95 protein-coding genes, 2 tRNA genes and 9 pseudogenes (2 of these 106 running past the window's edge) are annotated in these 115,343 nt (G+C 71.0%); 52 read left to right on the forward strand and 54 right to left on the reverse strand.

What is annotated here, in order from left to right:
* A protein-coding gene (locus RMN56_RS22460) for an ABC transporter ATP-binding protein (protein ID WP_313719498.1) crosses the window boundary here: on the forward strand, positions 1–914 show its 3' portion. Its footprint begins 295 nt before the window's first position; 914 of the gene's 1,209 nt are visible here — the last part of the coding sequence; its start codon lies off the left edge, out of view; the stop codon is at positions 912–914.
* A gap of 47 nt (positions 915–961) precedes the next feature.
* Here RMN56_RS22460 and RMN56_RS22465 read toward each other — a convergent pair whose 3' ends face one another.
* Both RMN56_RS22465 and RMN56_RS22470 read right to left on the reverse strand, forming a co-directional pair.
* Positions 962–2,065 carry a winged helix DNA-binding domain-containing protein gene (locus tag RMN56_RS22465; RefSeq protein ID WP_313719499.1) on the reverse strand — a complete coding sequence of 368 codons (1,104 nt, stop codon included), beginning with the start codon at positions 2,063–2,065 and terminating at the stop codon, positions 962–964.
* 113 nt (positions 2,066–2,178) lie between these two features.
* Positions 2,179–2,907: a YsnF/AvaK domain-containing protein gene (locus RMN56_RS22470; protein ID WP_313719500.1), complete on the reverse strand. Its 729-nt coding sequence runs from the start codon at positions 2,905–2,907 to the stop codon at positions 2,179–2,181.
* 188 nt (positions 2,908–3,095) lie between these two features.
* Here RMN56_RS22470 and RMN56_RS22475 point away from each other — a divergent pair, with 188 nt between their 5' ends.
* Both RMN56_RS22475 and wrbA read left to right on the forward strand, forming a co-directional pair.
* Positions 3,096–3,491, forward strand: coding sequence for a hypothetical protein (locus RMN56_RS22475; RefSeq protein ID WP_313719501.1), 396 nt, complete (start codon positions 3,096–3,098; stop codon positions 3,489–3,491).
* A 293-nt stretch (positions 3,492–3,784) separates the two neighbouring features.
* On the forward strand, positions 3,785–4,402 hold the full coding sequence (wrbA, locus tag RMN56_RS22480; RefSeq protein WP_313719502.1) for an NAD(P)H:quinone oxidoreductase: 618 nt from the start codon (positions 3,785–3,787) through the stop codon (positions 4,400–4,402).
* A 69-nt stretch (positions 4,403–4,471) separates the two neighbouring features.
* Here wrbA and RMN56_RS22485 read toward each other — a convergent pair whose 3' ends face one another.
* A complete protein-coding gene (locus tag RMN56_RS22485; protein WP_313719503.1) occupies positions 4,472–6,391 on the reverse strand; it encodes a chorismate-binding protein in 1,920 nt (639 codons plus the stop codon).
* A gap of 260 nt (positions 6,392–6,651) precedes the next feature.
* Between RMN56_RS22485 and RMN56_RS22490 the strand changes: the two genes are divergently transcribed.
* The 3 genes from RMN56_RS22490 to RMN56_RS22500 all read left to right on the forward strand — a co-directional run bounded on the left by RMN56_RS22490 (position 6,652) and on the right by RMN56_RS22500 (position 11,206).
* The gene (locus tag RMN56_RS22490) at positions 6,652–8,055 is read left to right on the forward strand and encodes an FGGY family carbohydrate kinase (RefSeq protein WP_313719504.1); all 1,404 of its coding nucleotides are present in this window, start codon (positions 6,652–6,654) and stop codon (positions 8,053–8,055) included.
* Positions 8,056–8,165: 110 nt separating this feature from the next.
* A complete protein-coding gene (locus RMN56_RS22495) occupies positions 8,166–10,787 on the forward strand; it encodes a sensor histidine kinase (RefSeq protein ID WP_313719505.1) in 2,622 nt (873 codons plus the stop codon).
* Positions 10,784–11,206, forward strand: coding sequence for a roadblock/LC7 domain-containing protein (locus tag RMN56_RS22500; RefSeq protein WP_091259471.1), 423 nt, complete (start codon positions 10,784–10,786; stop codon positions 11,204–11,206). The genes RMN56_RS22495 and RMN56_RS22500 overlap by 4 nt, the downstream gene beginning before the upstream one ends.
* A gap of 51 nt (positions 11,207–11,257) precedes the next feature.
* Here the strand turns inward: RMN56_RS22500 and RMN56_RS22505 are convergent, their stop codons facing one another.
* Positions 11,258–12,751, reverse strand: coding sequence for a GH1 family beta-glucosidase (locus RMN56_RS22505; RefSeq protein ID WP_313719506.1), 1,494 nt, complete (start codon positions 12,749–12,751; stop codon positions 11,258–11,260).
* Between the two features lie 856 nt (positions 12,752–13,607).
* Here RMN56_RS22505 and RMN56_RS22510 point away from each other — a divergent pair.
* Positions 13,608–16,505, forward strand: a complete 2,898-nt coding sequence (locus RMN56_RS22510) for a glycoside hydrolase family 48 protein (protein WP_313724834.1) — start codon at positions 13,608–13,610, stop codon at positions 16,503–16,505.
* Positions 16,506–16,793: 288 nt separating this feature from the next.
* Here the strand turns inward: RMN56_RS22510 and RMN56_RS22515 are convergent, their stop codons facing one another.
* From RMN56_RS22515 to RMN56_RS22535, 5 genes are all read right to left on the reverse strand, one after another.
* The gene (locus RMN56_RS22515) at positions 16,794–17,477 is read right to left on the reverse strand and encodes a DUF3159 domain-containing protein (protein ID WP_313719507.1); all 684 of its coding nucleotides are present in this window, start codon (positions 17,475–17,477) and stop codon (positions 16,794–16,796) included.
* 244 nt (positions 17,478–17,721) lie between these two features.
* Positions 17,722–18,291 (reverse strand): TIGR03086 family metal-binding protein, encoded by a 570-nt coding sequence (locus tag RMN56_RS22520; protein ID WP_313719508.1) that lies wholly within the window; start codon positions 18,289–18,291, stop codon positions 17,722–17,724.
* Positions 18,278–18,760, reverse strand: a complete 483-nt coding sequence (locus RMN56_RS22525; protein ID WP_313719509.1) for an SRPBCC family protein — start codon at positions 18,758–18,760, stop codon at positions 18,278–18,280. The genes RMN56_RS22520 and RMN56_RS22525 overlap by 14 nt, the downstream gene beginning before the upstream one ends.
* Positions 18,757–19,119, reverse strand: coding sequence for an ArsR/SmtB family transcription factor (locus RMN56_RS22530; RefSeq protein WP_313719510.1), 363 nt, complete (start codon positions 19,117–19,119; stop codon positions 18,757–18,759). The genes RMN56_RS22525 and RMN56_RS22530 overlap by 4 nt, the downstream gene beginning before the upstream one ends.
* Before the next feature lie 259 nt (positions 19,120–19,378).
* Positions 19,379–19,786: an Imm32 family immunity protein gene (locus RMN56_RS22535; RefSeq protein WP_313719511.1), complete on the reverse strand. Its 408-nt coding sequence runs from the start codon at positions 19,784–19,786 to the stop codon at positions 19,379–19,381.
* Positions 19,787–20,113: 327 nt separating this feature from the next.
* Between RMN56_RS22535 and RMN56_RS22540 the strand changes: the two genes are divergently transcribed.
* Positions 20,114–20,950 (forward strand): phosphatase PAP2 family protein, encoded by an 837-nt coding sequence (locus tag RMN56_RS22540; RefSeq protein WP_313719512.1) that lies wholly within the window; start codon positions 20,114–20,116, stop codon positions 20,948–20,950.
* Positions 20,951–20,984: 34 nt separating this feature from the next.
* On the opposite strand, the gene RMN56_RS22545 is transcribed toward RMN56_RS22540, so the two are convergent.
* From RMN56_RS22545 to RMN56_RS22560, 4 genes are all read right to left on the reverse strand, one after another.
* Positions 20,985–21,437: a YbhB/YbcL family Raf kinase inhibitor-like protein gene (locus RMN56_RS22545; protein ID WP_313719513.1), complete on the reverse strand. Its 453-nt coding sequence runs from the start codon at positions 21,435–21,437 to the stop codon at positions 20,985–20,987.
* Between the two features lie 88 nt (positions 21,438–21,525).
* Positions 21,526–22,170: a response regulator gene (locus tag RMN56_RS22550; protein ID WP_313719514.1), complete on the reverse strand. Its 645-nt coding sequence runs from the start codon at positions 22,168–22,170 to the stop codon at positions 21,526–21,528.
* Complete coding sequence (locus RMN56_RS22555) at positions 22,161–23,333, reverse strand: sensor histidine kinase (protein WP_313719515.1); 1,173 nt, start codon at positions 23,331–23,333, stop codon at positions 22,161–22,163. Before RMN56_RS22555 ends, RMN56_RS22550 begins: the two co-directional genes overlap by 10 nt.
* Positions 23,334–23,410: 77 nt before the next feature.
* Complete coding sequence (locus RMN56_RS22560) at positions 23,411–24,226, reverse strand: DedA family protein (protein WP_313719516.1); 816 nt, start codon at positions 24,224–24,226, stop codon at positions 23,411–23,413.
* 158 nt (positions 24,227–24,384) lie between these two features.
* Here RMN56_RS22560 and RMN56_RS22565 point away from each other — a divergent pair, with 158 nt between their 5' ends.
* Positions 24,385–25,095: a maleylpyruvate isomerase N-terminal domain-containing protein gene (locus RMN56_RS22565; RefSeq protein WP_313719517.1), complete on the forward strand. Its 711-nt coding sequence runs from the start codon at positions 24,385–24,387 to the stop codon at positions 25,093–25,095.
* Positions 25,096–25,105: 10 nt separating this feature from the next.
* Here RMN56_RS22565 and RMN56_RS22570 read toward each other — a convergent pair whose 3' ends face one another.
* Positions 25,106–25,957 (reverse strand): DUF1028 domain-containing protein, encoded by an 852-nt coding sequence (locus RMN56_RS22570; RefSeq protein WP_313719518.1) that lies wholly within the window; start codon positions 25,955–25,957, stop codon positions 25,106–25,108.
* 53 nt (positions 25,958–26,010) lie between these two features.
* Positions 26,011–27,246: a low temperature requirement protein A gene (locus RMN56_RS22575; RefSeq protein ID WP_313719519.1), complete on the reverse strand. Its 1,236-nt coding sequence runs from the start codon at positions 27,244–27,246 to the stop codon at positions 26,011–26,013.
* Between the two features lie 198 nt (positions 27,247–27,444).
* Here RMN56_RS22575 and RMN56_RS22580 point away from each other — a divergent pair, with 198 nt between their 5' ends.
* From RMN56_RS22580 to RMN56_RS22590, 3 genes are all read left to right on the forward strand, one after another.
* Entirely contained in the window at positions 27,445–28,425 is a 981-nt protein-coding gene (locus RMN56_RS22580) for an LLM class F420-dependent oxidoreductase (protein WP_313724835.1), read from the forward strand.
* A gap of 92 nt (positions 28,426–28,517) precedes the next feature.
* The gene (locus tag RMN56_RS22585) at positions 28,518–28,892 is read left to right on the forward strand and encodes a hypothetical protein (RefSeq protein ID WP_313719520.1); all 375 of its coding nucleotides are present in this window, start codon (positions 28,518–28,520) and stop codon (positions 28,890–28,892) included.
* Positions 28,861–29,667 (forward strand): hypothetical protein, encoded by an 807-nt coding sequence (locus RMN56_RS22590; protein ID WP_313719521.1) that lies wholly within the window; start codon positions 28,861–28,863, stop codon positions 29,665–29,667. Before RMN56_RS22585 ends, RMN56_RS22590 begins: the two co-directional genes overlap by 32 nt.
* A 142-nt stretch (positions 29,668–29,809) precedes the next feature.
* Here RMN56_RS22590 and RMN56_RS22595 read toward each other — a convergent pair whose 3' ends face one another.
* Complete coding sequence (locus RMN56_RS22595) at positions 29,810–30,253, reverse strand: hemerythrin domain-containing protein (RefSeq protein WP_313719522.1); 444 nt, start codon at positions 30,251–30,253, stop codon at positions 29,810–29,812.
* Between the two features lie 842 nt (positions 30,254–31,095).
* On the opposite strand from RMN56_RS22595, the gene RMN56_RS22600 reads away from it, so the two are divergent.
* Positions 31,096–31,626 carry a hypothetical protein gene (locus tag RMN56_RS22600; RefSeq protein ID WP_313719523.1) on the forward strand — a complete coding sequence of 177 codons (531 nt, stop codon included), beginning with the start codon at positions 31,096–31,098 and terminating at the stop codon, positions 31,624–31,626.
* Between the two features lie 171 nt (positions 31,627–31,797).
* Positions 31,798–31,938: pseudogene (locus tag RMN56_RS22605) on the forward strand (helix-turn-helix domain-containing protein); the annotation flags it as partial.
* Between the two features lie 316 nt (positions 31,939–32,254).
* Here RMN56_RS22605 and RMN56_RS22610 read toward each other — a convergent pair.
* Together RMN56_RS22610 and RMN56_RS22615 are read right to left on the reverse strand one after the other, a co-directional pair.
* The gene (locus RMN56_RS22610; RefSeq protein ID WP_313719524.1) at positions 32,255–32,482 is read right to left on the reverse strand and encodes a winged helix-turn-helix domain-containing protein; all 228 of its coding nucleotides are present in this window, start codon (positions 32,480–32,482) and stop codon (positions 32,255–32,257) included.
* A gap of 284 nt (positions 32,483–32,766) precedes the next feature.
* On the reverse strand, positions 32,767–33,342 hold the full coding sequence (locus RMN56_RS22615; protein ID WP_313719525.1) for a winged helix-turn-helix domain-containing protein: 576 nt from the start codon (positions 33,340–33,342) through the stop codon (positions 32,767–32,769).
* Between the two features lie 603 nt (positions 33,343–33,945).
* Here RMN56_RS22615 and RMN56_RS22620 point away from each other — a divergent pair.
* A pseudogene (locus RMN56_RS22620) lies at positions 33,946–35,368 on the forward strand (NF041680 family putative transposase).
* Positions 35,369–36,287: 919 nt separating this feature from the next.
* Positions 36,288–40,298, forward strand: coding sequence for a carboxypeptidase regulatory-like domain-containing protein (locus RMN56_RS22625; RefSeq protein ID WP_313719526.1), 4,011 nt, complete (start codon positions 36,288–36,290; stop codon positions 40,296–40,298).
* Positions 40,299–40,496: 198 nt separating this feature from the next.
* On the opposite strand, the gene RMN56_RS22630 is transcribed toward RMN56_RS22625, so the two are convergent.
* The 6 genes and pseudogenes from RMN56_RS22630 to RMN56_RS32735 all read right to left on the reverse strand — a co-directional run.
* On the reverse strand, positions 40,497–42,842 hold the full coding sequence (locus RMN56_RS22630; protein WP_376787221.1) for a transglutaminase TgpA family protein: 2,346 nt from the start codon (positions 42,840–42,842) through the stop codon (positions 40,497–40,499).
* Positions 42,818–44,080: a DUF58 domain-containing protein gene (locus RMN56_RS22635; RefSeq protein ID WP_313719527.1), complete on the reverse strand. Its 1,263-nt coding sequence runs from the start codon at positions 44,078–44,080 to the stop codon at positions 42,818–42,820. The genes RMN56_RS22630 and RMN56_RS22635 overlap by 25 nt, the downstream gene beginning before the upstream one ends.
* Before the next feature lie 3 nt (positions 44,081–44,083).
* Positions 44,084–45,079 (reverse strand): AAA family ATPase, encoded by a 996-nt coding sequence (locus RMN56_RS22640; RefSeq protein WP_313719528.1) that lies wholly within the window; start codon positions 45,077–45,079, stop codon positions 44,084–44,086.
* Between the two features lie 27 nt (positions 45,080–45,106).
* The gene (locus tag RMN56_RS22645; RefSeq protein ID WP_313724837.1) at positions 45,107–47,671 is read right to left on the reverse strand and encodes a fibronectin type III domain-containing protein; all 2,565 of its coding nucleotides are present in this window, start codon (positions 47,669–47,671) and stop codon (positions 45,107–45,109) included.
* A 205-nt stretch (positions 47,672–47,876) separates the two neighbouring features.
* Positions 47,877–48,659, reverse strand: coding sequence for a fibronectin type III domain-containing protein (locus RMN56_RS32730; protein WP_376787331.1), 783 nt, complete (start codon positions 48,657–48,659; stop codon positions 47,877–47,879).
* Positions 48,660–51,197: 2,538 nt separating this feature from the next.
* Positions 51,198–51,509 (reverse strand): annotated as a pseudogene (locus RMN56_RS32735) (hypothetical protein); the annotation flags it as partial.
* A 94-nt stretch (positions 51,510–51,603) separates the two neighbouring features.
* Between RMN56_RS32735 and RMN56_RS22660 the strand changes: the two are divergent.
* Positions 51,604–51,687: transfer RNA gene (locus RMN56_RS22660), tRNA-Leu, on the forward strand.
* On the opposite strand, the gene RMN56_RS22665 is transcribed toward RMN56_RS22660, so the two are convergent.
* The 4 genes from RMN56_RS22665 to RMN56_RS22680 all read right to left on the reverse strand — a co-directional run bounded on the left by RMN56_RS22665 (position 51,669) and on the right by RMN56_RS22680 (position 55,056).
* Positions 51,669–53,351 carry a recombinase family protein gene (locus tag RMN56_RS22665; protein WP_313719529.1) on the reverse strand — a complete coding sequence of 561 codons (1,683 nt, stop codon included), beginning with the start codon at positions 53,349–53,351 and terminating at the stop codon, positions 51,669–51,671. The genes RMN56_RS22660 and RMN56_RS22665 overlap by 19 nt on opposite strands.
* The gene (locus RMN56_RS22670; RefSeq protein ID WP_313719530.1) at positions 53,348–53,620 is read right to left on the reverse strand and encodes a hypothetical protein; all 273 of its coding nucleotides are present in this window, start codon (positions 53,618–53,620) and stop codon (positions 53,348–53,350) included. The genes RMN56_RS22665 and RMN56_RS22670 overlap by 4 nt, the downstream gene beginning before the upstream one ends.
* On the reverse strand, positions 53,617–53,889 hold the full coding sequence (locus tag RMN56_RS22675) for a hypothetical protein (RefSeq protein WP_313719531.1): 273 nt from the start codon (positions 53,887–53,889) through the stop codon (positions 53,617–53,619). The genes RMN56_RS22670 and RMN56_RS22675 overlap by 4 nt, the downstream gene beginning before the upstream one ends.
* Before the next feature lie 702 nt (positions 53,890–54,591).
* Positions 54,592–55,056 (reverse strand): hypothetical protein, encoded by a 465-nt coding sequence (locus RMN56_RS22680; RefSeq protein ID WP_313719532.1) that lies wholly within the window; start codon positions 55,054–55,056, stop codon positions 54,592–54,594.
* A 281-nt stretch (positions 55,057–55,337) separates the two neighbouring features.
* Between RMN56_RS22680 and RMN56_RS22685 the strand changes: the two genes are divergently transcribed.
* Both RMN56_RS22685 and RMN56_RS22690 read left to right on the forward strand, forming a co-directional pair.
* Positions 55,338–56,255 (forward strand): NADP-dependent oxidoreductase, encoded by a 918-nt coding sequence (locus RMN56_RS22685; protein ID WP_313719533.1) that lies wholly within the window; start codon positions 55,338–55,340, stop codon positions 56,253–56,255.
* A 471-nt stretch (positions 56,256–56,726) separates the two neighbouring features.
* Positions 56,727–57,713 carry an IS481 family transposase gene (locus RMN56_RS22690; RefSeq protein WP_313719534.1) on the forward strand — a complete coding sequence of 329 codons (987 nt, stop codon included), beginning with the start codon at positions 56,727–56,729 and terminating at the stop codon, positions 57,711–57,713.
* Positions 57,714–57,836: 123 nt separating this feature from the next.
* Here RMN56_RS22690 and RMN56_RS22695 read toward each other — a convergent pair whose 3' ends face one another.
* From RMN56_RS22695 to RMN56_RS22705, 3 genes are all read right to left on the reverse strand, one after another.
* The gene (locus RMN56_RS22695) at positions 57,837–58,340 is read right to left on the reverse strand and encodes a DinB family protein (RefSeq protein ID WP_313719535.1); all 504 of its coding nucleotides are present in this window, start codon (positions 58,338–58,340) and stop codon (positions 57,837–57,839) included.
* A 134-nt stretch (positions 58,341–58,474) separates the two neighbouring features.
* The gene (locus RMN56_RS22700) at positions 58,475–59,074 is read right to left on the reverse strand and encodes a DUF5134 domain-containing protein (RefSeq protein WP_313719536.1); all 600 of its coding nucleotides are present in this window, start codon (positions 59,072–59,074) and stop codon (positions 58,475–58,477) included.
* Positions 59,075–59,117: 43 nt separating this feature from the next.
* Positions 59,118–59,876 (reverse strand): DUF899 family protein, encoded by a 759-nt coding sequence (locus RMN56_RS22705; RefSeq protein ID WP_313719537.1) that lies wholly within the window; start codon positions 59,874–59,876, stop codon positions 59,118–59,120.
* A gap of 129 nt (positions 59,877–60,005) precedes the next feature.
* On the opposite strand from RMN56_RS22705, the gene RMN56_RS22710 reads away from it, so the two are divergent.
* The 4 genes from RMN56_RS22710 (at position 60,006) to RMN56_RS32740 (ending at position 64,058) form a co-directional block, all read left to right on the forward strand.
* The gene (locus RMN56_RS22710; protein ID WP_313719538.1) at positions 60,006–60,734 is read left to right on the forward strand and encodes a winged helix-turn-helix transcriptional regulator; all 729 of its coding nucleotides are present in this window, start codon (positions 60,006–60,008) and stop codon (positions 60,732–60,734) included.
* A 226-nt stretch (positions 60,735–60,960) separates the two neighbouring features.
* Positions 60,961–61,500, forward strand: coding sequence for a hypothetical protein (locus tag RMN56_RS22715; RefSeq protein ID WP_313719539.1), 540 nt, complete (start codon positions 60,961–60,963; stop codon positions 61,498–61,500).
* 1,059 nt (positions 61,501–62,559) lie between these two features.
* Complete coding sequence (locus RMN56_RS22720) at positions 62,560–63,741, forward strand: low temperature requirement protein A (protein ID WP_313719540.1); 1,182 nt, start codon at positions 62,560–62,562, stop codon at positions 63,739–63,741.
* A gap of 89 nt (positions 63,742–63,830) precedes the next feature.
* Positions 63,831–64,058 (forward strand): HD domain-containing protein, encoded by a 228-nt coding sequence (locus RMN56_RS32740; protein ID WP_376787222.1) that lies wholly within the window; start codon positions 63,831–63,833, stop codon positions 64,056–64,058.
* A 558-nt stretch (positions 64,059–64,616) separates the two neighbouring features.
* Here the strand turns inward: RMN56_RS32740 and RMN56_RS22725 are convergent.
* On the reverse strand, positions 64,617–64,898 hold the full coding sequence (locus RMN56_RS22725) for a transposase (protein ID WP_313719541.1): 282 nt from the start codon (positions 64,896–64,898) through the stop codon (positions 64,617–64,619).
* A gap of 87 nt (positions 64,899–64,985) precedes the next feature.
* On the reverse strand, positions 64,986–65,309 hold the full coding sequence (locus RMN56_RS22730; RefSeq protein ID WP_313719542.1) for an IS110 family transposase: 324 nt from the start codon (positions 65,307–65,309) through the stop codon (positions 64,986–64,988).
* A gap of 19 nt (positions 65,310–65,328) precedes the next feature.
* On the opposite strand from RMN56_RS22730, the gene RMN56_RS22735 reads away from it, so the two are divergent.
* Positions 65,329–65,388, forward strand: a tRNA-Val gene (locus RMN56_RS22735).
* A 150-nt stretch (positions 65,389–65,538) separates the two neighbouring features.
* On the opposite strand, the gene RMN56_RS22740 is transcribed toward RMN56_RS22735, so the two are convergent.
* The 7 genes from RMN56_RS22740 to pdxR all read right to left on the reverse strand — a co-directional run bounded on the left by RMN56_RS22740 (position 65,539) and on the right by pdxR (position 72,921).
* Positions 65,539–66,396 (reverse strand): TIGR03620 family F420-dependent LLM class oxidoreductase, encoded by an 858-nt coding sequence (locus RMN56_RS22740; protein ID WP_313719544.1) that lies wholly within the window; start codon positions 66,394–66,396, stop codon positions 65,539–65,541.
* Positions 66,397–66,470: 74 nt separating this feature from the next.
* Positions 66,471–67,220, reverse strand: coding sequence for an SDR family oxidoreductase (locus RMN56_RS22745; protein WP_313719545.1), 750 nt, complete (start codon positions 67,218–67,220; stop codon positions 66,471–66,473).
* Positions 67,221–67,721: 501 nt separating this feature from the next.
* The gene (locus tag RMN56_RS22750; protein WP_313724838.1) at positions 67,722–68,264 is read right to left on the reverse strand and encodes a TetR/AcrR family transcriptional regulator; all 543 of its coding nucleotides are present in this window, start codon (positions 68,262–68,264) and stop codon (positions 67,722–67,724) included.
* The gene (locus RMN56_RS22755; RefSeq protein WP_313719546.1) at positions 68,242–69,048 is read right to left on the reverse strand and encodes an HAD family hydrolase; all 807 of its coding nucleotides are present in this window, start codon (positions 69,046–69,048) and stop codon (positions 68,242–68,244) included. The genes RMN56_RS22750 and RMN56_RS22755 overlap by 23 nt, the downstream gene beginning before the upstream one ends.
* Positions 69,049–69,085: 37 nt before the next feature.
* On the reverse strand, positions 69,086–70,342 hold the full coding sequence (locus tag RMN56_RS22760) for an MFS transporter (RefSeq protein WP_313719547.1): 1,257 nt from the start codon (positions 70,340–70,342) through the stop codon (positions 69,086–69,088).
* A gap of 128 nt (positions 70,343–70,470) precedes the next feature.
* Positions 70,471–71,052, reverse strand: coding sequence for an SDR family oxidoreductase (locus RMN56_RS22765; protein ID WP_313719548.1), 582 nt, complete (start codon positions 71,050–71,052; stop codon positions 70,471–70,473).
* Positions 71,053–71,481: 429 nt separating this feature from the next.
* Positions 71,482–72,921 (reverse strand): MocR-like pyridoxine biosynthesis transcription factor PdxR, encoded by a 1,440-nt coding sequence (gene pdxR, locus RMN56_RS22770; RefSeq protein WP_313719549.1) that lies wholly within the window; start codon positions 72,919–72,921, stop codon positions 71,482–71,484.
* A gap of 232 nt (positions 72,922–73,153) precedes the next feature.
* On the opposite strand from pdxR, the pseudogene RMN56_RS22775 reads away from it, so the two are divergent.
* Positions 73,154–73,341, forward strand: a pseudogene (locus RMN56_RS22775) (transposase family protein); the annotation flags it as partial.
* An 81-nt stretch (positions 73,342–73,422) separates the two neighbouring features.
* On the opposite strand, the gene RMN56_RS22780 reads toward RMN56_RS22775, so the two are convergent.
* Positions 73,423–74,442 carry an aldo/keto reductase gene (locus tag RMN56_RS22780; RefSeq protein ID WP_313719550.1) on the reverse strand — a complete coding sequence of 340 codons (1,020 nt, stop codon included), beginning with the start codon at positions 74,440–74,442 and terminating at the stop codon, positions 73,423–73,425.
* A 144-nt stretch (positions 74,443–74,586) separates the two neighbouring features.
* Here RMN56_RS22780 and RMN56_RS22785 point away from each other — a divergent pair, with 144 nt between their 5' ends.
* On the forward strand, positions 74,587–75,534 hold the full coding sequence (locus RMN56_RS22785) for a helix-turn-helix domain-containing protein (protein ID WP_313719551.1): 948 nt from the start codon (positions 74,587–74,589) through the stop codon (positions 75,532–75,534).
* On the opposite strand, the pseudogene RMN56_RS22790 reads toward RMN56_RS22785, so the two are convergent.
* Positions 75,531–76,817, reverse strand: a pseudogene (locus RMN56_RS22790) (IS256 family transposase). The gene RMN56_RS22785 and the pseudogene RMN56_RS22790 overlap by 4 nt on opposite strands.
* Before the next feature lie 85 nt (positions 76,818–76,902).
* On the opposite strand from RMN56_RS22790, the gene RMN56_RS22795 reads away from it, so the two are divergent.
* The 3 genes from RMN56_RS22795 to RMN56_RS22805 all read left to right on the forward strand — a co-directional run bounded on the left by RMN56_RS22795 (position 76,903) and on the right by RMN56_RS22805 (position 84,431).
* Positions 76,903–76,974 (forward strand): hypothetical protein, encoded by a 72-nt coding sequence (locus RMN56_RS22795; protein WP_376787332.1) that lies wholly within the window; start codon positions 76,903–76,905, stop codon positions 76,972–76,974.
* 924 nt (positions 76,975–77,898) lie between these two features.
* The gene (locus RMN56_RS22800) at positions 77,899–80,931 is read left to right on the forward strand and encodes a S8 family serine peptidase (RefSeq protein WP_313719552.1); all 3,033 of its coding nucleotides are present in this window, start codon (positions 77,899–77,901) and stop codon (positions 80,929–80,931) included.
* 128 nt (positions 80,932–81,059) lie between these two features.
* Positions 81,060–84,431 (forward strand): S8 family peptidase, encoded by a 3,372-nt coding sequence (locus tag RMN56_RS22805; protein ID WP_313719553.1) that lies wholly within the window; start codon positions 81,060–81,062, stop codon positions 84,429–84,431.
* A 615-nt stretch (positions 84,432–85,046) separates the two neighbouring features.
* Here the strand turns inward: RMN56_RS22805 and RMN56_RS22810 are convergent.
* A protein-coding gene (locus tag RMN56_RS22810) for an IS5 family transposase (protein WP_313719554.1) occupies positions 85,047–85,900 on the reverse strand; the annotation gives its coding sequence in 2 pieces (ribosomal slippage) (positions 85,047–85,510 and positions 85,510–85,900; 855 coding nt in all).
* A gap of 672 nt (positions 85,901–86,572) precedes the next feature.
* Here RMN56_RS22810 and RMN56_RS22815 point away from each other — a divergent pair.
* Positions 86,573–86,713: pseudogene (locus RMN56_RS22815) on the forward strand (IS481 family transposase); the annotation flags it as partial.
* A gap of 334 nt (positions 86,714–87,047) precedes the next feature.
* Positions 87,048–87,898: pseudogene (locus RMN56_RS22820) on the forward strand (IS5 family transposase); the annotation flags it as partial.
* 33 nt (positions 87,899–87,931) lie between these two features.
* Here RMN56_RS22820 and RMN56_RS22825 read toward each other — a convergent pair.
* Positions 87,932–88,303 (reverse strand): hypothetical protein, encoded by a 372-nt coding sequence (locus RMN56_RS22825; protein WP_313719555.1) that lies wholly within the window; start codon positions 88,301–88,303, stop codon positions 87,932–87,934.
* Positions 88,304–88,504: 201 nt separating this feature from the next.
* On the opposite strand from RMN56_RS22825, the gene RMN56_RS22830 reads away from it, so the two are divergent.
* Together RMN56_RS22830 and RMN56_RS22835 are read left to right on the forward strand one after the other, a co-directional pair.
* Entirely contained in the window at positions 88,505–89,698 is a 1,194-nt protein-coding gene (locus RMN56_RS22830; RefSeq protein ID WP_313719556.1) for a hypothetical protein, read from the forward strand.
* A complete protein-coding gene (locus RMN56_RS22835; RefSeq protein ID WP_313719557.1) occupies positions 89,695–92,532 on the forward strand; it encodes a right-handed parallel beta-helix repeat-containing protein in 2,838 nt (945 codons plus the stop codon). Before RMN56_RS22830 ends, RMN56_RS22835 begins: the two co-directional genes overlap by 4 nt.
* Positions 92,533–93,785: 1,253 nt before the next feature.
* Here RMN56_RS22835 and RMN56_RS22840 read toward each other — a convergent pair.
* Together RMN56_RS22840 and RMN56_RS22845 are read right to left on the reverse strand one after the other, a co-directional pair.
* Positions 93,786–95,213, reverse strand: a complete 1,428-nt coding sequence (locus RMN56_RS22840) for a DEAD/DEAH box helicase (protein ID WP_313719558.1) — start codon at positions 95,211–95,213, stop codon at positions 93,786–93,788.
* Between the two features lie 975 nt (positions 95,214–96,188).
* Positions 96,189–97,067 carry a TetR/AcrR family transcriptional regulator gene (locus tag RMN56_RS22845; RefSeq protein ID WP_313719559.1) on the reverse strand — a complete coding sequence of 293 codons (879 nt, stop codon included), beginning with the start codon at positions 97,065–97,067 and terminating at the stop codon, positions 96,189–96,191.
* Between the two features lie 51 nt (positions 97,068–97,118).
* Here RMN56_RS22845 and RMN56_RS22850 point away from each other — a divergent pair, with 51 nt between their 5' ends.
* The 3 genes and pseudogenes from RMN56_RS22850 to RMN56_RS32745 all read left to right on the forward strand — a co-directional run.
* Entirely contained in the window at positions 97,119–97,661 is a 543-nt protein-coding gene (locus RMN56_RS22850) for a carboxymuconolactone decarboxylase family protein (RefSeq protein WP_313719560.1), read from the forward strand.
* 39 nt (positions 97,662–97,700) lie between these two features.
* Entirely contained in the window at positions 97,701–98,354 is a 654-nt protein-coding gene (locus RMN56_RS22855; protein WP_313719561.1) for a nitroreductase family protein, read from the forward strand.
* Positions 98,355–98,559: 205 nt separating this feature from the next.
* Positions 98,560–98,745: pseudogene (locus tag RMN56_RS32745) on the forward strand (MmcQ/YjbR family DNA-binding protein); the annotation flags it as partial.
* 95 nt (positions 98,746–98,840) lie between these two features.
* Here RMN56_RS32745 and RMN56_RS22860 read toward each other — a convergent pair.
* Both RMN56_RS22860 and RMN56_RS22865 read right to left on the reverse strand, forming a co-directional pair.
* A complete protein-coding gene (locus RMN56_RS22860) occupies positions 98,841–99,119 on the reverse strand; it encodes a hypothetical protein (RefSeq protein WP_313719562.1) in 279 nt (92 codons plus the stop codon).
* Positions 99,120–99,127: 8 nt separating this feature from the next.
* Positions 99,128–99,499: an ArsR/SmtB family transcription factor gene (locus RMN56_RS22865; protein ID WP_313719563.1), complete on the reverse strand. Its 372-nt coding sequence runs from the start codon at positions 99,497–99,499 to the stop codon at positions 99,128–99,130.
* A gap of 151 nt (positions 99,500–99,650) precedes the next feature.
* Here RMN56_RS22865 and RMN56_RS32750 point away from each other — a divergent pair.
* The 3 genes and pseudogenes from RMN56_RS32750 to RMN56_RS22875 form a co-directional block, all read left to right on the forward strand.
* Positions 99,651–99,788 (forward strand): annotated as a pseudogene (locus RMN56_RS32750) (FAD-binding protein); the annotation flags it as partial.
* Between the two features lie 86 nt (positions 99,789–99,874).
* A complete protein-coding gene (locus RMN56_RS22870; RefSeq protein WP_313719564.1) occupies positions 99,875–100,141 on the forward strand; it encodes an NAD(P)-binding domain-containing protein in 267 nt (88 codons plus the stop codon).
* 83 nt (positions 100,142–100,224) lie between these two features.
* Complete coding sequence (locus tag RMN56_RS22875) at positions 100,225–100,722, forward strand: hypothetical protein (protein ID WP_313719565.1); 498 nt, start codon at positions 100,225–100,227, stop codon at positions 100,720–100,722.
* 145 nt (positions 100,723–100,867) lie between these two features.
* Here the strand turns inward: RMN56_RS22875 and RMN56_RS22880 are convergent, their stop codons facing one another.
* The 5 genes from RMN56_RS22880 to RMN56_RS22900 form a co-directional block, all read right to left on the reverse strand.
* On the reverse strand, positions 100,868–101,275 hold the full coding sequence (locus RMN56_RS22880; protein WP_313719566.1) for an arsenate reductase ArsC: 408 nt from the start codon (positions 101,273–101,275) through the stop codon (positions 100,868–100,870).
* A gap of 99 nt (positions 101,276–101,374) precedes the next feature.
* The gene (gene arsB / locus RMN56_RS22885) at positions 101,375–102,460 is read right to left on the reverse strand and encodes an ACR3 family arsenite efflux transporter (protein WP_313719567.1); all 1,086 of its coding nucleotides are present in this window, start codon (positions 102,458–102,460) and stop codon (positions 101,375–101,377) included.
* 266 nt (positions 102,461–102,726) lie between these two features.
* Entirely contained in the window at positions 102,727–103,056 is a 330-nt protein-coding gene (locus RMN56_RS22890; RefSeq protein ID WP_313719568.1) for a three-helix bundle dimerization domain-containing protein, read from the reverse strand.
* Complete coding sequence (locus RMN56_RS22895) at positions 103,053–103,739, reverse strand: arsenate reductase/protein-tyrosine-phosphatase family protein (protein WP_313719569.1); 687 nt, start codon at positions 103,737–103,739, stop codon at positions 103,053–103,055. The genes RMN56_RS22890 and RMN56_RS22895 overlap by 4 nt, the downstream gene beginning before the upstream one ends.
* A gap of 88 nt (positions 103,740–103,827) precedes the next feature.
* On the reverse strand, positions 103,828–104,160 hold the full coding sequence (locus tag RMN56_RS22900; protein WP_313719570.1) for an ArsR/SmtB family transcription factor: 333 nt from the start codon (positions 104,158–104,160) through the stop codon (positions 103,828–103,830).
* Positions 104,161–104,222: 62 nt separating this feature from the next.
* Here RMN56_RS22900 and RMN56_RS22905 point away from each other — a divergent pair, with 62 nt between their 5' ends.
* Complete coding sequence (locus RMN56_RS22905; RefSeq protein ID WP_313719571.1) at positions 104,223–105,380, forward strand: flavin-containing monooxygenase; 1,158 nt, start codon at positions 104,223–104,225, stop codon at positions 105,378–105,380.
* Between the two features lie 19 nt (positions 105,381–105,399).
* On the opposite strand, the gene RMN56_RS22910 is transcribed toward RMN56_RS22905, so the two are convergent.
* Positions 105,400–105,783, reverse strand: coding sequence for an ArsR/SmtB family transcription factor (locus tag RMN56_RS22910; protein ID WP_313719572.1), 384 nt, complete (start codon positions 105,781–105,783; stop codon positions 105,400–105,402).
* A gap of 88 nt (positions 105,784–105,871) precedes the next feature.
* Here RMN56_RS22910 and RMN56_RS22915 point away from each other — a divergent pair, with 88 nt between their 5' ends.
* From RMN56_RS22915 to RMN56_RS22970, 12 genes are all read left to right on the forward strand, one after another.
* A complete protein-coding gene (locus RMN56_RS22915) occupies positions 105,872–106,021 on the forward strand; it encodes a hypothetical protein (protein WP_313719573.1) in 150 nt (49 codons plus the stop codon).
* Positions 106,022–106,035: 14 nt separating this feature from the next.
* Complete coding sequence (locus RMN56_RS22920) at positions 106,036–106,284, forward strand: hypothetical protein (protein WP_313719574.1); 249 nt, start codon at positions 106,036–106,038, stop codon at positions 106,282–106,284.
* Complete coding sequence (locus tag RMN56_RS22925; RefSeq protein ID WP_313719575.1) at positions 106,281–107,528, forward strand: M28 family metallopeptidase; 1,248 nt, start codon at positions 106,281–106,283, stop codon at positions 107,526–107,528. Before RMN56_RS22920 ends, RMN56_RS22925 begins: the two co-directional genes overlap by 4 nt.
* Positions 107,529–107,536: 8 nt before the next feature.
* On the forward strand, positions 107,537–107,866 hold the full coding sequence (locus RMN56_RS22930; protein WP_313719576.1) for an ArsR/SmtB family transcription factor: 330 nt from the start codon (positions 107,537–107,539) through the stop codon (positions 107,864–107,866).
* Complete coding sequence (locus RMN56_RS22935; protein WP_313719577.1) at positions 107,866–108,363, forward strand: GNAT family N-acetyltransferase; 498 nt, start codon at positions 107,866–107,868, stop codon at positions 108,361–108,363. The genes RMN56_RS22930 and RMN56_RS22935 overlap by 1 nt, the downstream gene beginning before the upstream one ends.
* A 76-nt stretch (positions 108,364–108,439) precedes the next feature.
* Positions 108,440–109,855, forward strand: a complete 1,416-nt coding sequence (locus RMN56_RS22940) for an NAD(P)-binding domain-containing protein (protein ID WP_313719578.1) — start codon at positions 108,440–108,442, stop codon at positions 109,853–109,855.
* Positions 109,855–111,111 carry an MFS transporter gene (locus tag RMN56_RS22945; RefSeq protein ID WP_313719579.1) on the forward strand — a complete coding sequence of 419 codons (1,257 nt, stop codon included), beginning with the start codon at positions 109,855–109,857 and terminating at the stop codon, positions 111,109–111,111. The genes RMN56_RS22940 and RMN56_RS22945 overlap by 1 nt, the downstream gene beginning before the upstream one ends.
* Before the next feature lie 134 nt (positions 111,112–111,245).
* Positions 111,246–112,847, forward strand: a complete 1,602-nt coding sequence (locus tag RMN56_RS22950; RefSeq protein ID WP_313719581.1) for an FAD-dependent monooxygenase — start codon at positions 111,246–111,248, stop codon at positions 112,845–112,847.
* A gap of 146 nt (positions 112,848–112,993) precedes the next feature.
* Entirely contained in the window at positions 112,994–113,572 is a 579-nt protein-coding gene (locus RMN56_RS22955) for a hypothetical protein (protein WP_313719582.1), read from the forward strand.
* A 201-nt stretch (positions 113,573–113,773) separates the two neighbouring features.
* The gene (locus RMN56_RS22960; protein ID WP_313719583.1) at positions 113,774–114,187 is read left to right on the forward strand and encodes a DUF6069 family protein; all 414 of its coding nucleotides are present in this window, start codon (positions 113,774–113,776) and stop codon (positions 114,185–114,187) included.
* Positions 114,188–114,269: 82 nt separating this feature from the next.
* A complete protein-coding gene (locus RMN56_RS22965; protein WP_313719584.1) occupies positions 114,270–114,848 on the forward strand; it encodes a dihydrofolate reductase family protein in 579 nt (192 codons plus the stop codon).
* A gap of 179 nt (positions 114,849–115,027) precedes the next feature.
* Positions 115,028–115,343: the 5' portion of a low temperature requirement protein A gene (locus RMN56_RS22970; RefSeq protein WP_313719585.1), read on the forward strand. It continues 872 nt past the right edge of the window; the window shows 316 of its 1,188 coding nt (coding positions 1–316); the start codon lies at positions 115,028–115,030; its stop codon lies off the right edge, out of view.

The raw sequence follows: 115,343 nt of genomic DNA on the forward strand, positions 1-115,343 counted from the left end.
TCCCGCTGCGGCTGGCGAAGCTGGACAAGGAGACCATCCACCAGAAGGTGGAGGAGGCCGCGAAGGTCCTGGAGCTGACCCCGCTGCTGGACCGCAAGCCCGCCAACCTCTCCGGCGGGCAGCGGCAGCGGGTGGCCATGGGACGGGCGATCGTGCGGCAGCCCAAGGCGTTCCTCATGGACGAGCCGCTGTCCAACCTGGACGCGAAGCTGCGGGTGCAGATGCGCACCGTGGTGTCCCGGCTGCAGAAGCAGCTCGGCACCACCACCGTCTACGTCACCCACGACCAGACCGAGGCCATGACCCTCGGCGACCGTGTGGTGATCATGCGGGGTGGCGCGGTGCAGCAGGTCGGCCCGCCGCAGGAGCTGTACGACCACCCCCGCAACCTCTTCGTGGCCGGGTTCATCGGCTCCCCGTCGATGAACTTCCTGCACGCCGCCGTCGAGGACGGGCACCTGCGCACGGCGCTGGGCGACGTGCCGATCGGGGACCGGGTACGCCGGCAGCTCGACGGCGCCGACGCCCCGCGCGAGCTGATCCTCGGCATCCGTCCGGAGCACTTCGAGGACACCGTGCTGATCGACGACGAGACCCGCCGCCGGGGCGTGGAGTTCGAGGCGCCGGTCGACATCGTCGAGTCGATGGGCTCGGACAAGTACGTGTACTTCACCGTCGAGGGGGAGCGGGCCAGCGCCGCCGAGCTGGAGGAACTGGCGGCCGACGCGGGCGCCGCGGACTTCACCGGGACGGGGTCGAGCCTGGTCACCCGGCTGTCGGCCGAGTCCCCGGTGCGGGAGGGCGAGCCGCGGCGGGTCTGGTTCAACCTGGAGAAGATCCACCTGTTCGACCCGTCCACCGGGCGGAACCTCACCCTGCACGAGGGGCGGGCGTCCGGCGCGCTGGCCGACTGAGCGGCACCGGGCCGGTGGGCGGGGGGCCCACCGGCCCGGTCGCGCCGTTACCAGGTCAGCCGCAGCGGCAGCCCGAGGAAGGCGGCGTAGCCCGCGAGGGCCGACTCGACGCGGGTCCGCAGCGCGGCGTCGAACGGGGTCAACTGCCGCACGGTCACGGTGACCGCCCGCTTGCCGACGGTCCGCTTCCAGGTGCCGACCGTCCGGCCGCCACGCACCACCGTGGCCTGGAAGATCCCGTTGTTGCCGGGGACGACGGCGTTCATGTGCGCCGGATCGAGCATGAGCGACCGGTCCTTGTAGCCCAGCAGGTACTCGTCGAAGCCGGGCAGGGTGTGCACATCGTCGACCGGCGCGCGGGGCGCGTCGAGCAGGGCGGCGTCCACCACGGCCGGCACGCCGTCCACCTCGACCGGCGCGAGCGCCTCGCCGGCCGCCACGATGCCCCGGGTGGCGTCGGTGACCGTGAGGCCGGTCCACCGGGCCAGCTCGTGCCGGGTCACCGGCCCGTGGCCACGGACGTAGCGGTGGGCGAGCAGGCCGAGCGCCTCGTCGCGTTCGGGGCGGTGCGGATCCGGCGCCCACTCGTCCAGCAGCACGAACGTCTGTTCGGTGCCCACGTGCGGGGCGATGCAGGTGACGCCGCGCTGGCTCGCGTACCAGAGCATGTGGTAGCCGCGCTGGCCGGTGGTGTCGAGGCCGGCGCCGCGCAGCGTGTCCAGGCACTCGGCCCGGCTGAGTCGGCCCCCGCCCGCGAGCGCCGCGCCCAGCACCTCGGCGGCGCGGTCCGCGTCGGTGTCGGCCAGGCCGAGCTGCGCCCACCGGCCGGCCACGCCGGACAGCGTCCGGACACCGGTCACCTCCAGCATCCAGCGGGCGTCGCGGGGCGGCACCAGGTGCACCGTGCCCCGCATGGGCCAGGTGCGCAGCGCCTCGCGCCGCTCCAGCGCCGCGCGCACGTCGTCCTGGGTCCGGCCGGGCAGGCGTACGCCGAGGGACCACAGGCCGCTCGCCGCGTCCTGGGCCTGCATGGCGCCGAACCACTCGACCACCTCCGCCACGCTGTCGGGGCGCGCGGCCGGGTGCGGGCGCAGCAGCAGGCCGGTCATCCGCAGCGCCAGCGCCTCGGCACGGGTGAGGCGTACGGTCACGTGGGTGCTCCCGTCGTCGATGGACGGTCAGCATAGGTCGCGGGTGCGACGCTCCCAGGGGACCGACGACCGGACGGGCGGGCCGAGGCCCACCCGTCCGGGATGCCGTCGGGTCAGCGGTTGCGGCGTGCCCGCTCCGGCACGTCGGCGTCCACCAGCTCCCGGCGGACCTGCGCGTTGACCGGCTGCTCCTCGACGACCTCGTCCTTGTTCAGCCGGACCCGCTCGACCGGGACCTGGTCCTTGGCGACCACCGGGTGCTCGGCGCGCAGCTCCATCTCGCGCTGCTCCTCGCCGATGTCGGCCCGGACGTTGCCCCGGTCGGCGTCGAGGATCGGCTCGTGGACCACGGTCACCTCGTCGTGCTCGACCGGCACGGTGGTCTGGACGTTCTCCGTGACCACGCGCTTGCTCAGCCGCGCGGCGCCCGCCGGCTCGCTCTCGGTGCCGACCCGCAGCCGCTCCTCGGAGCGGGTCACCTCCGGCGCGCCCGGCTTCTGCTGCGGCGGAGGCCCGGCCTGCTCCCCGATCTGGTAGTGCCGGTAGAGCTGGGCGAGCTGGTCGGTGCTGAGCGGCTGGTTGGTGCCGGTCTCCACGCTGGGAGCGCTGCGCACGGTCGCCTTGTCGTACTGCACCTGAAGGCGGCCGTCCTGCTGCATCCGGGCCGCCTGGAGCGGTGCCATCGACTCGTGGTGGCCCATCACCCCGGTCTTCACGCTGACCCAGGTCGCCTCGCCGCTGGGATCGGCCCAGACCTGGCCCACGCTGCCGATCTTCGCGCCCGAGCGGTCCTGGACGTCCTGCCCGTACAGCGAGCGGACCTGCTGCTCTGTGAGTCGCATGGTGCGTCCTTCCTCTCGTGGGTCACCACCCGGGTCCCCGGCGGCGGCCCCGGCATTCCCCGGAACCGGGACGAATAGGAGGAGGAGGGGCAGTGGTGCCCGTAACGACCCGGATTGCGAGGAATGAGCGCCGCCGGAGCGGGGATGCGGCGTCGGGAAAACGATGCGAGGAATGCGAGGTGTGGGTGATGACAGCGTCCAGTGAACCGGCCCGGGGGGCCGGGCGGGCCACCACCGCCCGGCCGGCGGGCCCGTCCGGCGGGGCGAAGACCAGCGCCGCGGCCACCTTTGCGCTGGTCTTCGGCGTGGCAGGCCTGCTCAGCGTGCTCACCGCGATCCTGGCCTCGGTCGGGCTGCTGCTGGGGATCATCGGGATCATCCTGGGCATCTTCGGGCTGCGGATGAGCCGGCGTCCCGGCGTCACCGGGCGCGGGGTGGCCATCGGGGGCCTGGTGCTCAGCATCCTGGCGGTGCTGATCGGGTTGGCCCTCGCCGCCGGCATCAGCACGTTCATCAACAACGAGCAGGCGGTGGACCGGCTGGAGAAGCGGGTGACCGACCTGCGGGACAAGCTCAACGACTGAGCCCGGGAGAACCCCTGATCGCGCTACGCCAGCCACGTTGCCGGCGGAGCGCGATCCCCCGTTCAGGCTCCCGGTGCGGGGCGGCGGCGGTACGCCGGCACCGGTGGGATCAGGATCCCCGGGCGGCCCGACCCGGGGAAGCGGTTTCCATCGGAACTTGCGCAAATCTTGAGCCCCGGCAACGTATCGACTCCGCTCATTCCCCGGGCCCGGCCCGCCGGCCGGCCGCCGTTTGACGGCGCAACCACCGGGTAGTCGCCGAAGCTGACCCGACACCGAGGAGGAAACGTCTGATGGATGGCCAGGTCAAGGTCGCGGTGATCTATTACAGCGCGACCGGCATCACCTACCAGATGGCGCAGGCGGCGGTCGAGGCCGCCGGGGAGGCCGGAGCCGAGGTACGCCTGCGCAAGGTACGTGAGCTGGCGCCGGACGAGGCGATCCGCTCCAACTCGGGCTGGCAGGCGCACCGCCTGGAGACCCAGGACGTGATGGAGGCGCAGCCGGACGACCTCTCCTGGGCCGACGTCGTGATCATGGGTGCACCCACCCGTTACGGCATGATCGCCGCCCAGCTCAAGCAGTTCATCGACACCACCGGCCCGCTCTGGGCGCAGGGCGCGCTGGCGAACAAGGTCTACAGCGCCTTCACCTCGACCGCCACCTCGCACGGCGGCCAGGAGTCCACCCTGCTCTCGCTGTTCACGGTCTTCTACCACTGGGGCGGCGTCGTGGTCACCCCCGGCTACACCGATCCCAGCCAGTTCGTCGCCGGCAACCCGTACGGCGCCTCGCACACCAGCAACAACGGGGAGATCCCACCGGACCACGTGGCCCTCGGCGCCACCGCGCTGACGGCCAAGCGGGCCGTGCAGATGGGTGCCGCGCTCAAGAAGGGCTTGGCCGGCTGACCCTCGGCACAGGTGACCGGTGCCCGGACGGGGGCTCTCGACCCGTCCGGCCACCGGTCACCCCTCGCCCTACCCCCGATCGGCCGGTCCATGCCCGGTCAGCGCCGGGTGGGCCAGCAGGTGCCCGAGCAGGTCCGCCAGGACCGCCATGCCGTCCCGGCTGAGCACCGACTCCGGGTGGAACTGCACCCCGGCGAAGCCCGGCCCGCGCAGCGCGTGCACCGCACCGTCGGCCGGGTCCCGGGACAGCTCCACCGGGCCGTACGCGGTGGCGACCCGGTCGGCGTCGGCCCGGGCCGTGAAGCTGGAGTAGAAGCCGACGCGGCGGGTCGCGCCGAACACCGGCACGTCCCGCGGCAGCCCCTGGTAGGGGGCGTCGCGGCGCTGCAGCGGCAGCCCGAGCAGCCCGGCGAGCAACTGGTGGCCCAGGCAGACCGCCAGGGTCGGCCGGCCGGCCGCGAGCAGCTCCGCCAGCAGCGCCCGCATGCTCGCCATCTTCGGCTCGGCGAGGTCGTCGGGGTCACCCGGGCCGGGGCCGACCACCACGAGGTCGTACCCGTCGACCGGGCCGGCGTCGTGCCAGTCGCGCCGGGTCACCGCGAGGCCGAGCGCGCCGAGCTGGTGGGCGAGCATCCCGGTGAAGGTGTCCTCACCGTCCACGATCAACGCCCGGCGGCCGGCCAGGCCCGGCAGCGCGGTCGCCCCCGGCACGCGCTGGTCCAACCAGAACCGGGCCAGCGGGATGTTCCGGGCGGCCAGCGCGGCCTGCACCTCCGGGTCGTCGGCGTACCGCGGCACGGGGTCGGCGCCGCGGGCCGGGGCGTCCGGGCCGAGGCCGAGCGCGGCCAGCACCCCGGCCGCCTTGGCGTGCGTCTCGGCCACCTCGTCCTCGGCCGTGGAGTGCCGGACCAGGGTCGCCCCGACCGGCACCCGCAGCTCGCCGTCGGGGGAGAGCTCGGCGGTGCGGATGAGGATCGGCGCGTCGAGGGTCTGCCGGCCCTGCTCGTCGCGGCCGAGCAGGGCGAGCACGCCGGCGTAGTACCGCCGGCCGGTCCGCTCGTGGCGGGCGATCACCCGGCAGGCGTTCTCCATCGGGCTGCCGGTGACCGTGGGGGCGAACATGGTCTCCCGCAGCACCTCCCGGACGTCCAGCGAGCCCCGCCCGGCCAGCAGGTACTCGGTGTGCGCGAGGTGTGCCATCTCCTTCAGGTACGGCCCGACCACCTGACCGCCGTGCTCGGCGACGGTGGCCATCATCTTCAGCTCCTCGTCGAGCACCATGTACAGCTCCTCGACCTCCTTGGGGTCGTGGAGGAAGCGCAGCAGGGCGTCCCGGTCCGCCGCCGCGCCGGTGTGCCGGAACGTGCCGCTGATCGGGTTCATCATGGCCAGGCCGTCGTCGACGCTCACGTGCCGCTCCGGGCTCGCCCCGACCAGGGTGCGGCTGCCGGTGTGCACCACGAACGTCCAGTACGCGCCCCGCTCGCGCAGCAGCAGCCGGCGCAGCGCCGCCAGGGCGGCCACCAGGGGCGCGCCCTCGACGGTGGCCCGCAGGGTGCGGTGGATGACGAAGTTGGCGCCCTCGCCCCGGCCGATCTCGTCGCTGAGTACCCGGCCCACGGTGTCCGCGTAGTCGGCGTCGGAGATGTCGAAGGCGGCGTCGCGGGTCACCACCGGCGCGTCGGGCAGGACCGCCAGCACCGCGTCGAGCGGGAGCCGCCGGTGCTCGGCGACCAGCAGGCACTCCAGCGGCAGGCCGTCGTCCACGCAGGCGAAGCCGCGCTCGGCGATCTGCCGGTAGGGGACCAGGGCCAGGGTGCGCGGCCCGGGACCACCGTCGGGCAGCGGCAGGTCGGCGAGCCGGTCGGCCGTGCGTACCGGACCGGTGAACAGGTCGACGTGGTCGGCGCCCTCGCGGCGGACGAGCGCGAACGGGCCGGGGTCGCGGCCCGCCGCGACGGCGGCGAGCGGGTCGTGCGGGCGGGTCATCGGGTCTCCTCGGTGGGCCGGAGGCCGCCGGCGGGGCGACCCGGGATGCCGGGGAGAGACCGGCGGCCGCCTCGTCGGGCGGCCGCGTGGGGAAGCTACGCGCGGGGGTGGGCCGCCGAGTCGGCGGGCCACCAGCAGGTCAGGTGCGCGGGCATGACGATCACTGTACGCGAGCGGGGGTGCCCGGGGAACCCGATCGCATCGCCCGGCCCGACCGATCTTGGCTTCGCCGCCGCTCCCGGCGGGTAGGTTGACCCGCGATGGACATTCTCGCTCTGGACCTGGGCACCTCCTCGGTGCGCGGGCTCGTGCTGGACGCGGACGCCGTCCCGCGCCCCGGCGCGCTGGCCCGCCGGAAGGTGCACCTGGTGACCGGGGACGACGGCAGCGGCGTCCTGGACGGACCGCGCTACCTGGCCTGCCTCGCGGAGTGCCTGGACGAGCTGGCCGCCGCCGGGCACCTGCGGGACGTCGAGCTGGTCGCCACCTCGGCGCAGTGGCACTCGATGCTGCCGCTCGGCCACGACGGCACCCCGCTGGGCCCGGTGCTCACCTGGATGGACACCCGCCCGGAGCCCGTCGCCGGCGCCGCCGGCCCGACCGATCCGGACGCCTTCCACCACCGCACCGGCGCCTGGTGGCACCGCTGCTACTGGACCATGCGGCTGCCCTGGGTGCGGGAGCACTGCGGCAGCCCGGTGGCCCGCTTCGCCGGGCTCGTCGAGTACGCCCTCGGCGAGCTGCTCGACGAGGCGCCGATGTCCGTGTCGATGGCCTCCGGCACCGGGCTGCTCGACCTGCGCCTGCTGGAGTGGGACGCCGAGGCGTGCGAGCTGGCCGGCGTACGCCCCGAGGAGCTTCCGCCGCTGGCCCCGCAGCGGTGGCGCGGCCGGCTCCGCGCCGAGCACACCCAGCGCTGGCCGCAACTCGCCGACGCCCGCTGGGCCGCTCCGGTCGGCGACGGCGCGGCGTCCAACGTGGGCTCCGGCTGCGTCGACCCGTCCCGCGCCGCGCTCACCGTCGGCACCTCCGCCGCCGTACGCCTCGTCCAGGCCCTGCCGGCCGGGGCGCCGCTGCCGCCCCTGCCCGAGGAGCTCTGGCGCTACCGGGTCGACCATGAGCACGTGGTGACCGGGGCGGCGTACTCCAGCGGGGGGAACCTGTTCGCGTGGGCGGCCCGCGAGCTGCGGCTGCCGTCCGGCGCCGAGCTGGAGGCCGCGCTGGCCCGGACGGGCAGGCACCTGACCCTGCGGGCGAACCCGCGGTTGGGCGGGGACCGGCCGCCCGGCCTCGCCCCGGCCGGCTCCGGGGAGCTGCGCGGCCTGAGCTTCGGCACCACCGCGGTCGACATCCTGGCCGTCCTGATGACCGAGCTGTGCCGGCTGATGGCCGACGACCTGGCCCTGCTGGAGCAAGGTGCGGGCGAACCGGCCGAAGTGGTGCTCGGCGGGGGCGCGATGGCCGCCTCGCCCTGGTGGCGAGGCGCGTTCGTCGACGCGCTGGCCCCTCGTCCGGTGCGCCACCAGCGCAACCCGGAGATCGGCGCGACCGGGGCCGCCCTGGTGGCGCTCGGCCGGATCGCCGAGGCGGCGGGGGTGAGCGGCATCGGCCGGACGGACGACCGGGACACGCCGAACACGGTAGCCCTCCGCCCCCCGCGCTGACCTTCCTGCTCGTGCGGCCGGCCGCACCGTTTGACACCGTCCGCCGGCCTGGTTGGATGGGATTCCGCTCCCCGTCCCGGTGGAGCCGAGGGGGACCCGAGGAGGAGAGCGTGGGCGCAGGTCCCGACCCGGCTCGCGCCGCGGTGCCGCAGCCGCGCCGGAGCCCGTCCGACGACCGGGTGGCGCCGCACCGGCGGCGGCGCTCGCGCTTCCGGTTGCGGGACTGGCGGATGGGCACGAAGCTCGCCACCGTGCTGGTGCTGCCCTCGGTGGCGTTCCTGGTGCTCGCCGGTGTGCAGACACAAGGACTGGTCGGGCAGACCACCGCGCTGAGCGACTTCGCCCAGCAGGTCGGCATCGGCCGGCAGATCACCACCGTGGTGGACCGGCTCCAGCAGGAGCGGGACCGCTCCGCCGGAGAGTTGGCCGCGCTGCGCAGGGCCGGCGGCAGCGCCGACCGGGACGCGGCGGTCGCCGCGCTCAAGCCGCTCCAGGACGGCTCCGACCGGGCGATGGCCGACCTGCGCGCCGCGGCCGAGCCCCTCGCCGACGCCGACGCCGCCTGGCGGGTGGCCTACTCCGAGGTGCTGGAGGCCTACGACCAGGTCGTCTACATCCGCGCCGCCGTGCCGCCCGCGGTGCTGTCCAGCGACACCGTGCTGAGCAACTACCACCGGGCCATCGCCGCCCTGCTCAACCTCCTGGCCGAGCCGTCGCCCGGCGACGACCAGCGGGCGCTGACCAACGCCGTGCTGCGGTACGTGCAGCTCTCCCGGGTCAAGGAGCTGTCCTCGCGGATCCGGGCCGAGCTGTACGCCGCCGCCCGCGCCGGCCGTTACGAGGTGGACGACCAGGTCTCGCTGACCGACCTGCGCGCCCAGCAGCTCACCGCGCTGGGCGCGTTCCGGGTCGCCGCGACCGCCGACCAGGTCCGCCGCTACGACGAGACGTCGGTGGACGCGGCGTTCGTCTCGGCCGCCCGGCTGGAGGAGCAGACCCTGCCCAGCGGGGCCGCCGAACCGGCGGTGCTGCCGGCGACCCAGTGGTGGGCGGCCAGCGAGCAGCGGCAGGAGCTGCTCCGGCAGCTGGAGGCCGGCGTCCTCGACGACGCCGTACGCCAGGCCGACGACGCGAGCGCCCGGCAGCTGCGGGACACCCTGCTGGTGGTCGGCGGCATCGTCGGCGTGCTCCTGGTGGCCGTGCTGATCTCGTTGCTGGTCGGCCGGTCGGTGGCCCGCTCGATGCGGCAGCTGCGCGGCCAGGCGCTGCGTATCGCCCAGGTGGAGCTGCCGCACACCCTGGACCGGCTGCGGGCCGTCGACCGCCCGGTGGCCGCCATCGACGTGCCGCCGGCGGTGGTCGACTCGCAGGACGAGATCGGCGAGCTGGCCGAGGCGTTCGTGGCGGTGCACCGCAGCGCCGTCGACGTCGCGGTCGAGCAGGCGATGATGCGGCGCAACGTCAACGCCATGTTCGTGAACCTGGCCCGGCGCAGCCAGGTGCTGGTCGAGCGGCAGCTCGAACTCCTCGACGAGCTGGAACGCGAGGAGAGCGACCCGGACCAGCTGGAGAACCTGTTCAAACTCGACCACCTCGCCGCCCGGATGCGCCGCAACGACGAGAGCCTGCTGGTGCTCGCCGGCACCGAGTCCAGCCGGCGGTGGAACCGGCCGGTCGGCCTCGGCGCGGTGCTGCTCGCGGCCAGCGCCGAGATCGAGCAGTACCAGCGGGTGCGCCACGACTCCCGCTCCGACCTGCACGTCGTCGGGCACGCGGTCGGCGACCTCGTGCACCTTTTCGCCGAGCTGCTGGAGAACGCCACCTCCTTCTCCCGGCCGGACACCGTGGTGCGGGTCGTCGCCGGTGCGGACGGCCCGGGCGCGTTCGTGGAGATCGTCGACCAGGGCCTCGGGATGAGCCCGGCCGCGCTGGCCGAGGCGAACGCGGTCCTGGCCGAGCCGCCGGCGGCCGACGTGGCCGCCTCCGAGCGGATGGGCCTGTTCGTGGTGAGCCACCTGGGTGCCCGGCACGGCGTGCGGGTGCGGCTGCGGGGCGGTCAGGACGGTCTGGTCGCCCGGGTCCGGATCCCGGCCGAGCTGCTGGCCGCGGCGCCCGCGCCGGGGCTGGACCAGCCGGCCGCGCCACGGATGCTGACCAGTCAGGTGGCCGCCGCGTCCCGCCTGGCGCCCGGCGCCGCCCGGCTCGGCACGCCGACCGCGGAGCTGCCGGTGGCGGGACGCCGCCCGCCGGTGCCACCGGCGGAGCTGCCGGTGTCGCCGCTGACCGGGCTTCCGCTCGGCGCGCCGCCGCCCGCCACGGAGCCGGCGCAGCCGGGCCGTCCGGCCGCCGGGCGCGGCGCGCCCGTGCCCGCGCCGCGGCCCGTGCCGGGCCGGGCCGAGGACGTGCTCGCCCCGGCGGCCGGGTCGCCGGCCGGCGGTGGCTGGTTCAGCCGCCAGGGCCCGACGGCCGCGGTGCTCGGTGTGACACCGCCGCCCGCCGCGACGCCGGTCACCGGAGGCACCAACGAGCGGGGCCTGCCGGTACGCGTACCGATGGCCCAGCTCTCCGCGGTCGCCCAGCCCGCCGCCGCGAACCGTTCCGGGCGTGCGGAGCCGGACCCGGACGCGGTCGGCGGCATGCTCTCGCGCTACTACAGCGGGGTGCGCCGGGCGGAGGCGGAGGAGACCACCGAGATGTACCTGCCGCGCGATGAAGGGGGAGTTCGACAGTGACGACGTTGAGCCAGGAGGCACGGGACCTGAGCTGGCTGGTGAACGCGTTCGCGGAGCGGGTGCCGGGGGTGGCGCACGCGGTGGTGGTCTCCACCGACGGGCTGCTCGTGGCGATCTCCGCGCACCTGCCCCGCGACCATGCGGACAAGCTCGCGGCGGTGACCTCGGGCCTGATGAGCATCACCGCCGGCGCGGCCCAGATGTTCGACGGCGACGTCGTGAAGCAGACCGTGGTCGAGATGGGCCGGGGCTACTTCCTGGTCATGCAGATCCGGGACGGCTCGATCCTGGCCACGCTGGCCGGGGCCGACGCCGACATCGGCGTGGTCGGCTACGAGATGGCGCGGCTGGCCAAGCAGGCCGGCGAGATGCTCACCCCGGCGCTGCGGGCGGAACTCCAGCAGGCCCTGCCCCGCTGAGCCGGGACGGGTGCGGGCCCGGCCGGTGTCGCGCCGGCCGGGCCGCCCCGCCTACAGCCCGTTGCGGCGGATCACGTCGCGGTACCAGTGGGCGCTGCGCTTGAACACCCGGCGCTGGGTCGGGTAGTCGACGTAGACCAGGCCCCAGCGCTGCTCGTACCCCTCGTTCCACTCGAAGTTGTCCAGCAGCGACCAGACGTGGTAGCTCTCCAGCGGCACCCCGTCGCGGATCGCGCGGTGGGCGGCCGCGAAGTGGTCGCGGAGGAAGTCGATCCGGGCGGTGTCGTCGACGGTGCCGTCCGCGGCGAGGGTGTCCGGGCAGGGCAGGCCGTTCTCGGTGATGGTGATCGGCACCCGGCCGTAGTCGCGGGTGACCCGGGTCAGGATGTCGTACATCCCCTCGGGGTAGATCTGCTGCCACTCCGCCTCCGACGTCGGCCACCGGCGGACCGTGTCGCCCTGGCCGGTGACGTAGATCGGCGTGTAGTACTGCACGGCCAGCAGGTCGACCGGGCTGGAAATGATCTTCAGGTCGCCGTCGCGCACGCCGCGGACCATCCGGCTGTCCGCGCCGAGGTCGGCCAGCACGTCCTCCGGGTAGGTGCCCTTGAAGATCGAGTCGAGGTAGAGCCGGTTCTCGTAGCCGTCGTAGAGCCGGGTCGCGGCTGCCGCCTCGGCGGTCTCGTCGGCGGGGTAGCAGGGGTGCAGGTTGAGCGCCGGACCGATCCGCCCCTGCGCGCCGGTGGCGCGCAGGGCGCGGACGGCGAGACCGTGGCCCAGCTGGAGGTGGTGGGCCACCAGGTACGCCGCTGCCGGGTCCCGCAGGCCGGGCGCGTGGTGCCCCCAGAGGTAGCCGTTCTGCACCACGGTCTTCGGCTCGTTGATGGTCAGCCAGACCGGCACCCGGTCGCCGAGCGCGCGGAACACCGCGTCGGCGTAGTCGGCGAAGCGCTCGGCGGTGTCCCGGTTCTCCCAGCCGCCGGCGTCCTGAAGGGCCTGGGGGAGGTCCCAGTGGAACAGGGTGGCCATCGGCGCGATGCCCCGCTCGTGCAGCCCGTCCACGAGCCGCCGGTAGAAGTCCAGGCCGCGCTGGTTGGGCCGCCCGGACCCGTCGGCCTGGATCCGGGGCCAGGAGATGGAGAACCGGTAGCTGCGCAGCCCGAGGTCGCGCATCAGGTCGAGGTCCTGGGCGTACCGGTGGTAGTGGTCGGCCGCGACGTCGCCGGTGTCGCCGTTGCGGGTGCGGCCCGGGGTGTGGCTGAAGGTGTCCCAGACGGATTCGCCGCGCCCGTCCTCCTTGGCGGCCCCCTCGATCTGGTACGCCGAGGTGGCCGCGCCCCAGCCGAAGCCGGGCGGGAAGCGCAGCCCGCCGTCGGGGTCCGCGTCGCCGTCGGGATCGGGCGTGCCGTCGCAGCCGGCGACGGCGGTCGCGGACGCGGCGGCGCCCGCGGCGGCGGCGCCGGCCAGCCCGGTCCGGGTCGCGCCGACGGCGGTCGCGGAGAGGGCGGCACGGCGGAGCAGGCGCCGTCTGGTGAGTAGCGACATGGGGGTTCTCCTCGAAGTGACTGGCCGCCCTGAGAGGCCGGGAGCGCTCCCAGCATAGGCCAGGGGCTGCCGGCGGCGTCCCGAGGGCGGACCGCGGCAGAGGCGCGGCCGGCCGGCGGGCGGCCGGAGGTGTGCAGGGGTGGGGTGTCGCTCGGGCGGCGGAGGGGCGAGCGGCGATGGGGCGGGGGCGGATAGCGAAGAAGGCCGTCCGGGCGGCGCGTCGCGCCTGTCCCGTCGGCCTCTTTTCCCGTCGACAACGGGGGTTTAGTGTGGGGACGGGGGAGGGCAACCCCCGTCCCCACCTGTGATGCACACACGCACGAGTGGAATTGGCGTCCGGTCGTGCGTGTCGCGCGGGAGCCGGGCCACGCGAGTGGCTCTGGTTCCACCTCCCTCCATGTCGGTGGGTGATGGCTGACGGCGGCGTCCGGGCTGGCCCGCCGTCAGCCGTGGGGGCTGGCGCGCCGGGCACTCCGGGTCCCCGGCGATCTCTTACTTGTATCTCCGTCGATGGAAGCGCTCCCATCGGCGATGCTTGCGACTGTAACGCCCGTCACGGCTTTGTGAAAGCCCCAAAACGAGATCGAAACATCGACGTGGGTGTCTGCCCTGCCCGTTGTGGTGGGAGCGCTTCCATGGCACACTTCCACCACCACGTGGAGCCAGCTCGTGAGTGCGGGCCGCCGAGGGCACCCGGTTCACCACCGGTGCGGCGTCCGAATCCCCGGCACGGCCGGGTCGACCACCTTTCCGGGCGCCTCCGTCCCCCCGCGTACGCCACGTCGACGCGTGGAGGCGCCCCGCCGGGGCCCCGTGTCCCGGCCCGGTCCGAGGAGACACCGCGCACATGAGACTCATGGCCAGACGTCGCCGGACGGCGATGGTCGCCGCCACCGCCCTCGCCATCGGCGGGGTGGCCCTGCCGGCGGGCACCGCGCAGGCCGCCCCGGCCTGCGACGTGACCTATGTGACCAGTGACTGGAACAACGGCTTCACGGCCAGCGTCACCATCAAGAACCTGGGCGACGGCCTGAACAACTGGACGCTCAAGTTCGCCTTCCCGAACAGCGGCCAGAAGCTGACCCAGGGCTGGTCGGCCAGGTGGAGCCAGTCCGGCAGCGAGGTGACCGCGACCAACGAGTCGTGGAACGGCAGCCTGCCCACCGGCGCATCCACCACCATCGGCTTCAACGGCGCGCACACCGGCAGCAACCCGAAGCCCACCGCCTTCACCCTCAACGGGGTCGCCTGCAACGGCGCGCCCACCAACCAGTCGCCGACCGTCTCGCTGGGCCTGCCGAGCGGCCCCTTCGAGGCGCCGGCCGACGTGCCCCTGACCGCCACCGCCGCCGACCCGGACGGCACGATCGCCAAGGTCGAGTTCTACCGCAACGGCCTGCTGGTCAACACCGACACCACCGCGCCGTACGGGTACACCCTGGAGGACCTGCCGGCCGGCAGCTACACGGTGCAGGCCAAGGCGTACGACAACGCCAACGCCACCGCCGTGGCCGAGAAGTCCTTCACGGTCAACCCCGCCACCGGCCCGGTGCTCGTGGCCACCCCGTCGGCCGTGAGCGTCAGCGAGGGCGGCACCGCACCGGTGAAGTTCACCCTCAGCGCCGCGCCGACGGCCAACGTCCCGGTGACCCTCGCCGTCACCGGCGACAGCGACGTGACCGTGTCACCCACGACGCTGGCCCTGACCCCGAGCAACTGGAACACCGGGGTCACCGCCACGGTCGCGGCCGCGGAGGACGCCGACACCGCCGGCGGCACCGCCACGATCACAGCCTCGGCCACCGGCTTCGCACCCGTCGCCGTCACCGCCACCGAGGTCGACAACGACACCCCCGGCGGGGACAACACGTACCTCAAGAAGTTCCTCGACCAGTACGGCAAGATCAAGAACTCGGGCTACTTCAGCCCCGAGGGCGTGCCGTACCACTCCGTCGAGACGCTCATCGTCGAGGCGCCCGACCACGGCCACGAGACCACCTCGGAGGCGTTCAGCTTCTGGCTCTGGCTGGAGGCGCAGTACGGCCGGGTCACCCAGAACTGGGCCCCGTTCAACAACGCGTGGACCGTGATGGAGAAGTACATCATCCCGTCGCACGCCGACCAGCCCACCGCCGGCGCCCCGGGCACCCCCCAGTACGCCGCCGAGCACAACCTGCCCAGCCAGTACCCGTCGGCTCTGGAGCCCAACGTCCCGGTCGGCCAGGACCCGCTCCGCTCGGAACTCCAGACCACCTACGGCACCGGCGACATCTACGGCATGCACTGGCTGCTGGACGTCGACAACACCTACGGCTACGGCCATTGCGGCGACGGCACCAGCCGCCCCGCCTACATCAACACCTTCCAGCGCGGCACCCAGGAGTCCGTCTGGGAGACCGTGCCGCAGCCGTCCTGCGACACCTTCAAGCACGGCGGCCAGTACGGCTACCTCGACCTGTTCGTCAAGGAGTCGGCCGCCCCGGCCAAGCAGTGGAAGTACACCAACGCCCCGGACGCCGACGCGCGCGCCGTGCAGGCCGCGTACTGGGCGCTCACCTGGGCCAAGGCGCAGGGCAAGGAGGCCGACGTCGCGGCCACCGTGGCGAAGGCCGCCAAGATGGGCGACTACCTGCGCTACGCCATGTTCGACAAGTACTTCAAGAAGATCGGCAACTGCGTCGGCGCGTCCACCTGCCCGGCCGGCAGCGGCCGTGACTCGGCGCACTACCTGCTCTCCTGGTACTACGCCTGGGGCGGCGCGTACGACACGTCGCAGAACTGGTCGTGGCGGATCGGCTCCAGCCACAACCACTTCGGCTACCAGAACCCGTTCGCGGCGTGGGCGCTGACCAACGTCGCCGAACTCAAGCCGAAGTCGCCGACCGCGGTCTCCGACTGGCAGAAGAGCCTCGACCGGCAGCTGGAGTTCTACACCTGGCTGCAGTCCGCCGAGGGCGGCATCGCCGGCGGCGCCACCAACAGCTGGGACGGCAGCTACGCCCAGCCGCCGGCCGGCACCGCCACCTTCTACGGCATGTACTACGACGTCGACCCGGTCTACAACGACCCGCCGTCGAACCAGTGGTTCGGCATGCAGGCCTGGTCGATGCAGCGCATCGCCGAGCTGTACCTGCAGACCGGCAACGCCAAGGCCAAGGCGCTGCTGGACAAGTGGGTGCCGTGGGCCATCGCCAACACCACGCTGGGCACCAACTGGTCGATCCCCTCGGACATGAAGTGGACCGGCCAGCCCACCGACTGGAACCCGGCGAGCCCGCAGCCGAACACCAACCTGCACGTCGAGGTGACGGTGAAGGGCCAGGACGTCGGCGTCGCCGCCGCCTACGCCCGTACCCTCATCGCGTACGCGGCCAAGTCCGGCAACGCCGCGGCCAAGACCACCGCCAAGGGCCTGCTGGACGCGCTGTCGGCCGCCGCCGACACCAAGGGCGTCTCGATGCCGGAGAAGCGCGGCGACTACAAGCGCTTCGACGACGTCTACAACGCGGCCGACGGTCAGGGCCTCTACATCCCCTCCGGCTGGACCGGGAAGATGCCCAACGGCGACGCCATCGCCGCCGGCAAGAGCTTCCTGGACATCCGCTCGTTCTACAAGAACGACCCGGACTGGCCGAAGGTGCAGGCGTACCTCAACGGCGGCGCGGAGCCGGTCTTCAACTACCACCGGTTCTGGGCCCAGGCGGACGTCGCCATGGCGTACGCCGACTACGGCACCTACTTCCCGGCGGGGTGAGGTGACCACCCCTGCGCGGACGGGCGCCGCCCGCCCGCGCAGGGGGTCGACCCGGGCCGAAGGGGGAACGGAGCGGCCCGGTCGGCGGGCGGCCTGACTCCCACGGTCAGGCCGGGTGGGCCGGCCGTCCGGCCGACGCAGCGGACGGACCGGCCCACCGAACCGCCCGGAGACGAACTTGCCGCGAAAAAGCCCGGGAAAATCGGCGCTCCACGGGATCACGCCGCAGGCGTGGACGGAGTAACGTAATTCACCGGAGAGGCCGCTCCCCCCGTGGCGGCCTCTCTTTTAATTCGCCGCGGCGGCGTCCGCATCGGACGGCGTGACCGGGTGCCGGAGGCCCGGATGATCCGCCGGGAGCGACCGCCGGATCACCAGCCAGCTCACCGCCAGCGCCGCCGCGACCAGCGGCCAGGTCAGCGCCACCCGTGCCACCACCAGCGCGACCACCTGCCCGCCGAGCCACAGCGGCACGAACACCGCCAGCCGCAGCAGATAGGTGGCGGCCCAGACCCAGCTGCCCCGCCCGTACGCCCGCAGCAGCGCCGGGTCGCGTCGCCACCGGCCGCGCTGGCCCAGCGCCACGCCGACCAGCACACCGAGCAGCGGCCAGCGCACCACGATGCTGACCATCCAGGCCAGCGCGCTCGCCGCGTTGGAGACCAGCTGCAGCAGGAAGAAGTCGGTGGCCCGCCCGGTCCGCAGCGCGACCAGCGCGGCGACGCAGACGGCGAGCAGCCCGATCAGCACCGACCGCGGCCGGTCCCCGCGCCGCCACCGCCAGCCCGCCACCGCCGTACCGGCGAGCACCGCGGCGACCACCCCGCCCCACAGCCCGGCGGCCAGCCAGCCGATCGCGAACGCCACCGGCGGCACCGTGGCGTCCACGGCACCGCGCCGGCCGCCCAGCAGATCGGCCAGCGACTCCGGCGGCTCCCCGGACGGCCGCCCCTGCTCCGGCGTGCTGGTCACGCGCCACCTCCTCCCGTCGCGCCCTCAACTGTCGTGCTCCGCTTGATGCGTTACACGGCGACGTCAGTTGAGGGGTTACACGAGCCTTGAGCATGCCGGATACGGACCGTCACGCCGACTGCCCACGACGGCTGGTGTGCCAGCCATCCGCTTCTGCCGATGAGCGGAAGCTTCGGCCTGGCATCCGGAATTTGGGCCGGCTGTTCCTGGAGCCCGGTCGGCGCGTCCGACCGGGCTCCACATGTCAGGCAGTCCACTCCGGATCGCGGCCGATGAAGCCCAGCATTCTGGTTTGCGGGTCGGCGTGTTCCTTCACCGGCACGCGGGGGCCGTATTCCCCGGACGAGCGGATGATCTCCTCCATCGTCTCCATCCCGGCCAACAGTTGCGCACAGAAGTCCTGGTCGAGGCGGTCGTCCTGGCCTGTGGCCCGGGCCAGGTCCCAGGTGTGCATGAACACGTCGGCTGTGTAGAACTGGTCGATCGCGCGGTCCAGCGGCAGTTCGCCGGTATGCGGATTCGACAGAAGGCGGCCGGCCGTGGTCGGGTCATCGAGCAGGGATTGCACCGCGTCGCAGTGGGTCTGCCATGCGGCGGCCGGGTCGTCGTCGACCGATGGCCCGGCTGGGAGTCGGATACCGGAGCCGGTGGCCAAGAACGGCGGTAACCATTCGGTCAGGTGGCGTACAACGTCGCGGGCGGTCCACCCGGCGACGGGCGCGGGCGCGTCCCACGACCGGGTGCCCCGGACCCGGTCGGTGAAGCCGCGGCTGACCTGTCGGTGCCGCTCGGCGGGAAGGTTAGACAGTGCCATCGGCGAGCATCTCCTCGAGCTTGGCGTAGCCCTCGTTGAGCCCGACCTCCATGCCGCTGGCGAGCCATGCGTCTCGGTCCTCAAAACTGTCCACAAGGGATTGTGTGCGCAGAAGCATCCGCCCGTCGTCCAGGTTCTCGAACCATAGCGTCACCAGCGCCACGCCGTCGGGTTGCCCTTCGAAGGTGAACGTCTGGACGATCCGGTCCGGCCGCACGTCGTGGAAGCAGCCGCGAAACGCGTACTGCTGCCCGTCTCGTGTGGACACGTAGCGCCAGCTGCCGCCTGAGCGCGCGTCCCACTCCTCGATGCGGGTGTGCATTCCGTTGGGACCGGCCCACTGCGCGAACAGGCGCGGATCGGTGTGCGCCCGGAACAGTTGTTCGGGCGTGGCGTTGAACTCCCTGCGCATCCGGATGATCGGCACCTTCGGGTCGGCCTCGATCGTGGTCTCGGCGATGGTGCTCATGCCGTGCTCCCCTTCTCGGCCTGGTCGATCGTCGTGTCGTGGTTCATCTGCGCCAGTACGGCGTCGAGATGGCGGTACCGCTCCTCGGTCTGGCGCCGGTAGCGCTCGATCCACTTGTCCATCAGGTCGAAGACCTCCGCTTCCAGCCGTACCGGCCAAGGCTGCGGCCCCGCCGGCCGGCTCACCACCCCGGCCTCCTCTAGTACCTTGAGGTGCTTGTAGACCGCTTGGAGCGTCATCGGGTAAGGCTCGGCGAGCTGGTTCACGGTCGCGTCGCCCGCCGCGAGCCGAGCCACCATGTCGCGCCTGGTCGGATCCGCGAGTGCCGCGAAGACCCGCGACAGCGTGTCTGCTGCCATCGGCACCTCTCCCAACTTTCAACCCTTTAGTTGAAAGCCAACCTACTCGGTGACCGACCGATGTCAACCGACAAGTTGAAACCGCAGACGAGCCCACTTGCCAGACCTCGATCCGAGCGACCCCGGGCGGCGGGGCTGGGTCGATCAGACAAAGTCCATCGGGCCGGACCGGGCGGAGCTGCCGGCTCTTCGCTGGCGCTCGTCGAAGCCCCAGCCGCTGATCCTTCGGACCAAGATCAGGTGCGCACTCATGCCGAGATCAGTACGTTAGCTGCTGCGGCGCGTCTGGCCAGTCGGCCACGATGACCAATGGGACTGAATCCGGCGACCGGTAGTGGTCCCCAGGAAGGTACTCGATGTGCTGATGCCGGTTGACTGTCCGGTCATCGGCGGTCTCGGCTTGCTCAGCCACGCCGTCGAGCGCATCCCAAATGATGTCGAGATACTCGCGACCACCGGAGAAGTGCAGGGTTGTCCCGTCTTGCATACGGACGAGCAGCGGGCCGGCAGTCGCCTCTTGACTGACAACCCCGCCGGTGATCGCCACCTCAAAGGGCTCAGGATGTTGGCGTAGCAGCCGGCCGAGGCCGCGGAGGGCAGCTGGCGGCCCGGCAAGCTCCAACTCGCCGTCGTCGACAGAAAGACGGCAGCGCTGGTGATCGTCCATCGGCCCATTGTCCCGCACCTTCCGGCCCCTCACGTCGCCGGCACCGCTTCCGGATCTGCCGCTGACCGCGCGTCTGACCGGCATCGAGAGTCGCATGCCCCAGCGATCGGCGGCACCCCGGTTACGCACTGTGACAGCCGAGCCCGGAGAGTCGGCGAACTGTCCCTTCCAGTGAAGCCAGTGCGTAACGGATCAAGTGGACCGCACGTCGCGGCCTCAACCTACGCGACAGCCACGGGGCTCCGACGAGCGCCGGACCCGGCCGACCGTTACGTTGTCCGGGTGCGTGAGACGGCGAGGGGTTGGACGGCAGTCTGGTTGGTCGTAATGGCCCTGGCCCAGACGGCCGCGTTCCTGGTGGTGTGGCGCTTCGCCGTGCACACCGAGCTGGGCCAGTGGATCGACACCGTCGCGCTGACCGGTAACCGGATCGGCCAGGACCGCATCGACGGGCCGGTGGACCGGATCCTCAACGCCATGTCGGTGGTGTCCCTGCTGGCCGCCACCGCCATGATCGGCTTCATCGCGCTGATCCGCGGCCGCAAGGCGCTCGCCGTCACCGCCACCCTGCTCATCGCCGGCGCCAACGTCAGCACCCAGCTGCTCAAGCGCTACCTGGACCGGCCCGACTTCGGCATCGACCCGGAACGGGCCGCGGCCGGCAACAGCCTGCCCAGCGGACACACGGCCGTGGCCGCGTCCGTGGCGGTCGCGCTGGTCCTGGTGCTGCCGCCGAAGCTGCGGGTGGCCGGCGCGTTCCTCGGCGCCGGCTACGCGGCCGCCGCCGGCGTGGCCACCCTCTCGGCCGGCTGGCACCGACCCAGCGACGCCGTCGCCGCGTTCCTCGTCGTGGGCGCCTGGGCCGCGGTCGCCGGCCTCGTGCTCCTGTTCTTCCAGCGGGAACAGGCCGTGGTGTCCCCGGCCGACGCACACCGGGTCGCCGCCGTCGTGCTCGGCCTCGCCGGCGCCCTCGCCCTGGTCGTCTCGGCGCTCGCCCTGTCCTGGCTGGTCGACCGCTCCACCACCTCCGTCGAGGAGCTCGCCCGCCGCGCGCTCTTCATCGGGTACGCGGGCAGCGCGGCCGGCATCGTCGGCACGGTCGCCGTGGTGGCCGCGCTGGTCCTGGCGGTGGTGCACCGCCTGGTGCCCCGCTGGAAGGGCTGACCGGCCGGGGTCGCCGGCCGGTCCCCGGAGCGGGTCAGCGGTAGTAGGTGCCGACGGTGTTGCCGCTGGCGATCTCCCGGCCCTTGAGCGCGCGGTGCACGTCCGCGGCCTGCGGCGCGCCGGACAGCTCCAGCGGACGGTTCAGGGCATAGAGGCGGAAGAAGTAGCGGTGGGCCTCGTCGCCGCGCGGCGGCAGCGGCCCGCTCCAGCCGGTTTCGCCGAAGCTGTTCGGCCACTCCTGGCCGCCCGGCGGCACCCCGCCCTCGGGCACCTCGCCGGTCTGCGGGGAGATCCCGGTGACCAGCCAGTGCAGGAACGGCTCCTTGCCCGCGTCCGGGTCCTCGACGAGCAGGACCAGCTCCTCCGTGGAGTCCGGCACGTCCGACCACTGCAACGGCGGTGACAGGTTCTCGCCGTCCTTGGCGAACCGCCCCGGCAGCAGGTCGTGGTCGTTGAACGCGGTGCTGCGCAGCATGATGCCGGCCATTCGGCGCCCCCTCTCCTCGTCGACCGGCGCGTACCCGGCGGGTGGGCGACGAAACGGCGCGCCCGCGGCCCGGGATCAGGTCGGCCGGCTAGGTGCCGAGGTACCGCAGGATCGCGAGGATCCGGCGGCTGTAGCCGGTGGTGTGGGTGAGGTCGAGCTTGTCGAAGATGGTGTTGACGTGCTTCTCGATCGCGCTCTGCGAGACGTGCAGCCGTGCGGCGATGGCGGCGTTGGTGTGCCCCTGCGCCATGTGGTGCAGCACGTCCCGTTCCCGCGGGGTGAGGCGGCCGAGCGGGTCGGTGTGGCTGGTCGCGGACATGAGTTGCCGGACCACCTCGGGGTCGAGCGCGGTGGAGCCGGCCGCGACGCGGTCGAGCGCGTCGAGGAAGTCCTCGACCTGGGCGACGCGGTCCTTCAGGACGTAGCCGACGCCTTCGGACCGGTCGGCAAGGAGCTTTGCGGCGTAGCGCCGCTCGACGTACTGGGAGAGGACCAGCACGGCGATGTCCGGCCAGCGGCGGCGGATCTCCAGCGCCGCCCGAAGCCCGTCGTCGGTGTTGGTGGGCGGCATCCGGACGTCGGTGACGACGACGTCGGGACGGTGCTGCTCGACGGCGATGACGAGCTGCTCGGCGTCCGCGGTGGCGGCGACCACCTGGTGTCCCTCGTCGGCGAGGAGGCGGATCAGGCCCTCGCGGAGCAGGGTGGAGTCCTCGGCCAGCACTACGCGCATGGCACCTCGACCCGGATCGTGGTGGGACCGCCGGGTGGGCTGTGCAGGTCGAACCGCCCGTCCAGCGCGGTGACCCGGCGGGCCAGCCCCTGAAGGCCGCTGCCGTGCGGGTCGGCGCCCCCGACGCCGTCGTCGCGCACCCGCATCTCGATTCCCGCGTCCCGTGTTCCGATCTCGATGGTGATCAGGGTAGCTCCCGCGTGTTTGGTGCTGTTGGTGATCGCCTCGCAGGCCACGAAGTAGAGCACGGTCTCGATCGGCCGGGCCGGCCGGACGGGCACGTCGTAGCTGATCCGGACGGGGATCGCCGACCGTTGCGCCACCATGCCCAGCACCTCGTCCAGGGTGGTGTGGTCGAGCGCCGAGGGGTAGACCCGCCAGGCCACGTCCCGCAGCTCGTCGATGGCGCGTTGGGTGTCCTCGTGGGCCTGCACGAGGAGCTCGCGCGCCCGGTCGGGGTCGCGGCTGCGGCGCGCCCGCCCGAGCAGCATGCCGAGTGCGACGAGGCGTTGCTGCAACCCGTCGTGGAGATCGCGCTCGATGCGCTGGCGTTCGACGTCGACCGCGGCCAGCACGCCGGCCCGGCTGACGGTCAGCTCACTGATCCGCAGCCGCAGCGCCTCGCGGCTGGTGGATTCCAGCAGCCGGCGCGCCAACCACCGGTCCAGCATCGCCACGCTTACCGTCGCCTGCAGGTTCAGCAGCAGCAGGGCGGCACCGATGAACGCCTGGAGCAGGAGGTCGACTGCGGTGAGGGTGCCCGCGAGGAAGGAGCGCACCACGATGCCGGCGAGTACCACGCCGACCGCGAGCAGGCCGCCGGTGAGCAGCCCGAGCGCCGCCGGCAGGAGACGGGCGGCGAGATAGCCGAGCACGCGCGGTCCGCTCACCCGCACCGGTGGCGGGGACGGTTCGGCGGCGACGATCGCGAGGCGGCGCCGCTCCCACTCGGCGACGCGCCGGGCGTACCGGAGGGTGGCGGCGCCGAGGCGGCGCCGGGCCGCCGGGACCGGTGCGACCGCGGCCACGGCGAGCCCGGCGAGGAGCAGGAACAGCACCTCGGCCGCGGCGGTGAGGACGCCGAGCGCCACGCCCGCCAGGGGCCGGCTCCACCGGACCGCGGCGTCGACCCACGACCGACCGTGCCCCGCGCGCTCTGCCACCAGGCCGTCCCTCCCCAGCTCCTGACGTTCCGGTCGTCCGGTCGACCGCGGCCGGCCACCGCCCCTCCCGCCGCCGGTCAACCTGCCTCCGGCCGGCGGGGCGTGCCGTACAGGGTGCCCCGTGCGGCATGGGCCGGGCGATCCGCCCCGTGGTGCCGGTGTGCTGCGCCACGCGCTCCCGACCGAGACGGCTCGGGCGTGCCCGCTGCCGGCCCGTCGTCAACGGCCGGACGCCTCCGCCGCGACCCGAGCAGCCGCGACACCACGAAGAACCCCACGACGAGGGCGCAGACCGCGATGATCACGTTCTGGAACGTCCCCACGTACGGTTCGACGGCACGCCAGTTCTCCCCGAGCACGTAACCGGCCAGCACGAACACGGTGTTCCAGACCAGGCTGCCCAGCGTGGTGTAGAGCAGGAACGTGCCGAACGGCATCCGTTCCACCCCGGCCGGAATCGAGATCAGGCTCCGGAAGATCGGAATCATCCGTCCGAGGAAGACGGTCTTCACCCCGTGCCGGGCGAACCACGCCTCGGTCCGGTCGATGTCGCTCAGCTTGATCAGCGGCAGCCGTGCCGCGATCGCGCGAACCCGGTCCCGGCCGAGCCCCACACCGACGGCGTACAGCGCCACCGCACCCACCACCGAGCCGATCGTGGTCCAGACGATCGCGGCGACCAGGTTCATCCGGCCCTGACTGGCGGTGAAGCCCGCCAGCGGCAGGATGACCTCGCTGGGGATCGGCGGGAACAGGTTCTCCAACGCGACCGCCAGGCCGGCCCCGGGCGCACCGAGCCGCTCCACCAGGTCGGTCACCAACCCGACCAGGCCGCCCGGCGGATCAGCCTCCTGAGCCCAGCCGGCACGCGTCGCATTCCACAAAAAGATCATGCCCACGACGCTAGGAACCCACCGCGGCCGGCACCATGAGGTCGGCCGCCGACTCTGAAAGGTCGACCACAGCAGGCCGGGGTGTGGAAAACCGCACCCGGGCGGCGAGCGGATAATCGGTCGGCACCATGGGCTCACCGAGGAAGCGGGACGGACGGATGGACACGGTACGGGCGGCGTTCCGCGACGAGTGCGCACGGTTGGAAGGGGTGCTGCGCGAGCTCGACGCCGCGGACCTGGACCGGCTGACACCCTGCCCGCCCTGGGCGGTCCGGGACCTGCTGGCGCACGTGCGCACCGGCGCCGGCCGGCTGGTCGGCATGCTCGCCGCACCCGCCCCGGAGCGCGCCGAGGTGGACGCCGCCGGCTACTTCGGGGCGGCCAAGTTCGCGCCGGAGGTCGACCGGGACCGGATCGACGGCGCCCGGCGGGAGGCGCGGGAGCTGCCCGGCGTACCCGAGGTGGCGGAGGGCTTCGCGCGGGCCTGGCGGGCCGCCGACGCGGCGGTGGCCGCCGAGCCGCCGGGGCGGCTGGTCCGCACCCGGCACGGCGACGCCATGGCGCTGACGGAGTTCCTCCGTACCCGGGTGGTGGAGGTCGCGGTGCACGGCCTGGACCTGGCCGACGCGCTGGACCGGCGGCCGTGGCTGACCCCGACCGCGGCGGCCGTGGTGGCCGACCTGCTGGCCGGCGACGGCCTCGGGTCGCGGCCCGGCGGACGCGCCGCGGGGGGTCGGACGGTCCCCGACGAGCTCGGCTGGGACGCCCTCACCCTGGTCCGGAAGGCCACCGGCCGGGTGCCGCTCACCGGTGCGGAGCGGGCCGTGCTGGACCGGACGGGCTGGCGCTGGCTCTCCTTCGGCGGCTGACCGGCGGCGGTCAGGCGCCGGCGGCCGGCGCCGTGGTGCGGCGCAGGTAGTCCAGGACGATCGGGTCGATCCGGCCGGGGACGATGCGCTCCTCCAGGTTCTCGACGCCGGCCCAGGCCTCGAGCGCCTCCTCCACCCCAGCGGGGCCGACCGGGTGGCCGGCGGCGGCCAGCAGCGCCTCGACCTCGTCGGCGACCGGCCCGGTGAGGTCGAGCAGCGTGGCCGGGTCGGGCTTGCCGAAGAGCAGCGTGTGAATGTCGAGCAGACGCGCCAGCTCGCCGACCGGGTCGCGGTGGTCGTCGACCCGCAGGTCGACCAACTCGTCGCCGGTGCCGGCGTAGCCGCCGTGCCGCTGCACGACGAACAGGGCGGCGCTCTGCCGGCCCCGCCGGTCGCCCCCGGCCCGCTCGCCGGCGGCGAGGGCGGCCAGCAACCGCTGCGGGAACGGCAGGTCGGCCCTACCGAGCCAGGCGTCCCGGAGCGCGTCGACGACCTCGGGGCCGGCCAGGATGTTGCCCTGTGCCGCCCAGCCGTCGCCGGACGCGCCACCGGCCCAAGGGTGGCAGCGCGGCCCGGTCCACGTGGCGCCGTCGCCCTTCGCTCCCACCACGCCGAGCTGCCGGTCGTCACGGCCCGGGTCGGCGGCGATCAGGCCGGCGACCACGTCCGCGGCGGGAACCCCGGTGCGCAGCATCGCCAGCCCCTGCGGCCGGTACGCCAGGTTGGCGTGGGCCTGGCTGGCGATCGCGCCCACCTCCGCCTCGGCGGCCGGCACCAGCGCCCCGGCGGCGAGGAACTTGCTGGCCACAGCGATGCCATGCAGGAGCCCGTCGGCCGAACGCGCCACGATCGAGAAGGTCACCCGCGGATCGTAGCGCCGGGGCGGGGCGGTCAGCGGCCCCGACGGGGGCACGGTCAGAACGGCGGGGCGGCCTCCTCCGGTGGGCGGCCCCAGGCGCGGCGGGCGTCGGCCACCGCCACCCCGAGCAGCACGAGCGGGGCGGCGAACGCCGCGACCAGCGGGGTGGCGATCGCCCCGGTCAGCGGCCACGCCGGCTTGAGCACCGGCATGAGCAGCACCAGCACGAGGACGGCCACCCAGCGCGACGGGGACACCCGGCCGAACACCTCGTACTCGAAGCGCGCCCGCCCGAGCAGGAACACCGCCGGACCGCCGAGGATCATGGCGAGCCAGCCGACCTGGTTGTGGCCGGTCGGGTGCTCGTTGACCAGCTCGTAGCCGATCGCGGTGGCCACCACGCCGATGACCATCACCAGGTGGGTGTCGGCGGCGGAGCGGCCGATGCTGGCCGGGTGCGCGGCCCGGGTCACCGCCTCGCCGAGGATCCGCCCGGCCCGCTGGACGTAGATCCGCCAGAGCAGCACCGTGGTGAGCAGCGCGGCCGCGAAGGCCGCGGTGCGGGCGGCGTCGTCCGGCGCCCGGCTGTACGCCAGGCCGGCGATGAGGATCGTCTCGCCGAGCGCGACCAGGAAGAACTGCTGGTAGCGCTCGGCCAGGTGCTCGCCGTGGATGTCCCAGCGGGAGACGGTCGAGCGGCCCAGCCCCGGCACCGGCCAACCCAACCGGCCCGCCAGGTACTCCAGCAGCAGCGCGACCGCCCAGAGCGTCACCCGCGCGTCGGTGGGCAGCAGCGAGCCGGTCAGCCAGAGCACCCCGGTCGCGCTGAAAGTGATCAGCATGCGCAGCTTCAGCCGGCGGTGCTGGAGCCGGCCCAGGGTGAGCAGCAGGATGCCCGGCCGGCTCACCTGTACCGCCACGTACGCGGCGGCGAACCCCAGCCCCATCGAGCTGAAGGCGCGGGGGATGGTCACCCCCATCACCATGCTGCCCACCAGCGCGATGATCACGACCGTCTGGAGCCAGATGTGGTACGGGTCGTACCGGCTGGTGGTCCACGCCGTGCCCTGCCACACCGCCCAGAGCGCGAGGAGTAGCAGCAGGGTCTTGCCGCCCCCGGTCACCGCCGTCCAGCCGGTCTTGCCACCCTCCAGCGCCAGGTCCTCGAAGGCGCGCGCGGAGATCCGGGTCAGCGCGAAGACAAACACCAGGTCGAAGAAGAGCTCCAGGAACGTGGCCCGGTGCGGGCCGCTCCCCGGCCGGAGCAGGGCGGCCGGCTCCGGGATCCTCACCGCCGCCTCCCGACCCCGGTGCACCCCACCTGGCAGTCGTAACACTCTTTCCGGGCGTAGGACGGCCTATCGTCCGTATCGCCCAGGCGGCCATCTCCAGCTCGGCGCGTCCCCGGGCGCGACCTGGAGCCGCCGGTCGGGATCTTGCTCCGGGTGCCAGTGACCGGGCACGATCGACCGGTGACGAATCGATGGGGCATAACGGTGCCGCTGGCCGGCGTCACCCTCGCCGACCACGCCGCGGTCTACACGGCGCTCGACCGGGCCGGCTTCACCGACGTCTGGTCGTCGGAGGTCGCCGGCACCGACGCGTTCACCCCGCTGGCGCTCGCCGCCGCCTGGCAACCGCGGCTGCGGCTGGGCACCGCGATCGCCCCGGTCTTCACCCGGGGGCCCGGGCTGCTCGCGATGAGCGCCGCCGCCCTCGCCGAGGCCGCGCCGGGGCGCTTCGCGCTGGGCATCGGCGCCTCCTCGCCGGTGCTCGTGCGGGACTGGAACGCGGTGCGCTTCGACGAGCCGTTCCAGCGGACCCGGGACGTGCTGCGCTTCCTGCGCGCCGCGCTGCGCGGGGAGACCGTCGACGAGGCGTACGACACCTTCACCGTCCGGCGATTCACCCTGGAACGCCCGCCGACCGTGCCGCCGCCGGTGCTGCTGGCCGCGCTGCGCCCGGGCATGCTGCGGCTCTCCGCCGCCGAGGCCGACGGGGTCATCCTCAACTGGCTGGCCGCCGACGACGTGCCGACCGCCCTGGCCGAGCTGGGCGAGCGCCGCCCCGGCTTCGAGGTCGCCGCCCGGATCTTCGTCTGCCCCACCGAGGACGCCACGTACGCCCGGGCGCTGGGCCGCCGGCTGATCACCGGCTACCTGACCGTGCCGGCGTACGCGGCCTTCCACCGCTGGCTGGGGCGCCACGACAGCCTCGGCCCGATGTGGGAGGCGTGGGCCGCCGGGGACCGGCGGGGCGCCTCGGCGGCGGTGCCGGACGAGGTGGTCGACGCGCTGATCCTGCACGGCTCGCCCGAGGAGTGCGTCGCCCGGGCCCGCCGGTACGCCGACCACGGCGTGGACGTGCCCGTCCTGGCGCTGCTGCCCACCCCAGAACTGACCGCCGGCGGCGCGGCGGCCCTGGCCGGGCTGATTCCGCGGCTCTCCCGGACCGGCGTGGAGGCTGGCTGAGCCGTTGAGGCCGCGATCGGAGACAACCCGACGTGATGGGTGATCCTGGCGTACCGGTTCGCCCTAGACCTCAGTGCCAGGCAGAACGCGCCGTGCTGGGTCATGCCGGCGCCGCCCGTAAGGCGCACAACTGGGCGCTGGAACGGGTGCAAGCGGTCATGGGCCACAGGGCAGCCGAGTGCACCTACGGCATCTCCGCCGACCAACTCACACCATCGATCTCGTGGTCGCTGCCCGCGTTGCGCAAGGCGTGGAACGCCGCCAAGGATGAGGTAGCGCCGTGGTGGCAGGACTACTCCAAGGAAGCGTTCAACACCGGCCTTGATGCCCTCGCCCGTGCCTTGAAGAACTGGTCGCACTCGCGCAGCGCCACCCGCGCCGGACGGCCGGTCGGCTTCCCCCCGACTCAAGGCCCGCCGACACAGCATCCCGAGCGTGCGGTTCACCACCGGCACGATCCGTGTTGAACCCGACGGCATGCACATGGCGCTGCCCGGACTGGGCCGGTTGAAGCTGCACGAGTCTGGAGGGGCACGCGGCATCGACGTGTGCACGGTTCTACCGGCGACGATCGACACCCCGTTGTTCCAGCACGCAGCGAACTACACCGGTCGTGCCGTGCTGGCCATGCCCCCGGTGTACCCGCCGGAACGGGTGGCGCGCACGATCGTGAACTTGGTCCGGCTGCCGCGGCGGGAGGCCGTCGTCGGGACCATGGGTCGGGCTCTAGTCGCGCAGTCCCGACTGACTCCCGGGCGCGTCGAGAGACCCATGGCCGTCCAGGTTGATCGAAAGCATCTGTCCCGTGACCAGCCCGCCCGGCCAGCTCCGGAAACCTGTACCAGTCGGCCGCCGGCACCGGCTGAGCCCGTGGCGGCTGGACCGGACCGACGCATGGCACTGCGCGGCGTCGGCGCCGCAGCAGCACTGCTGACCTGGGCCGTCGCGGCCGGTCGTCCGATGGCTGGGATGAACAGCTGGCAACAGGCCGAGTTAACCCGGGCAGCGGGTACCCGGATCCACGCCGCCGTCCTCGGTGCGGCGAACGCTCCGGACCTGGTGTTGTGCACGGGCTGGCTGCTCGCATCGCTATTTCCTGCCGCTGGCGCGGCGACTCGCGCGGGACGCGCGGGTGGCCGCTCCGGTTTGCCCGGCTTCGAGGGGCTCATGGCCGTCCAGGTCGACCGGCAACATTTTCTTCAGTCAAATCCGGAAACCTGTACCAACCAGCCCTGGAGCTAGAGAAAACCCACGGCGGCTGGGACCAGCGAGCACAACTAGCGCGGCGGATGGCGGGAACCACTGCGATACTGCTGCTGGGACGGCCGTAGCCGCGTTCCGCGATGGCGGGGATCAGCGGCAGGGCCGGGCCGGGTTCCTCAGCTCAGGCCCGCACCGCATCCATGGCCTTCTTCAGCGCGCGCGGGGCGGTCGGCTTCCGGGGCGCCTTCTCCTTCATTGCCGCCAGCCTGGCCCCGAGGTCCTGCAACTGTTGCGGTGAGACGGCCTCACGCACCTTCGGGAACCACTCCTTCTCTTCCTCCTCGATGTGATGGGTGACCGCCTCGATGAGCACCATCGTCTTGGCCTCAAAACGCTCATCATCGGGGCTCATCATGGCGAGCTCGAAGCCCAGGACGTCGGCGACGTGGTGCTCTTCGTAGGACTCCAGCACCGCTTCATCGAGGTTCGGCACCAGCCTGCGGGTCTCCGGGTACATGCACTCGTTCTCAATGTAGGTGTGCATGGTCAGCGCCTCGAGAATCTGGCTGACCAACTGCTTCTTCCTGTTCGCGTCTGCGCCCGTCTCCTGGAGACAAACCGCCATGCCGCCACAACCTCTCCCACGCCGGCTGTGCACCGAGCCCCCGTATGCAGTGGTGCCGGGTGGACCGGCAACTGGCCGGCGCCGCTGACGAACTCGTGGAGTTCACCCATGAGACCCGGCGAAGGCGCCTCCGTCGAGGGGCCGCCGTACAGATGTGCAACCGGACCATTCAATCTGCCAGCTACCCATGCTTATGCGGGCCATGCGGATGGACCAGGCTGCTCGCGTCCTCGCGGACGGCCCTGCACTGTGGCCCGCTCGGTCGGGGTTCTTCGTCGTGCCGCTCGCCTCGGTGCTGCTGCGGCAGCACGACTACCGGATCGGTCCGCGCGAGCCGTTGGGGCTACCTCGCGGTGGCCGGCGCGGCGGGACTGGCACCTCCCGCGTTGCTTTACGCGGCTGCCGGTGCCGCCCGGCGGACGGCGGAGATCAGCATCGTGATCTTCCTCGTGCTGTCCGGATTCGCGGCGCTCTCCGGCTGGGTACTCCGGCGTCGGGCGAAGGTGCTCCACCGTGGTGAGGTGGCCCACGAGGACCACCGAGTCCGCCGTGGCCACCGGCAAGTCGACGAGCGGCTGAACTGACGAGCGGCTGAACTGTTGACCAGGCCGCATGACCAGCGCCCGGTCCACACCTCGCAGGCCCGCCGCCCGCGCGGGCGCACCTCCGCCCGAGGAACCGAGGAGTAGGTCGACGGGAAGCGGGTACCGCGACCGGGCCGGCCTGGAGCGGACCGGTGACGACTGCCTTCGCGAACGTCGAAAGGTCGAGCCTTGTTGACACCCAGGATCGGGCAGAAGGGCGGCGGCACGCCGGGACGGTCCGGTCGGCCGATCCGACCCATGACGCGGCTCGCCACCGCAGGGGTCGCCGCGCACGTCTTCTTCGAGCTCGGGGCCGGAGTTGGCATGCCCACCGCCTCCATCCTGGGACCGGTGCCCGCCGCCGGACTGTGGGCGCTTGGCGCCGCCACGGTCTGGCGGGCAGCGGGTAGCTACCCGCCCTCCAGCGACGCCGCCTTTGCCGCCTGCAACGGAATCGGGCTGGCCGCGGTGATCGCCCACCTGCAGGGATGGCCGCGTGAGCGCGGCTATCTCGGCCTGCCACGGCTGCGCGAGTGCGAGGGTATGGGACCGGAGCTCATGACGTTCTACAACCCGATCCTCTACGTGTCCGGCGGAGCGGCGGTCGCCGGGCTGGTCTGGGAGAACCGCTCGGCACCCCGCTACCTCCCGCTGCTGGCGCTCGCCCTCGTCCCGATGCTCATCGTGCTGCAACACGCCGAACACCTGCGGCTCAAGGACCTGGCGCAGCGGCGGCCGGGCTGGTGGAACCGCAGACTCCAGCAACAGACCGATCCAGCCATCGCCTGACGCGCACCCGACGTCCCGAGACGGGCCATGCCTGGTCCACACGTCTGGGAGGGCTCGCCGTCCGCCAAACTTCCGCCCAGAACCAGTGTCGGCTCCGCCTGAAAACCTGACCACGTGGTCCCGGGCGGGCTGAATCTGGACCACCTCCTGTTGCATCGGGAGGTGCTGAGCGTGGAGGACTGGGCGGAGATCCGGCGGCTTCGGCGGTCGGAGGGCATGGCGATCCAGGCCATCGCACGGCGGTTGAAGATGTCTCGCAACACCGTGAAGAGGGCCCTGGCCAGTGACGAGCCGCCGCGGTATCGGTGGGCGGCGAAGGGTTCGATCCGTCGACGAAGCGGTGCACGGCGTCGATGGCGTGCAGGGCGGCCAGCCGCAGCTGGGCCGAGCGTGGCGAGGGGAACAGGGCTCGGGTTGCGTCGGCTTAGCGGCGTCTTAATCGCCCGGACACGCCGGGCACCGGTTTGTGCAAATAACGCAACATGAAGATGATTCCCATAACTGCCCCCACCTGCACGACTTCGTGGACGAACACTGATAGCACCGGACTTGGTACGCTCCCGCGGGCGTCCATCGGGGGCAGCTCCACCAGTCGGCGTAACGTCCACGTCTCCTGGTTCGCCTTACTTCATGAGTCGTCATGCCCCTTGACGTAGACGCCCCGCCCAGGCTCCCCATACACGACGCCTCTGGAGTGCAGCACCAGAAGTGCACGCTGCACAGTTGCAACCGAAACGCTGTAAAGCTCTGAGAGCTGACTGTAGGAAGGAATCTTGGATTCGGGTGGGTGCTCGCCAGTGGCGATGCGGGCGGCGATGTCGTCCGCGATTTGGCGGTAGGTCATTCGTCGGGGCATGTCACTCCTGGGTTGGCGCCCCGATGAGATCACGGGCCCTAGCTCCACTCAACCTCCGACTGACCTAGTGAACTAGGCGCACATGCTCTGGGCGCGAGTGGTGTCTTGTGATCCTGGGTTGGCGCCAACGGCTGAGCATCATTGCCGACGGCGATTCAGTTCGGATCCGTGCGGATCCTCGGATCAGTTCCGATCCAGCAGAGCTCAAGGGTCGGCTCCGGCACTATGTAGCCCGGGTCGGACCCGAACATGTCGATCTGGAGGACCCGGAAGGCGCGTCACCCTCAGATCTGGTTTCGGCTCTCTCGTGCTTCTTCGGCGTTCGATGACAGCACCGCGCCGGGGTCGACAAGACGCAGGCCGACGCCGCGCACCGCCTGGATCCGCAGCGGGCAGTCCAATTCGTCGAGCTTGCGGCGGAGTCGCTTCACCACCGACCACACGTCGCCCCGGCCGCCGAGGTGGTCGTTGCCCCAGACCGCGCGGTGCAGTGACTCGAAGGTGCAGGTGCGGCCGAGTCGTGCCAGCAGTAGGTACCGAAGCAGGTCGTGCTCGAGGGGTGACAGGGGCACGGTGCGCCCGGACCAGGTTGCCACCCGCCTGTCCGAGTCGACCTCCGGGACGATATCAACCGTTCCTATGAGGGCTCGCGAGAGCGGCTCGACGACGCGTGGATGGACTGACGGGGCTTCGGCGGGCGTGGCGCTGCCGACAAGTAGCGACAGGAGCTCCTCCGGCGACGAGACCAGCAGTACCGGAGCATGGCCGGTCACCAGCGACGCCAGGCGCACTCTCTCCTCCGTCGAGGAGGCGATCGCGATGACCACGGTCGCGTCGTCGGCTCCCGGTGGACGTTCCATCCGGACGTCCTTGATGGACTTCTCCCCCCGAGCGAGAGTCATCTTTCTCCTTACCTGTGGCCTACTGCGTTCCGCCTGCGTCGCGGGCCGGATATGGAACACGAGCAGACGCTGGTAGGACCCGGACCGACCCCCCCAAGCCCTCTGGGCGCCGCGCGGATCACGTCGGCTACCCGAAAGGATCATATGAACTATGTGAATGAGCGATCAAGCACAGGACGTGAGCAACTTGCCACTAGCAGCTGCCAAGATTGACAGTTATCGCCGGGGCCATGACGAAGTTGGGCAGAAATTGCCCGTCGGTTCCGGGTGGAGTGTAGGGCTCATTACGCTGGTGTGGCGTTGACCAGCAGCGACACGGCAGGCCGTCGGAACAGTGATCTCGCCGATCTGATCAGGCGACTCGCCGACGAGGAGCCCCTCCTGGCGCTACACCGTCGACCTTGGCTTTTCCTTCAACCTCCGGTGTCCGGCGGGTTGGTCGATCCTGTGTGGATGTGGCCTGTCGTGGAGGCAGAAGACGGCCACCGTTTGATGATCTTCGGGTTCCCTGGCAGGACATGATGATCAAGGACGGTGGCCGTGGCCACGATTCTGGACTACCTGAGCGAGCTCGTCCGGCCCGACACGCCCACGGCTCACCCCGCATCCGTGCTGGCGGGATTGCGTCGGGACTTCTATCAGTGCTTGACCCGGCGGGCGGACGTGTTGTTCGAGCTCACCGACGCGGTGCTGTGCAACAGTCTGGTCGATCTCACGCTGAAGGCCGAGCAGCGGCGTGGTCACCGCGCGCTGTACGACGGGTTGAACCGCGGCCGCGTCGAGGTGCACCGGTTGCGGACCACCTTGAACAGGGTCCCGCCCGCGAGGACGGCGGACGGTCGGATCGCCCTGGCGGCGATGTCAGTAACTGGCTGCGCCCGGACGCATCAACCTCGGCCGACCGGCTGTTCTGCCACGTCTACGGCCGGGCGAAGGGTCAGGCTCAGCTGATTCCCGGCTGGCCGTACTCGCTTGTCGCCGCGCTGGATTCGGGTCCCAGCTGGATCGTGGTGCTGGACGCGGTCCGGCTCGGACCCGCCGATGACGCCACCGCCGTGACCGTCGACCAGCTCCGCGACGTCGTCGACCGCCGCATCGCCGCAGGGCACTGGCGCGACGGTGATCCTGAGATTCTGATCGTCGCCGACACTGGCGACGACATCACCCGACTGGCGTTCGTCCTGGCCGATCTGCCGGTGCAACTGCTGGGCCGCATCCGCGCCGACCGGGTACTACGACTGCCGAAGCCACCCCAACTGCCCGCCAGCACCGGCGGTCCGCCCAAACACGGGCCCGACTTCCGCCTGGACAACCCGTCCACCTGGCCGGCGCCGCAGCGCCACACCACCACCGAGACCAGCCGCTACGGCACCGCCAACGCCTGCAGTTGGGACCGGCTGCACCCGCGGTTGACCCGCCGCACCTGCTGGATCGACCACCACGGCGACCTGCCCGTCATCGCCGGCACCCTGATCCGGCTACAGGTCGAGCACCTGCCCGGCGACCGTGACCCCAAGCCGGTGTGGCTGTGGTGCTCCGCCGTCGGCGTCACCGCCACCGACGTGGACTGGTGGTGGCGGGCGTTCCTGCGCAGAGCCGACCTGGAGCACACGTTCCGGCTGTTCACACAGACCCGGGGCTGGACCCGACCGAAACTGCGTACTTCCGAGGCCGCCGACCGCTGGACCTGGCTGATCATCGTCGCCCACACTCAACTCGGCCTCGCCCGACCCCTCGCCGCGGACCTGCGCCTTCCATGGGAACGAACCACCACACCAGCCCGGCTCACTCCCGCCCGCGTCCGTCGAGGATTTCGGAACCTACGCGCGAAAAGCGCCCTGCCCGCCGGTGCGCCGAAACCCGGCGAGCCGGCCCCGGACGCCCACCCGGCTCCACCAACCGCAGGCCGGCACCCCGCGACGACGTCGGCAAAACCGCCAAACGCGACCTGAGCATCACCGCCCGTAAACAGCGCACAGGTTAAATGTCAAGCTTAGAGGCCGATGCCCGTGACCCAGCCGGAGTCGGTGATGCCCATGGCGTGACAGGATCCATCCTGAGTCGGCCGGGAGCAGCGACGTGAGAGCCACGAGGTGGTCGTCTGCCGTCCACAGCACCGCCCGGTCGCCGGGGTCGGGGACACTTTCCTTGATCGGCGGTCCGCCGAGCGGCGAACCGTCGAAGGAGTTACTGAAGTCGTAGAGCTTCCTGCCGCCGCCGACTCGGCTGAGGGCGGCGGCGTGCCGGGCCTCTGGTGGTCGACGTACGACACGACCCTGCCGACTGCGGGTCGACCTTGTGCCCGGGGCGGGCTTGGGTGCGGCAAGGCCGGCAACAACTCCGCCCTCGTAGGCCACGACCGGTCGAGTGCCATCTGCATCACGTAGGTCTCAGTCGGCTGTGGGCTGGCACTCGCGGTGCTGGTCCCCGGCACGATGGTGAGTCCCATGGGCACTACGCCCAGCGCAACCGGCGCGGTTGTCCGCTGCTGCCAGGTACTAGCGGTTTGGTCGTTCGGGCCACGTGGTCCTTCCCTGCAGGCGGGCCGCTTCCGAATATCCAACGACCGGGGTCGATATGTGCTGCGCGTGCGGCCTCGTGACTTACTCATCGGTCGCCCCTGTCGGAGTCATGCCATGTCGGAGAACCCGCCATCTCGTGGGGTTGGGACGAGGACCCGGAAACGCCGCACGGTTATGACGCGCTGACCATCAGTTAGCCGCGAGTTGACCGGAGTGCTCCCGAGTTGGCCATGCCGCCGGGTAGACCCCCCTGTGCCGCATGATCCATGTTGGTCTATAACCCACGACCGTGGGATGTCGTGCGCGTCCTGTCTCTGCGGCGCGCTAGTACATGGAGGTTCCGTGCATACACGAACCAGGCATGTGAGACGCGCGTCAGTCGTGACAGCGGCTTTCGCGGTTCTCGCGACGGCGATGGCGAGCGCAGTACCCGCGTTCGCCGCGCCGTCGACCACAGCACCGTCAGCCAACCCGGCCGACAAGCTCACCTCGGCCGTAGAGAAGACCCTCACCACGCACGACTCGGCGGACTTCTGGGTGAAGCTGTCGGCGAAGGCCAACCTGGACGCGGCGCCGAACATCGCCGACTGGGGCAAGCGCGGCCAGTACGTCTACGACGCGCTCACCAGCACGGCCAAGACGTCCCAGGCCGACGTGATCCAGCAGCTCGAGGCGAACGGCGCCGACTACGAGAGCTTCTGGATCAGCAACCGCATCCTCGTCGAGGACGGCACGATGGAGCTCGCCAAGGAGCTCGCCGCGCAGTCCGAGGTCAGCCAGATCACCGAGACCACGAAGTTCAACCTCGTCGAACCGGTCAAGCGCGAGAAGGCGCCGGCGAACGCCCCGGCCACGGTCGAGTGGGGCCTCGACTTCATCAACGCCCCTGAGGTCTGGGCCCAGGGCTTCACGGGCGAGGGCATCGTCGTGTCGAGCGTCGACACCGGCGTCCAGTTCGACCACCCGGCACTCGCCGACGGTTACCGCGGTCGGCAGCCCGACGGGACGATCGTCAACGACTACAACTGGTTCGACTCCTCCGGGCGCTGCGGGGGCGGCAATCCGTGCGACGTGAACGGACACGGCACCCACACCATGGGCACCATGATGGGCGACGACGGCCAGGGCAACCAGATCGGTGTCGCGCCCGACGCGCAGTGGATCGAGGCCAACGGCTGCGACACCTGCTCGGACGCCGACCTGCTCGAGTCCGGTCAGTGGATCACCGCGCCGACCCGCACGGACGGCACCGACGCCGACCCGGCGAAGCGGCCGCAGGTCGTCAACAACTCGTGGGGCGCGGTCGCCGCTGGGGCCATCGACGACTGGTACCAGGACATCACCGACGCGTGGGCTGCCGCCGGCATCTTTGGCGCCTGGTCGGCGGGCAACAGCGGTCCCGGTTGCCAGACGACCTCCTCGCCGGGCGCGAACACTACGAACTACTCGACGGGCGCGGTCGACTCCTCGGGCCGCATCGCGTCCTTCTCCTCGCGCGGTCCGGGTGAGGGCGGCGGGATCAAGCCGAACATCTCGGCCCCGGGCGTGGCCGTTCGCTCTTCGGTCCCTGGTGATGGGTACGAGCTCTACAACGGCACCTCGATGGCCGCACCGCACCTCGCGGGCGCCGTCGCCGTACTGTGGAGCGCCGCACCGGCACTGATCGGCGACATTCCGGGCACCTGGGAACTGTTGAACCAGACCGCCCACAACGTCGACGACACCTCGTGCGGCGGCACCGCCGAGAACAACAACGTCTACGGCGAGGGCACGCTCGACCTGGCCGCGCTGATCGACGCTGCGCCGATCGGTGACATGGGCACCGTTGCCGGCACCGTCACCGAGGCCGACGGCGACCCGATCAGCGGGGCGCGCGTGACGGTCGACGGCGAGCACGACCGTACCGTCACCACCGGCACGGACGGCACGTACTCCGCCCGCGTCGCCGTGGGCGCCTACCAGGTCTCGGCCTCGGCGTTCGGCTACCTGCCGTCTGCCCCGACCGGCGCCACGGTCACCGTCGACGCGACCACCACGGTGGACATCGACCTCGAGGCCGCGCCACGCCACACCGTGTCCGGCACCGTCACGGACATCGCCACGGGCAACCCGTTCGTCGGCACCACGGTGAGCATCTCCGCACCGATCGGCCCGGTCACCACCGACGCCAACGGCGCGTTCGCGTTCGCCGACGTGCCCGAGGGCACCTACACGATCTCGATCGAGGGCGGCACCTGCACGAGCGCGTTCTCGCAGGAGGTCGTCGTCGACGGTGACGAGACGGTTACCGCCGAGATCGCCCGTCGGTACGACGACTTCGGGTACTTCTGCACGGTCGGCAGCGACGGGGCCGCCACGGGTGACACCCGGGTGAACCTGACCGGTGACGACGCGGCGACCACAGTGCCGCTGCCGTTCTCGTTCCCGTACTACGAGGGCGACTACGCGACGGCGTACGTGACCACCAACGGCCACGTGAACTTCGCCGGGCTCTCGACCGCATACAGCAACACCGCGATCCCGAACAGTGCCGCACCTAACGCCGCGATCTACCCGCTGTGGGACGACCTGTACTTCGACGCCTCGTCGGGTCTCTACACCGCGACCACCCAGCTCGACGGCGTGGACGCGTTCGTCCTCGAGTTCCGAAACGTCACGTTCTACGCCAACCGCGCCGAGCGGACGAACTTCTCCGCGACCCTGCTGGAGAACGGTGAGATCGAGCTCGGCTACGGGGCGAACTCGGGCGGAGCGGCGGCCGGCAGCTCGGCCACGGTGGGTATCGAGAACGAGAACGGCACCATCGCCCATCAGTTCTCCTACAACACCCCGGCGATCAACGCCGGAATGTCGATCCACTACGACTCCGCGCCACGAGGCACGGTGGCCGGCACGGTGACCGACCGGAACACGGGTGCGCCGATCTCCGGCGCGACCGTGGCGGTCTCCTCCAAGGCCCAGAGCAAGACCGTGACCACTGGAGCGGACGGCACGTACTCGACGTCGGTCCTCACCGGTGGCTACTCGGTCAAGATCACGGCGCCGAAGTATCAGGCTGCCACCGGCTCGGTCATGGTTACCGAGGACAGCACCGTGAGGTTCGACGCCGCGCTGGCCGCGGGCAAGGTGACCATCGCTTCGGACGGCGACACGCACGCCGCACTGCCGATGGGCGGTTCGCACACCGAGGATCTCACGATCACCAACGAGGGCACCGCCCCGGCGTCGGTCGAGCTGGAAGCCCGCAGCGGCGCGTTCGCGCCGCTCGCCACGGGTGCTCTCACGGCGGTGAAGGGTAAGGCGACCGTCCCGGCGTCGGTGGCACCGAAGGGGAAGCTGTCGGCGGCCGGCTCGTCGATGTCGCGTTCGAACGTCAAGGGCGAGACGGTGACGCCTCAGGCGGCGCCGATCCCGGCCGACGAGATGACCATCACGCACTCCGCGTCGCAGGCGATCATGACCGGCAACTCGGCGTCGTGCAACAACGGCCTCACCACCCGGAACAACTCGTACCTGCGGACGTTCACGCTGGCCGACTTCGGGCTCAACGGCCTGGACGTGTCGAGCGTGTCGTTCGGGGTGGAGACGAACCAGGGGAGCCAGCCGCTCACGGTCAACCTCTACACCCTCGAGGGCGAGCTGCGGTACGCCAACATGACGCTCATCGGCTCGGCCGACGCCACGGTCCCGGCCGGTAACGGCACTCTGGTGACGGTCCCGGTCGAGGGCGCGGTTCCGTCCGGTGCCACCCTGGTGGTCGAGGTGAGCGTCCCTGCGGATGGCTACTTCTTCATCGGCTCGAACAACGCCGGCCAGACGGCTCCGTCGTACATCGCCTCGGTGGACTGCGGCATTTCCGAGCCTGCCGACACGTCCTCGATCGGCTTCCCGGGCATGCACATCGTGATGAACGTGACGGGTAGCACGGGCGGCGCTCCGGCGGACTGGGTGTCCTTCGACAGGCCGTCCGTCACGCTCGAGCCGGGCGAGTCGGTCACGGTGGAGGCGACCATGTCGGCCGACGTCGACCAGCCGGGCGCGTACTCCGCCGCGATCGGTGCCAGCACCAACACGCCGTATAGCGTGGGTGAGGTGCCGGTGTCGATGAACGTCACCGCCCCGAAGTCGTGGGGCAAGGTCACCGGCACCGTCACCTCGGCGGCCACCGGCGAGCCGTTGGGTGGCGCCATCGTCCAGGTGACCGGCGGCAAGGGATACCGCCAGACGCTGGTCACCGAGGACGACGGCACGTACGCGTACTGGATCAACTCGACGCTGAGCCCGCTCACGCTGGTCGTCGCCGTCCAGGGCTACGCGCCTGAAACGGCGAAGGTCACGCTCAAGGCGGGCAAGACGGCCACAGCGGACTTCTCGCTCGACCCGCTCCGGTAGCGCGTACACGGGGCGCCGTAGCGCGCGTCCCGTAGCGTGCGTCCTGTACGACGGCGACCCGGTCACCATCCAGGTGGCCGGGTCGCCGTCGGTCATCGAACGGACCTGAACGGCCTGCTCCGCCGGCATCAGGATCAGGGGGCGAGCCGGCCCGGGGAACTCGGCGGGTGGCGTTCGCCGCCCAGGGGAACTCACCCGTCAGCGACGCCAGCGCAGGGGGCCGGGATGGACGGTCCACAGGAGGCGGCGCCAGCGGCGGCGTGCGGCGCGGAGGGCGGCAACGTACGCCGTGGCGAGAGCCGCCGCCCGGTCAGCCTGGGCCGGGGCCGCCGTGCCGGGGGCGAAGGCCACCTGATTGAGCAGGCCGGCCAGTTCATCCACCCCGCCCGCCCGGTCGAGGTGCTGACCCGCAGCCTGTGCGGCCTGGGCCTCAGCGAGGGTGTGGTGGGCCCGCTCGGCGACCTCCGCGGCGGACAGGTCGGCGCCGACCGGGTGGCCGGCCAGCCGCAGCGCGTCGGTCACCTCCCGCCAGGCGCCCGCGATCCGGCGGCCCGGCTCGCCCTGGGCCAGCCGGCCGCGGGTCAGGTTGCGGCGCAGCGCGGCGAGGGTCAGCAGCAGCGCCCCGAGCAGCAGCACCAGGCCGGCGACGCCGCCGCCGACCAGCGCCGGCGTACCCGGTCCGGCCTTCGCGCCGCGCCGGTCGGGGGCGGCCGCCGCGGGCGGCGTCGGTGTGGGCTCCCCGGTCGGCGCGGGCACCTCCGACGGCGGCGGGTCCTCCGGCTTCGGCCGGAAGTCCTCCTCCACCGGGCGCGGCTCCTCGTCCGGGCGCGGCATCGGGTCGAACGGCACCCAGCCGACACCCTCGAACAGCACCTCCGGCCAGGCGTACGCGTCCGCCGCCCGAACCGGGCCGTCCGCCTTCGGCTCGAAGCCGACCACCACCCGCGTCGGCAGGCCGGCCAACCGGCCCAGCACCGCGAACGACGCCGCGAACTGCTCGGACGTGCCGCGCTGCCCGCCGCCGTTGCGCGGGCCGAAGAGGAAGAACGCCAGGTTCGGGTACGCGTGCCCGCTCGGCGCGTCCGCGGTCACCCGGTAGTGCTCGGCCAGGAAGTCCGCGATCGCGGCGGCCCGGGCGTACGGGGCGCCGTTCTCCTCGGCGAGCTGGGTGGCCAGCCGGCGCATCTGCTCCGGCGCCCCGTCGGCGACCCGCAGCACCCGGGCCACCGCGTCGCCGGCCGGTACGTTCGCCGTGCTGATCAGGTTCGTGTCCGGGCGTTCCCGCACCGAGTCGACCGTGTACCGCAGCCCCTGAGCCAGCCCCTCCGGGCGGATCAGCGTCCCGGTCGCCGGGTCGTACGCCACCCGCGCCCCGGTCACCTCGCGCGGCGTCGGCACGGCGGGCAGCAGCTTCCCGGTCAGGTCGGCCACGGTGACCTCCTGGCGTACCGGCTCGGTGTCGGTGTCGGTGCCGGTCGCCGGCTCGGTCGCCGGCAGGATCCGCCCCGCGTTGCGGTAGGTCGCGCCCACCCGCCAGGTCACCCCGTCGTAGTCGCTGAGCACCGCCAGCCGGATCCGCGGCGGCCCGGCGTCCGTCGCGCCCGCCTCGGTGCGCACGTCGAGCAGCTTCTGGTCGGGGTTGAGCGCCCAGCCGGAGATCCGGATCAGCGGGTTCTCGTCCAGCGACTCCACCTGCGGCGGCTCCACGTAGCGGCGCGGGTCGACCGGCCGGTCGTCCACCCGGCAGGCCACCACCGGGGCGACCAGCGCGGCGAGGGCCACCACCACGGCCACCCCGGCCGCGCTCGCCGCGAGCAGCCGCAGCCGCACGGCCGCGCGCACGGCGGGCGCCAGGCCGGCCACCGGATCCGCGCCGGCCGGGTCGGCCCGCCCGCCGGGCACCGCCAGGCCGACGGCGGCGACCGCCGCGAACAGCACCGTCGGCCCGACCGCCGGGCCCGCGTTCGGTCCGACCACGTACAGCGCGCCGGCGTAGAGCAGCATCGGCGGCAGGTAGCCGAGCAGCACCCGGCCGGCCCGCAGCGCCACCTCGGCGGAGGCCAGCCCGGCCAGCCAGGCGGCCACCACCGGGACCAGCACGGTGTCCGGGGCCGGCTCGACCGGGATCATCGCGGTGAGCAGCCGGGGGATGGCGTTGCGCGCGGCGTCCGCCGCCACCTCGCCGAGGCCGCCGGGCAGCGCCGCGTGGGCGGCCGCCAGCCGCAGCGACAGCAGCGCCCAGCCGGCCAGGGCGGCCACCGACAGCGGCGCCACCAGCCAGGATGGCAGCCGCCGGGCGGCCACGCTCACCAGCACCGAGCCGACCGCCGCGCCGGCCGTCAGGCGGGTCAGCAGCGGGTCCGCGTAGACCCGGCCGAGCACCACACCGGCCAGGGCGATCATGACGATCAGCGCCAGCGGCACCGGCACGGCCCGCAGCACCCGCGCCACCGGACCCGGATGACCGCCGCCGGCCGGCCCGACCGGCGCGTCGACCGCCGGGCGCGGCGGGGTCACGGTCACCACCGGCGGATCCCGTCCCACTCGGCGGCGAACTCGGCGCCGTCCGCCGCGTCCACCACCACCAGGCCCGCCGCGCCGGCCGCCGTCGGCTGGGCGGCCCCGAACATCCCGACCACCACCGACGGGTACGCGCGGCGCAGCGCGCCCACGTGCCCCAGGTCGCCGCGGGCGCCCGGCCCGGTGAGGAAGACCAGCGTGTCGCCGAGCCGGTCCTGCCGCAGCCGGCTCAGCGCGGTACGCAGCACGTCCTCCCCGCCGTCGGCCAGCTGCACCGCGGCGAGCCGGTCCAGGGGGCCGCGCGGCGTATCCAGTCCGGCGTGTCCGCCGCCGTGCGGCGACCCGGAGCCGTCGCGCGAGACCTCGCGCCCGGCGCGTCTGCCGCGGCGCGGCGACCGGGCGGCTTCGGCGCTTCCGGCCGGCTCCTCGGCGGCGGGCGCGACCAGCAGCAGGCTCACCGGCAGGTCCTCCCGCGTCGCCGCGGCCACCACCGACGCCGCCGCCTCGCACCCCGACTCGAACGACTCGGCCACCCCGGCGTCCCGGTCCGGGTGGGCCACCGCCCGGTTGTCCAGCACCACCACGAGCCGGGGCAGGCTGGTGTCCACGTTCTCCCGCACCATCAGCTCGCCCACCTTGGCGCTGGTCCGCCAGTGCACCCGGCGCAGCTCGTCGCCGACCACGTACTCCCGCAGCGAGTCGAACGTGATCGAGCCGTGCGGCACGCTGTCGGTGCGCCCGTCCAGGCTGCGGCCGGCGCCGGTCGGCACCGCCGACAAGGGATGGATGCGCGGGTGCACCCACACCGGCGCCGGCTCCCCGTACGCGCGGGCCAGCGCCACCAGCCCGAGCGGGTCCCGGCGGGTCACCCGCAGCGGCCCGACCGGCACCACCCCCCGGCGGCGGGTCGGCACCGGATAGCGCACCTCGGTGTCCCGCCCCGGACGCAGCCGCAGCAGCGGCACCGGCACCAGCCGGCCGCCGCACCGGTCCTCGGCCACCAGGTTCGCCGCCCGCAGCCGGCCCGTGTTGCGCACGGTCAGCACCATGGCCGCCGGCTCACCCCGGGCCACCCGGTCCGGGTCGGCCACCCGCTCGACCGTCAGCCGCGGGCGCCAGGCGGCCGTGACCAGCGCGTACCCGACCGCGACACCGGCCGCCGCGCCGAGCACGGTCAGCTCCGGGTACGCGTACCGGAAGCCGACCCCCAGCAGCACGACGGCGGCGACGAGCAGCCCGACACCCCGGGCGGTGATCCCCACCGGTCAGCCGTGGACCGAGGCGGGCTGGCCCGACGGCAGCGGCACCGGCACCGAGGCGACCGCCTGGCGCAGCACGTCGGCGGGGGTCACCCCGCGCACCTGCGCGTCCGGGGTGAGCAGCAGCCGGTGCGCGAACACCGGCTCGACCAGGGTCTTCAGGTCCTCCGGCATGATCCAGCCCCGCCCGTCGATCAGCGCGTACGCGCACGCCGCCCGGGTCAGCGCGATCACGCCCCGCGGGCTGACCCCGACCCGCACCTGCGGGTGGGTGCGGGTCGCCGCGGCCAGCCGCACCGCGTACGCGTAGAGCGGCTCGGCGATGTGCACCCGCCGGGCCATCTTCACCATCTCCCCGACGGTGGCCGTGTCGGTGACCGCCGTCAGCGAGTCGGGGGAGCGCAGGGTGGCGCCGCGCAGCACCTCCACCTCGACCGCCTCGTCCGGGTAGCCCACGGAGAGCTTCACGAGGAACCGGTCGAGCTGGGCCTCGGGCAGCCGGTAGGTGCCGTCCATCTCCACCGGGTTCTGGGTCGCCACCACGAGGAACGGCTGCGGCACCGGGTGGCGTACGCCGTCCACGGTGACCGTGCGCTCCTCCATCACCTCCAGCAGCGCCGACTGGGTCTTCGGCGACGCCCGGTTGATCTCGTCGGCGATCACGATGTTGGCGAAGACCGGCCCCGGGTGGAACTCGAAGCCCCGGCTGGCCTGGTTGAAGATCGTCACACCGGACACGTCCGAGGGGAGCAGGTCCGGGGTGAACTGGATGCGCCGCCACTGGCCCTTGACGGTCGCCGCGACCGCCCGGGCCAGGGTCGTCTTGCCCACCCCGGGCACGTCCTCCAGCAGCACGTGACCCTGGGCGAACAGGGCGGTCAGCGCCAGCCGGACCACCTGCGGCTTGCCCAGCACGACCGCGTTGACGTTCTCGGCCAGCCGGGCGGCCAGGGCGGCGAAGCCCTGCACCTCCGGCTGGGTGAGCGGTTCGTGGGTGTTCACGTGCGGGTGCTCCTCGGTGCGGCGCGGTCAGCAGGTGGGCAGGAGATTGATGTTGTCGCCACCCTCCAGGTTCAGCCAGGCCCACGGGATGTAGTTCTTGCCCGAGTACTCGACCTGCACCCACCAGGTGCTCTGCTTGTTGTCGTTGTAGATCCAGGCGTCCACGCTCTTACCCTGCTTCTTGCAATAGGCCTTCAGCCGGGTGCCGGGCTTCGCCCAGCCGACCTGCTTACTGTTGAGCTGCTCCGGCACCGAGAAGATCTCGTTGCCGTTGCGGCCGTCCACCTCCGCGTCGCAGTACGTGCGCTGATCGCCCGTCGGACCGTTGTTGCAGGTGGCGATGCCGTAGAGCGCGTCCGTGCTCTGCGCCTGGCTGCCGGTGCCCTTGCCGGCCGCGTTGGACGCGGTCACCGTCACCGTGTAGGCCGTGCCCGGCGTCAGGCCGGTCACCCGCAGGCTGGAGCAGCTCCCGCTGGCCGTCTTGCCGCCGGTGGCCGCCGTGCAGGTCGCCCGGCCACCGCCCGCGTCCACGGTGAACGTCACCGTCACCGAGGTCGCGTCGGCCGAGGAACCGGTCATCGTGACCCGGGGCGCCGCCACCGTGCGGGCCGTCGTGCTGGCCTCCGGGCCCGGGCCCGCCTCGTTGACCGCCTTCACCTTGACCGTGACGTTCTGCCCGTCGCCGAGCCCGCCGATCGTGGTCCGCACGTCGGTCACCTCGGTGGTCTTCCCGGCGGCCTCCACCACGTACTTCGTCACCGGGCGGCCGTTCTCCACCGCCGGCGCCCACTGCACCGCGATGGTGCCCGGCTGGTCGGCCACCGTGGACGCCTGCAGCTCGGTCGGCGCCTTCGGCACGGTGAACGGCACCACCGTGTTGCTCACCGGCGAGGCCTTGGACCCGGCGCCCTTGTCGCTCACCGCGATCACGGTGAAGGCGTACTGCGTGCCGTACTCCAGCTGGCCGGCCGGGATGACCAGCTCGGTCTTCGGCGACTCGCCGGCCGGGGCGGTCGCGCCGGCCGAGCTGGCGGTCACCGCGTACTTCGTGACCGTGTTGCCCTGGCCGTTGGCCGCCGGCCACTTCACCAGCACCGTGCCGTCCGGCCGGGCCTCGGCCGTGACACTGGCCGGCGGGTCCGGCACGGCGGCCGTCGGCGTGACCGGGTTGCTCTTCCGGGCCGGCCCGTCGCCCTTCGCGTTCACCGCGTGCACCGAGAACGTGTACGTCTCGCCGTTGGTCAGCCCGGTGATCTCCAGGGCGCGCTGGTTCGCACCCACCTCGTGGCGCTGGCCGGCGCCCTCCACCACGTACCGGGTGATCTCGGCCCCGTTCGACGCGGCCGCCTGCCAGCTCACCCGCGCCGACGCGTTCCCCGCGGCGGCGGTCACCCCGCGCGGCGCGCCCGGCTTGCCCACCTTCGGCTTCTTCGGCGGGGGCGGCGGCGGGGCAACCGGCGGCGGGTCACCGCCGAGCACGTCGTTGGCGTACTTGTTGACCTCGCGCACCTGGTTCCGGTCGTCCACCACCTGCGCGGTCGACGAGTTCGGCGGGTTGATGAAGAGATGGTTCTCGCGGACCTCCAGCTCCATCGGCCCCGGCCGTCCGGACCCCTTGATGGTGTCGACGAGCTGCCCGTTCGCGTCGAAGGAGTAGACCGTGCCGGTGGTCTCGTCGGCGCAGTAGAACCGGCCCGCCCAGGCCACCGCCGGGCTGAGCTCCCCGCCCGCGCCGGGCACCGTGAACCGCTGCACCTCGGCGGCGTCGCGGACCACGTGCACCTTCCGCTCGCCGCTCACCGTGACCGGCACCTGCGGGCCCGTGGTGCGCGTCGGCAGGCTGGCCGGGGCGGTCATCGTCAGGTTGGCCCGCTGCGTCTGCCCGGCCCGGACCGTGACCAGCGAGGCGGAGGTGCGGTCGAGCACCGCCACACCGTCGTCCAGCGTGGACACCACCAGCTCATGGGCGGGCTCCGCCACCTCATACGTTTCGACCCGCTTCGGGCTGAGCCCGGCAGGCGGCGCGGCGCCCGGGGTGGCGGGCAGCTCGGCGGCGGTGACCGCCGAGACGGTGCCCTCGCTCGGCACCGCGATCCACAGCCGCCCGGCGCCGTCGAACGCCCCGCTGGTGATGCCCGGCGGGTAACGCACCGGCTCGCCCACCGGCGTCAGCGCCCGCGGGTCGAGCTGCCGGACGATGCCCTGCACCGCGTCGACGACGAACGCCGCGTCCTCGTGCAGCGCGACGCTCACCCCGAGGCCCGGCGCGGTCGGCGTGGTCGCGGTGATCTGGAGGGTCGCCAGGTCCAGCGAGCTGACCTGGCCGGTGTTCAGGTCGCGCAGGATCAGCAGCCGGTCGGTCTGGGCGACCTGCATCTGGTGCCGGCGCCCGCCGGGCACCTCCATCCGGGTGTCCACCCGGGCGGTCACCCCGTTCACCCGGGCCAGCTCGCTGCGGCTGGTGCTCCACAACCAGGACGACGCGTCGTAGTTGGCCACCGCGTTGTCGGCGGCCCCCAGCCCGAGCACGGTCAACCCCATGGCGGCCAGCAGCGCCGCCACGGTGCCGATGGTCACCAGCCCGCCCCGCATCCGGGACCGGGGGCGGGCCGTCTCCGGCCCGGTGCTCGTGACGCTCTCGATGGTGGTCACTGGCGGATGCCTCCCCGCGTCGGTGGGGGAGGGCGGCACGCGCGGTCGACCCTCCCCAGAGCCGGGAGCCATCATAGGGGCCGGCCGAGGCCGGTGAAACCCGCACCGTCCCCCTGTGGACACCGAGCGTGTCGTGCCGGCCCGTTCAGTTGGGCGTCGTACCGCCCTCCCGATCGGTGCACACCTGACCCGAGGTGGCGTAGTTGTCCGTCGAGTAGACGGCCAGCACCGTGAAGCAGTAGTCCAGCTTCGGGCTCAACCCGTTCACCGTGTAGCGCGTCTGCCCGGCGTCCACCGTGGCCATCACCCCCAACTTCTGCCCGGCCCGCCCGCCGGCCACCACAAACGGCACGCCGCCGCCCGTCGGATCCGTCCAGGTGACCGTGATCGTGGTGGTGTCGTCCTGCAACCGCAGCTCACCCGGCGGCGGACCGCTCACCTTCGGCTTCGCCGCCGTCGGCGCCGGCGCGGGCGGCGGCGCCGGGTCACGGTTGAGCAGCACCGCGCCCACGCCCACAGCGGCCGCCACCGCGAACACCACGATGCCCGCCACCAGGGCCACCACCGTCCGGTTCCGGCCGCGCGCCTCCGGCTCCTCCGCCACCGGGTACGCGGCCGGCTGGTGGAACGCCGGCGGGACCGCCGGCCAGGCGCCCTGGCTCGGGTACGGCTCCGGGGCCGCCTGCTGCGACTCGGGAAACTCCAGCAACCCGTCGTAGACCGGCAGCGCCGGGGGTGCCCCGTCCCCGCTCTCCGGCGCGGGATCCGGGTCCACCGTGCCGGGCTCGTCCACGACGGGCTCGGGACGAGGATCGCCGGGCCGGTCGAGGGCCTGCGGCGGGGCGGCGCTGCTCCACGGCGGCGCGGTCATGCTCCACGGCGGCACGGGCGAGGCATTGACCGGCGCCGCGGCGGGCGGCCCGCTCACCGGCGGCGGATAGCCGGACGGCGCGCTTGCCGGCGGGCCGCTGGCGGGTGGCGCGCTGAAGGGTGGGCTGCTGGCGGGTGGCGCGCTGAAGGGTGGGCTGCTGGCGGGTGGTGCGCTGAAGGGTGGGCTGCTGGCGGGTGGTGCGCTGAAGGGTGGGCTGCTGGCGGGTGGTGCGCTGAAGGGTGGGCTGCTGGCGGGTGGTGCGCTGAAGGGTGGGCTGCTGGCGGGTGGTGCGCTGAAGGGTGGGCTGCTGGCGGGTGGTGCGCTGAAGGGTGGGCCGCTGCCGGGTGGTGCGCTGAACGGCGGGCCGCTGGCCGGCGGTGCGCCGAACGGCGGGCCGCTGGCCGGCGGTGCGCTGGACGGCGGGTTGCCGCCCGGCGGGATGGCGAAGGGCGTGCCCGGTCCGCCACCGGCCGGGGGAGCGCTGACCGGCGGGGGTGGAGGCGGCACGGCGCTTCCCTGCGGCGGCGACGCGGGACCATCACCGGGCGGCGGCAGGGGTGCCCCGCTGGTCGGCGGTCCGCTGACGGGCTGCGGCGGGAAGGGCGCCCCACTGACCGGCGGGGTCACCGGTCGCTCGCCGACGGACGGCCCGGCGAGCGCCGCTCCCGCGGTGGGTGGCGGGGCCGGCGGACCGCTCACCGGAGGCGCGGTCACGGGAGCGGCGGGTAGCGGGGCTGGCGCAGCCACGGGGGGCGCGCTCACAGGCGAGTTGCCCGCCGGGGGCGCGCTGACGGGCAAGTTGCCCGCCGGGGGCGCGCTGACGGGCAAGTTGCCTGCCGGGGGTGCGCTGACGGGCGGGCTGCTCACCGGAGTGTTCGCAGCAGGAGGCGAGGCGGCGGTCCGCTCGGCCTCCTCCCGGAGCAGCGGGCCGATCTGCTGCACCTGGATCGTCGGCTTGTCCCAACCCGGCGCCGGTGCTGCGGGCATGTCGGTCCGGTCGTCCCCGCCGGGCTCACCGCCCTTGGCGGCCGGCTGGCCGGGCGTCTGATGTGGCGGGACGGCCCTCTCCGGCGCGGCCGCCGGTATGGCCGTGGGTGGGGTCGAGGTGGGCGCCGGTCCCGGCGCGGCGGGTGCCGGTGGGGCGGAAACCGGGATGGGCGGAGGCGGAGGAAGCAGACCCGACGCGGGCGGGGCGGAGGTCGGAGCCGGGATCCTCGGAGCCGGCGGAACTGCCCCGGCGGGCGGGACCGGCGGTCCGGGCACGCCGGAGACCGGCGCGACCGGTGCCGGGCCGGGCGCCGGCGGCGTCGCGACCGGCCTGGCCGGTAGCGGAATCACCGGCGCCGGTGGCAACGGGACCGACGCCGGGACGGCCGGTGATGGGGCCGCCACCGGCGGGGTGGGCGGTGCCGACGCCGGCGCGGCCCGGAGCACGGAGCCGTACGTGGGCGCCGACGGCATCCCGGGCGCTGCCGGCCGCGGTGCGACCGGCGGGATCTGCGCGGGCGGCCCTGACACCGGTGGGGCGGGCGGTGCCGAGCTGGGCGTGTGTGGGAAGGGCGGAACCGGCCCCGGCGCCGGCGGGGCGGGCGGTGCCGAGCTGGGCGTGTGCGGGGTGGGCGGAACCGGCCCGGGCGGCGCGGAGTTGGGCGCGTGCGGTGCCAGGTGCGCGGCCGGCGGCACCGCCACCGGCGGTACCGGCGGTGCCGAGCCGGGCGCGTGCGGCGTGACGTACGGGCCGGCCGGAAGCGGATCCGGCGCCGGCGGGACGGAGACCGACGGTGGGACGACCGGGGGCCGAGGCGGCACCGGGGTGACCCCGGGCGCCGGCGGCACGGCAGCGACCGGCGGTGGCGGGACGGCCCGGGCCGCGCCGGCGACGGGCGGTGCGGGGAACCGCGCCGTCGCCTCCGTGGCCGCCCAGCCACTCGACGCGCCGCCGGCAGGTGCCCCCGGCCCGGAGGTTGGGATCGGGGGAGCGGACATCGGCGCGGGAATGACCGGGGGCGGCGGCAGCGGGGTCGAGGCGGCCGCGGTGCCGGGCGGCGCGGGCGGGATCGGCGGCGGTGGCGGCAGGTGCGTCGCCGGACCGGGGGCGGGAGGTGACCATGGTGCCGGCCCGACCGGCCCCGGCTGCGGCGCCCATTCGGCGCCGGGAACCGGCGGGACGGGACCGGGCGCGGCAGGAGCGCCGGGCCGGGGCGGGGCGGACTGCGGCGTGTACGGCTGGGGCATGGCCGGCAGCGACATGGTCGGCCCGGACAGCGCCCCCGGATCGGGCTGCGGGCCGGCAGCGGCGGCGGAGCCGCCGGGAGGCGGGCCGGGCGGGACGGGAGCGGCGGCGGAGCCGGCGAGGTACTGGTGGGCCGCGCGTACCGCGGGGTGGTCCGGACCGAGCACGGCGGGCCCGACGGTGGCCACGCGGGTGTAGTTGCGGCGGGCCTCGTGCCGGTTGCCGAGTTCCTCCGCCACCCCGGCGAGGTCGAAGCTGAGCGCGAGCATCAGCGGGTCGGCGTCGCCGCGGCGGCGCTCACCGGCCGCGTACGCCTCTTCGAGCACCCGTCGGGCGGCGGCCGGGTCGTCGGCCTCCCGGTGCAGGCGGGCCAGCAGGTGGCCGGTGGCCAGTACGTCGGGGTGGTCCTCCCCGTACGCCGGTCGGGCCGCCGCGATCGCGTCGGTGAGCAGGCGGCGGGCGGTCGCCAGGTCACCCGCGGAGCGCAACGCGAGGGCCTGGTGTTGAGCGGCGGTCAGGGGGGAGGGGTGGGACACGTGAGCAATGCTGCCCGGAATCGGCGGTTCCTCGCTACCCGGCCCCTCGGATCGGTACGGGGCGGCGGTGCCGACGGCCCGTGGTGGCGTCTTGACCTGCGGAAACCCCGGGGCGCGGCGGCGATGTGCATGATCCATCCGCGCCGTGTACAGTAATGCCCCGTGCGGCCCACCGGGGCGGCCGAACCGGTGAGAAGATCACCTCGGCCGACAGGGTAGGCTGGACGTGCAGGTCCGGGTGGCGGAATGGCAGACGCGCTAGCTTGAGGTGCTAGTGCCCGTATAGGGCGTGGGGGTTCAAGTCCCCCCTCGGACACGACCCATAGGCCCACGGTGCGCGCTGAGATCAGCTTCAGCGTGCACCGTTTGCGTTTGCGGGTGGTACGTCAGCCGCAGGCCGAGCTGGCGGTAGACCTCGGCCTTGTCGGCGGGGTCCGCATCGCGGAGCACGGTGACGATGTCCCCGAGGGCCAGGACCAGCGTGGCGATCTCTGCCTGGGTCATCCGGCGTGGTGCGGCGGAGTCCGGCGTGTGCAGATCGTTTTCGGCCCGTGTCCGTTCGGCCTGCGTCTGTGCTATCCAGCTGCTGACGACCGAGGGGTCGGCTCCGGCGTCGAGGGCTGCCCGGTAGCGCTCAAGTTTCGCGTCGCACTCGGCGATAGTCGCTCGAGCGGCGGCAATGGCTGGGGAGGGCTGGTTCCCCAGCTGGGCGTCTGCCATTGCGGTGATCGTCTTCTCGAGGTGGCGCGGCGTGAACGCGGTAGCGAGCCAGGTGTCGAGTGGGTCGGTGAGGGCGTCCTCGCGGAGGTAGACGTTGCGGGGATGCTCGACCTCGTTGGCGAGGGCGTATTCCTGGGGGGATCTGCAGCGGTAGTAGGGGTCGCCATGGTTGTACTGGCCTTGCATGCGCCGCTGGCAGGCAGCGCAGTAGATCAAGCCACGGAACACGTACGGGTTGCGGGCGCGACGTTGGCGTTGCGGGATGTCCAGGCCCCGCCGGTGCCGTTCTAGGAGCGCCTGAGCCTGTTCGAAGGTCGCATCATCGACGATAGGGGAGTGGGTGATCTCCTTGGAGACCACCCACTTGTCCCGCGGGTTCCAGCGCATGACTCCGGTATGACCGAGCGCGACGTCGTCCACGTCGAGGAGGACCTGGTCGGTGCGTTGCTTGTTCCAGACCTGCCGGCCTGTGTAGCGGGGGTTGGTGAGGATGACGCGGACGGCGCTCTTGGACCACGCGATGCCGCTGCGGTGGGGGTTGCGGGCACGGTCGTGTGCGGAGGGGCAGGGCACGTGGTTGCTGGTGAGTCCTTCGGCGATAGCGAAGAGGCCGCTGCCGGCGAGGAACTCGTGGAAAATCCGGCGGACGATCGGGGCGGTCTGCAGGTCTGGGGTGAGGCCGCGTAGGCGTTTGCCGTCGGCTGCTTTCGCCGGGTTGGGGTGCGGGCCGAGGTCCTGCAGTGTGTAGCCGTATGGGGGACGCCCGCCGAGATAGCGGCCTTCGAGCAGGGTCTGGGCGGCCATGGCGGTACGGACACGAAGCTCGATGCGGTTGCGTTCGCCCTTGCTCATGCCACCGAAGACGGACATGACGAGTTCGTGGGCTTCGTTGTCGGGGCCGATCGGGCCGCCGATCTCCGGCACCCAGAGTTCGACGCCGTAGTGCGTGAACAGCGGCACGGTGAGGCCGAACTGGTTGCCGTAAAACGCGCGGTGGGGTTCTCCGACGACGACAGCGGAGAACCCGCGTCTTGGGTCGCGAAGCGCGGCGAGAAGTCGGCTGGCGTGTGGGCGACGCTGCCACGGCAGCGAACGGCTCTGACCGATGTCGAAGTACTCGGCGGCGATATGGCCGCCGTGAGGCTGGATGAGGGTCGTCGCCCGAGTGAGTTGCCAGCTACGGGATGACTCGGGGTCCTGGTTGTCCTCGGTCGACACGCGGCCGTAAAAGGCGAATGGTTTCGGTTGAGGGGTGGTCATACATTCTCCTGGTTCGGCTTGTCTGTGCGTCGCTCGTTCACACGTCTGAGCAGCTTCAGTAGGGCGGCGGCCGCCCCGGGGTGCAGCTCGGGTGGCTGGCCGGGAGCGGCAACGCTGGTGACCCAGGTCGTTTTGCCGCGGTCGGCGTTGTCCAGCGTCCATGAACCGTTGTCTTCGCCGGGCGGGTCAAGTCGCTTGTCTGGTACCGCGGCCGTTGCCCGGTCGATCTCCTTGCGTTGCCGATGTGGGTGAGCGGGCGGCAGGGTCATGAGCCTCCGTCCGGTGGTTGGTCCGGCCGCGACGTGCGCCGGTCGGCGTGCATCGTTCGCTCTTTGGCTTCCCCTACCAGCATCGGAGACGGGGCGGAGTTGACGGCGACGCCAACATCGGCGTCGCCGGCGAAAGAGGTGATGGGGTGGTAGTTCGATGGCTCCTGGACTTTGGCGGATGGGTGGGTTGCCATGGAGAGGTCCTCCGACAGGTGGTCGGATGCCGATTGGCCGGTGGGCAAGAAGAAGCGGCCGGTGCCGTCGGGCACCGGCCGCTCGTCGAGCAGGGTGTTACATCTCTGCAGTCGTGATGTCGCTTGACAGCGTGGGGGAAAGCGAGTGCTGCTGATGGCGGGGTTTGCGGGCCGCGCGCCAATGGGCTAGCAGTACTTGGAGAGCACTCTGTTCACACGGAGTGCTCTGCGGTTTTGCGCAGCAGTCGACCGCTCTCTATCTTCCCTGGCAAGGGAGTATGGGCAGGCCAAGGTGGTAAGGGGCTGCTGGATGGCCTGGCCTTGCAAGTGGGAGCAGATTGGGTGCAGCTTGGCGAAGTGGTCACCGTGCCCGAAGTGCTCACCGGGCCCGGAACGAGCAGAGGGCTTTGACCTGCGGTGATGCGGTCGAGCGGTCCAGCGTGACCTCCCGGAGACACCGAAGTGGTCAAGGTTCGCTGCTGCCGGTCTCGCTAGTGCCGGCTGTCGGCCGGGGGCGCTCGTTGACGCCGCTCGCGAGGTCGTGCTGCATCGACCTACGGCTCTGGCATCCGCCGTGGTGGCGCCGGTATACATCCCGGGGGCTGAGACACGAATCCCACCGGCAACCTCCTGGCCAGGGATTCCTGTCCGGTGACCTCTTCGGCGCGCCCGAAGGCGTCGGCATGTGTTGCCCGCGGTGTTCTGCGGGGCATTGTCGATCATGGGGGTGGTGGTAAACCCGTCGAAGGGGGGCCGCTGTCCACGGTGACCCGGTGTTCAGAAGTTGTAGAGGGTGTAGTTGTAGGGGCGGCCTCGGTCGTAGATGGCGCGTAACCGTGGTTGCTTGACCTGGGGCAGTCGGGCGAGAACGTTGAGGAAGATCTCACCGTTCGGCTCGAATCGGTGATTCGGGAGCAGTGCCGGCAGGGCGTCCGGCGGGATTGGGATGGACCGTCCAACCGGCTTCGGGGCTCGGTGGAACGCGAGGTGTCGCCAGGTGTCCCAGGCCAGCGGGACTGGCATCATCGGCGGGGTTACCGGCCAGAGTTCACCGGTTTGCGGGTGTTCCGGGATGAGGGCGAGGTCGCCGTCGGTGTGCGGAGTGCCGGGCCCGGCTAGGACCAGGGTGCGTTCCTGCCCCGTACTGCCCGCCCCGACGAGGCGGTCGAGAGTTGGTCGGAAGACCTCGCGACCTGGTGATCGGGGATCGCCAACAGGATCGCCGCCCGAGGCGGCCAGCATGTGTGCCAGTGCCGAGGCTGCGGTGGCCTTCGATATCGGGTGCCAGCATCGCCAGCGCGTTGGTTACGCCGAGGTAGGCCAGTCGAAGCAGCACGACCAGTCATCCTCGCCCAGTGGTTTCAGCGATTCAACCAGCCTGGGCACGTTGATGAGGGCACGATCTTTGTCGTCGTGGTCAAACCGGCCGTGACCAGGGCGGATGTCATTGTCGGCGCCTGCAGGGCTAGCAGGCCCAAAAGGGCGGCGCACAGAGCCGACGAGCACGAGATAGGGAGGCACCCATGAAGGCAATCGTCGCGATGGATCAGGCCGCGGCAGCAGCCGGGATCACACTCGCGGAGCGGCCTGAGCCGACGCCGGCGATCAACGACGTCGTCGTTGAAGTCCACGCGTCGGGCTTCGTCCCCGCGGAGTGGGAGTGGCCCTCGACGTGGGTCGATCGCTCCGGTCACGATCGCGCCCAGGCGATCATCGGCCACGAGTTCGCCGGAGTGGTCTCCTCCCTCGGCTACGGCACGACGGGACTCTCGTTGGGACAGCGGGTGTTCGGGATCACGGACTGGCACCGCGATGGAACGCTGGCTGAGTACGCGGCCGTGGAGGCACGCAACCTTGCGCCGCTGCCGGGGAACGTCGACTTCACGGTGGGTGCGAGTCTGCCGATCTCCGGCCTGACCGCGTGGCAGGGCCTGTTCCAGCACGGTCGTCTTCAGGCGGGGCAGAGCGTCCTCGCACACGGCGCCGCCGGCGCTGTCGGGTCAGTGGTGACGCAGCTCGCCCGGGAGTTCGGCGCCTACGTCATCGGTACCGGTCGGGCGGCGGACCGCCAGGCGGCGCTGGACTTCGGCGCGAACGCCTTCCTCGACCTCGACCATGAGGATCTCGACGACATCGGCGGGGTCGACCTGGTCTTCGATGTCATCGGCGGTGATATCCAAGGGCGCTCGGCGAGCATCATCCGGCCTGGCGGGACGCTGGTGTCGGTGGTCGGACCTGTTGAGGCTCGCCCTGTCGACGGCTTGGCGGTCGACTTCGTCGTCGAGTCCGTTCCGAGTCAGCTGGTGGAGATCGTCGACCGGGTGCGAGACGGGCGCCTTCGCACGCACATCGGAACAGTCGCGACTCTCGACGACGCCATCCCCGCGCTCAACCCGACCGAGCGGCGCAAAGGCAAGACCGTCATTCGCGTGCGCCCCTGAGCGCCCTGGAATAGGCCAACAGCGCCGTCATGCTGACGCCCCACTGACGAGATCGGCACCCGACCCGACGCCGACGACGTCAGTGGGGCCGCTCAGTGCGCCCGCCACAGCCACGGCCGCGCACGGCCACCGCTCCACCTGCGGCTCCGGCGGGCCCATCCGAGAAGATCCTGGACACCTCGTTCGAGTATCAGATCAGCTCCTACTACTGCGGCCCGGCCGCGGTGCACAACGCCCTGACTGCCGGCGGCATCGACGCAGGTCCTGAGACGCGACATCGCCGGCAGCCGGCTGTCCGACTCCGGTTGATGGTTGACACGGCCTCGGTTGACGCTTGACATGATCGCTCCGGCGTCGCATCTAGCTGTTCTGTCCATGGACGTTGGTGACAGGGCTGGGATCTTGAAATAGGTGAGGACCTCCGGGTGAGGTGGAGCTTGTCGAAGGTTCCGCACCACCCGGGAGGTCCTCGTGCCACACGCTAATGCACCCATGACAGAGCGCGGGAGGCTGCGCCTTGCCCGCTGTGTGGTCGATGACGGTTGGCCGCTGCGGCGGGCGGCTGAGCGGTTCCAGGTCAGCCCGACCACGGCGAAGCGATGGGCTGACCGGTATCGCGTCGAGGGGCCGGTCGGGATGGTGGACCGGTCGAGCCGTCCGCACCGGTCACCGCGGCGTACGCCGGCGCCGGTGGAGCGCAAGGTGCTGCACCTGCGGGCGAAGCGGCGGTGGGGACCGGCCCGCATCGGCGGCCGGCTCGGTGTGGCGGCCTCGACGTGCCACGCGGTGCTGCGCCGGGCCGGGGTGGCCCGGTTGGCGCACCTGGACCGGGCCACCGGACGGCCGGTGCGCCGCTACGAGCACGCCGCGCCCGGCGACCTGGTCCACGTCGACGTCAAGAAGCTGGGCAACATCCCCGACGGCGGCGGATGGCGCATCCACGGCCGCGCCCGCGGCGACCGCAACGGCCGGGCCAGCACGACAGCCCGCCGCAACGGCCACCCGGTCATCGGCTACGCCTACCTGCACACCGCCATCGACGACCACTCCCGGCTGGCCTACACCGAGATCCTCCACGACGAACGCAAAGAAACCGCCGCCGCCTTCTGGCAGCGCGCGCACACCTGGTTCGGTTCGCACGGCATCACCGTCCGACGCGTGATCACCGACAACGGCTCCTGTTACAAGTCCTTCCTCTGGCGCGACACGCTCCACGAGCTCGGCATCAGCATGAAGAAGACCCGCCCGTTCCGACCCCAGACCAACGGCAAGGTCGAACGCTTCCACCGCACCCTCACCGACGAATGGGCCTACGCCAGGCCGTACTCCTCAGAGACCGCCCGCCGGGCCGCCTTGCCCGGCTGGCTACACGCCTACAACAATCACCGCGCTCACACCGCACTCGGCGGCCAACCGCCCGCCAGCCGCGTCCCCAACCTCACTGGGCAGAACATCTAGCGCGCGACTCGCGGCAGATCCGGTTGGCCGTCAGAGTGGTCGCCAGGTCTGACATGGGGGACCGGATTGGCGCAACCAGGGTTCGGCCGCACGGGAGTCGAAATGCGGTGCCAGGCCTACTGGTCAGGTGTTCACCAGCCACTGTTGCCCGTCGATGAGCTCGCGAACCGCGTCGAGGTGTCCGGCGTGGCAGGCGGTCTCGGTGATCACATGGAGCAGGACATCCCGAACATTGTGCAGGCGCCACTCACCCTCGGGAAAGGGCCACCAGACCAGGTCAGCATCGGCAGATGAGGCGGCGATGACGGCATCCGCCAAGGAAGCCTCATGGCGATAGCAGTCAAGGACATCGCCGGCGGGTAGTCCCGGGGCTACCTGCCATGGGCTGTCTTGGCTGCCGACCATGTCGATGACCTCCGGGTCGCCGGCCACAACAGCGCGGAAATACAAACGCTCCACCGACAGCGTGAGGTGCTGCAGCATCCCCAGGCAGCTCCACCCAGAGGGCAGCACGGGGCGCCGCAGCGCCTCATCGCTCAGTCCTTCCACGGCACCCAGCACGTGGTTTCGCTGCCTCTGGAGGCACTGCATCAACGCGGTGATCTCGGCGTCGACTGCCACCGTCATTTCTGAACCTCCCTAACACGACACTTCTTCGCAGGGCTGAATGTAACCTTGCGGATACGCCCGATCTTGGCATGTTCCTGTTGATCTCAACCGAAGTTCACCCGGCGACGAGCATCCCGCCTGGCGCCCATCGTTTACGCCATCGCGAGCAGGGCGATGCCCATACCCGCGCTCATCACGCCGTGGCACAGTGCCGACCAGTCCAGCGGACACCCCGCCGCGTCCGTCGTCGCCGTGGACAGTCCACCGATGCGCATCCCGCGGGCAACCCACCAGAATGCGGCGAGTACCAGGTACCCCCCGAGCAGCGCAGCGACCCATCCGGCACACCCGACCGGCGCATGACCCATCCCGGCCATGTCCATGCCGCCGTGACCGCCGGCGGAGGCGTGCCCCGGTATCGAGGCACCCATCCACACCATGGTCCCTGTCGCGGTGGCGAAGAAAACCGGGACCGCACGACGTCGCGCCGTCCACACCGCCCGCACCACGAACCACCCCGTCGACATCATGAAAACGACAAACCAGGCAGCTGCCGGGACCGCCGCGCCCCACCGCCAGATCATCACGATCATCGATAAGCCCATGACCAGGTGCAACATCTCGGAGAATCGATCCTCCGCCACCGGACAGAGCCACGCAGCGGGTGGGCGAAGGCACCGGAGCAGGTGAAAGGCGGCCGCCCCTCCGAACGCCACCGTCAGCAGCCATCGGAGAGGGCCAATGTCGATCATCGGCCCCACGAACGGTGGCGGGGCCTCCGGCAGGCGTCGAACCTCAGTGGCAGCAATGGTGCTCGCTGCCGGTGGGCGCGGTGGCGCCCAGGTCGTCGTCACGGCCGGCGGCGAGGCGCGACCACTGCGAGGTTGGCCGCCCGTCGAGCCGGAACTGGTCGCCGTCGGTCCGGAAGCGCTGGGGCCAGCCTTCCGGCGAGTTCTCCCAGTCCTCTTGGCGGCCGTAGACGGTCATGTCGAGCAGGCCGTACGAGGGTGCCATCGCCTCGCAGCCGCGTCCGGTGGTCCAGTAGGTCTCGAACACGCGGTCGCCTTGGCGTAGGTAGCACGCCTTCATGCCGAACGCGCGCCCGGCGACGAGCGGGTCGAGCGACTGCGCGGGCACGGAGTACCAGGGCGCCTGCCAGCCCATGAAGTCGCGGTAGCGCGACGACTCCTCGAACGGCCCCTGGCAGAAGACCGCGAACGTGACGTCACGCGAGTGCAGGTAGGCCAGCTCGAGCACCTGGCCGGTGAAGAACGTACAGCCCTCGCACTGGTCGGCGGCCGGCCTGCCCGTGTGCCACATGTGGTACGACGCCACCAACTGGGTCCTGCCCTCGAAGACGTCGAGCAGGGGCACCGGGCCGTCGGCACCGACCAGATGGGTGGTCGGGTCGACCTCGACCATCGGCAGCCGCCGGCGGGTCGCGGCGATGGCGTCGCCCTCGCGGGTGTGCGCCTTCTCGCGGAGCCGGAGCTCGTCGAGTTGCTTCTGCCAGGTCTCGCGGTCGGTGAGCGGGGGTGTCGCTGGCGTGGTCATGGGTTCCTCCTCGGATTCGGCCGCTATGAGGCTAATAGTGACTGCTAGGATCAAGCAAGTATGATTCTTGGACTCGCCAGTGTGACGAACGGGCGGCGCGGTTCCGGACAAGGCGTAGGGAGGTTTTCGGTGCCGACTCAGCGGGGTTATCGGCAGGCGTGCGGCGTCGCTCGCGGCCTCGACATCGTGGGGGAGCGGTGGTCGCTGCTCGTGGTGCGCGAGCTGCTGCTCGGGCCGAAGCGGTTCATCGACCTCCAGCAGGCGCTCCCGACCGCCAGCCCGAACGCACTGTCCGACCGCCTGCGCGAGCTGGCCAACGCAGGCGTCCTACGCCGTCGGCAGCTGGCACCGCCGGCCAATGTGCGGGTCTACGAGCTGACCACGTGGGGTCGCGGCCTCGAGCCGATCGTGGTCGCGCTTGGCACCTGGGCGCTGGCCGCCCCGCCGACCGCGGAACAGCTCTTCGTGAGCGCGGACAGCGCAATGCTGACCATCCGCACCTACTTCGTGCCGACGCCGGAGCAGCCCGAGGTGACGCAACGGATCGAACTACGCGACCACGGTCCTGCCGGGGTGTTCGGTGTCCGCCTCACGTCGGCCGGCGCCGAGGTCACCCACGAGCCGCCCGAAGAGCCGCACGCCGTCCTGATCACCACGACGGATGCCCTCCTCGCCGCCTTCGGCAGCGACGACCTCGCCGGGCTCGTAGCTGCCGGCGCCGCCATCATCGGTGATCCCGAGGTCGTACGCCGTCTCGTCACGGGCGTGCGAGTCCCGGGCGCCGCAGGTCAAAGCTCAAACGGCACCCCCGGGCCAAGGGGGCGGGAGGATAGCCGCCAGAGGCTGCCCGAAAGGTGACCTAATGCCCCGGCAGATCCGGCCCGCCCTGTTTGGTCGACACTCCGGCCCGGCGTCGACCAAGGTCACGTACACGCATCTGGCCGCGATCCGCGTGGGGCGGTGCTCAGCGCCCGGGCTAGCAGGTCGGGAAGAAACGAAGCTGATTGGCAGGGACACGGCTGGCATGATCATGCGACGCGGACGGCGACCGGCCCGGACGCCGCGGTTACCGAAGGTGATGCCAGTGGGACTCTTCAAACGGCGACCGTCGACTCCCGTCGGGCGGCTCATGGCCGCCGCCGGGCTGCCCATTGCGGGTGGCGCGATCCCGGTGCGGGACGTCGTCATGGACGTGGTCCGACGTAGGAGCGGGCGCGTCACGGCAACCCTTGCCGTCGTCGAGGAGTTGCTGGTTGAGGAGGGCGACGCCTCGCGTATTGCGTTGGACTTTCTCGAGGATCTTCAGAACGCGGCGTCGCACGGGACGGAGGGACTGTTCACCACGGAGGAGCTGCTGCCGTTGCGCGGACCCCGGACCGTCGAGGGCTGGGAGACGGTGGACCGCTTCTGGGCCGCTGTCGTCGCCTGGTGCGACGAGAGCGGGGTGGAGCTGGAGTCGAGTGAGTCGCTCCGCGTCGTCGAGCATCCGGAACTGCGGTCGATCATGTGGCCGTCGTGCCGCAGCCTCGCTGACGGGCGACGGGTAGGTCTCAGAGAGGCGGTGCTGTACGAGAAGGCGGTTGGTGCGCCGATGACCAGCTTTCGTCGCCACCCGACGGCATAACCAGCACCACCGCGGCCGGAACTGGTGCCCCCAGCGGGTCGCCGGAAATCGGGGGAGCACGATGGGAGCAGCCGGGCGCACTGAACGGCGTTGAACTGCATCCAACGGCACTGAACGGCGCTCAACTGCACCCACCACGACCTGCGGGTTCTCGTTTTCGCAGGTCAGAGCGGGCGGAGCGCCCTGCTTCACACGGAGTGCTCAGCGGTTTTGCGCAGCAGTCGACAGCAATCTATGTTGCCTGGCAGGGAAGTATGCGCAGGTCATGGCGGTAAGGGGCCGCTGGATGGCCTGGCCTTGCAAGTGGGAGCAGATTGGGTGCAGGTTGGCGAAGTGGTCACCGCGTCCGAAGTGCTCACGGACACCGGACAGCGGGAGGGGCTTTGACCTGCGGTGATGCGGTCCGGCGGTCTGGCGTGACCTCCCAGAGAACACCGAAGTGGTCAAGCTGCAGGCCCTATGGATCCGACCGCCTCGCCGGTTAGAGCCGGCCGCCGGAACGGAGCAGTGTCGGAAGGAGGTGATCGATATCCTTCTCTGCGTGTCGCCGTTCAGGCGGCAGCACCTGTCCTAATGCCTGGAACATCAATCTCACCGGCAATGCATTGACCAGGGCTCTCTGCTTGGTGACCTCTTCGGCGTGCCCGAAAGCGTCAGCACCGGTGGCTCCGCTTCGCAGGCCGACGACGTCCGCTCATGGCCGCATTCCGCGCGCCGACTGTGGCGGATCAGCTGGCAGAGCTGCGTCGCACATCAGTTGTCGGATCACACGCCGGCATCGCCGGCAGCCGGCGCGGCAGCTGGCTGTCGGGTCTCAGGACCTGCGTGATGGATCGGTATCAGGACCTGATCAACAGTCCGACGCCTGTAACACCGGCCCGACGCCTGGGCCAGGTCGACGAGCTGGTCCGAACCGGCGGCGACGGATAGCAGGAGCTGACCGGACTTACCATCGCCCGCCCGTGTAACGCGGTCACGGTCGCAGATCCGTGTTCACCAGCCCTGCCACATGGTACGAATGCCTCAACGCGGGCGCAAAGCCACAGGACGGGCGAGCCGATGACGACGAGTAGGGCAGGCGAGCTGCTGCGGAAACCCGGGGATCCGCAACGGGCAACGTTCCTGGAACTGTTCTTCGACCTGGCGTTTGTCTACGTGCTCACCCAGCTCTCGCGCGTGCTCAGCCAGGATCTCACGTGGCGCGGCGCCTTCCACACGTTGGTATTGCTGCTGGCGGTGTGGTGGGTTTGGTGCCTCACGGCGACGGTCCCCGACAGGTTCAACCCGCAGCGGCCGCCGATACAGCTGCTGGTCATCGCGACTCTGGTCGGCAGCCTGGTGATGGCTGTCGCGCTTCCGGCGGCGTTCGGCGCGCAGGGCCTGGTCTTCGCGGGCGCGTACCTCGCCATTCAGATCGGTCGCAGCCTCGTCCTTCTGATCGCCCTGCGGGGCCACGAACTGCAGCGAGGCGCCGGACGGGTGCTTATCTGGTTTTGCGTATCCGCCGTGCCGTGGATCGCGGGGGCGCTCGTGCACGGCGCCGCCCGTGAGGCACTGTGGGCGCTGGCGGTAGCCGTGGACTACTCGGCAGGCAAACTCCGTTACCCCACGCCAGGCCTGGGCCGCTCGCCCGCGTCAGAGTTGCCGAGCGTGGCCGAGCACCTGGCCGAACGCCATCGGCAGTTCTTCATCATCGCGCTCGGCGAGTTGATCCTGGTCTCCGCTTCGACCTTCGGCGGCGACGGCTTCGCGCCCGACCGGACCGCGGCGTTCGTGGTGTCGATCGCCACCACGGTGCTGCTCTGGCGCATCTACATCTACCGCGCTGGGGAGTTGTCGGCCGCAGCCATCTCGGCATCCCATGACCCGGCCCGCCTTGGCCTATCGGCGTTCTACGCCCACCTGGTCATGGTGGCCGGCATCGTCGTCACCGCCGTCGGCGCCGAACTCGTCATCGCCCATCCAACCGGGCACACTCAACCGGCCTGGATCGCCGTCATCCTCGGCGGACCTGCGCTGTTCCTGGCCGGGCGTGCCCGCTTCGAGTACGCGATCTTCGCCCGGGTGTCCCGGGATCGACCGATCGGGCTGCTCGCGTTGGCCGCCCTAACACCGATAATGCTCCTCGTACCGCCGCTCATGGCCGCCCTCGCCGCCACCGCAGTCCTAGCCGGGATCGCCATCTCCGACGCCGCACGCGCGAGAGGACGCCCACCCGAGCCGCCATCACCACCCGGCTAGCCGGAAGTGTCACGCACGCCAGGAAACCGATTCGCCCACAGCCCGGGTTGGGGAGACTGATAGACCACTGGCGGCGTTATTGTCTGTGCATGTCGCTGGTTTCGTGGGCCTATGAGGTCTCCCGCCAAAACCTGTCGGGCACCTTGCCTCGCCGCTGGGCTCATGTGCGGGGCGTTGCCCGGAAAGCGCGCACCCTCACCGCGGCTGCTGGTGATGATGCTCCTCTGCTAGAGGCCGCCGCGATCCTTCATGATGTCGGGTACGCGCCTCACCTGGCCAGACGGGATTCCATCCGCTTGACGGCGCTGTCTATCTGAAGGGTGTAGACGCGCCGGATCGACTCGTTCATCTCGTCGCGCACCACTCCTGCGCGGTTAGGGAGGCACGTCTCCGGGGCTTGGAAGGGCAGCTGGCTGAATTTCGGGACGAAGAAGGTTCAGTGAGAGATGCCTTGTGGATGTGTGACCTCACCACGACGCCTGACGGAGAGCCTACGGCTTTTGCGAGCCGGGTTGCCGAGATCAAGGAACGCTACGGCCCGGATGACTTGGTTACCGCCTTCATTGACAGCGCCCAGCAGGATCTAGCCGATGCGATTGCCCGGACGAAAAGCCGACTTCGTGAGTTTGCGAGCTAACCGATGTAGGGTGCGTCGTTCTCCAAGCCGTGCTTGATTCGTAGAAGCATCGAAGGATGAATCGGAAGCGTCTGGATGCTCTCTGGTTCGACCCACCTTACCTCTGATAACTCGCTGCTAGTTCGCATCGTGCCGCCGACGATGCGTGCGCGGAGACAGATCGAAAACTCCTGCCGAATCTCGCCATTGTCGTAGGCGATCACGTGAGCAGGATCCGAGTAGATGCCAGAGATTCCGGTTAGCTCGACGTGGAGGCCCGTGCGGCCTTCTTCGCGTCGAAGTAGGCGCGGCCTTCGGTCCGATTGCGCAGCTGGACCACGGCCATGATGTGCAGTGTGTGGTTGATCCGGCGGTTGCCGGCGCGGGAGAGCCGGTGACGCTTCTGGTCGCCGGAGGAGGCGTCCAGGGGTGCGGTGCCGTTCCAAGAGGCGAATCGGTCGCGGTCGGCGAAGCGGCTGATGTCTGCGACATCGGCCAATAGGCGAGCTGCGCCTGAGGGGCCGATACCGTGCAGCCGCATCAGGGTGGAGCCGGGGGGCGGCCACCAACTCCTTGAGGTCCTTCTCCGCGACCTTGATCTTCTTGTCGATCCCCTCGAGTTCACTGATCAGCCGACGGCGAGGCGGCGTCTGGCCTTGCCGACGATGTCGCGGGGTTTGACCGTCGCGATCAACGCGCGGGCCTGTAGCGCGGACAGGAACCTCTTCGCCCCGCCGGGCAACAGTTCCAGCATCAACCGGTGCAGCCGGTTGCTGGTCTGGGTGCGGGCGCGGCCGAGCTCATCACGCCGGTCGGCGAGCATGCCCATCACCTGCAGGTCCGCGTCGAGCTGAACCTGCACCAGATTCGGGCTGCGTAGCGCCACCATCGCCACCGAGTGCGCATCCACCGGGTCGGTCTTGCGGCCGTTGCCGGTGGCGAACACCCGCACCCGCCACCAAGCCCCCGGTAGCTCAGCGGGAGAGCACCGTCTCGACAAGGCGGGGTCGCTGGTTCGACACCAGCACGGTGCAGCAGACCCGCGCGTGAAGCGCGGTGCCTACCGCCGCCGGCTACGACCTGGATGTCGCGGACTGCGACGACGAAGCGGGCAAGTGCGCGTCCTTGGTCGCGCCGATCTCCCCGACCGGTAATGCGCTCCGGGTGACGGGGTGCTGTGCTCAGGCGGTGAGTACGGCCAGCTCGCGCCATTGGGGCAGCGGCATTCCCGGACCGGCACTCACGATGTGGAGGCAGACGTGGTCGGCTCCGGCTTGGTGGTGGGCGCGGAGGCGTGTGCCGATGGCCTCGACGTCGCCCCAGGCTACGACGCTGTCGATGAGCCGGTCGCTGCCTCCGGCGGCGAGGTCTTGCTCGGTGAAGCCTTGGCGGAGCAGGCTTCGCGCGTAGTGGTCCATGCCGAGGAACACGCCGAGGAAGTCGCGGGCTGCGGCGCGGGCCTTTGCCGGGTCGCGTTCCAGCACGACGGCCTGGTAGGGCGCGACCAGCGGGCCGTCGCCCAGCTGCTGGCGTGCGGCGGCGGTGTAGTCCGGGGTGACCATGAACGGGTGGACACCGGCGGTGCGTTGTCCGGCGAGTTCGGTCATCTTGGGGCCGAGTGCCGCCATGAGCCGCTCCGTCGGGAGCGTCGGTGTCGGGGCCTGGTCGAGGTCGTCGAGGTAGCGGCCCATGTCGGCCAAGGGCCGGTATGGGCGTCCCGCGGCCTGCGCGGCGGCGGGGTCGCTGACGCCCAGGCCGAGCATGTGCCGCCGGCCGTAGGTGTCTTGCAGGCGTGCGTGTCCGGCGGCCATTTCGTCGGCGGGGTGTCGCCAGATGCTGGCGACGCCGATGGCGACGTTGAGGCGGTGGGTGGCGCGTAGCAGTCGTTCGGAGTCGGCGATGATGTCGCCTCCGCCCAGGCCGGGGATCCACAGGGTGCCCCAGCCGAGGTCGTCGAGTTCGGCGGCGGCGTCGGCGATCTCGTGCGGATCGGCCATGCGCAACTCGATACTCCAGATACCGGTCGATCCCAGCTGCATCTCGGGTGTCCTCTCGATGTGGGGTGTCGCAGGGGGTGCGGAGACGGGGACCGGGCCCCGTCTCCGCACAGCGGTCAGATCTGGTTGCGGCCGCCGTCGACGAACAGTTCGATGCCGGTGATGAAGCTGCTCTGGTCGGAGGCGAGGAACAGGGCGGCGCTGGCGACCTCGTCGGGGCGGCCGATGCGGCCCATCGGAATGGTGCTGGCCATGTAGGACTTGAGCTGGTCGGCCTGTTCCTGGCTGGGCACCAGGCCGTCGATGCCGGGGGTGTCGATGGTGCCGGGGCTGATCGCGTTGACCCGGATCGAGCGGCCCTTCAGCTCCGCGGCCCAGGTACGGGCGAACGACCGCACCGCCGCCTTGGACGCGGCGTACACACCGAAGGCCTCGTTGCCGAGGGTCGCGGCGTTGGACGACTGCAGAATGACCGACGCGCCGTCGTTGAGCAGCGGCAGCGCCTTCTGCACGGTGAACAGCACGCCCTTGGTGTTACCGCCGAACGTCTCGTCGAAGTGCTTCTCGGTTACCTGCTCCAGGGTGGAGAATTCCCCGCCACCGGCGTTGGCGTACAGCACATCGATACGCCGGTTGTCGTTGGTTACGGTGGCGTAGAGGCGGTCCAGGTCGGAGAGGTTGGCCACGTCACCGCGTACACCGGTCGCGCCGTGGCCGATCGTGGCGACGGCGGCATCGAGGACGTCCTGGCGGCGGCCGGTGATGTAGACGTGTGCGCCCTCGGCAGCGAACCGCTGCGCGGTTGCCAGGCCGATGCCGGTGGTGCCGCCGGTCACGACCGCGGTCTTGCCGTCAAGCTGACCCATGATGATGCTCCTTTGTCCGATATGCGGCGAATGAGCCGCGACTGGTCGCGATCTGTCGCCTGCCACGCCGCGTTCCGCTAGTTTTGTAGTGTTCACTAAAAAACTAGCTCGGTCGGGTACGCGCGTCAAGGGATGGGGGTGTGACCTGCGTCTGACGAACGGTGCCATCTGGCCGACGCCCTCGGCCCGCCAGGGCTGCGGCTCGTGCCGGCCGGGCGAGCGTGCCGGCCGGGCTACCGGTTACTTCCGTCCAGTCCGGACGACCCCGGTCTGTAGATGCTGGTCGTCGCTGCCGCAGACATACCCGAACACCTTGTAGCCGTCGAACGGCACGGCCGGATCGGTGACGCCGTCGTAGGCCGGACGCTGCGCGCGGGGCGGGTGCCGGCCACGCAGAGCCGGCCGGGTCGGCCCGACGACATCGACCACACCGGCGGGATGTCCGCGTCAGGCGGACAGCCAGCGGCAACGGCGTAGGAGGTCGGGGTCGGTGATGCCTGATCAGGCGGCCGGCTGCTGCGGCCAGACGGTCATGGCCAGGTCCACGATCCCGTGCAGCTGCTCCCGGGTCGCCCCGCTCGCTGCCTGGACAGCGATTCCTTGATAGATGGCGGTGAAGTAGCGCGCAAGCCCGTCAGGATCGGCGCCCGCCGGGATCTCCCCGTTGGCGCGGGCGCGCTGCAACCGCTCACGCAGAGCCGCCTCACCGGCCGCCCGCCGCGTCGTCAACTCGTCACGCGCCGTCTCCGCCCCCGGCGAACACGCCAACCCACCCTGCACCGTGATGCACCCGCGCGGATGCCCCGGATCAGTCGTCGCATCCGCGGCGCCATGCAACAGCGCCCCCACTGCCGCCCGCGCCGTCGGCTGATCGAACGCCTCCCGGATATACCGGGCAGGCCCATCCGCATAACGGTCTAGCACCTTTACGAACAACTGCTCTTTGCTCCCGAACGCGTTGTACAGACTGGGCGCGTTGTTGATCCCCATCGCCTTGGTCAGGTCAGAGATCGCCGTGCCCTCATAGCCCTGGCGCCAGAACACCTCCAACGCCCGATCGAGAGCCACGTCGCTGTCGAAGGAGCGTGGTCGTCCGCCTGCCATGATCGCCTCCGATGCCGCTCCGTATTTTAGTCATTACTAAAATACAACGGCGACGGCGATCTGCCGACGACCACAGCGACTCCTCGATCACACATCGCCGCACCGGCCCGGCCGGGCCGGCACGTTCCCTCCGCCTTGTCCACGACGGCGGGTGGGCGGCCGTCTCGGAGAGCGGTCGCACGTCGCCGACGATGGGCTTGAGCTCTCCGGGGCCTGGGAGGGCGACTGCCCGGCGCCGAGGGCGGTCGCCTTGAGCAGTTTGCGACGAGAAAGGTCGTGCATGCTCCGCATCCTCTCGATCGGGCTGCGCCAGCTTTCGATTAAGTGGGCTCTTGCGTTCGAGCGGACGCGCCAACCGACGGTATTGGGGGAGGGTTTTGCCGGGTTGTGAGCCGTTGGCGCAGAACCCGGTCGGGTGGATGCCCGCGCCGGACTCCACCCATTCCCGCCGGTAGCCCCTCGGCGCACCCGGGTCGCGGTGCAGGATGACCGCACCGTTGAAACAGACCAGGAACCGCGGCGCGATGCCGAGCTGATCGAGTACCGGGATGGTGATCGCGGAGGAGCGGCCAGTGGTGAGCACCACGTGATGACCGGCCGTGGGGAGCCGGCGTACCTGCTTGATCACCGCGCCGCTGATCGAGCCGTCCTTGCGGCGCGTGGTTCCGTCGAGGTCCAGGGCGACGATCCACGAGGCAGCTTCGGGTAGGTCCGTGCGGTTCACTTCCCAGTTCCTTCGTCGGTTGCCTACGTCGCGTCGGTCAGGCACGGGTACGCCGCGTGATGCGGATCTGGGCGGCGAGGCTGATGAGCGTGAGGAGGACGGTCAGCGCGGTGTAGCAGACGACGGCCGGCACCTCGCCGAGCGGGCCGGTGAGCTGCCCCTCGACGACGATGGGTAGGCCGAAGGCGACGTAGGAGACGACGTAGATCCCGCCGACGACTCCCGCGCGCTGGTGTGCGGCCGCGAGCGGGAAGATGAGGCGCAGCGCGGCGGTGAAGGACGCGCCGAAACCGACGCCGGCGATGGCCTGCCCGATGATCATGACGGCCAGGCTCCCGGCGAACACCCCGCCGATGATGCCGACGGCCCCGACGAGGGACGCGTGGATCCCGACGGTCATCGCGCGCCGCGGGTCGATGCGGGCGAAGGTCAGTCCGACGACGGCCGACACCGCCGGCGCGATGAACCCGGCCACGCCATTGAGCAGGCCGCTGTCGAGGTGGAAGACGCTGCGGACCATGCTCGGGGCCAGCCCGCCGGAGAGACCTGCGAGCATCCAGACCGCAGCGACTACCGGTGCTGCGGCGGCGAACTCCGTCCGGGCAGCGGGCGGGATCGCGACGCGTGGAATCCTCGAGCGGAGCGCGCCCGAGGTGCGGGGCATGGTCTCCGGAGACAGGGCGATGACGACGGCCCCGAGGACCGTGAGGGCGATGAGGACGACGAAGACGACGGTGTTCGCCGTGGACGTGAGCCGGATGGCGAGACCGGCCAGCAGAGAGCCGGCACCCAGCCCGCCGGTCAGGCCGACACTGCCGAGGATGGTGCCCAGTCTCTTCTTGTTCGGCGGGGCGAGCTCGACGAGCGCCGCGGTGAAGGCGGCCGTCGCCGCGCCGCTGGCGACACCCTGCACGATGCGCCCGGCGATCACCCAGCCCACATCGGGTGCGACGAGGAACAGGACGTTCGACGCGAGCTGGATCACCAGCGCGCCGATTAGCACCGGTCGCCGTCCGACATGGTCGGACAGCGACCCCAGCGTCAGGACGGCGGCGAGGAAGCCGACAGCGTAGACCGCGAACGCCAGCGTGAGCAGTGACGGTGCGAAGTTCCACTGCTGGCGATAGAGCACCAGCAGGGGCGTCAGCACACCCGCCGCGAGATACAGGCTGGTGAACGCCAGCGCCGCGCCCGTCAACGCCAGTCCGGCGGGGAGAGTGCGCCGCCGGCGGGTCGCGGGCGCGTCGATGGTTCCCGGAATCGAGGACATGACAGCTCCCTGGGGCGGCCGCACGCAGCGATGCGCCGGCCGAAAGAGTCGGTGAACGTGGAAAGGGGAATCCGCCGCCGGGCCGGACCGGCGTCGGCCGGGATCTGGTCCACGGCCGAGTTCGGTGCGGCTCGGCGGCCGGATCGTGATCGCTAGTCAGTGATGACGACGACGCCCGACAGCGCATCCAGCAGCTCCACCGTGCGTTCGGCAGCCCGATCGATCTGGACCCGGGGCTCGGCGGGGATCTGCTGTTCGTTGTAGGTGCCGGGCCCGTAGAACTGCCCATAGCTCAGCACCACGCCACCCTCGGCGAGAACGGCGCGTTCCAACTCGGCGACGGCCCGGGCATCGGGTCCGTCCGGCAACTGCCAGGCGACGGTCTGGGCCAGGATCTTCGGTGATCCGCTCTGGCGTGCCGCGTCGATCAGGTTCTGGTTGCCCTCGGTCCGGATGCGCGCGTTCAGCTCCGCATGATCACCAATCTTCTCCACCTCATCGGGCAGATCGGTGAGCTCGTTCAGGATGACCTCCGGTTCGAATTCTCGAACCGCCTTGATCAGGGCGTCCCGGTCGAAGACGTCACACAGGATCGGCTCGGCGCCGAGCTGCGCCAGCAGCTCGGTCTTGTCGGACGATCGCGTCATGCCACCGACCACGTGCCCCGCCTGCACCAGCCGGGGGATCAGCCGCCGTCCGATCACGCCGGACGCACCGGCGAGAAATACCCGCATCATTTCTCCCAATTTTCATAGTTCGGTTAGGTCTGGCTCTGCTGTCGCCGCCGAACGGCGCCCGGACAGCGGCAGATCTCGTCCGCTCCACGCATGCGTACTTTGGCGGCCGTATCCGTTTCGCGAGCGCTTGGTCCTGCGGTCACGGCGGCAAAGTTACGCGCCGAGTGGCGCTGTGATCTGGTCCAGTTACTCGACGGATTCATGGGCCAATTCGGCAAGGAATCTGGCTCACCATGAGAGCTACCCGTAGAGAAACCCAGGGTGCGCCGACTGGGCGGCGGGCGGTCGGCTGACCTGCCGCTCACAGCACCGACCCACGGGAGGTCCAACGCCTGCCGCCAACCGGTCGGAAGGTCAGGCAGCTAAGAATCACCTAGCACAACCTCGCCAGGCCCGGCGACACGGCAAGCCTCTGACCGGGCTGGCCTACGGCATGACCTCGCACAGGGCGTCCAACGCTCCCGCCCACGCGCTGTCCGAGGGAGCCGCGTAGTTGACCACCAGCCCGTCCGGCTCGGCCGACCGCCAGCCGGCATCGGCCAGCTCGTGACGGAAATCGGCCATCGGGGCCACCGCCAGGCCCCGGCGGGCCGCCGCCTGGACGACCGCGTTCTCGGTGCCGGGCGGGAGCTCGAGGACCACCTGCAGCCCGGCGGCCATCCCGGTCACGCGGACGGCGGGCGCACGCCGGGCCAGCGCGGCGACCAGCTCGTCCCGGCGGCGCCGGTAGCGCACGCGCATCGTGCGTACCTGACGGTCGTACGCCCCCGAGGCGATGAACTCGGCGAGCGTCAGCTGTTCCAGCGCGCTCGACATGTAGTCGATGTCTCCCTTGGCCGCCACGACCTCCGGGACCAGCTCCTTCGGCAGCACCATCCAACCGAGCCGCAGTCCGGGCGCCAGTGACTTGCTCGCCGTGCCGAAGTACACCACCCGCTCCGGGTCGAGGCCCTGCAGCGCGCCCACCGGCTGGCGGTCGTATCTGAACTCCCCGTCGTAGTCGTCCTCCAGGATCAGCCCGCCGGTGGCGCGGGCCCAGTCCACTGCCGCCGTGCGCCGCTGCGGGGTCAACGCGAACCCCGTCGGGTACTGATGCGCCGGTGTCAACAGCGCCGCGCCCACCGCGCTCAACCCCGTCAGATCATCGGTGCGCGCGCCGTGTTCGTCGACATAGACGGGCGGAATGCGCAGGCCAGCGCTGGTCAGCAGATCGCGATAGACGTCGAGGCCGTACGACTCGACAGCCAGCGCCGCGACCTGCCGCGCCCGCAGGACCTGCGCCATCAGGGTCAGACCGTGGCGGAAACCGGCACAGATCACGATCCGGTCCGGTCCGGCGTGCACCCCGCGAGCCCGCGCCAGATAGTCGGCGAGGGCGGTACGTAGCTCCACCCGGCCGAGAGCGTCGCCGTAGCCGAAGGCATCGTTCGGGGCCGCCGTCAGCGCCCGGCGAGCGGCTTTGAGCCACTGCGTGCGGGGAAACTCCGCGAGGGTTGGCGCACCAGGCAGCAGGCCGTACGTGGGACGGCGTTGGGCGGGCCTTGCGCGAACGGCGGCGGGCGCCGCGCTGCGTGGTTCAGCCCGCTTGGCCACCCGCGTTCCGGAGCCCTGTCGGGCGGTGAGCCAGCCTTCGGCGATCAGTTCGGCGTAGGTGTCGGCAACGGTATTGCGGGCGACGCCGAGATCGGCGGCGAGTGAACGGGACGACGGCAGCCGGGTGCCGGGCACCAGACGTCCGCTGCGGATGGCCTCCCGCAGGGCGTCCGTAAGCCCGGCCCGCAGCCCGGGGCCGATCAGGTCCAGATGCAGGTCGGCGCCGAACACCGAAGGTGGGACGTCCCCCGAACTGGTCCGCGAATCTGTCACGGAAGTGGACCGTATCCCAGTACCACCGGCCGCGTAGCGTTGCCGGCACGATCAACGACGGCACGGAGCGTCTCCTACGCTCCGAGGCCCTGCTGACCCTCCGGGCGCGGCGAAGGTGACCGCCTCGGCCTTCCACGCCCTGCACCAGAACCGCACCAGCGGCGACCCACTCGTCCTGCCGGACCGTGGGACGCCGCCAGCGCGCGCCAGTCAACGGAGTACCCAACTGCCCCTGTCATCACGGCAGAAGGCCGTCAACCGCGGCGACGCCAAGGTCCGCGCGCTCGGCGAACGCGCCATCGCCCTACTCAAGACCTGGAAAATCCTGGCCAAGCTGCGCTGCTGCCCCGCCACGCGACCACCATCCCGCAGGTCATCCTCGTCCTACACGCCACCGAAACGAACCGCTACCCACGATGAAAGAGGCTCCATGATCGGCGTGGAGGCGTTTCCACATAACCCCGTAGACAGACGGGTCAGCCCTGCACTCGGCCGGTGGCGTCAGCGACGGCGGCGGCGGTTGTGCTTGTCCCCGAGAGTGGAGGGCAGGAAGAGGACGTCCTTCTGGTTGAGGTTGACCCCCGGCGGAACTATCTCGTCGATCCGGTCCAGCACGTCGTCGCTGAGTTCGACATCCGCGCCGGACAGCAGATCGGTGAGCTGCGCGGGAGTGCGTGGACCGATGAGAACCGAGGTGATGGCCGGGTGGGACAGAACAAAGGCGATGGCCAGATGGGACATCTTCAACCCCGCTTCGGCCGCGAGTTCGGTGAGCTCACCGACAGCCGCCGCCTTCGCCTGGTTTCCCGGTTCCGTTTGGTCGAAAAGCCGTGTGGCAGGTCCCGCGTTACGGTGACCCGCCGTTGGGTCGGCCCGGCCGGAGAGCCAGCCAGAGCCGAGTGGGCCGAAGGTCAGCACGCCCATGCCGTACCGCTGGGCGGTTGGCAGTGTCGTGGCCTCGATGCCGCGCAGCAGGATGTTGTACGGCGGCTGCTCGGACCGGAAGCGTTGGTGGTTGCGCCGCTCGGCGACCCACTGCGCTTCGACTATCTGCTCCGGGTGGAACAGTGACGAGCCGATCGCGCGTACTTTGCCGGCCCGGATCAGATCCGAGAGCGCCGAAAGTGTCTCATCGGGGTCCGTGTCCGGATCCCACCGGTGCATTTGGTAAAGGTCGATGTAGTCGGTGCCGAGACGACGCAGGCTGTCCTCCACCGCCCGCATGATCCACCTGCGGGATCCGCCCCGTTGGTTGTCGTCCGATCCCATCGGCAACGAGAACTTGGTAGCGAGGACGACCTCGTCACGCCGCCCCTTCAGCGCTTTGCCGACGATTTCCTCGCTCTCGCCGTCGGAGTAGACGTCCGCGGTGTCGACGAAGTTGATGCCCGCGTCCAGCGCGGTGTGGATCATGCCCACCGATTCGTCGTGATCGGTGTTGCCCATCGCGCCGAGCATCATGGTGCCGAGCGCGAACTCGCTCACCGACATGCCTGTACCACCGAGGATTCTGCGTTTCATGGTGTGCTCTCCACTGTTCTGATGGCCTCGGCTAGTCAAGCACTGAAGCGATCCAATATCCCGGAATGCGGGAGGTACCATCAGACCCCCTCACTACGGGTTCCGGGGGTGGGCGGCGCACTCGAGCGGAATATTCTGGAGGTCATGAGCGAGGGCAACGCAGAGCTCCGGGCATTCCTGCGGACGCGACGGGCGCGGCTGGCGCCGGAGCAGGCGGGCCTGCCCGCGCAGCCAGGCGTCCGCCGAGTGCCGGGGTTGCGCCGCGAGGAAGTCGCCCAGCTCGCCGGGGTGAGCACCGACTACTACATTCGGCTGGAGCGCGGCCGGAACCTGAACGTCTCCGAGTCGGTGCTGAGGGCACTGGCCCGCGCACTGCAACTGAACGAGATCGAACGCATCCACCTCCTCGCGCTGGCAAAACTCCGGCGGTCCCCGTCAGGGCATCGACCGATGCCGACTCAGCGGGTTCGACCCGGGCTGCTGCAAACCCTGAACGCACTCACCGATGTGCCAGCGCTCGTGATCGGCCGCCGCTGCGACGTGCTGGCCACCAACGCGCTCGCCCGCGCCCTTTACACCAACTTCGACGCACTGCCCCGCCGCGAGCGCAATCTCGTCCGGTTTCTCTTCCTCGACGACGCGGCGCGAGAGCTGTACCTCGACTGGCCGGAAGCGGCCCGCAGCGCCGTCGCCAGCCTGCATCTCTACGCCGGGCGCAACCCGAACGACGCCCAGCTCGCCGAGCTGGTCGACGAGTTGTGCGTACGTGACACGGATTTCCGCCGCTGGTGGGCCGATTACGACGTGCACCGACACAGCTACGGTGCCCACCGTTTCCACCACCCGATCCTCGGCGAGATGACTCTCAACTACGAGGCACTCGCCCACACTGTTGATCCGGAACAATTCCTCGCGCTACACACCGCCGAGCCCGGCTCCCCCTCTGAACAGGCCCTGCGCCTGCTGGCGAGCTACGCGGCCGCCCGTCAACACTCTGACAGCCGGGCAGCCCACCGCGACCCACCTCACGGCAGTCTGACCACCGTTCGACGGGGTTGTCTCGCTAACGGTGTTTCCGGCGATCTTGGTTAGTAGGTTTCTGCGGCTGGGAAGCGGTTGCTGAAGGTGATGGCGAAGGCGTTCAACGCGGGTTTCCAGCGCATCGTCCATCGGGTTCTGCCTGCTCCGGTGGGGTCCAGGGACCGGGTCACCAGGTACAGACACTTCAACGCGGCCTGCTCGTTGGGGAAGTGGCCGCGGGCCTTGACCGCTCTGCGGTAGCGGGCGTTGAGCGATTCGATGGCGTTGGTGGAGCAGATGATGCTGCGGATCTCCGGGTCGTAGTCCAGGAACGGGATGAACTCTGCCCAGGCGTTGTCCCACAGGCGGATCACCGCCGGATACCGCCCACTCCACTTGTCGGCCAGGTCGTCGAACGCCGCCCGGGCGGCGGTGGCGTTGACGGCCGTGTAGATCGGTCTGATGTGGCGTTTGATCTCGTCTCAGTACCTGCGGGAGGTCAGCCGGAACGTGTTGCGGATCAGATGGATGACGCAGGTTTGCACGACGGTCTGGGGCCACACGTTCGTGACCACATCCGGCAGGCCCTTGAGGCCGTCGCAGACGAGGAGGAACACGTCCTTGACACCGCGGTTGCGCAGGTCGGTCAGCACGCTCATCCAGAACTTCGCGCCCTCACCGCCGGCGCCGGCCCACAGCCCGAGGATGTCCTTCTCGCCCTCGCGGCTGACCCCGATCGCGGCGTAGAACGGCCGGTTCGCCACCTGCCCATCCCGCACCTTGACCACAATGGCATCGATGAACACGGCCGCGTAGATCTCATCCAACGGCCGATGCGACCAGTCGTTCATCTCCTCGATCACCTTGTCGGTAATCCGGGAGATCGTCTCCTTCGACACTGACGCCCCATAGATCTCGGCGAAGTGCGCCGAGATCTCCCCGGTCGTCAGGCCTTTGGCATACAGCGACAACACGACCTCGTCGACCCCCGACAGGCGGCGCTGCCGCTTACGGACGATCTGCGGTTCGAACGTCCCAGCCCGATCACGCGGCACGTCGATCTCGACATGACCAGTCGCCTCGGTCAGCACCGTCTTGGACCGGGTGCCGTTGCGGATGTTGCCCGTCCCCGCGCCGGCCGAATCGTGTTTCTCATAGCCCAGGTGCTCGGTCATCTCCTCGTTCAACGCGGTCTCGAGCACCGACTTGGTCAGCTGCTTCAGCAGCCCGTCCGGGCCGGTCAGCGACAAGCCCTGTTCCTTGGCCAGCCGGACCAGCTCGACGGCGGCCTGCTCTTCCGCCGACGGCTCAGGCTTCTTCTTCCGCGGGGTCACATCGTTCAGTGTCGCGGTCATCACGGCACCTCCCTCGCCGGGCACTACGCCCGGCGGGTCAGGCCGGAAACACCGTTAGATCCACACTCCCTCCGCCACCAGCGACATCGAACTCAACCGGGTCGAGGGCGTCCACGGTCCTCGCAACCTGCACGTGGTGTTCACGACGCGTCCGTAGGAGCGTGAAGGGCGATGCCCTCGTGTAGCGGTAGATTGTCGCGAATTGTGATCATGGATTTGGCGCAAAACCTTCCTGCTAGCACGAACCCCCCATGGCTAGGGTGAGCGGGATTGCAACGGGCAGATGCAGTTCCTCCTCTTGGTGACGTAGGTGGTTTGCTGAGGACGAGCCCGTCGTCTTCATGTGGCGCGACCCGGTGACAGGTGCCGAGGTGCGTCGCCACGTTGTGGCCGTGTGGCGCCAGCAACCACACCGTGCCTGACCGGGCGGGCGGCCCGGCGCCTCGGTCGATCAGCTCAAGTGCCTCAAGTGCGTAACCTTGCGGGCTCCGGGCGGTCACCTCGTGAGCGTCATCCCGTGTCACAGCGATCCGGAGACCTTCGAGCGTCGTTCCCAGGCGTGGGAGTAGATGCCCGGATCACGGGTTGATCACGGTGCCGACGACGACGGCAGGCCGGTGAGCCACGACCGCGGCCGGAGTGGACGGTGGTGACGCACTTTTGCCATGTCTCATGTGCGCCACGGAGTGATCTGGCCCCAGGTGGTGCCAACCGTGACACTCGGCCAAGCTCGCTTCCACGATCATCCGGGAGACCGCGGTCGGGAGGAGGGCCCTGTAGTGGGGTCGCCGCAGGCTCAAGGGCGGCCGAGTGAAGAAGTGAGCCCATGTCTGTGCGACTCTCCCGGCCACAACGGCGTGCTGCCATGACGGTGGTGTCCGGTGTCCTCGCGGTGGGGCTCGCGGCCCTGCCCCTGCCGCCGGCGCTCGCCTCGCCGCAACCAGCCACCGGGCCCGGCCCGACGCACCAAAGCCCCGAACATCACACGATCACCCTCGTCACGGGCGACACGGTGTCCGTCACTCGCGGACCAAAGGGGATCACGTCGTACAGCGTCACTCCTGGCCCGGGCCGCCAGGACGTGACGTTCCTGACCCGATCGTCCGGCGACGGCAGCGTCTCCGTCATCCCCTCCGACGCGCTGAAGCTGCTCTCCGCTGACCGGCTGGACCCCCAGCTGTTCGACCTGGGCGCGCTTATCGACAGCGCGTCCGACGGCGGTGGCGAGCTGCCGCTGATCGCCCAGTACGCGAAGGCGACCACGTCCGGGCCCGCCGACCGGGTGCGAGGCGTGCTCGCCGACAACGCCCGCACCACTCTCGCCCTGCCCCGGCTCGGGCTGAACACGATGCGCGTCCCCACGGACGACACCGGACGCATGTGGCGTGCGGTCACCGGTGGGGAGAGGGCCGCTCAGAGTCTGCGTGGTGGCCTCGGCAAGCTCTGGCTGGACCGCAGGATGAAGGTCTCGCTGGAGCGCAGTGTGCCCCAGATCGGCGCCCCGACTGCCTGGCAGGCGGGGCTCACCGGGACCGGTGTCACCGTGGCCGTTCTTGACACTGGCTACGACATCGACCACCCCGACCTCAAGGACGTGGTCGTCGCGTCCGCCGACTTCGTCGGCGAGGGCACGGTAGACGACCACGTCGGGCACGGCACCCACGTGTCCTCGACCATCGGGGGCAGCGGAGTGGCCTCGAACGGGCTGCGCAAGGGCGTGGCGCCCGGCGCGAAGCTGGCCGAGGGCAAGGTGTGCACCGAGGACGGCTGCCCCTGGTCGGCGATCCTCGCCGGGATGCAGTGGGCGGCCAACGAGGTGCACGCGAAGGTCATCAACATGAGCCTCGGCGGGCTCGACACCCCCGGCATCGACCCGCTCGAGGCCGCCGTGAACGACCTGTCGGCCCAGACCGGAGCGCTCTTCGTCATCGCGGCCGGCAACAACGGCTGCCGGTACGGCGCGCGCCCGGTCGGCTCGCCCAGCACCGCCGACGCGGCGCTGAGCGTGGCAGCCGTCAACAGCGCCGACTTCATCGCCGACTTCTCCAGCTGCGGTCCCCGCGTGATCGACAACGCGCTGAAGCCGGAGATCAGCGCGCCCGGGGTGGGCATCGTCGCAGCCGTCCCCGGCGGAGGCTACGGGACCTCCAGCGGCACGTCGATGGCCGCCCCGCACGTCACCGGCGCGGCGGCGATCCTGGCCCAGCAGCATCCGGACTGGACCGGGGAGCAGCTGAAGGCCGGCCTCATGAGCAGCGCCTCCCAGCCCCAATGGGAAAGCATGCCATCACCCCGGTACGGGGCCGGCCGCGTCGACGTGGCGCGGGCGATCGCCGCCCAGGTCACGCCGAGCGCCGGTGCTCTCAACATCAACCAGCCCTGGCCACGCCCCACGCAGGGCGTCACCCGCACGGTCAGCTACCGCAACGCCGGGACCGAGCCGGTCGTCCTCGACCTGGCCGTCTCGTCGATCCCGGCCGCGCTTGTCACGCTGAGCACCCAGCGGTTGACGGTGCCCGCCGACGGCAGCGCCTCGGTGACACTCACCGTCGGCAACGAGGGCGAGGCAGAGGCGTACCACCTCGGCGCCCTCACCGCCACCGTCGACGGCACCCCGAGGGCCCGGACCGCGCTTAGCTACCACCAGGACGCGCGGTACGACGTGTCGGTGGAGCTGGTCAACCGGCTCGGCGCACCCGCCGAGGGCAGTGTGGCCGCGGTGAACGGCGACACCGGCGCGGTGACGTACTTGACGGTCAACGGAGGCACGGCCCGGGGGATGCTGCCCACCGGCCGGCACTACCTGCTGACCACGGTGTACCCGGGTGGGCCGGAGGACATCGCCTTCACCTACGGGATCGTGCCGGTCACGGTCACCGACGACACGGCCGTCCTGCCGGTACGGGTCGACGCCCGCCGCGGCAAGCAGGTTCGGCTCGAGGTCTCCGACCGCTCGGCCGAGCATGTCGTCACGTCCGTGGACCTGACCCTCGACGTCGCGGGTACCCGGATGGCGCACGGTGGCTCCTTCGGTGTGCAGGGCGCGAGCTACGTCCTCCCGGTCGAGGATCCGGCCGTCACCTACGGCGCCCGGGCGGTCTTCGACAAGAAGGGATCGAGCGAGCAGTCGCCGAGCCCCTACCACTACCGCATCGCCGACACCCGCGCCGGGATCCCCACCGATCCGGTAAGCACCGTGGCCAGGGAGGACCTCGCCCGGGTCGTCATGGACTACAAGGCCCCCGGCGTCGCCTCCAGCGGCTCCGCCGCCGTCGGCATGAGCACCGACAGCAGCCTTCCCACGCTCACGGTCGAAGGGCCGGTCACCTACCCGTCGACGGTCATCGACTACCGGGCGCCGGGGCGGTACGAGAGCGAGATCCGCATCGGCGACAACTGGATCACGGCGCCGCCGCGAACCGTCAGCCTGGCAGACGCCGGCCGGGAGACCTGGAACAACGCGATCCTCGGGCCGACGCTGGACGGCACCACCGGGTTGAACGGCGACGGCTTCATGTCGATCCCCGACATCCCGTGGTTCGTCGATGCCGAGACGCACGACTTCGCGTACACCCCCGCGTCCGGCACCTTGACCCTGAAGCGGGAGGGAGAGCAGGTCGCGCAGTGGCAGGCCGGCCAGTGGGGTTACGCCTACGGGCTGCCCGTGGAGAAGGCCACCTACACCCTGCAGGCCAGCGTCACCCGGTCGGTGCCGTTCGCCACCCTGTCCAGCCGGATCGACGCCGAGTGGCGGTTCACCGCGGCAGGCACCACCGAGTGGGTGGCCAACCCGCTCATGGTGCCCCGCCTGGCCGCCGTCGGCCTCGACGACTACAACCGGGCCGCCGGCAACGCGCCCACCAAGGTGCTGATCGGCGTCAGCGGCCAGCCCGCCGGCGGCGTCCATGCCACCCGGGTGGAGGCGTCCTTCGACGACGGCGGCACCTGGCAGTCGCTGACGGTCACCGGCGGGCCGGACGGGACGCTGGGCAAGGTGATGGTCCCCAGCCCGGCCGCGGCGGGCCACGTCGCGCTGCGCGTCACGCTGACCGACCAGGACGGCAACCAGGTCACGCAGACCGTCCACCGCGCCTACGAGGTGCGGCCCCGGTAACCGAGCGAGGCCGGGCCCGAGCGGCTACAAGCCGCTCGGGCCCGGTCTTTTTCCGATCCTTACCAGAATGGACGGCCGAGCTGATCCTGCCCGCGGCAGGTGCGGCCGCCCCCCAACACGGGAGCGAGATGCCCAGACGAATCCGGTGGCTGTTGGCGACCACCACAGTGGTCGCGACGCTGCAAGCGGTGCCGGGAACCCCGGCGCTGGCGAACCCGACCCCAGACCTCACCACCCCGAACCCTGCCGCCGCGGCCCCGGCCGGCAGCGGTGAGACGCACACCGTCACCTTGCTCACCGGCGACGTGGTGACCGTCGAGACCACCGGATCCGGCTGCCCCCGGGTCCGCGTGCAGCCCGTCGATCCGGCCGGGGTGATCCGGCGCAGCTGCGGTGCCGACGGGCACCTGAAGGTCATCCCGGCCACGGTGGCGGCCCAGGTCGGCACCGTGCTCGACCCGGACCTCTTCGACGTGACCACGCTGATCGCCGACGGCTACGACGACGAGAGCACCGCCGAGCTGCCGGTGATCGTGCAGCCCGCCGAGAACCAGCGGACGACCGCGCTTGCCGGCGTGCGACCGCTGTCGAGCATCGGCGCGGTCGCCGGGGTCGTGCCGAAGAAGTCCGCGGCCAACGCCAGGGCGGCGACCACCTCCCTGCTCACCGGCGCGCGCAAGGTCTGGCTCGACCGGAAGGTGCACGCGACCGGGATCACCGCCGGCAACCAGGGCGGCGAGCAGCCCGCTCAACTCGACCACAACATCAGCCAGATCTCCGCGCCGCAGGCCTGGCAGGCCGGCTACACCGGCACGGGCACCCGGGTGGCCGTGCTCGACACCGGCGCCGACTTCAGCCACCCCGACCTGGCCGGTCAGGTCGTCGACCGCGCCGACTTCGTCACCCCGGGCGGCGACGCGGTCGACCACAACGGGCACGGCACCCACGTCGCGACCACCATCGCCGGCACCGGGGCCGCCTCGCACGCCCAGCGTCGCGGCATCGCGCCCGACGCGCGTCTGGTCATCGGCAAGGTCCTCGACGACTTCGGCTCCGGGTTCGACTCCGACATCATCACCGGCATGGAATGGGCCGCAGCCCGCGCCGACGTGATCAACATGAGCCTGGGCGGCTCCATGCCGGACGACGGCACCGACCCGATGGCGGTCGCCGTCGACAACCTCACCGAGCAGACCGGCGCCCTGTTCGTCATCGCCGCCGGCAACAGCGGCGGCGCGATCGCCTCCCCCGGCTCGGCCGGGCGCGCGCTGACCGTCGGCGCGGTCGACGCGGACGACGAGCGGGCCGACTTCTCCAGCCGGGGACCGCTGATCAACACCTGGGCGGCGAAGCCGGAGCTGGTCGCCCCGGGCGTCGACATCGTCGCCGGCCGTGCCGCCGGCACGTCGCTCGGCACACCGTTCGACGATTACCACACCACGCTCTCCGGCACCTCCATGGCCACCCCGCACGCGGCGGGGGCCGCCGCGCTGCTCGCCCAGCGGCACCCCGACTGGACCGCGGACCGGCTCAAGGCCGGGCTCGTCGGTGCCGCCGACCCGCTGCCGGATGCCGAGCCGTATACCGTCGGCGCCGGCCGGCTCAACGCGGCGCGGGCCCTCACCGGTCCGGTGAGCGACCAGCCGGTGGTCAACGTCGGCACCTTCAGCTACCCGCAGTCCGGCACCCACGAGGTGCGGCTGAGCTGGACCGGCGACCGGACGCCGGCGGCCGTCCCGCTCGATCTGGCCGTCACGGTCGTCAACCACGACGGGACTGCCGTACCCCGCCGCGCCGCGAAGCTGTCGACCAGCCGGGTGACGCTCAAGCGCGGCGTGCCCGCCACGGCGACGCTGCGGCTCGACCGCGCGGCGCTGGCCGGCTCGCCCGGGTACTACCTGGCCAGGGTCACCGCCCGCAGGCCTAATCACGCGCTGGTGGCGACCACCCCGGTCGCCTTCTACGTGGAGCCGCGCAGCTACGACCTGACGATCCAGACCCGTCCCGTGCCGGGCGCCCCGGCGAGCGGGTACAGCGCCGTCGGGGTGGAGGTGACCAACCTCGCCGACCCGCTGCTCTACGGCGGCGGCGTGTTCTTCACCCCCGGCAAGTCGGCCACGCTGCGGGTCCCGGCCGGCCGCTACCAGGTCACCGCCGGGTTCAGCACCTACGACGACCAGACCGGCGTGCAGACGGGTGCGTTCGTCGGGGACAGCGACCTCGCCGTCGACGGCCCCCGGACGGTCGTCCTCGACCCGACGCAGGCCAAGCCGATGACCGCGACCGTGCCCGGGAAGCCCACCCAGACCCTCGCGAGCGACTTCCTGTACGTGCAGACGGCCGGGAACGGTCTGTCCTGGTGGCAGGGCATCGCGGCGTGGGGTGACTCGGCCACGGTCGCGACCGGCCCGGTGGCTATGCCCGGCGTCGGGTCGGCGCGGATGTACGGCGGCTGGGGGCTGGACTCGCCGGCGGGTACCGCCGGGCCGTACCACTACGACCTAGCTCACGAGTACACCGAGGGCGTGCCGGCCGACCCCACCTACCGGGTCACCGCCGCCGAGCAGGCCCGGCTCGCCCGGATCGACCAGCGGTTCAACCAGCTGGACCTAGACGGGATGGTGACCTCGATGCGCCGCTTCGGCTTCACCCTGGACGGGTACTACCTGACCCAGAACCCCACCTACGACCTGCCGGCGACGCGTACCGACTACGTCTCGCCCGGGTTCCTCTGGCAGGACACCGGGACCTACGGCGGGCTCACGGCGCAGGAGGCGCCCCGGGACTACGCGCCGGGCAGCCGGCAGACCAAGATCTGGGCGCGGCAGCCGCTGCGCTCCGACTGGTTCGACGACCCGGTCGACTGGGGGTTGAGCTGCGCCGGCGCGCCGTGGCGGACCAGCGGCAACCTGCACGTCGACCTGGCCATGCTCGTCGATGAGCACCAGCGGGCCGACTGCCTGCAGGCCGGCGCGATCGGCATCACGCGCAAGCTGGCGCTCTACCGGGACGGCCAGCTCGTCGACGAGCGCAACACCGCCCGGACCGACTTCAGCGTGCCGGCGGAGGCGGCGGACTACCGGCTCACCTTCGACGTCGACACCAGCCGGATCCTACCGTTCTCGACCCACGTCAACACCGCGTGGACCTTCCGGTCGGCCGGACCGGCCGGCACGGCGCGCAGCGCCCTGCCGCTCCTGTCGGTCGACTACGCCCTGCCGCTGGACGCGGCGAACCATCCCACCGGTGGCCGGGCCACCTTCGCGGTCCGGCAGCCCCAGGGGGCGCCGGCCCAGCGGGTCACCTCGTTCCAGGTCTGGACCTCGACCGACGACGGCGCCACCTGGCAGCCGGCCACGGTCGACCGTGACCGGGACGGCTTCCACGCCGCGCTGCCGGCCGTGACGGGTGGGCAGGCGGTCTCGCTGCGGGTGAAGGCAACGGCCGACGGCGGTAGCGGCATCGAGCAGACGATCGTCCGGGCGTACCGCGCCGGCTGACCGTCCCGATCCGCCGCACCTCCACCGAGGCGCGGCCCGGTGTAGACCGGGCCGCGCCTCGGCGCGTTCCAGCCTCCCGGTAGGACGCGTGAGGGCTGTCGAACATGGAAATCGCTGCGGCGCATCGCCCCGAGCACCACCAACTGCACCCGCCAGACCGGTTGCACCTGATTCGGACGTTGCCCATGGCGCCTCAAGGGCGGCATGCACGGTGGTGCCGATGTGAGTGTGCCGGGCGTCCGCCGCCTACCGTCCGGCTTCGAGGACCTGCTTCATCTCCAGGATGCTCCGGGGGTTCCTGTCGCCGCCGGCGTGCTCATCGTCTGGTCGACGCACATCCTGGAAGCAGCCCGGTCACGAACACCGCTGGCTAGAGCTCCTCGGCCGCGTCATAGAGCGCACCTGTTTACCGATCCCGCCGAGCCGCCCAGGTCCACACCGCCCGTGCCGCGCGGGTCCCTGGGAGCGGCCGGCGGCTGCCGGTGTCGACGCCGGAGTTGCGGTTCAGGTTCAGCTCGCAGGGCTTTATCCTCACCGAGTCGCTCTCGTCCGGATCCACCTCGGCGCAGGGGTGCCCACTTTGAACCCGGTGCTGAGCCCTGCCTCTTAGAGCTCCTAACTGTTTGAGCGTTGGAGTCGGCGCCAGCAGATGATGGCGCAGGCGAGGGTGAGGAAGGCTTCGTGGATGTCGTCGCGGACCTCCCAGCGGATGCGTAGGCGGCGGAACCAGTGCAGCAGGGCGATGGTCTGCTCGATGACCCACCGTCGGGTGCCGAGGCCGGGTCCGTGGGCGACGCCGCGTCGGGCGATGATCGGGGTGATGCCCTTGGCTCGCAGGTCCCGGCGGTAGCAGTCGTAGTCGTAGCCGCGGTCGGCGTAGAGCCGCTTCGGTCGTTGTCGGGGTTGCCCGCGGATGCCTCTGATGGGTGGGATCTTGTCGACCAGGGGCATCAGTTGGGTGACGTCGTGGCGGTTGCCGCCGGTCAGGCTGACGGCGAGGGGGATGCCGCCCGCGTCGGTGATGACGTGGTGTTTCGAGCCCGAGCGGCGGCGGTCGACCGGGCTCGGACCGGTTTTGGGCCGCCCTTGAGCGCCCGGACGTGGGAGCCGTCGATCACCGCCCGGGACATGTCCAGCTGGTCCGCGGCCCGTAGTTTGCCGAGCAGGACTTCGTGTAGTCGCTGCCACACGCCGGCGTCGTTCCAGTCCCGCAACCGGCGCCAACAGGTCATCCCCGACCCGAAGCCGAGTTCCTGGGGCAGGTACTCCCACGGGATCGCCGTGTAGAGCACGAACAAGATCCCGCACAACACCTTGCGGTCATCCAGGGGCTTGCGGCCCGGGAACCGGTGCCTGCGCGGTGGACGGGGCGGCAACAGCGGCTCGATCTCCGCCCACAACTCGTCCGAGACGATCCACGGCGGCTGCTCACCCCTCCTCACGGCCGAGCACTCTAGCCGATCCTCCATCGAGGACACACCGCCCCTAGATCATTCTGTTAGGCGTTCTTAGCCGCAAACGCCGACGATGGCGATCGGTCAGGTGCCGCCTGCGGGCCTGGTGACACCGGCGTGCCTCGGATTAGGGGCCGACGCGAGCACGCTTTGCAGCAGGTTGCTGCGATTGTTCATCAGGCGGCTAACCTCGGACTCGTCCATGTGCAGGTCCGCTCGCATCAGGCTGACGCACTCGGCGTAGTGCCGGTGCAGAGCGGTTCGACGGTGGCTTCCGGGTCTAGGCCCAGCTCCGCGGCAAGCGCCCGGACCGCGGATCGAAGGAGCGGCGCCTCCGCGACCCGGGCGAGGCGGGCGACGTCGAGCGCGTTCAATCCGCCGGCGCGCCATTGAGGGACCACCAGGAGCATCCGCGCGGACGTAACCGCCACCCTGACTACGGCTTCCTGTCCGGTGACCTCTTGCGCAGGCTTGAAGAGGTCACCGGAGCGCCTAGACTTGGGTGAGCCTCAAGATCTTGGCGATCGTCATCGGCGGTGGGGCAACGGTTCGTGTGGCCCCGGAGACAAACCCTTTACCAACGCCGAGGTCAACGAGTCCCGTGGAGGCCCGTTGGAGTTCACCTCGGTAGCGACACGAACCCCACGGAACATGGTGGTTGCGCAGGAGCAATGCCACAACCGTAAGTACAAACGGTGGGCGCGTGAGGCGCCGATGCAGCTGTGGCAGATGGATCTGGTCGGCGGGGTGTTGCTGGCCGGCGGCCGGGAGTGCAAGCTGCTGATCGGCATCGACGACCATCCCGGTTCGTGGTCATCGCCCGTGTGCTGTCCATCCCGTCTGGGCGTGCGGTCGCCGACGGGTTCATCGCGCCGATGCCGGCATACGAAGTTGCTCACGAAAGCGGAAAGTCTCCTTGGCAGGTCGCATCGGTTCAACGCCTTCGGTGTAGCTGTGCTGCTGAAGTGGAGATATCTACCCCGCGGTCAGGAAGATCCCGTTAGGCCGGTGTTCCACCCGTACCGATGGTCAGCGCCAACCGCCATGCAGCGGATACGTACTCCATCACAACGCCGGGGAACTCCGGACCGAGGGACGGCCGGGCGCACAGCACGAGCTACGTTATGTCTCGCGGATCATGACGTTGATTCGTTGAACGGGTATGGCTCGTGGAGACCTGAGCAACGCCGAGTGGGTTGTGCTGGAACCGTTGCTTCCGACGCAAGCCGCTCGTGGCGGGCGGTGGCGTGACCACCGGCAGGTCGTCAACGCGATCTGCTGGATTAGGCGCAGGGGCTCTCCCTGGCGTGACCTGCCCGAGCGTTACGGGCCGTGGACGACCGCGTACCAGCGGTTCCGCCGCTGGGCCGCCGACGGAACCTGGGCCATGCTCAAGAAGCAGGTCCTCGCGTTGGCCGAGGCCGACGGCGACATCGACTGGCACGCCCAGATCGACTCCACGATCGTGCGGGTGCACCAGCATGCCGCGGGTGCCCGTAAAGGGGGCTCGACCGGGAGCAATTCCGGGCACGGCAAGGCATCGGACGTTCCCGTGGCGGGTTGACCACGAAGATTCACACTCTGTCCGATGGGGGCGGGCGGTCGCTTGCCACCCGGATCACTCTGGATCAGTCGGCCGACACCGGCGAACTGGAGACGCTATTGGATCAAGTGTCGGTGGCGCGTCCGGGCGGTATCGGGCGGCCTCGCAAGCGTCCGGACTCGCTGACCGGCGACAAGGCATACTCGTCGAAGGCCAACCGCCACCTGCTGCGTTCCCGGGACATCACAACGGTCATCCCCGAGCGCAACGATCAGATCGCCAATCGGAAGCGGCGTGGCCGTGCCGGCGGCAGACCACCGAACTTCGACCGCGCCGCCTACCGCAAAGGTAACCAGGTCGAGCGCGGGTTCAACCGGCGCAAACACTGGCGCGGCCTGGCCACCCGCTTCGACAAGCTGGCCAGCCACTACCAGGCCACCCTCGACCTCGTCGAGACGTTGGACTGGCTACGCGCCGTGCCCGATGGCCGCAAGCAGCGAGGCTCAGCTCCTTCGTTGGCGTTCGATGGCAGCTCGGACGGCCAAGCGCGCCACTGTCAGAAAGGCTGACACGCTCGAATCGACGTCGTGCGAACGGGCGGTGCTGAGCGTGACCCGGACTCCCGCGCCCTCAAATACGGACGACAAGCCTCCGGTGGTCACCTGGCTGTTCAGTTCATCTCGAAGGCCGGACGCGACTGCGGCAGTAAATTCAGCACGTAGCGGGTGAGCCAGGCAAACGAACTCGAACTCGGTTGTCCCGCCCTCGAACGGCTCGATGTCGACCACGATCTCGGCATAAACCGGCTGCGCCCCGGTGCCGGGCGAAAGACGCATACGAACACCAAGTATCGGTCCGCTGAACAGGGATGACATGGTGCACTCCCGAAGAGTCGACGACTTTCGGAGTCAGTCTTCACCGAGCGGCGGCCCCAGATTACGCACCCCTGTCGCTAGGCCGCACGCCATCGCCAACGGCCAAAGATCCGCGAGACAGAACGTAGGTCGGATCCTTGATCTGGCAGGGATCGGGTTTACGACTGCCTCGGGTGGCCGGGGGCTCCTACGCTGAAATTTGTGGAAGATGTCGATGACGCCCGCGAGTTCGTTGAGCAGCGGATGCGCGCCACGGGGTTCGAGGAGGACATCCTCGACAAGGTCATGGATCTGCTGGAACGCTTCGACACCAATCGGGAGAAGCTGTTCGAGGAGATGCTATCCAAGCTGGAGCAACCGGGCTATGACGGCCTGACCGACCGGTGGGAGACCAACTGCGAGCAGGCCGAGGCGCTGATGGAGCGCCTCGAATCGGACATCCGGTCAGTGCTGGAGGACAGCCAGGCCAACGCCATGTCCGTCGACGAACGGTGGACCGCGGTCGGCCCGCGTGACTTCCTCGCCGGGGAGCGCAAGATCTGGGCGCAGGTCGCCCGGCTCGACGTCCCCGAGGTCGCCACGCTGATGAGCAAGGTCCTGGAGGCCGACCTCGCGCTCATCAAGAAGTGCGAGGAGGACCTCAAGAACGCGCGCAGCAACGACGCGATCGTCGAGCAGCTGCTCCTCAAGAACTTCGGCTCCATCCAGGACACGGTCAAGAGCCTGCTCGTCAAATACCTCCCGACCTCGGGCGTCCGCCTGATCGTCCTCTTCATGAAGGACCCGTCGTCCAAGGAAGTCGCCAACGAGGCGATCAAGAACTTCGAGAAGCTCACCGCGGAGAACCTCATGGCGGCCAAGCAGAAGCGTGCCGCGAAGCAGACGGTGGTCGACAACATCAAGCTGCTGACCGCGGCCCGCGAACAGCTCGACGAGGACTGGATCGACAAGCTCTTCGCCCGCGGCGCCGAGGCGGCGGGGAACTGGCGCGGCATCGGCGCGTCCGGCGACTACCGGGCCACCGACTGGGACTGGATGAAGGAGAACGTCCTCGACCGGGGGCTCGACACGCGGGCCGAGGCGGCCAAGGAGCAGTCCAGCAAGCTCTACGACGAGCTCTTCCCCACGCTCGTGGAGGAGAGCACCAACGCCTTCGCCCAGCTGACCGATGATCCGGACACGCTGGCGAAGTTCAACGAGGAGCTGGAGAAGGCCTCGGAATCCCTGGAGTCGCTGCTGGCGACCGAGGAGGAATACGTCAAGGACCTGGCCGAGGGACCCTACAAGCAGACGGGCCTCGCCGCATTCGCACAGGTCATAGACGCGGTCAAGGTGGGCTTCAAGCTGCTCGCGGACAAGACGGAGGAAGCCGACGACGAGGTGAAGAAGTCATGACCGACCTCTTCGTCGCGGCGGGCGGCCCGGTCGGCGACGGCACCCGGGCCCGGCCGTTCCACGACCCGTGGCTCGCCCTGCGGCAGGCTGCGCCCGGCGACCGCATCCACATCGCAGCGGGCACCTATACCGGGCGCGGCGAGCGCTCCTCGTGGGTCGTCGACACCCCCGAGCTGACCGTGCTCGGCGGATATAGCCCCGACTTCGCCCGCCGTACCCCCTGGCAGACACCGACGGTCTTCGCGGCAAAGGCCGGCCTGCGCGTCCCGAACGAGCCGAACATGCTCCAGGGCATCGGCGGCCACGACGGCCTCGTCCTGGACGGGCTGTTCTTCGACGGGGCCGGGCGCGACGACTACGACGAGCAGGGCGGCCTGCAGCGCGCCTCCTACGGGGACGGCCCGCTGGTGAGCCTGCGCGGCGAGCGCATCACCGTCCGCGACTGCGGCTTCGCCAACGGCAGCTCCGGCGCCGTCGAGCTTGGCGGCGACTCCGCGGTCTTCGAGAACAACATCGTCGTCAACTGCGTCGGCCTCAGCCTGCTCACCGTCCGCGACGGCGCCCCCGAGGCCCCGGCCGCGGTCAGCCGCAACACCTTCGCCTTCGCCCACGACGACTCCGACCCGCCGCGCGGCTCCGGCGCCGACCGGGCCGTCGGCATACGGGTCAACGGCGCTGCCGCGATCGCCGACAACGTGTTCGTCGGCTGCGGCAACGCGGCCATCGCCTGCCTGCGCGACGTCGGGCAGATCGCCGTCGACCGCAACCTGTTCTTCGCCACACCGCGCGACATCGTGCGCAGCCGGGTGTCGGGCGCGGAGGCCGAGCTCACCGAGGAGTACGCCGCGGAGCTCGAAGACGTCGGCCTGCGCTCGGCGGCCGGCAACACCGTCGGCGACCCGCAGCTGACCGGGCTCCCGGCGGCGTGGCTCGACGTGTACACGGTGGACACCGCCGCCACGTACGAGCGCCCGCCGACCGCCGCCCTCAACGCGCTGCGGAAATCGGTCGGCCTCGGCGAGCTGCCGTCCACATCGGATTGTGTTGTTCAGCGGCCCGTCATGCGCCGGCTCGCCCCGGCCGAGGTGCTCGCCCTCGCGGTCGGCGCGGCGCCGGGCGCGCACCCCGCCGACCTGGCCGCGCCGGAGCCGTTCACCGAGCTCCCGGCCGGTCCGGCGTACCAGGCCGTCGACTGGGCGCGGCTCTACGAGGCCGACCCGGCGCTCGCCGGAACCCCGGTGCAGGTGCGGGCCGGGGTCGGCTTCGACCAGAACACGCAGATCCTCCCCGAGCTCGCGGAGACGCACATCGGCGTCGCCGTCTACGAGCCCGGCACCGACAACACCCCGTGGTGGGCGCTCGCCCCGCGCTACGGCCTCGTCCACCACCAGACTGAGGAGGCCGTACGGTATTCGCGCGGCCTCGACGTCGAGTCCACGTACCTGCTCCGCGGCACGTACCGCCTCACGCCGCCCGGCGGGCGTCAGAGCGCCACCATCGTCCTCGACTCCCTCGCGCCCGTGCTCGACATCACGGCCCCCGAGCCGCCCCGGCCGGCCGGGCGCGACTGGTTCGTGCGGGCCGGATCCTCCGGCGGGGACGGCAGCCGCGAGGCGCCGTTCCGCGACCCGTTCCAGGCCCTCGAAAAGGCCGCCGAGGGCGACCGCATCCTCGTCGCCGCGGGTGAGTACACGGGCCGCCTGCGGTCGGGCACGTGGCGCATCCCCGTACGCAACCTGACGCTGCTAGGCGGGTGGGACGCCGAGTTCGCCGCGCGCGACCCCTGGCGCCACCCCGTGCGCTTCGTGCTCACCCCGGAGACCAAGGCGAAGGGCATCTTCGGCGACCCGGTGCTCACCGGCGAGGACTCAGGGGAGGGCCTCATCCTCGACGGGTTCATGTTCGACGGGGCGACCTACAATGCGTACGCCGACAGCGGCGCCCTCAACACGGACCATTCCCAATCGGCGGCGCTGCTCGACCTGCGCGGCGGCAGCGGCGGCATCACCGTGCGCAACTGCGTCTTCGCCAACGCGGCGTACTGCGCCGTGCAGCTCAGCGCGGCGTACGGGACGTTCGAGAACAACGTGGTCGTCAATACGAGCGGCACCGCCGTCCGTATCCAGGCACCCGGCGCGGGCCCCTGGACCGTCCGCGGCAACACGGTCCTGTTCGCCGCCGACCCCACCGGCCGGGCCTCGACCGGGCAGTCCACGACCGGCTGCCTGCTGGACATCTCCGGCCGGGGCGTCATGCGGGTCGAGGCCAACGTGCTCGCCTTCGCCGACAGCATCGCCGTCCGCGCGACCGTGCCCGACCAGAACCTGCTGCTCGACGGGAACGTGCTCGCCGCCAACCTGTACGCCGACCTCCACGACGGCCGCCACGTGCTCGTCGACGCCGAGAACCGCGACCGGGTGTTCCGCGACGCCCCGTTCGGCGCTCAGGCCGGCACCCGGTTCGAGCTGCCGGCGGTGCCGGTCGACGCCGCGTACGCCCACCAGGCCGTCGGCCGCCTCTCGGCGCTGGCCGCCGCGATGCCGAAGGACGGGCTCAACGCCGCCGCGGCGGCGCTCGGCGTCTCGATCACAGCGCCGAAGACGGAGGCACCCGTCGAGGCGGCGCCCCCGGAGCCGAAGAAGGAGCCGTCGGTCGCCGACCTGCTCGCGGACCTCGGCCGGGCCCGCGAGGCGTTCGAGGCGAAGGACGCGTCCCCGCCGGCCACAGACACTCCGCTGTACTGCCCGGTCTACCCGGTCGAGGCGGCGCTGAGGCTGGCCCTCGACGCCCCGCCAGGCGAGCCCGGCGCCCACGCCGCCGTGATCAGCCACTAGATCAACTGGATCGACGTCGACAGCGTCAGACCCGGTTGGGTTTTGGTTTGTGTTGCCCCTCGGACACCAGTGCGAACGATACGGGATTTGGGCCGCTGACCTGGCAGAACTCAGGTTAGCGGCCTTGATCGTTTCTGGGGCTGTATTCCGCCAGGGACCACGAGCCCTGAACCGTGCCGTCCGCCGCAGCGGCCAACGCGATCTTGTGTCCGGCGAGCGATCCGGTTGCGGTCGCGGTTGCCGTACGTGTCGCGCTGGAAATCCAGGTCAGGACCTGTCAGGGATGAGCCCCTTCCGCCACACGCGGCCGCGCGCCGGTACGCGGGCAGCAACTTGCGAGCCTGTACGACGCGCTGGCAGCGACCGCGGCGGGATGACTACTCGGGCCGACGCCGGCGGCCCGAAGGATCTGCCGGACTCTCTCGCGGGTGTAGCCGGTGACCCGGACGATGTCGACTTGCCGCATGCCGCGGCGCGCTTCCTCGACGATCGCGGCGGCAAGTTGGTCGCGGGCCTCGCCGATGAGCGGGTACGCCGGCCTGCTGGTCGTCGCCTCGCTGGACGACCTGCCGGAGATCGAAGTCGCCGGCGCCCCCGCTCCCCGATTCCGCGGCAGCGCACATCCCCCGACGTTGTGCCACCCGACGTCATGCCGCCGAGCCAACGAAGGTGACCGCTGCCATGTCGATGAGGCGCACGCCCGCAGGCGTTCGCGCCCGGCGTCGCCTAGAGCGACAGTCCTGCTGCTACCGCTGGCACGAGTCTTAGCGCGCCACCGCAGAGCCCACGTACTTGCCAAGCCGGGCGAGGAACCCGCCGAGAACAGTATGGTCACCGATGCCGGTAACCAGCAATGTCACCAGCGCCACGCCGAGCGAACCTAGCGCAACCCATAGCGCGGCACGGCCGATCTTGAATGGTCGACCGATGCTCCGAGTGAAGCGACCGTGGAGAGAATATCCCGGTAATCGCGGTCAGCCGTGGTCAGCTGCTCGAACTTTTTGCCCTGGCGTTCACGTAGGTCATCGCGGCGGCCGGTGCGGCCACCCGTGCGTGGCCGAGGGTCAGCAGCGTGGGCCGGTTGGTTGCTCGGCGGGCCCGCTGGGCGTCGTGGGCCGGTGGGCACGGGTATGTCTCGCCGGTGGGCGCTGGGATCGGGCGTGGCAGTGGGGTCAGCGGCCGGGCGGGCCGAAACCAGCCGGCGAACCATGTGGCCGTGGTGGCAGCCGGGGGGCTACCAAACCCGGGGCGGTTCAGCGCTGACCGCGCCGGCTACCAACCCGCGTGCCGGATGAGAACGCCGCCGCGCCCCGTGGTGCGGACGTGGTTCCCGCGGCACTCGCCCGACGACTTTCCGAGCCTCTCCCGCGCGCTGCGCTGGCGGTCGATCCGCCGGTCGCTGTGCGCGGATCCGGGCGCCGCGTGGCGCTGTGGCCTCGTCCGTGATGCGGCGCCGTCGTCGCTACGGGAGGCGTCACGAAACGGCGCTCGCCTGGGGCGAGTTCGGTGAGCAGCGGGTCACCAGGCCCGAGCCGGGTGATCGTCGGGTTGATGCCGGCCTGGCGGGTCAGATCGCGCACGTCGGTGACCTGGTCGTCGGTCATCAGGGTGACGACGGTGCCGCTCGCTCCGGCACGCGCGGTCCGCCCGGAGCGATGCAGGTATGCCTTGTGCTCGGCGGGCGGGTCGGCGTGGATCACGAGAGCCACATCGTCGACGTGGATACCGCGCGCGGCGATGTCGGTCGCAACGAGTGTGCGGGCGTCGCCGGCGGAGAACGCCGCCAGATTGCGGGTACGGGCGTTTTGCGCCAGGTTGCCGTGCAGCTCCACGGCGGGTACGCCCGAGGCGACCAGTTGACTGGTCAGCTTCTTGGCGCCCCGCTTGGTGCGTGTGAATACGAGCGTGCGCCCTGGGGCGGCCGTCAGGTCGATCAGGACGGGGAGCCGGTCATCATGACGCACCCGGAGCACGTGGTGGGTCATCGCGGCGACCGGGGACATCGCCGAGTCGACGCTGTGGGTGACTGGGTTGGAGAGGTACCGCCGCACGAGGACGTCGACGCCCGCGTCGAGCGTCGCCGAGAACAGCAGCCGCTGGGAGCGCGGCGGTGTCTTGTCGAGGAGTCGCCGTACGACCGGCAGGAAGCCCAGGTCGGCCATGTGGTCCGCCTCGTCGAGCACCGTGACCTCGACGGCGTCGAGGATCGCGTGGCCGGTCGACACGTGGTCGGCGAGCCGGCCGGGACAGGCGATGAGGATATCGACCCCGGCACGCAGTGCACCGACCTGTGGCCGCGCGCTCACCCCACCGAAAATCGTCAGGGTCCGCAGCGACAGCGCGGTGGCCAGCGGTGCGATCGTCGCTTCGATCTGGGTCGCCAGCTCGCGGGTGGGCGCCAGGATGAGCGAGCGCGGGCGGCCGGGCAGCCGCGGAGACGTGGCGGCCGAGAGCCGGGCGAGGACCGGGAGAGCGAAGGCGTATGTCTTGCCCGATCCCGTCCTGCCACGACCCAGCACGTCGCGTCCGGCGAGCGAATCCGGGAGCGTCGCGGCCTGGATCGGGAATGGCGTGCTGATGCCCGCCTGCTCGAGCGCGGCGACCAGACGGCCGGGCACGCCGAGGTCGGCGAAGGAGGTGGTTGTGACAAGGGGTGTCTTGCTGGGGCGGCGTGCCGCCATGGGAGTCTCCGAACGTGGAAGGGGTCGCTCTGCACGGCGCTGACCGATTGGTCGCGGCGCGTGGTGGTCGACATCAGATGCAGGCTGTGGTCGGAACCGGCGGACTGGTTGATCAATCTACCCGCACCCCGGCCCAAGCCGTACCACGATGGCTTTTTGGGTTGGGTTCGGCGGGCCGAGCGAAACGGATCCCAACGTCCCGGGGAGCGGCGGATCCGCCCCGCTCATTTTCCGCACCCGGCTTGCATGTATGAGCGGGTGAGTCGCGCGTAGGCGCGCAAACTTGGAGCAGCTGTTGACTGATGTAACCGCGCATGACTCGAACTTGTTCCGTGAAGCACCGGGAGCGGATACCCCTTCCGACCGCACACCCGCCGCCGACGTAAAGTTCGGCTGCCATGACCCGCCTGCGCATCCCGTTCCGCGTCGAGGGCGACGCCGACCGGAAGCCGACGAGCGCGCCCATCGCCGCTCGTTAGGCATCACGACGCCACGGAGCCCAGCCGGTAAGGGCTACCACCCGTGTCGGTTCGACGCGTCGCAGGTAGCGACGTCCTGTGCAGGTGGACCAGCACGTCTCCGCGGGCGGACCACCGGATGGGGTGGCGGCGGTGGAACCGCCGCTCGGCCTTGCCCGCATACACCGTCGCGTCGGCCATCGCGATCAACGGGTCCCCGTCGAGGGTGCCGCCGCGAACCGCGATCGCCGCACCCATCGTGCTAGGTGCCGCCCTTCTGCAAGATCCTTGATCTAGGCAATCCAGATCATTCCAGGTAGGGACGCCACCTCCTTTACGTCAGGGTCGGCAATCAGCCATCACGCCATCGGGCCCATGAATTCGTGAGGCTGGATGTCGGCGAGCCGTCTCATTCTGCTAACAGAGCGGACGCCCTTTCGCTCGCCCGACATGGTCGTCTTACGAGTTCGCCAGAGCTACTTCCGCGCTCCGAAACCCGAGGCTCGGATGCGCCGCGTCAGCCTATGTGCTGGTCGTCAGACGTCACGAACGTCCGCAGATGGTCAACCGCCGCAGAGGGCGCGTCCTGCAGGGGGCCGATGTCCCGGGCGACCTGAGCGAGGAGCATGCCGCCTTGATACGCCGCGAGGAACATGTCGGCGAGCCGCGCGGGGTCGGCGGACGCGTCGATGCAACCGAGTTGCCGCATGCGATCGAGCCCGACGCGGAAGATCTCGCGCCACTGCGCGAACACCTCCGCGAGCCGGTCGTGCACGTCGAGATCGGTCTTGACGACCTCGCTCGCGAGCGAGCCGAGGCTGCAGCTGTCCTCGAACGGACGCCCCGAGAGGACGTAGAAGGCCGCCCAGTCCTGGAACGCCTCGACGGTGTCGAAGCTGGCAAACCGTTCGCTGCGATGGAAGCCGAGGACGCTGTCGGCCTGCCAGTCAATGACCGCCAGGACGGGGCTCTCCTTGGTGGGGAAGTAGTGACTCAGCTGCGATCCGCTCACGCCTGCAGCGCGGCGGACGAGCTCGTTGTTGGTTGCGTGGACCCCTTTGTCGTAGATCAACGCCGCCGCGTGCTCCAGTATTCGCTCGCGCGTGGGCTGGCCCTTGGGAGTGAGCTTCTGGGCTGCTTTCCGCCCCGTTGTCCACCTGCATGTAATCGACGTTACACAAACTGGGCTTGGAAACCCATTTTCGATCGTGTTCACTCGAGCGGGTGGACCAAATAGTCCAGTAACGTCATGCGGGGGCCGTGTGCGGCAGTGTTTGCTCGCGCGTGGCCTGGCCCTTGGGAGTGAGCTTCTGGGCTGCCTCCGCCTCGTTGCTTCCCTGCATGTAATCAACGTTACACAAACTGGGCTTGGAAACCCACTTTTGATGGTGTTCATTCAAGCGAGTGGACTAAATAGTCCACTAGGATCACCCGGAGGTTCATCACCATGTCTCGCCTGACCGCTCCCGCGCGCGCCGACATCGACGCGAAGACGCAGGGCGTCCTCGACGCCATCGCGAAGCAGTTCGGCTTCGCGCCCAGCATGTTCACCACGCTCGCCGCGAACCCGACCGTGCTCGAGATCGTGATGGGCCTGCAGGGCAGCATCGCGAAGCTCCTGGACGCGAAGACGCGCCACACGATCGCCCTCGCGGTCTCTCAGTCGAACGGCTGCCACTACTGCCAGGCACTCCACGGTTTCATCTCGTCAAACCTCGGCGGTATGTCGGCGGAGGAGATTGAGCTCGCCCGCATGGGCACGTCGAGCGACCCGAAGCGCGCCGCCGCCGCGAAGTTCGCGCAGCACGTGATCGAGACGCGTGGCCAGGTCAGCGACGAGGACCTCGCAGCGATCCGCGAGGTCGGGTATATCGACCCGGAGATCCAGGCGATCGTCACGATCGTGGTCGTCACCCTGCTCACGAACTACCTCAACAACGTCAGCGACACCGTCGTCGACGTCCCCGGCGCCGACCACCGGTCGGCCTGACTTTCCTCTCCACCCGCCGTTCAAACGAAGGAAAGCACGATGTTGGATCTCGACAAGCTGATCACGAAGCACCTCACCCGCTACTTCGACCCGAGCAAGAGGATCCCGGAGGAGACGTTCCAGCAGCTGCTGCGTTACCTGCGCACCTCGCCGACGACGATCAACATCCAGCCGAACCGTTTCCACGTGCTGGAGACGCAGGATGGCAAGGACAAGCTCGCGGACGCGCTGGTCGGCCGCTTCGCAGACAACGCGGAGAAGGTGCGCAACGCGTCGCACGCCATCGTCTTCACGACGCGCAAGGACATCCCCGACACGCACCTGCAGGAGATCTTCGAGAAGGAGCGCGCCGACGGGCGCTTCGCCGACCCGGAGATCCAGAAGGGATGGGAGGCGGGCGCCTCCAACTTCGTGGAGATCCAGACGGAGAACTATGGCGGGAACGTGCTCCACTGGCTTGAGAAGAACACCTACCTCGTCGTCGGCGCCACGATGATGGCCGCCGCATCCCTCGGGGTGGACGCGACGCCGATGGAGGGCTTCGACCGCAAGACCGTGGACGCGGCCTTCGAATTGACCGACACGGACTACACGACCACGCTGCTTCTGGTGCTCGGCTACCCCGACGAGGCTCGGGTCTCCCGCCAGCCGGTCTCGCGGTTCGACGCGGAGAAGATCTTCACGCACATGTGACGGACGGGGCGGACATCGGACCGCGGTGCCGGCCCCGTTCACTTCGACTCGGTTGCCCGGCGTCCGCACCTCCTCGACGGACTCCGGGCATTCGACCCCCCAAGGACCTCGAGGAGGTCAAAATGCAGATTGATAAGGCAGCGCAGGATCGAGCCGCGGCCCGCGCCGCCGAGCTTCCCGGCTCCGAGCACACACACACCAGTTCACCGGCGACTGGGAGGTATGGAAAGTCGGCGGCAAGGTGTTCATGCTGCAGACGTCCATGCCCGGCGAGCCCGTCGTGATCCTGAAAGCGGATCCAACCGACGCGGAGGCGCTCAGCGCAGCTCACGCGACCATCTCGCCCGGCTACCACATGAACAGCCGCTCTACTCCTTCAAGACGGCAGTGAGGATTCGGATCAGGGCCCGACGCGTCACCCGTTCGATGTCATCTACCACAGCTGACAGGTCGGTTGTTGGCTGGCCGGTTGAGCAGGCGCAGCGCCTAGACTTGTGTGAGCTTCAAGGTCTTAGCGATCGTCATCGGCGGTGGGGCATTGGTTCTTGTCGCACCTCGGACACCAACGAAATCCCAACGGTGCGTGGCAAGATCTTCACTTGCCCGCACCGTTTGTGTTTCCGGGGCACAGGTCAGGTTCAGCCCGAGGCCGCGGTAGACCTCCAGCTCGTGTTCCGGCTCGGCGTCCCGCAGGGCGCCCACGAGGTCGCCGACTTCTTCGACGATGGCGGATGGTTCGGCAGGGTTGGCCGCCAGCGCCTTCACCGTGGTGCTCAGCGGGTCTTCTTGGTCGCCCGCTTGCGGGGTGGCGTCAACAGCTCGGCGATCGCCGCGATCGCGGACGGCACCAGGCGGTAATAGGCCCAGACTCCACGCTTTTCGCGCTCGAGCAGACCGGCCTCGGTGAGGATCCGCAGGTGATGACTGACGGTCGGCTGGGAGAGGCCGAGCGGCGCGGTGAGGTCACTGACGGATGCCTCGCCCTCGGGAGCGGACTGGATCAGGCTGAGCAGTCGCAGCCGGGCCGGGTCGGCGACGGCCTTCAGCACTCCCGCGAGCCGTTCGGCATCGGCACGCTTGATCGGCTCACCGGCAAGCGGCGAGACAGCAGGGGCAGCGGTTCTCGGGGTTCCCACGTCATGCATCGTTGCACCAACACCATCAACAGGCTGGCGGAACCCGCTACCAGGCCACCGACGGTCCGCAGGTAGGCATCGTCAAGTGCCGGCCACGGCCGTGCCCGGGCGGGGGTGTGGGCGTCGGCCCGCGTGTCGGCATCTTCAGCCGCTCGGCATGATGATCTACGGGCGGAGGGGGTGCCGGAGCGTGTCCGGATCGTGTGACGTGGTGGTCGTAGGAGGCGGGCAGGCGGGTTTGGCGGCGGGCTACCACCTGCGCCGAGCCGGTCTGGATTACGTCATCCTCGACGACCAGCCGCAGCCGGGTGGCGCGTGGCGGCATGGCTGGAACTCGTTGCGGTTGTTCTCCCCGGCGGAGTACAGCCCGCTGCCGGGGTGGGGATGCCTCGGCAGGAGGGCGAGGAGTTCCCGACCGCCGGGCATGTCGTGGACTACCTACGGGCCTACGAGCAGCGGTACGACCTGCGGGTGCGCCGGCCGGTCCGGGTCCATGAGGTACGGCGAGCCGGGGAGCGCCTGGCGGTGGAGACCGACGACGGGAGCTGGCTTGCCCGGTACGTCATCTCCGCCACCGGTACGTGGGAGTGCCCGTACGTGCCCGACATCCCGGGCCGTGCGGAGTTCGGCGGCCGGCAGCTGCACCGGTGAACTACACCTCGCCGGAGCAGTTCCGGGGGCAGCGGGTCGTGATCGTCGGTGGAGGTAACTCCGCGGCGCAGATCCTGGCGGAGGTGTCCCGGGTCGCCGAGGCGGCCTGGGTCACCTTGCGCCCGGCGCGGTTCATGCCGGACGACGTCGACGGTCGGGTGCTGTTCGGTGTGGCCACCCGCAAGGCCGCCGGTGGTGCCGGTGGCGGTGTCAGCGACCTTGGCGACATCGTGATGGTGCCCAGCGTCCGCGAGGCGCGGGACCGCGGAGTCCTGCACTCCCGTCCGATGTTCGCGCGGCTGACCGACCGTGGCGTGCGGTGGGCCGACGGCGCCGAGCAGACCTGTGACGGCATCATCTGGTGTACGGGTTTCCAGCCCAACCTCACCCACCTCGCGCCGCTGCTGCCCGGATGGCGGCAAGGAAAGGCGGCCACCGACGGCACCCGATCGGTGGACGAGCCTCGCCTCTACCTCCTTGGTTACGGCGATTGGACGGGGCCGGCGTCAGCCACGCTGGTGGGTGCCGGCCGGACCGCGAGAGCGACGGTCGCCGACATCGCCTCCCGCCTGGGCGGATGACCGCGCCGGGCGGAGCCGGTGGCGAGGATGACCGTACGCGCCTGGTGAGCGTGCGCTGGCGAGCCTGCTCGCCGACCCGAGCGGTCTCAATGGGGCTGGGGTGAGCTCGTCGCGGGTGACGTCGTCGGTGATGAACTGGGCGGTGTCAGTCGGTCGGACGAAGCTCGGCCAGGAGCTTCTCCACCCGGGTACGGATCTCGTCGCGGATCGGCCGGACGGCGTCCACGCCCTTGCCGGCGGGGTCTTCGAGCTTCCAGTCCTCGTAGCGTTTGCCGGGGAAGACGGGGCAGGCGTCGCCGCAGCCCATGGTGACGATGACGTCCGAGGACTCCGCGGTGGCGTAGTCGAGGAGCTTGGGGGTCTGGTTGGTGATGTCGATGCCCACCTCCCGCATGGCCTCGACGGCGGCCGGGTTGACGGTCTCGGCGGGGGCGGAGCCGGCCGAGCGAACTTCGACGGTGTCGCCCGCGAGCTGGCGCAGCCAGCCGGCGGCCAGCTGGGAGCGGCCGGCGTTGTGAACGCAGACGAACAGGACGCTGGGCTTGTCACTCATGACGTACTCCATGGCTGACGATCAGGTGGTTGCGGCAGACCGCGGCGCCGCAGTGGATGCGGATACCGATGACGGCTTCGGACCCGCAGTCGAGGCGCCTCACGGCCGGGGTGTCGGGGTGGTGAACAGACGGCGGCGGGCCCACAGCGACACGTAGACCAGGCCGACGAGAACGGGGACCTCGATGAGCGGGCCGACGACGCCGGCGAGGGCTTGGCCGGAGGCGATTCCGAACGTGCCGATCGCGACCGCGATGGCCAGTTCGAAGTTGTTGCCCGCCGCGGTGAACGCCAGGGTGGTGGTGCGTTCGTAGTTCAGGCCGATGGCCCGGCCGAGCAGGTAGGAGCCGGCCCACATGAGGGCGAAGTAGGCCAGCAGCGGCAGAGCGATGCGGGCCACGTCGACGGGTCGATCGGTGATGGCCTCGCCCTGCAGGGCGAACAGGATGACGATGGTGAACAGCAGCCCGTACAGGGCGACGGGCCCGATCCGGGGCAGGAACCGCTGCTCGTACCAGTCGCGGCCCTTGGCCCGCTCGCCGAGGCGGCGGGAGAGGTAGCCGGCGAGCAGCGGGATGCCGAGGAAGACGAGAACGTTGCGGGCGATGTCCCAGCCGGAGACCTCCAGAGCGGCGCCGTCCAGACCCAGCCAGCCCGGCAGCACCGACAGGTAGAACCAGCCGAGCAGGCCGAAGGCGAGCACCTGGAACACCGAGTTGAGGGCGACGAGAACGGCGGCGGCCTCCCGATCGCCGCAGGCGAGGTCGTTCCAGATGATGACCATGGCGATGCAGCGGGCCAGGCCGACGATGATCAGGCCGGTGCGATATTCCGGCTGGTCGGCCAGGAAGACCCAGGCCAGGGCGAACATGACGGCGGGGCCGACGATCCAGTTGAGGACCAGCGACGAGACCAGCAGACGCCGGTCGCTGGTGACGGTGTCGAGGCGGTCGTAGCGGACCTTGGCCAGCACCGGATACATCATGATCAGCAGGCCGAGGGCGATGGGCAGGGAGATGCCGCCGATCTTGACGGCGTCCAGGGCGGCGTCCAGCCCGGGAATGATGCGGCCGAGCAGCAGCCCAGCGACCATGGCCAGTCCGATCCACACCGGCAGGAACCGGTCGAGGCGCGACAGACGTGCCACCACCGGTTCGGCATGGTCGGCTCTGGTGGCGGTGCTCATGGACACTCCCGTGGGTTGTCGGTGCTGGCTCGTGCGCGTCGAGCGAGGTCACCCAGGTCGTGGGCGGCTTCCTCAAGTGCTCGGGGATTGAGGCGGTAACAGGTGTAGCGGCCGCGAGGCGCGGGGATGACCGGTCCGGCTTCCCGCAGGGCGCGTAGGTGGTTCGAGACGTTGGACTGTCGGGCCCGGTGTCCTCGACCAGGTGACAGGTGCAGGCAGGAGCGTCGGCGAGCAGGCTGCTGGCCCGCGTCGGTCCGCGAGTCAGGTCATGATGCCGGGACGCCGATCTGATCCAGCAGGCGACGGCGGCCGGCGTTGTGGGTGCACGGAAACCGGGCGGCCGTCGCGGTGGTGCCCTCCACCCGGGCGAGGGCCCGCAGTCGCTGGCGGGCGAAGCGCTCGACGAGCACCGGCAGGAAGTTCACGATGCTGGCGGCGGTGGCGAACTGGTCGTAGCTGGTCTGCAGGAACCGCTCGACGGTTTCGGTGCCGTAGATGCCGTCGAATTCCACAGCGAGTCGCGTCGCGGCGGTGTGCGGGGCGACCTGCTGGTCGAGGGTGATCTCACGGCGGGGGTGGGCGGTGATGTCGGTCATCGCGGGCCTCCGGGCAGGATGGCGGGGGCGAGCCGGTCGACGCGGTCGGCCAGGTCGGCGTAGGCGACCTCGAACGCCTCGTCGGTGTCCACGCGCACCGGGTCCGGGACCGACCAGTGCAGGCGGGGGCGGAGCGGGCCGGTCAGTTCCTCATGGGCGTTGTCGCAGACGGCGATCACCAGGTCGTCGCGACGGACGACATCGGCGACGTGGGCGGTGCCGGTCGGGTCGAGATCGAGGTGGTGGCGGTGGGCCACAGCTACCGCACGCGGGTGCACCCGAGTGGCGGGCTTCGTGCCGGCGGAGGCGACAGCGCCGCGGGCGCGCTGCTTCCACAGCGCGGCTGCCAGCTGCGAACGGGCCGAGTTGTGGGTGCACACGAACACCACCCGGCCAACACCGGCCAGCCGGGGAGTGGCGAGAGCGGCCAACGTCTCAGGGCGTAGCCGTAGATAGGTGCGGCGCCGGTCGCCCTCGGAGCGGCCCTTGACGACCAGGCCGGCGTCGGTGAGGACCTTGACGTGGTGGGCCACCAGGTTCGTCGGCATGTCGAGCGTGTGTGCGATCTCCCCGGGGGAGGCGTCGCCCAGGGTGAGCGCGTCCACGATCGCCAGGCGTGCCGGGTCACCGAGGGCGGCGTGGATCCGCGCTCGCCCGTCAAGGGAAGAAAGCTCAGCACTCATTGAGTCAATTGTCGCTGACTAACCTTGCCGAGTCAAGCCGGCGTCGTGCCGGCCCGGATGCCACCGGTACCGGTCTCCGTGCCGCCGATCAGCAGCAGGTGGCCAGGTAGGACTGCAGATCCGTCAGGGCGGTGGTGGCGCCGTCACGGTCAGCCCGGTAGAACACCGTCTTGCCGTCTCGCCGCGAGGTGACCACACCGCCGCGTCGCAGCAGCGTCAGCTGCTGCGACGCCGTGGCCTGGCTGATACCGACCCGCTCGGCCACCTCGCCCACGGACATCTCGGCGCCGTGGGCGAACAGCATCATGATCCGCTGCCGGGTGGGGCTGCCGAGGGCCTTGAGGAACTCCTGCGTCTGTGGCGCGAGGCCCGAAGCGGAGCTCTGTGGCCCGGTCGGCTGGTCGGCAGCAGTCTGGCTCATGGTCACACCTTTCCTCGCCATCATCATATTGTCATTCAACGAAACGACGATATGATCGTGGCGTGAACGATCAAGTCGATCCCGTGATCATCATTGGCGGTGGCCAGTCCGGCCTCGCCGCGGCCCGCGCTGCCCTGGACGTTGGCCTGCGACCCGTGGTCCTGCACTCCGGCGCCACACCGGTGGGCTCCTGGCCTGACTACTACGACAGCCTCACGCTGTTCTCGCCCGCCCGCTACAGCACCCTGCCCGGCATGCCCTTCGACGGCGACCCGGATCGTTACCCCCACCGCGACGAGGTGGTCGACTACCTGCGCCGCTACGCCGACGCCCTGGACGTGGAGATGCGCACCCGCACCCGCGTCATCGCCGTACGTCCCGGCCGCGGCGGTGGATACCTCGTCAGCACCGACACCGGAGGCGACCTGCCCGCCGTCGGGGTCGTCGCCGCTACCGGCTCCTTCGGCAACCCGTATCTGCCGACCCTGTCAGGGCAGAGCGAGTACGGCGGGGCTGTGCGGCACGTCGCCCACTACCGCCGTCCGGAGACCTACGACGGCAAGCGGGTCGTGGTCGTGGGGGCCGGCAACTCTGCCGTCCAGGTCGCCTACGAACTCACCGCGCACGCCCGGGTGACGCTGGCGACCCGCGAACCGGTCCGGTTCCTGCCCCAGCGCATCCGCGGCCGGGACCTGCACCACTGGCTGCGCGTCACCGGCGCTGACCGGCTTCCGCGCCCGGTCATCACCCGGCTCGTCCGGCACGCCACCGTGCTGGACACCGGCCGCTACCAGGACGCCATCACCTCGGGTGAGCTTCCCCGGCGGCAGATGTTCACTCGCTTCACCGTTGACGGCGTCGTCTGGAGCGACGGCACCACAGAAGCCGTCGACGCCGTCATCTTCGCCACCGGCTACCGGCCGAACCTCGACTACCTCGCCCCACTCGGCGCACTGGACCAGGGCCTACCCCGACAGGTGGGCGGCATCTCCACCACCCATCCCGGCCTGGTCTACCTGGGGTTGGAATTCCAGCGATCTTTCGCCTCGAACACCTTGCGCGGTGTCGGCCGCGACGCCGCGCACGTCCTGGCAGCCCTCGCCGCACGCGTGGACCGGCGTCCGCGTCTCTCCCGACTGGCACGCCCCACGGCTTCCAGCGTCGAGGGGTCGACGCCGCCCGTGCACGTCGATCGAGCCACGGATGGTGCCGGCGGATGACGGCGACGGGGGAGCGAGGTCAGGCTTTGGTCGCGGCCGCCGGCTCGATCGACAGCAGTGCGGCGAGCTGGCGCAGGATCTGCGGTCGAGCTCGGTAGTAGACCCAGGTGCCTCGCCGCTCGGCGTCGACCAGGCCCGCCTCGCGCAGCGTCTTCAGGTGGTGGGAGATCGTCGGCCCGGTCAGGTCGAACGCCGGTGTCAGGTCGCACACGCACGCCTCCCCGTCCTCGGCGGAGGCGATCATCGACATCAGCTGAAGCCGCACCGGGTCACCAAGGGCTTTGAATGCGGGAGCGAGGACCGCGGCCGTCTCGGCCGGTACCCGACGCTGCGCCAGGGGAGGGCAGCACGGTACGTCGGCGTGGAGATCGACGACCGGAAGAGACGCCTGTTGCTTCGACATGCCTCTAGGTTGACATCCCTCTAATCAGCGTGCAAGTCTCTGATTCGACGGACGTCAAGACAGACGATCCGAGGAAGTGAGGACGAGCATGTTCGGGTCCACCCGCCGCTCGCGCAGATCCCTGCCGGGCGTCCGCTTCTGCGACTCCTGCGCCCAGGTGTCCACCCCCGCGCAGCGCGCCGAGCGCCGCTACGACACCACCCGCGCCGCCGTCTACACGCTGATCACCCCCCGTTGACGAGAGGACCCGACATGAGCGAGAACACTCCCACCGCCGGCGGTTTCACCGGCGACCCCGCCGCGGCCCTGCAGATCACCGGCTCCGGAGCCTGCTGCGGCAGCCCCGCCCAGGCCGTCGGCGGCATCCTTCCGCCCGCCGGCGAAACCGCCAGCGGTGACCCGTGCTGCGGGACCCGGCAGGCCGCCCAGGCGGCTGACTCCTGCTGCGGCACCGAGGCCAGGGCCGACGCCATCGCCACGGGACAGGCCTGCTGCTCATGACCAGCTCGAGCAACCTCCCAGGCCTGCTCGAGCAGGTCAGCGCCGACCGGATGCTCGCCACCATCGCCACCCTCGCCTCCGACCCACTAGCCGGACGGCGTGTCGGCTCGACGGGCGGGGCGGCGGCCCGCGCCTGGCTCGTCGACCAGCTCACCGCCCTCGGCGCCGACGTCCGCACCGAGGAGTTCCCGGTCCGCGCCGTGCCGCAGGTGTATGAGGCGCCGGCGGTCACCTGGAGCGATGGGGGCGGCACCGAGGAGTTGGTGTTCGGACGGCAGGTCGCGATCCACCCGGCCTCCGCCGACAGGCCGGACACCCGTCGGGGCGCCCTCGGCGTCGCCGGCAAGGACGACCCGGCGGGGCGGTGGCTGGTCGTGCCGGCCCAAATGAGCCTGTTCGACGCCTACCGCGACACCCGCGGCGCCGCCGGGTTGCTGGTCCGGCGCCCGGTTGACGCCGAGGGTTGGCAGTTCACCATGCTCGCCGGCCCGGACCCGGGGCCGCTGCCGGTGCTGACCTTCGATCTGGACACCCACCACGCCGTGCTCGCCGCCGCCACCGCCGCGGGGGACAGTTGGCTGGCCGGAGCGACGCCGCTGCGCCGCGACGACGTCACCGGCACCAACATCCACGCCTGCCTCCGGCGGCCCGCCCCCGCTGGCGCCGACCTGCTGCTGACCGCGCACTACGACGGTGTCGGCGACCACCCCGGGCTTCGCCTGCCCGGTGCTTCGGACAACGCCACCGGGGTCGCCGTGGTCCTTGAAGCCGCCCGCGTTCTCACCACCGCGTTGCCGGCTGGTGCGGGACTGTCCGTGGCACTGCTCGACGGGGAGGAGGTCGGCGCTCTCGGCTCCGCCCACCACGCCAGTCAACTCCGCGCCGCGGGTGCCGCGCCGTTGGTCATCAACGTCGACGGCGCCGGCCGCCTGGAGGGGGCGGCCGCGGTGGAGGCCGGCGGCCCGGCCCACCGTCTCCTCGCCCTGCTCGACCAGGCCGGGCGCCACACCGGCATCCCCCTGAAGGCGGGCCCGGTGGCGTCGGACAACCGCCGTTACGGTGGCGCCGGTTTCGCCGCAGTGGGGATCGGTGCCGGCATGGGCGGCTACCACAGCCCCGCTGACACCCCCGACAAGGTCGATCCCGCCACTCTCGGGGCCATCGCCCGTCTCGTTGTCGCGACCGCTCACCTTGTGGTGGCGGCACCCGCTACACTTTCATCGTCGATCGGCGATAAACGATAGAGGGAGTGATGGTGAGCGACCTCCTGGACCGGGACACCGCGCAGACCTACGCCTCGTGGTTCCGGGCCCTCGCGGACCCGACCCGGGTGCAGATCGTCGAGTACCTGGCCCGGCACGCCCGGCCGATGAGCGTGGGCGAGATCGTCGCCGCTGTCGGCCTGGCCCAGTCCACCGTCTCCCAACACCTGAAGATCCTGACCGAGGTGCGGTTCGTGCTCGTCGAACCGGTCGGCACCGCCCGTCACTACCGCGTCAACGACGCCTGCGTCGGCTGCTTCCCCTCCGCCGCCGACGTCGTCATGGGCCGCCCGGCCCCCACCCCGAAGGGAGCCTGCTGATGGCCGACATCACCGTCCGCCCGATGACCTCGGACGACGCCGATCGTGTCCTCGCCATCTACCAGGCCGGCCTCGACGGCGGCGACGCCAGCTTCGAGACCACCGCGCCGACCTGGACCGCATTCGACGCGGCCAAGCTGCCCGTCCACCGCCTCGTGGCCGTTGACGCGGACGGGGTCGTGGTCGGGTGGGTGGCGGTGTCGCCCACATCGAGCCGGGCGGTCTACGCCGGGGTGGTCGAGCACTCCATCTACGTCGACCCGGCCGTCCAAGGGCGTGGCGTGGCCCGGCTGCTGCTGGACGCGCTGATCGCCTCCACCGACGCCGCCGGCATCTGGACCATCCAGTCGGGCGTCTTCCCGGAGAACACCGCCAGCCTCGCCCTGCACCAGCGGGCCGGGTTCCGTGTCATCGGCACCCGCGAACGGGTCGGCCGGCACCACGGCCGGTGGCGCGACGTGGTGCTGCTCGAGCGACGCAGCCCCGCCATCACCTGACCCGCGTTCAGTTCCGCCCGCCGCAGCACCACTGCGCCTTCTTGATTCGATAATGTTCAACACAGAGGAGTTTCCGATGAGTGTCCTGGACGAGCTGCCCGTCGTGGTGATCGGCGCGGGGCCGGTGGGTCTGGCCGCGGCCGCGCACCTGCACGAGCGTGGCCTGCCCTTCCGTGTCCTGGAGGCCGGCGATACCGCCGGCGCGGCCGTGCGGCAGTGGGGGCACGTACGGGTGTTCTCCCCGTGGCGCTACAACGTCGACCCGGCCGCCCGCCGGCTGCTCGACGACGCCGGCTGGGTCGCCCCGGCCGAGGACGCGCTGCCCACCGGCGCGGAGCTGGTCGCCGACTACCTCCAGCCCCTCGCGCAGCTGCCGCAGCTCAAGCCCCACCTGCGCTACGGCGTCCGGGTGGCGGCGATCAGCCGCGTCGGCCTGGACCGGCTGCGCACCGCCGGGCGCGAGCAGACGCCGTTCCTGATCCGCCTCGCGGACGGCGACGAGCTGCTGGCCCGCGCGGTCATCGACGCCTCCGGCACCTGGGGCACCCCCAACGTCCTCGGCGCCTCGGGCCTGCCCGCTCGAGGCGAGAAGGACGCGGCAGCGTTCCTCGAGCACGCCCTGCCCGACGTGCTCGGCACCGACCGGCACCGCTTCGCCGGCCGACACACCCTCGTCGTCGGTGCCGGCCACTCCGCCGCGAACACGCTGCTCTCCCTGGCCGAGCTGGCCGCCGCCGAGCCCGACACCGAGGTGACCTGGGCGATCCGCTCGGCCAGCCCGGCCCGCACCTACGGCGGTGGAGAGGCCGACGCCCTGCCCGCTCGCGGCGCGCTCGGCTCCCGGCTCCGCGACCACGTTGACGCCGGCCGAATCCGGCTGCTCACCGGCTTCTCCCTGCACGCGTTCACCCCGACCGGCGGCCGCGTCGCCGTGGTCGTCCGCCACAACGACGGCACCGACGAGTCCATCACCGTGGACCGCATCGTCGCCGCCACCGGCTTCCGCCCCGACCACTCCATCGCCGCCGAGCTGCGTCTGGACCTCGACCCGATCATGGGCGCCACCCGCGCACTCGCCCCGCTGATCGACCCCAACGAGCACTCCTGCGGCACCGTCCCCCCGCACGGCGCCGACGAACTCGCACACCCCGAGCCCGGCTACTACGCCGTCGGCATGAAGAGCTACGGCCGCGCGCCGACCTTCCTCATGGCCACCGGCTACGAGCAGGTCCGCTCCGTCGTCGCCGCCCTCGCCGGCGACTGGGACGCCGCCCGGGACGTTCAGCTCGACCTGCCCGAAACCGGGGTCTGCAACAGCAACCCCGCCGACCCCACCGGCACCGACAGCTGCTGCGGCCCCGCCCCTGCAGCCCAGGCGGCCGCACAAGGGCTCGCCACCGGGATCTCCGGCGGCCTGCTCTCCGCGCCGCTGAACCTCATCAGCCTCGACACCCCGACCAGCGGCCAGACCGGCGGCTGCTGTTCCAGCTGATGACCACCACCACGACGGCGCCCGCCGACCCCACGGTCGGCGGGCGCCGCGGGTGGCGCATCGTCGGCGCCCTCGCCATCACCTCCACCATCGGCTACGGCACCCTCTACTACGCCTACGCGGTCCTCCTCGGCCCCATGGCCGCCAGCCTCGACGCCTCCACCACCGCCGTCACCGGAGCGCTCACCGCCAGCGTCCTCGCCGGCGCGCTGATGGCCATCCCGGTCGGCCGGTGGCTCGACCGGCACGGCGGACGAACCCTCATGACCGCGGGCTCGATCACCGCCACCGCACTCCTGATCGCCTGGTCCCAGGTCCAGACCATCGGACAGCTCTACGCCGTCATGATCGGCATCGGCATCACCGGCGCCATGGTCCTCTACGAACCCGCCTTCGCCGTCATCGTCTCCTGGTTCACCCCCGACCGGCGCGCCACCGCCCTGCTCGCGGTCACCGTCGTCGCCGGATTCGCCAGCACCATCTTCATGCCCCTCACCGGCATACTGGTCGCCCACCTCGGCTGGCGCGGCGCGCTCCTCACCCTTGCCGCCATCCACGGCACGGTGACCGTCCCCCTGCACGCCCTCACCATCCGCACACCGACCCGCGTCACCCGACCCACCGCTGCGGGACCACCTATCCACGCCCCGCGGCGAGCGGCGGCCCGCGCCGCGATGCGCGACCGCCGCTTCTGGATCCTCGCCGCCGCCCTCATCGCCCACGGCGTCGCGACCAGCACCATCGCCGTGCACCTCGTCGGCTACCTCACCAGCCGCGGCCACCCCGCCACCTTCGCCGCCACCACCGCCGGCCTCCTCGGCGTCCTGTCCGTCACCGGACGACTCGTCCTCACCACCGCCCGTCGCCGCCTCCCGATCACCACCACCGTCGCCACGGTCTTCGCCATCCAGGCCGTCGCCGTCTTGGCCATGCCCCTCACCGCAGGAAGCCGGGTGGGCGCCGTCATCACCGTCACCGGATTCGGACTCGGCTTCGGCATCGCCAGCCTCGCCACCCCAGCACTGCTCGCCGACCGCTACGGCACCACCGCCTACGCCACCATCGCCGGCCGGCTCACCGCCCCCGTCACCACCGCCAAAGCCGCCGCGCCCCTGCTCGCCGCCACGCTCCTGTCGCACGGCGGCTACCACCTACTGCTCGCCGCGGTCACCACCGCATGCCTTCTGGCCGCCGTCGGAATGCGCTCCGTGGGGAGCGGAAGTGGCCGGGACGAGCACGACAACACACCCGGCTGACCGTCCAGGAACCTGCGGTGCCCCCGCATCGGTCATGAGCAGCCCCAAGCTGAGGTTCGCCCCGGCACACACACCGGGCGCTACCCTGACCCCGACAGGCGGTGCGTCCCAACCCCTGGATCAGGGAGCTGCCGATGACCGGCGCTGCGGGCTCGGAAACGGATGTGCTCGTGGTCGGCGCGGGGCCGACCGGCCTCACCATGGCCAGGCAGCTCGCCCGGCACGGCGTGCGGGTGCGCCTGGTCGACCGGGCGTTGGACCGGGTGCACGAGTCGCGGGCGCTGGCGGTCCAGCCCCGCACGTTGGAGGTCCTTGCCGGGTTCGGCTTGGCCGACAAGATGGTGGCGGCCGGCAACCGAGCGGTCCGGCTGATCGTTCACGCGGGACGGCGGGAGCGTCCGGTGCCACTGTTCAATCTGGGCCTGCCCGACACCGCGTACCCGTATCTGTTGTTCCTGTCGCAGGCGGAGACCGAGCGGCTCCTCGGCGATCACCTCGCGACGCTCGGGGTGTCCGTCGAACGCGGTGTCGAACTGGTCGGCCTGGACCGCTCCGATCGGGCGGCCGTCGCGACGCTGCGCGACCGCGACGGCCGGGAGGAGCGGCTGTCGGCCCGGTACGTGGTGGGTTGCGACGGCGCGCACAGCGCGGTGCGGCAGTTCGCCGGGATCGCCTTCGAGGGCGGCGCGTACCCGCAGACGTTCGTGTTGGCCGACCTGGAGGTCGACGGCGTCGAACCGGGCGGGGCACACGCCTTCCTCGCCGGGCGGGGGCTGCTGTTCCTCTTCCCGCTTGGCCACCCGGCCAGCTGGCGGATGGTGGCCATGCGACCCTCCAACGACGCGACCCCGCCGACCGCGCCGGTCCACCTCGCCGAGCTGCAGACGCTGGCCGACGCGTACGCGGGCGGCGCGCTGCGGCTGCGTGACCCGGTGTGGGCGACGAACTTCCGGCTGCACCACCGGGCCGCCGCGGCTTACCGGGCCGGACCGGTGTTCCTGGCCGGGGATGCCGCGCACATTCACAGCCCGGCGGGCGCGCAGGGCATGAACACCGGCATCCAGGACGCGGTGAACCTCGGCTGGAAACTCGCCCAGGCGCTGCACACCGACGTCGATCCGGCCCTGCTGGACAGCTACCACGCGGAGCGGGCACCGGTCGGCCGGATGGTGCTCCGGTTCAGCGACCGGGCCTTCACCGTCGCCACCTCGACCAACCCGCTGGTCCGCTTCGCGCGTACCCGGCTGGCCCCCGCCCTGCTGCCGGCGGTCCTCGCGCCCCGGTTCGTGCGAGCCGCGGCCTTCCGCACGGTCGCGCAGCTCGCGATTCGCTACCCGCGCAGCCCGTTGTCCACCGACGGGCCCCAGACGCCGCGCGGCGGTCCGCGAGCCGGCGACCGGCTGCCCGACGCCCAATTGGCCGACGGCGACACGCTGCACCGGCTCACCGCCGCGCCCGGCTGGCACCTGCTGCTCTGCGGGCCACCCGAAGGCTGGCCCGCGCACGAGGTCGACGACCTGACCCGGCGCCACCGTGGCCACCTCACCGCACATCGCCTGGTCGGCACAAGCGGGTCGGGCCCGGAGGCCGGTGCCCAGGTGCTGCGCCGGCTCGGCGTCACTCCCGGCACGCACGCCGTCTATCTGGTACGGCCGGACGGGCACGTCGGTTACCGCGCGGGCGGCACCGACCTGACCGGCCTGCGTGCCTACCTGCACCGCTGGCTTGGACCGTAGCTGTCCCGCGACGGGCCACCGCCACGCGATGACGGGTGGCGACCGTCGAGGCTCGTCGGGCGCGGTGCCTTCGCAGGCGGGCAGCGGTCGGCCTTCACCAGGTGCCCGTACGCATCCTTGGCGATCGCGACTCGCATACTGGCCAGATGTCACAGCTCCAGCCGCCGACAGCTTCGCCGCCGTCGGGATCAGCCTTCCGTGAACAAGCCGTGGCCCGCCTTCAAGCCGGTGACTGGCGTGGCGCCCACAGTTGGGCGAAAGGCTGGATCGGCTCCGGCGGCGGCCCTCACATCGATCCCTGGCTCGTCTACGTGGCCTCCGCCCTCATCAGCGGCAAGGCGAGGGACGCGGTCCACTCCATCGACCTGGCCATCGGCCTCTGGCTTCCCGGCCAACAGGACCGCGCGGCATTGCTCTGGCTTCGCGGCTGCATCGTCCATCGACAACTGAACGACCCACGGACCGCTCTGCGTGACCTCCTGGAAGCGGGACTGGCGCTGCCTGCTTGGCTGACGAACCAGCGAGGCGTCGAGATCGCCGCATGCGAAGAAGCCGCACGCCACAGCCGTAAGCGGGTCCCCTCCGTGAAGCCGGCGTGGAGCTACTCGGGTCAACCCGAGACGCGTCGCCTCCCGGACCACGCCTACGAGCAGCGATCCGACGGCGCGGCACCCGACGGCCGACTCATCAACATCCTGGCCGACCTCGGGCTACCCGTCGCATAGTGCTCAGTCACCACGCGACGCGCCGCATGGCAGGTCGACCTGGGCCTGCCGTGGTGCGCCGGGCGATGCGGGTGCCGTCGTCAAGGCGAGGCGAATCTCGTCGAAAAAAATCTGGGCGTGCTGTCGAATGGGGCTGGTCCTCTTCGTCGTCCTGGTGAGAGCCCGGCACCGAGCCGGCCCATACACCCACTGGAGGGCACGATGACCACCACTGTGAACACGACCCACGCCACCGCTTCGACCTTCGGTGCGCTGATCCGGACCGGTGTCGTCGCCGCGGTTGCCGCCAGCGCCGCCACCATGGTCGTCGCCGCCGCCGGCCACGCGGCAGGGGTCAGCCTCGACATGGCCGGCGCCCCGATTCCGGTGGCGGGGTTCGGCGTGCTGACCGCGGCGTTTTCGCTGATCGGCGTGGTCATCGCCGCGCTGCTGTCCCGTTTCGCCCGGCGTCCGCGGCGGACGTTCGTCCGCACGACGGTGGTGCTGACGGTCATGTCGCTGGTGCCGGACGTGATCGCCGACGCCGGGGTGGCCACCAAGGTGCTGCTGATGCTCACCCACCTGGTCGCGGCCGCGATCGTGATTCCCGCCGTCGCGCGCCGGCTGACCGCCTGAACTGTCACCATCCCACCGTCGAGACCGAGCGTTCCTACCTGCGAAAGCGCCGTACGGAAGTCACCCGGGCAAGGGGAACATCATGACCGTCACCTACACCTTCGACGTCTTTTCCAGCCTCGACGGCTTCGGCACGAACAGCGGCAGCTGGGGCGGCTACTGGGGTAAGCAGGGCCCCGAGCTGCTCGAACACCGCCTCGCCGCGTACAGCGAGGAGCAGCGCATGGTCTTCGGAGCCCGCACGTACCGGGCGTTCGCGCGGATGCTGGCCGCGAGCACCGAGGAGTCCGAGGTCCGTGACGCCTGGGTCACCCGGATGAGGAGCCTCCCGGCGACGGTGGTGTCGAGCACGCTGCGAGGACCCCTCGACTGGCCGGACGCGACCGTCGTGGGCGGTGACGCCGTCGACGTCGTCGCGCGGCTCAAGGAGAAGTCCGAGGTGCCCTTGCGTTCGCACGGCAGCCTGTCGTTGAACCGGGCGCTGATGGCCGCCGGTCTGGTCGACCGCGTCCAGGTGACGGTCTTCCCGGTGATCAGCGGTCAGACCGGGACGGAGCCCGTTTTCCAGGGAGCGGCCGACTTCGACCTGGAGCTGATTGCGAGCCGGACACTCGACGGTCGCACCCAGGAACTCATCTACCGGCCCGCCCTGCACGCGTAGATTTCGCCGGTCGCCGGGTGGACCCGACCCGGCGGGCTCGGGCCGGAACATCGGCCATGTTCCGGGTCGGGCTTCTGCGTCCGCCGCACCGGCCGCGGCCCGGATTGTGCGGCAACGCCCCACCTGCCGCTCCGGACGTGGTACGAATTTGGGCAGGATTGTCCGGAGAAGCGGGGGCGGTGGCGCGGGCGCGGTCGGGGTGGATCCTGCGCGATCAGGAGAATCCCCGCCGGATCTCCTACCTGGAGCTCCTCTTCGACCTGGGCCTCATCGTCGCGCTCCTGCGGCTGACCGACCGGCTGACCGGCAGCCTCGGCTGGAATCACGCGCTGGAAACGGTGGTCCTGCTCGCCGCGATCTGGTGGGTCTGGACGGTGACGGCGTACACCACCGACTGGTACGACCCCAAGCTGCCGATAGTCCAGTTGATCGTCCTCGGCGTGCTGCTCGGCGGGCTGCTCATGTCACTCGCCATCAGCAGCGCGTTCGAGGGGG

The organism is Micromonospora halotolerans, assembly GCF_032108445.1.
Taxonomy (GTDB): Bacteria; Actinomycetota; Actinomycetes; order Mycobacteriales; family Micromonosporaceae; genus Micromonospora; species Micromonospora halotolerans.

Excerpts from the sequence above, each read along its gene's own strand:
- RMN56_RS22470 (WP_313719500.1), bottom strand. The coding sequence starts at position 2,907 with ATGCGACTCACAGAGCAGCAGGTCCGCTCGCTGTACGGGCAGGACGTC.
- RMN56_RS22475 (WP_313719501.1), top strand. The coding sequence starts at position 3,096 with ATGACAGCGTCCAGTGAACCGGCCCGGGGGGCCGGGCGGGCCACCACC.
- wrbA (WP_313719502.1), top strand. The coding sequence starts at position 3,785 with ATGGATGGCCAGGTCAAGGTCGCGGTGATCTATTACAGCGCGACCGGC.
- RMN56_RS22485 (WP_313719503.1), bottom strand. The coding sequence starts at position 6,391 with ATGACCCGCCCGCACGACCCGCTCGCCGCCGTCGCGGCGGGCCGCGAC.
- RMN56_RS22490 (WP_313719504.1), top strand. The coding sequence starts at position 6,652 with ATGGACATTCTCGCTCTGGACCTGGGCACCTCCTCGGTGCGCGGGCTC.
- RMN56_RS22505 (WP_313719506.1), bottom strand. The coding sequence starts at position 12,751 with ATGTCGCTACTCACCAGACGGCGCCTGCTCCGCCGTGCCGCCCTCTCC.
- RMN56_RS22510 (WP_313724834.1), top strand. The coding sequence starts at position 13,608 with ATGGCCAGACGTCGCCGGACGGCGATGGTCGCCGCCACCGCCCTCGCC.
- RMN56_RS22520 (WP_313719508.1), bottom strand. The coding sequence starts at position 18,291 with ATGGCACTGTCTAACCTTCCCGCCGAGCGGCACCGACAGGTCAGCCGC.
- RMN56_RS22525 (WP_313719509.1), bottom strand. The coding sequence starts at position 18,760 with ATGAGCACCATCGCCGAGACCACGATCGAGGCCGACCCGAAGGTGCCG.
- RMN56_RS22530 (WP_313719510.1), bottom strand. The coding sequence starts at position 19,119 with ATGGCAGCAGACACGCTGTCGCGGGTCTTCGCGGCACTCGCGGATCCG.
- RMN56_RS22535 (WP_313719511.1), bottom strand. The coding sequence starts at position 19,786 with ATGGACGATCACCAGCGCTGCCGTCTTTCTGTCGACGACGGCGAGTTG.
- RMN56_RS22540 (WP_313719512.1), top strand. The coding sequence starts at position 20,114 with ATGGCCCTGGCCCAGACGGCCGCGTTCCTGGTGGTGTGGCGCTTCGCC.
- RMN56_RS22545 (WP_313719513.1), bottom strand. The coding sequence starts at position 21,437 with ATGGCCGGCATCATGCTGCGCAGCACCGCGTTCAACGACCACGACCTG.
- RMN56_RS22550 (WP_313719514.1), bottom strand. The coding sequence starts at position 22,170 with ATGCGCGTAGTGCTGGCCGAGGACTCCACCCTGCTCCGCGAGGGCCTG.
- RMN56_RS22560 (WP_313719516.1), bottom strand. The coding sequence starts at position 24,226 with ATGATCTTTTTGTGGAATGCGACGCGTGCCGGCTGGGCTCAGGAGGCT.
- RMN56_RS22565 (WP_313719517.1), top strand. The coding sequence starts at position 24,385 with ATGGACACGGTACGGGCGGCGTTCCGCGACGAGTGCGCACGGTTGGAA.
- RMN56_RS22595 (WP_313719522.1), bottom strand. The coding sequence starts at position 30,253 with ATGGCGGTTTGTCTCCAGGAGACGGGCGCAGACGCGAACAGGAAGAAG.
- RMN56_RS22600 (WP_313719523.1), top strand. The coding sequence starts at position 31,096 with ATGACGCGGCTCGCCACCGCAGGGGTCGCCGCGCACGTCTTCTTCGAG.
- RMN56_RS22610 (WP_313719524.1), bottom strand. The coding sequence starts at position 32,482 with ATGCCCCGACGAATGACCTACCGCCAAATCGCGGACGACATCGCCGCC.
- RMN56_RS22615 (WP_313719525.1), bottom strand. The coding sequence starts at position 33,342 with ATGGAACGTCCACCGGGAGCCGACGACGCGACCGTGGTCATCGCGATC.
- RMN56_RS22645 (WP_313724837.1), bottom strand. The coding sequence starts at position 47,671 with ATGCGGGGCGGGCTGGTGACCATCGGCACCGTGGCGGCGCTGCTGGCC.
- RMN56_RS22665 (WP_313719529.1), bottom strand. The coding sequence starts at position 53,351 with ATGACCACCCCTCAACCGAAACCATTCGCCTTTTACGGCCGCGTGTCG.
- RMN56_RS22670 (WP_313719530.1), bottom strand. The coding sequence starts at position 53,620 with ATGACCCTGCCGCCCGCTCACCCACATCGGCAACGCAAGGAGATCGAC.
- RMN56_RS22680 (WP_313719532.1), bottom strand. The coding sequence starts at position 55,056 with ATGCTGGCCGCCTCGGGCGGCGATCCTGTTGGCGATCCCCGATCACCA.
- RMN56_RS22685 (WP_313719533.1), top strand. The coding sequence starts at position 55,338 with ATGAAGGCAATCGTCGCGATGGATCAGGCCGCGGCAGCAGCCGGGATC.
- RMN56_RS22695 (WP_313719535.1), bottom strand. The coding sequence starts at position 58,340 with ATGACGGTGGCAGTCGACGCCGAGATCACCGCGTTGATGCAGTGCCTC.
- RMN56_RS22700 (WP_313719536.1), bottom strand. The coding sequence starts at position 59,074 with ATGATCGACATTGGCCCTCTCCGATGGCTGCTGACGGTGGCGTTCGGA.
- RMN56_RS22705 (WP_313719537.1), bottom strand. The coding sequence starts at position 59,876 with ATGACCACGCCAGCGACACCCCCGCTCACCGACCGCGAGACCTGGCAG.
- RMN56_RS22720 (WP_313719540.1), top strand. The coding sequence starts at position 62,560 with ATGACGACGAGTAGGGCAGGCGAGCTGCTGCGGAAACCCGGGGATCCG.
- RMN56_RS32740 (WP_376787222.1), top strand. The coding sequence starts at position 63,831 with ATGTCGCTGGTTTCGTGGGCCTATGAGGTCTCCCGCCAAAACCTGTCG.
- RMN56_RS22725 (WP_313719541.1), bottom strand. The coding sequence starts at position 64,898 with ATGCGGCTGCACGGTATCGGCCCCTCAGGCGCAGCTCGCCTATTGGCC.
- RMN56_RS22740 (WP_313719544.1), bottom strand. The coding sequence starts at position 66,396 with ATGCAGCTGGGATCGACCGGTATCTGGAGTATCGAGTTGCGCATGGCC.
- RMN56_RS22745 (WP_313719545.1), bottom strand. The coding sequence starts at position 67,220 with ATGGGTCAGCTTGACGGCAAGACCGCGGTCGTGACCGGCGGCACCACC.
- RMN56_RS22765 (WP_313719548.1), bottom strand. The coding sequence starts at position 71,052 with ATGCGGGTATTTCTCGCCGGTGCGTCCGGCGTGATCGGACGGCGGCTG.
- RMN56_RS22780 (WP_313719550.1), bottom strand. The coding sequence starts at position 74,442 with ATGAAACGCAGAATCCTCGGTGGTACAGGCATGTCGGTGAGCGAGTTC.
- RMN56_RS22785 (WP_313719551.1), top strand. The coding sequence starts at position 74,587 with ATGAGCGAGGGCAACGCAGAGCTCCGGGCATTCCTGCGGACGCGACGG.
- RMN56_RS22805 (WP_313719553.1), top strand. The coding sequence starts at position 81,060 with ATGCCCAGACGAATCCGGTGGCTGTTGGCGACCACCACAGTGGTCGCG.
- RMN56_RS22825 (WP_313719555.1), bottom strand. The coding sequence starts at position 88,303 with ATGTCATCCCTGTTCAGCGGACCGATACTTGGTGTTCGTATGCGTCTT.
- RMN56_RS22835 (WP_313719557.1), top strand. The coding sequence starts at position 89,695 with ATGACCGACCTCTTCGTCGCGGCGGGCGGCCCGGTCGGCGACGGCACC.
- RMN56_RS22840 (WP_313719558.1), bottom strand. The coding sequence starts at position 95,213 with ATGGCGGCACGCCGCCCCAGCAAGACACCCCTTGTCACAACCACCTCC.
- RMN56_RS22845 (WP_313719559.1), bottom strand. The coding sequence starts at position 97,067 with ATGAACACCATCAAAAGTGGGTTTCCAAGCCCAGTTTGTGTAACGTTG.
- RMN56_RS22850 (WP_313719560.1), top strand. The coding sequence starts at position 97,119 with ATGTCTCGCCTGACCGCTCCCGCGCGCGCCGACATCGACGCGAAGACG.
- RMN56_RS22855 (WP_313719561.1), top strand. The coding sequence starts at position 97,701 with ATGTTGGATCTCGACAAGCTGATCACGAAGCACCTCACCCGCTACTTC.
- RMN56_RS22865 (WP_313719563.1), bottom strand. The coding sequence starts at position 99,499 with ATGCATGACGTGGGAACCCCGAGAACCGCTGCCCCTGCTGTCTCGCCG.
- RMN56_RS22870 (WP_313719564.1), top strand. The coding sequence starts at position 99,875 with ATGCCTCGGCAGGAGGGCGAGGAGTTCCCGACCGCCGGGCATGTCGTG.
- RMN56_RS22880 (WP_313719566.1), bottom strand. The coding sequence starts at position 101,275 with ATGAGTGACAAGCCCAGCGTCCTGTTCGTCTGCGTTCACAACGCCGGC.
- arsB (WP_313719567.1), bottom strand. The coding sequence starts at position 102,460 with ATGAGCACCGCCACCAGAGCCGACCATGCCGAACCGGTGGTGGCACGT.
- RMN56_RS22890 (WP_313719568.1), bottom strand. The coding sequence starts at position 103,056 with ATGACCGACATCACCGCCCACCCCCGCCGTGAGATCACCCTCGACCAG.
- RMN56_RS22895 (WP_313719569.1), bottom strand. The coding sequence starts at position 103,739 with ATGAGTGCTGAGCTTTCTTCCCTTGACGGGCGAGCGCGGATCCACGCC.
- RMN56_RS22900 (WP_313719570.1), bottom strand. The coding sequence starts at position 104,160 with ATGAGCCAGACTGCTGCCGACCAGCCGACCGGGCCACAGAGCTCCGCT.
- RMN56_RS22910 (WP_313719572.1), bottom strand. The coding sequence starts at position 105,783 with ATGTCGAAGCAACAGGCGTCTCTTCCGGTCGTCGATCTCCACGCCGAC.
- RMN56_RS22915 (WP_313719573.1), top strand. The coding sequence starts at position 105,872 with ATGTTCGGGTCCACCCGCCGCTCGCGCAGATCCCTGCCGGGCGTCCGC.
- RMN56_RS22920 (WP_313719574.1), top strand. The coding sequence starts at position 106,036 with ATGAGCGAGAACACTCCCACCGCCGGCGGTTTCACCGGCGACCCCGCC.
- RMN56_RS22925 (WP_313719575.1), top strand. The coding sequence starts at position 106,281 with ATGACCAGCTCGAGCAACCTCCCAGGCCTGCTCGAGCAGGTCAGCGCC.
- RMN56_RS22930 (WP_313719576.1), top strand. The coding sequence starts at position 107,537 with ATGGTGAGCGACCTCCTGGACCGGGACACCGCGCAGACCTACGCCTCG.
- RMN56_RS22935 (WP_313719577.1), top strand. The coding sequence starts at position 107,866 with ATGGCCGACATCACCGTCCGCCCGATGACCTCGGACGACGCCGATCGT.
- RMN56_RS22940 (WP_313719578.1), top strand. The coding sequence starts at position 108,440 with ATGAGTGTCCTGGACGAGCTGCCCGTCGTGGTGATCGGCGCGGGGCCG.
- RMN56_RS22945 (WP_313719579.1), top strand. The coding sequence starts at position 109,855 with ATGACCACCACCACGACGGCGCCCGCCGACCCCACGGTCGGCGGGCGC.
- RMN56_RS22950 (WP_313719581.1), top strand. The coding sequence starts at position 111,246 with ATGACCGGCGCTGCGGGCTCGGAAACGGATGTGCTCGTGGTCGGCGCG.
- RMN56_RS22955 (WP_313719582.1), top strand. The coding sequence starts at position 112,994 with ATGTCACAGCTCCAGCCGCCGACAGCTTCGCCGCCGTCGGGATCAGCC.
- RMN56_RS22960 (WP_313719583.1), top strand. The coding sequence starts at position 113,774 with ATGACCACCACTGTGAACACGACCCACGCCACCGCTTCGACCTTCGGT.
- RMN56_RS22965 (WP_313719584.1), top strand. The coding sequence starts at position 114,270 with ATGACCGTCACCTACACCTTCGACGTCTTTTCCAGCCTCGACGGCTTC.